Origin of the sequence: Propioniciclava soli (assembly GCF_014858005.1) — a bacterium.
Lineage (GTDB): Bacteria > Actinomycetota > Actinomycetes > Propionibacteriales > Propionibacteriaceae > Propioniciclava > Propioniciclava soli.
The window spans coordinates 1-113,877 of record NZ_JACYOT010000004.1 but is presented as its reverse complement, the minus strand read 5'-3'; the positions used below and the strand labels follow the sequence as shown (position 1 = coordinate 113,877).

106 protein-coding genes, 4 tRNA genes and 1 pseudogene (1 of these 111 only partly in view) are annotated in these 113,877 nt (G+C 70.1%); 36 read left to right on the top strand and 75 right to left on the bottom strand.

The features are described from left to right. From IFY26_RS03340 to IFY26_RS03330, 3 genes are all read right to left on the bottom strand, one after another. Positions 1-1,124, bottom strand: the 5' portion of a protein-coding gene (locus tag IFY26_RS03340) for a sugar porter family MFS transporter (protein WP_232547579.1). 286 nt of this gene lie to the left of the window's left edge; only the first 1,124 of its 1,410 coding nucleotides appear in the window; the start codon lies at positions 1,122-1,124; its stop codon lies beyond the left edge, outside the window. A 207-nt stretch (positions 1,125-1,331) separates the two neighbouring features. After that, on the bottom strand, positions 1,332-2,552 hold the full coding sequence (locus IFY26_RS03335; RefSeq protein ID WP_232547578.1) for a multidrug effflux MFS transporter: 1,221 nt from the start codon (positions 2,550-2,552) through the stop codon (positions 1,332-1,334). A 74-nt stretch (positions 2,553-2,626) separates the two neighbouring features. After that, positions 2,627-4,588 carry a TIGR03960 family B12-binding radical SAM protein gene (locus IFY26_RS03330; protein WP_232547577.1) on the bottom strand — a complete coding sequence of 654 codons (1,962 nt, stop codon included), beginning with the start codon at positions 4,586-4,588 and terminating at the stop codon, positions 2,627-2,629. 52 nt (positions 4,589-4,640) lie between these two features. Between IFY26_RS03330 and IFY26_RS03325 the strand changes: the two genes are divergently transcribed. Next, a complete protein-coding gene (locus IFY26_RS03325; protein WP_232547576.1) occupies positions 4,641-5,297 on the top strand; it encodes an HAD family hydrolase in 657 nt (218 codons plus the stop codon). A gap of 63 nt (positions 5,298-5,360) precedes the next feature. On the opposite strand, the gene mnhG is transcribed toward IFY26_RS03325, so the two are convergent. From mnhG to IFY26_RS03275, 10 genes are read right to left on the bottom strand one after another with little or no spacing between them, the layout of a single operon-like run. Beyond that, positions 5,361-5,747: a monovalent cation/H(+) antiporter subunit G gene (gene mnhG, locus IFY26_RS03320; RefSeq protein ID WP_232547575.1), complete on the bottom strand. Its 387-nt coding sequence runs from the start codon at positions 5,745-5,747 to the stop codon at positions 5,361-5,363. Beyond that, complete coding sequence (locus IFY26_RS03315; protein ID WP_232547574.1) at positions 5,744-6,106, bottom strand: MrpF/PhaF family protein; 363 nt, start codon at positions 6,104-6,106, stop codon at positions 5,744-5,746. The genes mnhG and IFY26_RS03315 overlap by 4 nt, the downstream gene beginning before the upstream one ends. Beyond that, positions 6,103-6,735, bottom strand: a complete 633-nt coding sequence (locus IFY26_RS03310; protein ID WP_232547573.1) for a Na+/H+ antiporter subunit E — start codon at positions 6,733-6,735, stop codon at positions 6,103-6,105. Before IFY26_RS03310 ends, IFY26_RS03315 begins: the two co-directional genes overlap by 4 nt. Further along, entirely contained in the window at positions 6,732-8,258 is a 1,527-nt protein-coding gene (locus IFY26_RS03305; RefSeq protein ID WP_232547572.1) for a Na+/H+ antiporter subunit D, read from the bottom strand. Before IFY26_RS03305 ends, IFY26_RS03310 begins: the two co-directional genes overlap by 4 nt. Positions 8,259-8,272: 14 nt before the next feature. Next, the gene (locus IFY26_RS03300; protein ID WP_232547571.1) at positions 8,273-8,701 is read right to left on the bottom strand and encodes a Na(+)/H(+) antiporter subunit C; all 429 of its coding nucleotides are present in this window, start codon (positions 8,699-8,701) and stop codon (positions 8,273-8,275) included. After that, positions 8,698-11,619 carry a Na+/H+ antiporter subunit A gene (locus IFY26_RS03295; RefSeq protein ID WP_232547570.1) on the bottom strand — a complete coding sequence of 974 codons (2,922 nt, stop codon included), beginning with the start codon at positions 11,617-11,619 and terminating at the stop codon, positions 8,698-8,700. The genes IFY26_RS03300 and IFY26_RS03295 overlap by 4 nt, the downstream gene beginning before the upstream one ends. Positions 11,620-11,664: 45 nt before the next feature. After that, positions 11,665-12,723: a CPBP family intramembrane glutamic endopeptidase gene (locus tag IFY26_RS03290; RefSeq protein ID WP_232547569.1), complete on the bottom strand. Its 1,059-nt coding sequence runs from the start codon at positions 12,721-12,723 to the stop codon at positions 11,665-11,667. Next, the gene (gene ndk, locus IFY26_RS03285; RefSeq protein ID WP_232547568.1) at positions 12,723-13,139 is read right to left on the bottom strand and encodes a nucleoside-diphosphate kinase; all 417 of its coding nucleotides are present in this window, start codon (positions 13,137-13,139) and stop codon (positions 12,723-12,725) included. The genes IFY26_RS03290 and ndk overlap by 1 nt, the downstream gene beginning before the upstream one ends. A 9-nt stretch (positions 13,140-13,148) precedes the next feature. Next, positions 13,149-13,490, bottom strand: a complete 342-nt coding sequence (locus IFY26_RS03280; RefSeq protein WP_232547567.1) for a DUF4233 domain-containing protein — start codon at positions 13,488-13,490, stop codon at positions 13,149-13,151. After that, positions 13,478-14,896, bottom strand: a complete 1,419-nt coding sequence (locus IFY26_RS03275; protein ID WP_232547566.1) for a bifunctional folylpolyglutamate synthase/dihydrofolate synthase — start codon at positions 14,894-14,896, stop codon at positions 13,478-13,480. Before IFY26_RS03275 ends, IFY26_RS03280 begins: the two co-directional genes overlap by 13 nt. Before the next feature lie 82 nt (positions 14,897-14,978). Here IFY26_RS03275 and IFY26_RS03270 point away from each other — a divergent pair, with 82 nt between their 5' ends. From IFY26_RS03270 to IFY26_RS03255, 4 genes are all read left to right on the top strand, one after another. Further along, positions 14,979-15,539: a MauE/DoxX family redox-associated membrane protein gene (locus tag IFY26_RS03270; protein ID WP_232547565.1), complete on the top strand. Its 561-nt coding sequence runs from the start codon at positions 14,979-14,981 to the stop codon at positions 15,537-15,539. A 30-nt stretch (positions 15,540-15,569) separates the two neighbouring features. After that, positions 15,570-16,337 carry a DsbA family protein gene (locus IFY26_RS03265; protein WP_232547564.1) on the top strand — a complete coding sequence of 256 codons (768 nt, stop codon included), beginning with the start codon at positions 15,570-15,572 and terminating at the stop codon, positions 16,335-16,337. Positions 16,338-16,499: 162 nt separating this feature from the next. Further along, the gene (valS, locus tag IFY26_RS03260) at positions 16,500-19,103 is read left to right on the top strand and encodes a valine--tRNA ligase (protein ID WP_232547563.1); all 2,604 of its coding nucleotides are present in this window, start codon (positions 16,500-16,502) and stop codon (positions 19,101-19,103) included. A 63-nt stretch (positions 19,104-19,166) separates the two neighbouring features. Continuing rightward, positions 19,167-19,622 (top strand): septum formation family protein, encoded by a 456-nt coding sequence (locus IFY26_RS03255; RefSeq protein ID WP_232547562.1) that lies wholly within the window; start codon positions 19,167-19,169, stop codon positions 19,620-19,622. A gap of 19 nt (positions 19,623-19,641) precedes the next feature. On the opposite strand, the gene clpX is transcribed toward IFY26_RS03255, so the two are convergent. The 10 genes from clpX to IFY26_RS03205 form a co-directional block, all read right to left on the bottom strand. Continuing rightward, positions 19,642-20,925, bottom strand: coding sequence for an ATP-dependent Clp protease ATP-binding subunit ClpX (clpX, locus tag IFY26_RS03250; RefSeq protein ID WP_232547561.1), 1,284 nt, complete (start codon positions 20,923-20,925; stop codon positions 19,642-19,644). Positions 20,926-20,958: 33 nt separating this feature from the next. Next, on the bottom strand, positions 20,959-21,603 hold the full coding sequence (locus IFY26_RS03245; RefSeq protein WP_269779060.1) for an ATP-dependent Clp protease proteolytic subunit: 645 nt from the start codon (positions 21,601-21,603) through the stop codon (positions 20,959-20,961). A gap of 11 nt (positions 21,604-21,614) precedes the next feature. Beyond that, on the bottom strand, positions 21,615-22,211 hold the full coding sequence (locus IFY26_RS03240) for an ATP-dependent Clp protease proteolytic subunit (RefSeq protein ID WP_232547906.1): 597 nt from the start codon (positions 22,209-22,211) through the stop codon (positions 21,615-21,617). 162 nt (positions 22,212-22,373) lie between these two features. Beyond that, positions 22,374-23,813, bottom strand: a complete 1,440-nt coding sequence (gene tig / locus IFY26_RS03235; RefSeq protein WP_232547560.1) for a trigger factor — start codon at positions 23,811-23,813, stop codon at positions 22,374-22,376. 42 nt (positions 23,814-23,855) lie between these two features. Next, positions 23,856-23,926 (bottom strand) — tRNA-Gly (locus tag IFY26_RS03230). A gap of 74 nt (positions 23,927-24,000) precedes the next feature. Then, positions 24,001-24,237: an acyl carrier protein gene (locus IFY26_RS03225; RefSeq protein WP_232547559.1), complete on the bottom strand. Its 237-nt coding sequence runs from the start codon at positions 24,235-24,237 to the stop codon at positions 24,001-24,003. Continuing rightward, the gene (locus IFY26_RS18080; RefSeq protein ID WP_232547558.1) at positions 24,234-26,210 is read right to left on the bottom strand and encodes an HAD-IIIC family phosphatase; all 1,977 of its coding nucleotides are present in this window, start codon (positions 26,208-26,210) and stop codon (positions 24,234-24,236) included. The genes IFY26_RS03225 and IFY26_RS18080 overlap by 4 nt, the downstream gene beginning before the upstream one ends. Further along, the gene (locus IFY26_RS03215) at positions 26,207-26,929 is read right to left on the bottom strand and encodes a serine O-acetyltransferase (RefSeq protein ID WP_232547557.1); all 723 of its coding nucleotides are present in this window, start codon (positions 26,927-26,929) and stop codon (positions 26,207-26,209) included. The genes IFY26_RS18080 and IFY26_RS03215 overlap by 4 nt, the downstream gene beginning before the upstream one ends. 523 nt (positions 26,930-27,452) lie before the next feature. Continuing rightward, entirely contained in the window at positions 27,453-27,998 is a 546-nt protein-coding gene (locus tag IFY26_RS03210) for a hypothetical protein (protein ID WP_232547556.1), read from the bottom strand. Between the two features lie 133 nt (positions 27,999-28,131). Continuing rightward, positions 28,132-30,123: a multicopper oxidase family protein gene (locus IFY26_RS03205; RefSeq protein WP_232547555.1), complete on the bottom strand. Its 1,992-nt coding sequence runs from the start codon at positions 30,121-30,123 to the stop codon at positions 28,132-28,134. A gap of 256 nt (positions 30,124-30,379) precedes the next feature. Between IFY26_RS03205 and IFY26_RS03200 the strand changes: the two genes are divergently transcribed. Beyond that, on the top strand, positions 30,380-31,144 hold the full coding sequence (locus IFY26_RS03200) for a 1-acyl-sn-glycerol-3-phosphate acyltransferase (protein WP_232547554.1): 765 nt from the start codon (positions 30,380-30,382) through the stop codon (positions 31,142-31,144). Positions 31,145-31,247: 103 nt separating this feature from the next. Here IFY26_RS03200 and IFY26_RS03195 read toward each other — a convergent pair whose 3' ends face one another. The 7 genes from IFY26_RS03195 to IFY26_RS03165 all read right to left on the bottom strand — a co-directional run bounded on the left by IFY26_RS03195 (position 31,248) and on the right by IFY26_RS03165 (position 37,184). Continuing rightward, positions 31,248-32,087 (bottom strand): nucleotidyltransferase domain-containing protein, encoded by an 840-nt coding sequence (locus tag IFY26_RS03195; RefSeq protein ID WP_232547553.1) that lies wholly within the window; start codon positions 32,085-32,087, stop codon positions 31,248-31,250. Positions 32,088-32,182: 95 nt separating this feature from the next. After that, complete coding sequence (locus IFY26_RS03190) at positions 32,183-33,436, bottom strand: MFS transporter (RefSeq protein ID WP_232547552.1); 1,254 nt, start codon at positions 33,434-33,436, stop codon at positions 32,183-32,185. Between the two features lie 118 nt (positions 33,437-33,554). After that, positions 33,555-33,630 (bottom strand) — tRNA-Pro (locus IFY26_RS03185). Positions 33,631-33,655: 25 nt separating this feature from the next. Next, positions 33,656-34,972 carry a hypothetical protein gene (locus tag IFY26_RS03180; RefSeq protein WP_232547551.1) on the bottom strand — a complete coding sequence of 439 codons (1,317 nt, stop codon included), beginning with the start codon at positions 34,970-34,972 and terminating at the stop codon, positions 33,656-33,658. A gap of 164 nt (positions 34,973-35,136) precedes the next feature. Continuing rightward, complete coding sequence (locus tag IFY26_RS03175; RefSeq protein WP_232547550.1) at positions 35,137-35,982, bottom strand: Fpg/Nei family DNA glycosylase; 846 nt, start codon at positions 35,980-35,982, stop codon at positions 35,137-35,139. Positions 35,983-36,053: 71 nt separating this feature from the next. Beyond that, positions 36,054-36,509: a ribose-5-phosphate isomerase gene (locus IFY26_RS03170; protein WP_232547549.1), complete on the bottom strand. Its 456-nt coding sequence runs from the start codon at positions 36,507-36,509 to the stop codon at positions 36,054-36,056. A 72-nt stretch (positions 36,510-36,581) separates the two neighbouring features. Continuing rightward, the gene (locus tag IFY26_RS03165) at positions 36,582-37,184 is read right to left on the bottom strand and encodes a mycothiol-dependent nitroreductase Rv2466c family protein (RefSeq protein ID WP_232547548.1); all 603 of its coding nucleotides are present in this window, start codon (positions 37,182-37,184) and stop codon (positions 36,582-36,584) included. A gap of 108 nt (positions 37,185-37,292) precedes the next feature. On the opposite strand from IFY26_RS03165, the gene pepN reads away from it, so the two are divergent. The 3 genes from pepN (at position 37,293) to IFY26_RS03150 (ending at position 41,674) form a co-directional block, all read left to right on the top strand. Then, on the top strand, positions 37,293-39,920 hold the full coding sequence (gene pepN / locus IFY26_RS03160) for an aminopeptidase N (RefSeq protein ID WP_232547547.1): 2,628 nt from the start codon (positions 37,293-37,295) through the stop codon (positions 39,918-39,920). 7 nt (positions 39,921-39,927) lie between these two features. After that, positions 39,928-40,743, top strand: coding sequence for a Nif3-like dinuclear metal center hexameric protein (locus IFY26_RS03155; RefSeq protein ID WP_232547546.1), 816 nt, complete (start codon positions 39,928-39,930; stop codon positions 40,741-40,743). Positions 40,744-40,810: 67 nt separating this feature from the next. Continuing rightward, the gene (locus IFY26_RS03150; RefSeq protein WP_232547545.1) at positions 40,811-41,674 is read left to right on the top strand and encodes an alpha/beta fold hydrolase; all 864 of its coding nucleotides are present in this window, start codon (positions 40,811-40,813) and stop codon (positions 41,672-41,674) included. Positions 41,675-41,678: 4 nt separating this feature from the next. On the opposite strand, the gene IFY26_RS03145 is transcribed toward IFY26_RS03150, so the two are convergent. Beyond that, positions 41,679-41,873 (bottom strand): LapA family protein, encoded by a 195-nt coding sequence (locus IFY26_RS03145; protein WP_232547544.1) that lies wholly within the window; start codon positions 41,871-41,873, stop codon positions 41,679-41,681. 56 nt (positions 41,874-41,929) lie between these two features. On the opposite strand from IFY26_RS03145, the gene pyrR reads away from it, so the two are divergent. From pyrR to IFY26_RS03125, 4 genes are all read left to right on the top strand, one after another. Then, positions 41,930-42,502 carry a bifunctional pyr operon transcriptional regulator/uracil phosphoribosyltransferase PyrR gene (gene pyrR / locus IFY26_RS03140; RefSeq protein WP_269779058.1) on the top strand — a complete coding sequence of 191 codons (573 nt, stop codon included), beginning with the start codon at positions 41,930-41,932 and terminating at the stop codon, positions 42,500-42,502. Next, on the top strand, positions 42,502-43,437 hold the full coding sequence (locus IFY26_RS03135) for an aspartate carbamoyltransferase catalytic subunit (protein ID WP_232547543.1): 936 nt from the start codon (positions 42,502-42,504) through the stop codon (positions 43,435-43,437). The genes pyrR and IFY26_RS03135 overlap by 1 nt, the downstream gene beginning before the upstream one ends. Next, positions 43,434-44,699, top strand: a complete 1,266-nt coding sequence (locus IFY26_RS03130; RefSeq protein WP_232547542.1) for a dihydroorotase — start codon at positions 43,434-43,436, stop codon at positions 44,697-44,699. Before IFY26_RS03135 ends, IFY26_RS03130 begins: the two co-directional genes overlap by 4 nt. Before the next feature lie 285 nt (positions 44,700-44,984). Further along, positions 44,985-45,998, top strand: coding sequence for an aldo/keto reductase (locus IFY26_RS03125; protein ID WP_232547541.1), 1,014 nt, complete (start codon positions 44,985-44,987; stop codon positions 45,996-45,998). A gap of 130 nt (positions 45,999-46,128) precedes the next feature. Here IFY26_RS03125 and IFY26_RS03120 read toward each other — a convergent pair whose 3' ends face one another. Next, positions 46,129-47,499, bottom strand: a complete 1,371-nt coding sequence (locus IFY26_RS03120) for a mannitol dehydrogenase family protein (protein ID WP_232547540.1) — start codon at positions 47,497-47,499, stop codon at positions 46,129-46,131. A gap of 146 nt (positions 47,500-47,645) precedes the next feature. On the opposite strand from IFY26_RS03120, the gene IFY26_RS03115 reads away from it, so the two are divergent. After that, on the top strand, positions 47,646-48,941 hold the full coding sequence (locus IFY26_RS03115) for a lactate racemase domain-containing protein (RefSeq protein WP_232547539.1): 1,296 nt from the start codon (positions 47,646-47,648) through the stop codon (positions 48,939-48,941). A 37-nt stretch (positions 48,942-48,978) separates the two neighbouring features. Here IFY26_RS03115 and IFY26_RS03110 read toward each other — a convergent pair whose 3' ends face one another. Both IFY26_RS03110 and uxaC read right to left on the bottom strand, forming a co-directional pair. After that, positions 48,979-49,983 carry a LacI family DNA-binding transcriptional regulator gene (locus tag IFY26_RS03110; protein ID WP_232547538.1) on the bottom strand — a complete coding sequence of 335 codons (1,005 nt, stop codon included), beginning with the start codon at positions 49,981-49,983 and terminating at the stop codon, positions 48,979-48,981. A gap of 49 nt (positions 49,984-50,032) precedes the next feature. Beyond that, on the bottom strand, positions 50,033-51,451 hold the full coding sequence (uxaC, locus tag IFY26_RS03105) for a glucuronate isomerase (RefSeq protein ID WP_232547537.1): 1,419 nt from the start codon (positions 51,449-51,451) through the stop codon (positions 50,033-50,035). Positions 51,452-51,629: 178 nt separating this feature from the next. Between uxaC and gndA the strand changes: the two genes are divergently transcribed. Both gndA and IFY26_RS03095 read left to right on the top strand, forming a co-directional pair. Further along, entirely contained in the window at positions 51,630-53,090 is a 1,461-nt protein-coding gene (gene gndA / locus IFY26_RS03100; RefSeq protein WP_232547536.1) for an NADP-dependent phosphogluconate dehydrogenase, read from the top strand. Positions 53,091-53,184: 94 nt separating this feature from the next. Continuing rightward, positions 53,185-53,334, top strand: a complete 150-nt coding sequence (locus tag IFY26_RS03095; protein WP_232547535.1) for a hypothetical protein — start codon at positions 53,185-53,187, stop codon at positions 53,332-53,334. A 103-nt stretch (positions 53,335-53,437) separates the two neighbouring features. Here the strand turns inward: IFY26_RS03095 and IFY26_RS03090 are convergent, their stop codons facing one another. The 4 genes from IFY26_RS03090 to IFY26_RS03075 are packed head-to-tail and all read right to left on the bottom strand — an operon-like array spanning position 53,438 to position 58,185. Beyond that, complete coding sequence (locus IFY26_RS03090) at positions 53,438-54,592, bottom strand: baeRF10 domain-containing protein (RefSeq protein ID WP_232547534.1); 1,155 nt, start codon at positions 54,590-54,592, stop codon at positions 53,438-53,440. Between the two features lie 52 nt (positions 54,593-54,644). Then, positions 54,645-55,442, bottom strand: a complete 798-nt coding sequence (locus tag IFY26_RS03085) for a shikimate dehydrogenase family protein (protein ID WP_232547533.1) — start codon at positions 55,440-55,442, stop codon at positions 54,645-54,647. Between the two features lie 44 nt (positions 55,443-55,486). Then, positions 55,487-56,350 carry an acyl-CoA thioesterase gene (locus tag IFY26_RS03080; RefSeq protein ID WP_232547532.1) on the bottom strand — a complete coding sequence of 288 codons (864 nt, stop codon included), beginning with the start codon at positions 56,348-56,350 and terminating at the stop codon, positions 55,487-55,489. Positions 56,351-56,367: 17 nt separating this feature from the next. Further along, on the bottom strand, positions 56,368-58,185 hold the full coding sequence (locus IFY26_RS03075; protein ID WP_232547531.1) for an AMP-dependent synthetase/ligase: 1,818 nt from the start codon (positions 58,183-58,185) through the stop codon (positions 56,368-56,370). Between the two features lie 98 nt (positions 58,186-58,283). Here IFY26_RS03075 and IFY26_RS03070 point away from each other — a divergent pair, with 98 nt between their 5' ends. The 3 genes from IFY26_RS03070 (at position 58,284) to ettA (ending at position 63,410) form a co-directional block, all read left to right on the top strand. Beyond that, a complete protein-coding gene (locus tag IFY26_RS03070; RefSeq protein WP_232547530.1) occupies positions 58,284-58,757 on the top strand; it encodes a MarR family winged helix-turn-helix transcriptional regulator in 474 nt (157 codons plus the stop codon). Positions 58,758-58,801: 44 nt separating this feature from the next. Next, positions 58,802-61,639 (top strand): FAD-binding and (Fe-S)-binding domain-containing protein, encoded by a 2,838-nt coding sequence (locus IFY26_RS03065; protein WP_416046546.1) that lies wholly within the window; start codon positions 58,802-58,804, stop codon positions 61,637-61,639. A gap of 88 nt (positions 61,640-61,727) precedes the next feature. Then, on the top strand, positions 61,728-63,410 hold the full coding sequence (gene ettA / locus IFY26_RS03060; protein ID WP_232547529.1) for an energy-dependent translational throttle protein EttA: 1,683 nt from the start codon (positions 61,728-61,730) through the stop codon (positions 63,408-63,410). A gap of 86 nt (positions 63,411-63,496) precedes the next feature. Here the strand turns inward: ettA and IFY26_RS03055 are convergent, their stop codons facing one another. Continuing rightward, the gene (locus IFY26_RS03055; protein ID WP_232547528.1) at positions 63,497-64,066 is read right to left on the bottom strand and encodes a single-stranded DNA-binding protein; all 570 of its coding nucleotides are present in this window, start codon (positions 64,064-64,066) and stop codon (positions 63,497-63,499) included. Between the two features lie 173 nt (positions 64,067-64,239). Between IFY26_RS03055 and IFY26_RS03050 the strand changes: the two genes are divergently transcribed. Beyond that, entirely contained in the window at positions 64,240-65,826 is a 1,587-nt protein-coding gene (locus IFY26_RS03050; RefSeq protein WP_232547527.1) for an SLC13 family permease, read from the top strand. Here the strand turns inward: IFY26_RS03050 and IFY26_RS03045 are convergent. The 4 genes from IFY26_RS03045 to IFY26_RS03030 form a co-directional block, all read right to left on the bottom strand. Beyond that, positions 65,820-67,421: a GTPase gene (locus IFY26_RS03045; RefSeq protein ID WP_232547526.1), complete on the bottom strand. Its 1,602-nt coding sequence runs from the start codon at positions 67,419-67,421 to the stop codon at positions 65,820-65,822. The genes IFY26_RS03050 and IFY26_RS03045 overlap by 7 nt on opposite strands. Beyond that, positions 67,414-69,255, bottom strand: coding sequence for a GTPase domain-containing protein (locus IFY26_RS03040; protein WP_332836140.1), 1,842 nt, complete (start codon positions 69,253-69,255; stop codon positions 67,414-67,416). Before IFY26_RS03040 ends, IFY26_RS03045 begins: the two co-directional genes overlap by 8 nt. A 6-nt stretch (positions 69,256-69,261) precedes the next feature. Further along, on the bottom strand, positions 69,262-70,662 hold the full coding sequence (locus IFY26_RS03035; RefSeq protein ID WP_232547525.1) for a PrsW family intramembrane metalloprotease: 1,401 nt from the start codon (positions 70,660-70,662) through the stop codon (positions 69,262-69,264). Positions 70,663-70,698: 36 nt separating this feature from the next. Beyond that, a tRNA-Arg gene (locus IFY26_RS03030) sits at positions 70,699-70,774 on the bottom strand. 67 nt (positions 70,775-70,841) lie between these two features. Here IFY26_RS03030 and IFY26_RS03025 point away from each other — a divergent pair. Beyond that, entirely contained in the window at positions 70,842-72,056 is a 1,215-nt protein-coding gene (locus IFY26_RS03025) for an MFS transporter (RefSeq protein ID WP_232547524.1), read from the top strand. Here IFY26_RS03025 and ppk2 read toward each other — a convergent pair. Next, a complete protein-coding gene (gene ppk2 / locus IFY26_RS03020) occupies positions 72,027-72,962 on the bottom strand; it encodes a polyphosphate kinase 2 (protein ID WP_232547523.1) in 936 nt (311 codons plus the stop codon). The two genes, IFY26_RS03025 and ppk2, sit on opposite strands and share 30 nt — an antisense overlap. 73 nt (positions 72,963-73,035) lie before the next feature. On the opposite strand from ppk2, the gene orn reads away from it, so the two are divergent. Both orn and IFY26_RS03010 read left to right on the top strand, forming a co-directional pair. Further along, positions 73,036-73,686, top strand: coding sequence for an oligoribonuclease (gene orn / locus IFY26_RS03015; RefSeq protein WP_332836139.1), 651 nt, complete (start codon positions 73,036-73,038; stop codon positions 73,684-73,686). Positions 73,687-73,806: 120 nt separating this feature from the next. Then, a tRNA-His gene (locus IFY26_RS03010) sits at positions 73,807-73,879 on the top strand. Here the strand turns inward: IFY26_RS03010 and IFY26_RS03005 are convergent. The 5 genes from IFY26_RS03005 to IFY26_RS02985 form a co-directional block, all read right to left on the bottom strand. Beyond that, positions 73,875-75,557, bottom strand: coding sequence for a recombinase family protein (locus tag IFY26_RS03005; RefSeq protein WP_232547522.1), 1,683 nt, complete (start codon positions 75,555-75,557; stop codon positions 73,875-73,877). The two genes, IFY26_RS03010 and IFY26_RS03005, sit on opposite strands and share 5 nt — an antisense overlap. A gap of 381 nt (positions 75,558-75,938) precedes the next feature. Beyond that, a complete protein-coding gene (locus IFY26_RS03000) occupies positions 75,939-76,520 on the bottom strand; it encodes a DUF4913 domain-containing protein (protein WP_232547521.1) in 582 nt (193 codons plus the stop codon). Positions 76,521-76,528: 8 nt separating this feature from the next. Next, the gene (locus IFY26_RS02995) at positions 76,529-76,990 is read right to left on the bottom strand and encodes a single-stranded DNA-binding protein (RefSeq protein WP_232547520.1); all 462 of its coding nucleotides are present in this window, start codon (positions 76,988-76,990) and stop codon (positions 76,529-76,531) included. 76 nt (positions 76,991-77,066) lie between these two features. After that, positions 77,067-78,842, bottom strand: a complete 1,776-nt coding sequence (locus IFY26_RS02990; protein WP_232547519.1) for a TraM recognition domain-containing protein — start codon at positions 78,840-78,842, stop codon at positions 77,067-77,069. Then, positions 78,839-79,360 (bottom strand): hypothetical protein, encoded by a 522-nt coding sequence (locus IFY26_RS02985; RefSeq protein ID WP_232547518.1) that lies wholly within the window; start codon positions 79,358-79,360, stop codon positions 78,839-78,841. The genes IFY26_RS02990 and IFY26_RS02985 overlap by 4 nt, the downstream gene beginning before the upstream one ends. Before the next feature lie 194 nt (positions 79,361-79,554). Between IFY26_RS02985 and IFY26_RS02980 the strand changes: the two genes are divergently transcribed. The 8 genes from IFY26_RS02980 to IFY26_RS02940 all read left to right on the top strand — a co-directional run bounded on the left by IFY26_RS02980 (position 79,555) and on the right by IFY26_RS02940 (position 86,603). Further along, positions 79,555-80,634, top strand: coding sequence for a tyrosine-type recombinase/integrase (locus tag IFY26_RS02980; RefSeq protein ID WP_232547517.1), 1,080 nt, complete (start codon positions 79,555-79,557; stop codon positions 80,632-80,634). Positions 80,635-80,638: 4 nt separating this feature from the next. Next, positions 80,639-80,965 carry a helix-turn-helix domain-containing protein gene (locus IFY26_RS02975; RefSeq protein WP_232547516.1) on the top strand — a complete coding sequence of 109 codons (327 nt, stop codon included), beginning with the start codon at positions 80,639-80,641 and terminating at the stop codon, positions 80,963-80,965. A gap of 464 nt (positions 80,966-81,429) precedes the next feature. Beyond that, positions 81,430-82,710: a hypothetical protein gene (locus IFY26_RS02970; RefSeq protein ID WP_232547515.1), complete on the top strand. Its 1,281-nt coding sequence runs from the start codon at positions 81,430-81,432 to the stop codon at positions 82,708-82,710. An 89-nt stretch (positions 82,711-82,799) separates the two neighbouring features. Then, on the top strand, positions 82,800-83,774 hold the full coding sequence (gene trxB / locus IFY26_RS02965; protein WP_232547514.1) for a thioredoxin-disulfide reductase: 975 nt from the start codon (positions 82,800-82,802) through the stop codon (positions 83,772-83,774). Continuing rightward, positions 83,771-84,097 carry a thioredoxin gene (trxA, locus tag IFY26_RS02960; RefSeq protein WP_232547513.1) on the top strand — a complete coding sequence of 109 codons (327 nt, stop codon included), beginning with the start codon at positions 83,771-83,773 and terminating at the stop codon, positions 84,095-84,097. The genes trxB and trxA overlap by 4 nt, the downstream gene beginning before the upstream one ends. After that, positions 84,094-85,182, top strand: coding sequence for an ACR3 family arsenite efflux transporter (arsB, locus tag IFY26_RS02955; RefSeq protein ID WP_232547512.1), 1,089 nt, complete (start codon positions 84,094-84,096; stop codon positions 85,180-85,182). The genes trxA and arsB overlap by 4 nt, the downstream gene beginning before the upstream one ends. After that, entirely contained in the window at positions 85,179-86,183 is a 1,005-nt protein-coding gene (locus tag IFY26_RS17690) for a metalloregulator ArsR/SmtB family transcription factor (RefSeq protein WP_269779056.1), read from the top strand. Before arsB ends, IFY26_RS17690 begins: the two co-directional genes overlap by 4 nt. A gap of 15 nt (positions 86,184-86,198) precedes the next feature. Next, positions 86,199-86,603, top strand: coding sequence for an arsenate reductase ArsC (locus IFY26_RS02940; protein ID WP_098408599.1), 405 nt, complete (start codon positions 86,199-86,201; stop codon positions 86,601-86,603). A 135-nt stretch (positions 86,604-86,738) separates the two neighbouring features. On the opposite strand, the gene IFY26_RS02935 is transcribed toward IFY26_RS02940, so the two are convergent. From IFY26_RS02935 to IFY26_RS02920, 4 genes are read right to left on the bottom strand one after another with little or no spacing between them, the layout of a single operon-like run. After that, positions 86,739-87,047: a hypothetical protein gene (locus tag IFY26_RS02935; protein ID WP_098408598.1), complete on the bottom strand. Its 309-nt coding sequence runs from the start codon at positions 87,045-87,047 to the stop codon at positions 86,739-86,741. Continuing rightward, positions 87,044-88,960: a heavy metal translocating P-type ATPase gene (locus IFY26_RS02930; protein ID WP_232547511.1), complete on the bottom strand. Its 1,917-nt coding sequence runs from the start codon at positions 88,958-88,960 to the stop codon at positions 87,044-87,046. Before IFY26_RS02930 ends, IFY26_RS02935 begins: the two co-directional genes overlap by 4 nt. Further along, complete coding sequence (gene cmtR / locus IFY26_RS02925) at positions 88,957-89,316, bottom strand: Cd(II)/Pb(II)-sensing metalloregulatory transcriptional regulator CmtR (protein ID WP_232547510.1); 360 nt, start codon at positions 89,314-89,316, stop codon at positions 88,957-88,959. The genes IFY26_RS02930 and cmtR overlap by 4 nt, the downstream gene beginning before the upstream one ends. A 49-nt stretch (positions 89,317-89,365) precedes the next feature. Continuing rightward, on the bottom strand, positions 89,366-90,805 hold the full coding sequence (locus IFY26_RS02920) for an NAD(P)-binding domain-containing protein (RefSeq protein ID WP_232547509.1): 1,440 nt from the start codon (positions 90,803-90,805) through the stop codon (positions 89,366-89,368). On the opposite strand from IFY26_RS02920, the gene IFY26_RS02915 reads away from it, so the two are divergent. Beyond that, positions 90,787-91,125 carry an ArsR/SmtB family transcription factor gene (locus tag IFY26_RS02915; protein WP_463366317.1) on the top strand — a complete coding sequence of 113 codons (339 nt, stop codon included), beginning with the start codon at positions 90,787-90,789 and terminating at the stop codon, positions 91,123-91,125. The genes IFY26_RS02920 and IFY26_RS02915 overlap by 19 nt on opposite strands. Then, the gene (locus IFY26_RS02910; protein ID WP_332836138.1) at positions 91,125-91,733 is read left to right on the top strand and encodes a GNAT family N-acetyltransferase; all 609 of its coding nucleotides are present in this window, start codon (positions 91,125-91,127) and stop codon (positions 91,731-91,733) included. Before IFY26_RS02915 ends, IFY26_RS02910 begins: the two co-directional genes overlap by 1 nt. Positions 91,734-91,746: 13 nt before the next feature. On the opposite strand, the gene IFY26_RS02905 is transcribed toward IFY26_RS02910, so the two are convergent. The 3 genes from IFY26_RS02905 to IFY26_RS02895 are packed head-to-tail and all read right to left on the bottom strand — an operon-like array spanning position 91,747 to position 94,491. Then, positions 91,747-93,216: a VirB4 family type IV secretion system protein gene (locus IFY26_RS02905; RefSeq protein WP_232547506.1), complete on the bottom strand. Its 1,470-nt coding sequence runs from the start codon at positions 93,214-93,216 to the stop codon at positions 91,747-91,749. Then, positions 93,213-93,647: a hypothetical protein gene (locus IFY26_RS02900; protein ID WP_232547505.1), complete on the bottom strand. Its 435-nt coding sequence runs from the start codon at positions 93,645-93,647 to the stop codon at positions 93,213-93,215. Before IFY26_RS02900 ends, IFY26_RS02905 begins: the two co-directional genes overlap by 4 nt. 34 nt (positions 93,648-93,681) lie before the next feature. Beyond that, positions 93,682-94,491: a hypothetical protein gene (locus IFY26_RS02895; RefSeq protein WP_232547504.1), complete on the bottom strand. Its 810-nt coding sequence runs from the start codon at positions 94,489-94,491 to the stop codon at positions 93,682-93,684. A gap of 67 nt (positions 94,492-94,558) precedes the next feature. Between IFY26_RS02895 and IFY26_RS02890 the strand changes: the two genes are divergently transcribed. Then, a complete protein-coding gene (locus IFY26_RS02890) occupies positions 94,559-95,083 on the top strand; it encodes a hypothetical protein (protein ID WP_232547503.1) in 525 nt (174 codons plus the stop codon). A gap of 54 nt (positions 95,084-95,137) precedes the next feature. Here IFY26_RS02890 and IFY26_RS02885 read toward each other — a convergent pair whose 3' ends face one another. The 15 genes and pseudogenes from IFY26_RS02885 to IFY26_RS02815 all read right to left on the bottom strand — a co-directional run bounded on the left by IFY26_RS02885 (position 95,138) and on the right by IFY26_RS02815 (position 108,582). Continuing rightward, positions 95,138-96,607: a PrgI family protein gene (locus IFY26_RS02885; RefSeq protein ID WP_232547502.1), complete on the bottom strand. Its 1,470-nt coding sequence runs from the start codon at positions 96,605-96,607 to the stop codon at positions 95,138-95,140. Between the two features lie 3 nt (positions 96,608-96,610). Continuing rightward, a complete protein-coding gene (locus IFY26_RS02880) occupies positions 96,611-97,963 on the bottom strand; it encodes a conjugal transfer protein TrbL (RefSeq protein WP_232547501.1) in 1,353 nt (450 codons plus the stop codon). A gap of 51 nt (positions 97,964-98,014) precedes the next feature. Next, a complete protein-coding gene (locus tag IFY26_RS02875; RefSeq protein ID WP_232547500.1) occupies positions 98,015-98,284 on the bottom strand; it encodes a DUF6112 family protein in 270 nt (89 codons plus the stop codon). Positions 98,285-98,396: 112 nt separating this feature from the next. Beyond that, positions 98,397-98,663 carry a DUF6112 family protein gene (locus tag IFY26_RS02870; RefSeq protein WP_232547499.1) on the bottom strand — a complete coding sequence of 89 codons (267 nt, stop codon included), beginning with the start codon at positions 98,661-98,663 and terminating at the stop codon, positions 98,397-98,399. Then, the gene (locus IFY26_RS02865; protein ID WP_232547498.1) at positions 98,663-100,273 is read right to left on the bottom strand and encodes a M23 family metallopeptidase; all 1,611 of its coding nucleotides are present in this window, start codon (positions 100,271-100,273) and stop codon (positions 98,663-98,665) included. Before IFY26_RS02865 ends, IFY26_RS02870 begins: the two co-directional genes overlap by 1 nt. A gap of 13 nt (positions 100,274-100,286) precedes the next feature. Next, on the bottom strand, positions 100,287-100,967 hold the full coding sequence (locus IFY26_RS02860; RefSeq protein WP_232547497.1) for a hypothetical protein: 681 nt from the start codon (positions 100,965-100,967) through the stop codon (positions 100,287-100,289). Positions 100,968-101,005: 38 nt separating this feature from the next. Further along, the gene (locus IFY26_RS02855; protein ID WP_232547496.1) at positions 101,006-101,998 is read right to left on the bottom strand and encodes a ParB N-terminal domain-containing protein; all 993 of its coding nucleotides are present in this window, start codon (positions 101,996-101,998) and stop codon (positions 101,006-101,008) included. After that, entirely contained in the window at positions 101,998-102,858 is an 861-nt protein-coding gene (locus IFY26_RS02850; RefSeq protein WP_232547495.1) for a hypothetical protein, read from the bottom strand. Before IFY26_RS02850 ends, IFY26_RS02855 begins: the two co-directional genes overlap by 1 nt. Before the next feature lie 92 nt (positions 102,859-102,950). Next, positions 102,951-103,358 carry a hypothetical protein gene (locus IFY26_RS02845; protein ID WP_232547494.1) on the bottom strand — a complete coding sequence of 136 codons (408 nt, stop codon included), beginning with the start codon at positions 103,356-103,358 and terminating at the stop codon, positions 102,951-102,953. Continuing rightward, on the bottom strand, positions 103,355-104,050 hold the full coding sequence (locus IFY26_RS18075; RefSeq protein ID WP_332836146.1) for a DUF2637 domain-containing protein: 696 nt from the start codon (positions 104,048-104,050) through the stop codon (positions 103,355-103,357). The genes IFY26_RS02845 and IFY26_RS18075 overlap by 4 nt, the downstream gene beginning before the upstream one ends. Before the next feature lie 2 nt (positions 104,051-104,052). Beyond that, positions 104,053-104,988: a bifunctional DNA primase/polymerase gene (locus IFY26_RS02835; protein ID WP_232547492.1), complete on the bottom strand. Its 936-nt coding sequence runs from the start codon at positions 104,986-104,988 to the stop codon at positions 104,053-104,055. Beyond that, on the bottom strand, positions 104,988-106,061 hold the full coding sequence (locus IFY26_RS02830; RefSeq protein WP_232547491.1) for an ArdC-like ssDNA-binding domain-containing protein: 1,074 nt from the start codon (positions 106,059-106,061) through the stop codon (positions 104,988-104,990). The genes IFY26_RS02835 and IFY26_RS02830 overlap by 1 nt, the downstream gene beginning before the upstream one ends. A 214-nt stretch (positions 106,062-106,275) precedes the next feature. Next, positions 106,276-106,500, bottom strand: a complete 225-nt coding sequence (locus IFY26_RS02825) for a helix-turn-helix domain-containing protein (protein WP_269779067.1) — start codon at positions 106,498-106,500, stop codon at positions 106,276-106,278. Between the two features lie 33 nt (positions 106,501-106,533). Next, positions 106,534-107,880, bottom strand: a pseudogene (locus IFY26_RS02820) (IS256 family transposase). 36 nt (positions 107,881-107,916) lie between these two features. Then, on the bottom strand, positions 107,917-108,582 hold the full coding sequence (locus tag IFY26_RS02815) for an AraC family transcriptional regulator (RefSeq protein WP_232547490.1): 666 nt from the start codon (positions 108,580-108,582) through the stop codon (positions 107,917-107,919). Between the two features lie 449 nt (positions 108,583-109,031). Here IFY26_RS02815 and IFY26_RS02810 point away from each other — a divergent pair, with 449 nt between their 5' ends. After that, the gene (locus tag IFY26_RS02810; protein ID WP_232547489.1) at positions 109,032-109,295 is read left to right on the top strand and encodes a hypothetical protein; all 264 of its coding nucleotides are present in this window, start codon (positions 109,032-109,034) and stop codon (positions 109,293-109,295) included. 92 nt (positions 109,296-109,387) lie between these two features. On the opposite strand, the gene IFY26_RS02805 is transcribed toward IFY26_RS02810, so the two are convergent. From IFY26_RS02805 to IFY26_RS02790, 4 genes are read right to left on the bottom strand one after another with little or no spacing between them, the layout of a single operon-like run. Continuing rightward, the gene (locus tag IFY26_RS02805; protein ID WP_232547488.1) at positions 109,388-110,011 is read right to left on the bottom strand and encodes a response regulator transcription factor; all 624 of its coding nucleotides are present in this window, start codon (positions 110,009-110,011) and stop codon (positions 109,388-109,390) included. Next, positions 110,008-111,201 (bottom strand): sensor histidine kinase, encoded by a 1,194-nt coding sequence (locus IFY26_RS02800; protein WP_232547487.1) that lies wholly within the window; start codon positions 111,199-111,201, stop codon positions 110,008-110,010. The genes IFY26_RS02805 and IFY26_RS02800 overlap by 4 nt, the downstream gene beginning before the upstream one ends. Positions 111,202-111,232: 31 nt before the next feature. Continuing rightward, positions 111,233-111,997 carry an ABC transporter permease gene (locus IFY26_RS02795; RefSeq protein WP_232547486.1) on the bottom strand — a complete coding sequence of 255 codons (765 nt, stop codon included), beginning with the start codon at positions 111,995-111,997 and terminating at the stop codon, positions 111,233-111,235. A gap of 2 nt (positions 111,998-111,999) precedes the next feature. Then, positions 112,000-112,992: an ABC transporter ATP-binding protein gene (locus IFY26_RS02790; protein ID WP_232547485.1), complete on the bottom strand. Its 993-nt coding sequence runs from the start codon at positions 112,990-112,992 to the stop codon at positions 112,000-112,002. A 134-nt stretch (positions 112,993-113,126) separates the two neighbouring features. Between IFY26_RS02790 and IFY26_RS02785 the strand changes: the two genes are divergently transcribed. Continuing rightward, a complete protein-coding gene (locus IFY26_RS02785; protein WP_232547484.1) occupies positions 113,127-113,864 on the top strand; it encodes a DUF1345 domain-containing protein in 738 nt (245 codons plus the stop codon). Positions 113,865-113,877 lie beyond the last annotated feature (13 nt).

The window sequence follows — 113,877 nt, the reverse complement described above, 5'->3', positions numbered from 1 at the left end:
GAGATGAACACCCAGATCACCGAGCCCTGGCCGAAGGCGTGGGCGGCGATGAACACCAGCAGGCCGACGAGCACCAGGATGCTGGAGGTCGAGTCGAACGCGCCGCCCAGCACCTGCTCGTAGTAGAACATCAGGCCGGAGAGGAAGCCCAGGCTGATCAGGTAGCCGATCGAGCCGATCAGCATGAGCTTGCGGCGTCCGATCTTGTCGATGACGGTGAGCGCCGTCATCGTGGCGATGAGGTTCATGAACCCGACCGCGACGCTCATCATGAACGCGGCGTCCGTGCTGGCCCCCGCGCGCTCCATGACGACCGGGGCGTAGTACAGGATCGCGTTGATGCCGGACATCTGGTTGAACATGGCGATCGTGAACGCGAGCAGGATCACCTTGGCGTGCTGGGGGGTGAAGAACGGCACCTTCGGGGCGTTGGTGGCAGCACTCAGGGACGTGTTGATCTCCTCGACCTGCAGACGGGCCTCGTCCTCGGAGGTCGTGAGCCGGCCGATCACCTCGCGGCCCTCGTCGGCCCGGCCGTTGGCCATGAGCCAGCGCGGGGTCTCGGGGACGGTGAAGAGCAGCAGCAGGAAGATGACCGACGGCACGGCCATGACGCCGAACATCCAGCGCCAGTCGCTCGTGTGGTCCGACACCACGGCGCGGACGATGGCGTTGGAGAGGTACGCGAGCAGGATGCCGAGCACAATGTTGAACTGCACCAGGCCCACGAGACGGCCGCGCACCCGGGCGGGCGCGATCTCGGCGGTGTAGATGGGCGCGCAGACGGACGCCGCACCCACGCCGATGCCGCCCAGGAACCGGAAGACCTCGAGCATGACGATGTTGGTGGCGAACGCCGAACCCAGCGCCCCGACGACGTACAGGATGCCGATGACGAAGAGCACCGGCTTGCGGCCGAAGCGGTCGGCCGGCTTGCCGGCGGTGAGGGCACCGAGGATCGTGCCGAGCAGGGCCATGCCCACAGCCCAGCCGAGGTAGGCGTCGGAGAGCTCGAAGTAGCTCTTGAGCTGCTCGGTGGTTCCCGAGATGACGGCGGTGTCGAATCCGAAGATCAGACCGCCCAACGAAGCGACCAGGGCGCTCCGGATGACGAGGGGTCTCATGCGCCGCACAGTACGCCTGCTCGGACAGGCGAACGACGTGATTCCACGAAGAAACGGACCGATTCCTACTTAAGTACGACTTTGGGTTCGTGGGAAGAACGAGTGAGCCGCCATCGCCCCCGCACCCGTCGCGTCGACAACCGCACAAGCACGCCTTCTCGACGCGCCGGTCGCAACCCGGGCGGGGGTACCTCAGGCGGGGGTACCTCAGGCAGGGGCGGCGTCGTGGGTGACGGCCAGGTGACGGCGCCACAGCACCCACCCGACACCGGTGAACGCGAGCGCCGTGGCGGCCAGGCTGGCCAGGCTGATGCCCACGAACGGGGCGAGGACGCCGGCGATGACGGCGTTGGACATCAGCTGCACGAACGACTGCACCGAGCTGGCGGCGCCTCGGCGGCTCGGGAACAGCGCGAGCATCTCCAGGGTGAGGATGGGGAAGGCCAGCGCGATGCCGAAGGAGTACACGGGCAGCACGAGCACCGCCCACGGCAACCCCTGCGTGGCGGGGATCAGCGTGAGCACGAGGTTCACCGACCCGGCGCCGAGCGACACGAGGTAGCCGATCGTGGCGATGCGCGTGCCGGGCAGGCGCCCGGCGAGGCGTCCGGCGACCCAGGAGCCGAACACCAGCCCGCCGATGAGCGGGAAGAACAGCCACCAGAAGTCCTGCTCGCCCCCGCCGAGGTGGGTGACGACGATGAGCGGCGCGGAGCTGATGTAGAGGAACATGCCGGCGAAGTTGGTCATGCCGGCGAACGCGAGCCGGCGCCCGGCCGGGTCGCGCCACACGGCCACCAGCCCGGAGAACAGCGGGCCGACGCGCAGGGGGGATCGGGCCTCGGCCGGGTGTGACTCGGGCAGCACGAGGACGGTGAGCCCGACGACCAGCAGTCCGAAGACCGCCAAGAACCAGAAGATGACCGTCCAGTCACCGGCCAGCAGCAGCCAGCCACCGACCACGGGGGCGAGCGCCGGTGCCAGGCCGAAGATCATGGCGATGTGGCTCATGACGCGCTGGGCCACGGGGCGCGGGAACAGGTCGCTCACCATGGCGCGGCTGATGATCTGGCCCGCGCCGGCGCTGGCGCCCTGCAGGGCCCGGAACACCAGCAGCAGGCCCAGGTTGGGCGAGAGCGCACAGCCCACGGACGCCGCCGTGTACAGCAACCCGCCCACGATGATGACCGGCTTGCGGCCCACGGCGTCCGAGATGGGGCCGTGGAACAGGCTCATCGTGCCGAACGCGAGCATGTAGACGCTGATGAGTTGTTGCAGCGCCACCGAGCCGACACCCAGGGACTCCCCCATCTGGGTGAAGGCGGGGAACATGGTGTCGATCGAGAACGGCCCCACCATTCCCAACGCGGCCAGGGTGACGAGCAGCATGCCGTGCGACGGCTGGCGGGTGGACGTGGTGGTGGGCACCCGGGCATCCTAGGGCCCCGCGCGGGGGCCGGGGCCGACGGGTCGCCCCGGCGGACGGCGAGGCGGGGGTCGGTTCAGCGCGGGGTGATCGGCAGCAGGTGCTTGCCCGTCGGGCCGATCTGGATGGCCGTGTCGAGCTGGGGGCACACGCCGCAGTCGTAGCACGGCGTCCACCGACAGTCCTCGACGGGCTGGGAGTCCAGGGCGTCCTGCCAGTCCTCCCACAGCCAGTCGCGGTCGAGGCCGGAATCGATGTGGTCCCACGGCAGCACCTCGGCGTACTCGCGTTCGCGCGTGGTGTACCAGTCCAGGTCGACGCCGGTGGTGGCAAGCCCGGTCGCGCAGGCGTCCACCCACCGGTCGTAGTCGAAGTGCTCACTCCACCCGTCGAAGCGGCCGCCCGCCCGCCAGCACGCCTCGATCACGGCGCCGACGCGGCGATCGCCACGGCTGAGCAGACCCTCGATGACGCCGGGGCGGCCGTCGTGGTAGCGCATGCCGATGGCGCGGCCGTACCGCTTGTCGGCGCGGATCTTGTCGCGCAGCGCCAGGAGGCGGTGGTCGATCGTCTCGGCGGACGCCTGCGCCGCCCACTGGAACGGCGTGTGGGGCTTCGGCACGAAGCCGCCGATGCTCACCGTGCACCGGATGTCGCGCGAGCCGGCCGCCCGGCGTCCGGTCTCGATGACGCGGGCCGCCATGTCGGCGATCACCAGCACGTCCTCGTCGGTCTCGGTGGGCAAGCCGCACATGAAGTACAGCTTCACCTGACGCCAGCCGTTGCCGAACGCGGCGGCCACGGTGTCGATCAGGTCGTCCTCGGTGACCATCTTGTTGATGACCTTCCGCATGCGCTCCGACCCGCCCTCGGGGGCGAACGTGAGACCGGAGCGGCGTCCGTTGCGGGAGAGTTCGTTCGCGAGGTCGATGTTGAAGGCGTCCACGCGTGTCGAGGGCAAGGAGAGCGAGACGTTGGTGCCCTCGTAGCGGTCGGCCAGCTCCTTGGTGACGTCGCCGATCTCGGAGTGGTCGGCGGAGCTGAGCGACAGCAGCCCCACCTCCTCCAGCCCCGTGGCGTCCAGGCCACCGGCGACCATCTGGCCGATGGTCTCGATGGTCCGCTCCCGCACCGGGCGCGTGATCATGCCCGCCTGGCAGAACCGGCAACCGCGCGTGCAGCCGCGGAAGATCTCCACGGAGTAGCGCTCGTGGACGGTTTCGGCGATCGGCACGACCGGCGCCTTGGGGTAGGGCCACGCGTCGAGGTCCATGAGCGTGTGCTTGGCGATGCTGAAGGGCACCCCCGCCCGGTTCGGCACCACGCGCTGGATGCGACCATCGGGCAGGTAGGTCACGTCGTAGAAGCGGGGCACGTACGCCACGCCGTCGGACGCCAGCCGCTCGAGCAGCCCGTCACGCCCGCCCGGCCGACCCTCGTCCTTCCAGGCCCGGATGAGCTCCGACACCCGCAGGGACGCCTGCTCGCCGTCCCCGATCACCGCGGCGTCGATGAAATCGGCGATGGGCTCGGGGTTGAAGGCGGCGTGACCGCCGGCGATGACGAGCGGCTCGTCGTCGCCCCGGTCGGCCGCGTGCAGGGCGATGCCCGCCAGGTCGATCGCCTCGAGCAGGTTGGTGTACCCCAGCTCGGTGGCGAAACTCACCCCGAGCACGTCGAACGCCCGCACGGGGCGGTGGGAGTCCAGGGTGAACTGCGGCACCCCGTGCTCGCGCATCAGCGCGGCCAGGTCCGGCCACACGGCGTAGCTGCGCTCGGCGAGCACCCCGTCCTGCTCGTTCAGCACCTCGTAGAGGATCGCCACGCCCTGGTTGGGCTGACCCACCTCATAGGCGTCGGGGTACATGAGGCACCAGCGGACGGCGCAGGCGTCCCACTCCTTCGTGACGGAGTTGACCTCCCCGCCGACGTACTGGATGGGCTTGCTGACGCGCGCGAGCAGGGGTTCGAGCGCACCGAAGAGCGAGGGGACCGAGGTCGCCGCCGGGTGCGGGGTGGGTGGCTTCGTGGCAGTCATAGGACCTCCCATGGTAGGGGTCGCCGACACGCGCGCTCGCTAGGGTGGGGGCATGAGTTCCACGCCCCGTTGGCCCCACGTCATCTTCGACCTCGACGGCACCCTCGTCGACACCATCGCCCTCATCGTCGCCTCCTACCAGCATGCCTTCACCACCGTGCTGGGCCATGAGTGGGACGAGGCGGAGATCCGGTCGTGGATCGGGCAGTCGCTGATCGGGGCCATGCGCCAGGCCAGCCCCGAGAAGGCTGACGAGATCTTCGCGGCCTACACGTCCTGGAACGAGGCCAACACCGAGCGGCTCGTCGCCCAGTACCCCGGCGTCAACCAGCTGGTGCGCGACCTGGTGGCCGCCGGCGTCCGCATCGGCGTGGCCACGTCCAAGCGGGCGGAGCCGGCCCAGCGCGCGCTGCAGCTGGTGGGGCTGGACGACATCGTGCCCGTGCTGGTGCACCACGACAGCGTCGACGAGCACAAGCCCAGCCCCAAGCCGCTGTTGGCCGCACTGGACGCCCTGGGCGCGCGGCCCGAGGACTCCGTCTACGTCGGGGATGCCGCCGTCGACATGCTGGCCGCGCGCAATGCGGGCATGGCCGGGGTGGCCGTCACCTGGGGCGCCGGTACCCCGGACGCCATCGCCGACGCCAAGCCGCTGATCACCTGCACCACGGCCGACGAGCTGCGCTCCGCCCTGCTCGGTCCGTCCTGAGCTGGGCCGACCTGAGCTGGGCCCCGCCGGCACCGCGCCCCGGGGGCGGCCTCCGTGCCGGGGTCAGCCGGGTTGCCGCGGGTCCGGGTCATCGGGCCGGTGGGTGAAGCCGGCCTGTTCGAGGTCGATGGCGAGCTCATCGATCTCGGCGTGCTCGTCGTCCCACTGCCCCGTGCGGTAGGCCGTGCGGCCGACCATGTGGCCGGCCGTGGGCGCGGTGGACACCTGGAGGGCGATGACCAGCAGGCACAACGCGAAGCTGTGCCACGTCCGCAACGAGATCGCGACGCCGATGAGCGCCACCATCAGGCCGAACACCTGCGGCTTGGTCGCGGCGTGCATGCGGGTCAGGACGTCGGGGAAGCGGACGATGCCGACGGCCGCAGCGAGGCAGAAGAACGCCCCGATCACCAGCAGCAGGGCCCCAATGATGTCGAGCACCTCGGTCATCGTTCCTCCTCCGGCTGCTCGCGCTGCTCCCGACCCTCGCGCTGCGCCCGGGCCGCATACGCGCGCGCCTCGGCCTCGCGGAAGCGGCGCTCCTGCGCCGTGGTGGCGGTGATGAGGCGAGCCAGGCCCACGGCACTGGTGAACCCGAGCAGCGACAGGGCCAGACTCACCACGAGCGCCATGGGCGTGTCGGCCCACAGGGCGTAGCCCGCCGCGGCGACGGCGAGGATGACCAGCAGCACGTCCGACGCGACGCCCCGGTCGAGCGAGGTCGGCCCTTTGGCCAGCCGGACGAGCGCGAACACGGCCGCGACGGCCAGCATGAGACCGGCCACGCCGATCAAAATCTGGTCGATCACCACTCCTCCCCCTCCGTCGACAGCGCCGAGGTGGATGCACCGTCGTGGGCCCGTTGTTCGGTGTCGCTGAGGGCTGCGACCTGCGCGCGCTCGGCCTCGTTGCCCAGGGCCATCACCACGCGACGCTCGATGCCCAGGGTGTCCGGCACGGCGTGGGCCAGGTGGTCGCCGTCCGGGGTGTCGAACACGTGCAGGTAGAGCGTGCGCGTCCGTTGCCGGGCATCCAACACCACCGTGCCGGGCACGATCGACACCAGGACGGCCGTGATCACCTGGTAGAAGTCGGAGTCCGAGCGCAGCTGGACGCGGACGATGCCGGTCCGCGGCTTGCGGCGCCCGAAGGCGAACCGGGCGAGGGCGAACGACGCGACGGCGAGGTCGGTGAGGGTCGCGACGGCGAGCTTGAGGGCGTCCCAGGGGTGGAGCCGCCCGCCGTAGTTGACCGGCGGCAGCGGGAAGGTGATGGTGACGAGCCAGGCGAGCAACGCCCCTCCGACGACGGAGACAAGGTTGACGTCGCCGACGAGGATCATCCAGAAGACGGTCAGCACCGAGATCTGGCGCCACTGGATCCGGAACCGTGAGACCGGGCGGGTGCCCGCTGCCCGGGGGGCGCGTCGAGCGCTCATCGGTCGACCTCCTGCAGAACGACCGCGGCGTAGTTGCCGTCGCGCAGCGACGTGGCGGCCTGGGACGTGTACTCGTACAGCGGACCCGCGCCGACGGTCAGCACGAGGCTCAGGCCGATCAGCAGGCAGGTGGCGCCCACCTGGGCGGGCGGCAGCGCGCGATCCGTGGCCGGGTCCTCGTCATCGTCGTCGTCGTCGGCCCCGGGGGTGCGGCCCGAGGGCAGGATGGGGGTGCCCCAGAAGGCGCGGTTCCAGACCTTGGCGACGGCGTACAGCGTGAGCAGGCTCGTGACCACCGACGCCACGACCAGCGCCCACGCCAGCGGCGTCCCGACCCCCACGCCGGCGTTCAGCAACCCGAGCTTGCCGATGAACCCGGAGAACGGCGGGATGCCGGCCAGGTTCATCGCGGGCACGATGAACAGCACGGCCAGCAGCGGTGACATCTGCGCCAGGCCGCTGAGCTTGTCGAGGGAGTTGCTGCCCCCCACGCGCTGCACCAGGCCGGCCACCAGGAAGAGCGTGGCCTGGATGGTGATGTGGTGCGCGGTGTAGAAGATGGCCCCGGCGAGGCCGGTCTGGGTGGCCAGCGCGATGCCCATCACCATGTAGCCGATGTGGCTCACGAGGGTGAACGACAGCAACCGTTTGAGTTCGGACTGGGCGATCGCGCCCAGGATGCCGACGAGCATGGTGAACAGCGCGACCCACAGCAACAACTCGGTGAGGGGGCGGTGCGGGAACAGCAGGGTCTGCGTGCGGAGCATCGCGTAGACGCCGACCTTCGTCAGCAGGCCGGCGAACACGGCCGTGACGGGCGCCGGAGCCGTGGGGTAGGAGTCGGGCAGCCACGCCGACATGGGGAACACGGCGGCCTTCAGCCCGAACACCACCAGCAGCATCACCTGGATGATCGCCTGGGTGTGGGTGTCGAGCTCGGGCAGGCGCACCGCCAGCTCGGCGAGGTTGACGGTGCCGGTCGCGGCATAGACCGTGGCGATCGCGGTGAGGAACAGGCTGGCGCTGAGCAGGTTGACCACCACATAGGTCGCCCCCGCGCGCATGCGCGGCCCGGTGCCGCCCATCGTCAGCAACACGTAGGACGCGAACAGCAGCACCTCGAAGCCGACGAACAGGTTGAACAGGTCGCCGGCGAGGAAGGCGGCCGAGACCCCGGCGCACATCACCAGGAACGTCGGGTGGAAGATCGAGATGGGGGTCTCGTGCTTCAGTTCCTGCTCGTCCTGCCCGGTGGAATAGACCAGGACGGCCAGCGTGATCACCGACGCCACGGTCAGCATGATCGCCGCCAGGCGGTCGCCCACCAGGGCGATGCCGTACCCCGTCGGCCAGGCGCCCACCCACAGGTGCTGGACGCCGTCGGTGTGGGCCTGCACGGCGAGCACCGCCGCGACGACCACGACGAGGAACAGGACGAACACCGACACGAAACGCTGCGCTCGCGGCCGACGCCCGAGCAGCAGGGTCAGTCCCGCCCCCAGGATCGGGAGGAGGACCGGCATGGTGAGCAGGTTGTTCATTCGCTGACCACGTCCTCGCCGGTGTCGGAGAACGTGGCGTCCTCGTAGGAGTCCGACACGTCGTCACGTTCGGCGAGGGCCCGAATGCGCGCGTCCTCGATGTCGTCGGACACCTCGTCGTTGCCGTTGAGCTGGAAGCTGCGGTACGCCATGGTGATGACGAACGCGGAGACGGCCATCGTGATGACGATCGCGGTGAGCACCATCGCCTGCGGCAGGGGGTCGGACATGGTCGCGCCGTCGAAGGCACCGATGATGGCCGGGTTGCCGGCCGGCCCCATGGCCACGAGGAACAGCAGGTTCACGCCGTTGCTCATGACCAGCACGCCCATCAGAATCCGGGTGAGCGATCGCTCCGTGAGCAGGTAGACACCGGCGGCGACGAGCACACCGGCGGTGACGGCGAGGGTGAGGCTGGGCGTCATCGGACGGGCCTCCTCGCCGAGGCGGGGACGGCGGTGGTCGAATCGGGACGCGGCAGCGGCGAGCGTTCCTCGGCGCGCTGCTGGTCGATGCCCGCCCCGAGGCTGCGGACGACGTCCAGCACCATGCCGACGACGATGAGGTAGACGCCGATGTCGAAGGCCGTCGACGTCACCAGGTGGAGGTCACCGAACAGGTTGACCGGCCCCCACGGCGTCGGCACGGCCTCCAGGGCGCCGATGGTCAGGTGCACGTCGTAGCTCTGGAAGATGCGGCCGCCGAACGCCGCCGGCGCCAGGGCCGTCGCGATCGAGACCACCAGGCCGACGCCCATCAGCCGGCCGGCGTCGACGGGCGCGGCCTCCTCGAGCTCGGCCGCCCCGGCGGCGAGGTAGCGGACGATCAGCGCCAGGCCCGCGACCAGGCCCCCCGCGAAACCACCCCCGGGCAGGTTGTGGCCGGCGATGAGAAGATAGAGGGAGAAGAGCATCATCGCGCCGAACAGCAGGCGCGTCGTCACCTCGAAGATCAGCGAGCGCGAGGCCGGGTTGAGGTCGTTGCTCCCGCGCAGCCACGCACCCTCGTTCTGCTCCACACGGCGGCGGACGGCGTGACGCCGCCCGGTCACGCGCGAGCGGAGGAAGATGAGCGACGCGACGCCCGTGGCCGCGACGACCAGGACGGTCAGTTCGCCCATCGTGTCCCACACCCGGGTGTCGACGAGGATCACGTTGACGACGTTGCGGCCGTAGCCGAACTCGTAGGCCAGCGTCTCCAGCCCCGCGGAGGCCGGCTCGTGGGTGCGCGACGACGCCGCGACGAGGATCGACGCCGTCACCGACCCACCGACGCTCGCGGCCAGGAGGAGACGCCACCAGCGCGAGGACTGCAGGGGGCGGTCGGTGAAGAACTTCGGCAGGCTGCGCAGCACCAACAGGAAGATCAGCACGCTCGCGGTCTCGACCAGCACCTGGGTGAGCGCCAGGTCGGGCGCGCCGTGGAACAGGAACAACAGCGACGTGCCCAGGCCGGTGGCGCCGGCGGTGAGGATGGCGCGGATGCGGCCGCGCACCCACATCAGGTTGATGGCGGCGATGCTGGTGACCACGCCGACGGCGAGCTGGGCCAGGGAGTCCCAGGCGCGCACCTGCGGCCAGGCCGGCAGGAACAGCAGCGAGCCGGCCACACCGATCACGAAGACTGTGAGGATCATGGAGAGCGTGGAGGCCAGCGAACCACGCTGGACGCGGGCGGTCGTCTCGACCGCCAGCGAGTCCACCATCCGCATCAGGCGGCGGTACATCTCATCGGCGGCCGTCAGCCGGGGGAAGGTGGCCTGGACCCGCGCCACGCTGGCACGGAAGTGGAACAGGACGTAGCCGCCGAGCAGCGCGGTGGCCGACAGCCCCAGCGGCACGGTGAAGCCGTGCCAGAGCCCGAGCTCGTGCGGCTCGCCGCCGGTCGGCACCGAGTCGACATACCCCCACAGCACCGAGGTCAGCGTCGGCCCGAGGAATCCGAAGGCGAGGCTCGCCACGCCAAGCAGCACCGGCGACGCGAGGAACCCGATCTCCGGAGCGTGACCGATGGCGGTGGGCTCCTTGCGGGGCTTGTCGGCGAACGCGCCCCACCAGAACCGCAGCGAGTACGCCATGGTGAGCGCGGAACCCGCGACGATGGCCGCAATGAGCAGCACCGCCACCGCGGGCGGGATGCCAATGCCGTCACCCCCGACGAGGCGGGTCAGCGCATACAGCGCGCTCTCCTTGGCCACGAAGCCGAACAGGGGCGGCAAACCCGCCATGGACGCCGCCGCGAGACCGGCGACCACGGCGAGGACAGGCAGCTGGCGTCCGAGCCCCGAGAGCTTGGTGAGGTCGCGCGTACCGGTGGCGTGATCGATCACGCCCACCGTGAGGAACAAGGTGGCCTTGAACAGCGCGTGGGCCACCAGCATGGCCACGCCCGCGAGCGCCGCGGCCTTCGTGCCCAGCCCGGCCAGCAGCGTGATGAAGCCGAGCTGGCTCACGGTGCCGTAGGCGAGCAGCAGCTTGAGGTCGTTCTGCCGCAGGGCCCGCCAGCCACCGAGGATCATCGTGATCGCGCCGAGCACCGTCACGGCCTCGCGCCACCCGACGACGCCGGCAAACGCCGGAGCGAGCACGGCGACCAGGTAGACGCCGGCCTTGACCATCGTGGCCGCGTGGAGGTAGGCCGAGACCGGCGTCGGGGCGGCCATCGCCCCCGGGAGCCAGAAGTGGAAGGGCGCCATCGCCGACTTGCTCAGCGCGCCCACGAGCATCAGCAGGGCGCCCGCGGTGACGGCCGCTCCGGACGGGACGGCGGCGATGATCGCCTGCAGCCGGAAGGTGCCCGTCGCCAGGCCCAGGGTCACGATGCCGATGAGCATGGCCAGGCCACCCGCCGTCGTGACGATGAGCGCCGTCATCGCCGCGGCGCGGTTGGCGCGGCGGGAGGAGTCGTGCCCGATCAGCAGGTAGGAGAAGACGGTGGTCAGCTCCCAGAACACGTACAGCACGACGAGGTCGTCCGCCGTCACCAGTCCGAGCATCGCGCCTGCGAACGCCACGAGGAGGCCCAGCGTCCGCGCCGGCACGGAGGAGAAGTACCAGCGGCAGTAGAGCAGGATCAGGGTGCCGATGCCGCTCACCACCAGGGTCATGAGCCACTGGACGATGCCGATGTGGAAGGCCAGGGCCACCTTGAGCGTCGGGATCCAGGGAAGCACCTCGACGTACGTGCCGCCGGCCAGCAGCGACGGGCCCAGCGTCAAGGCCCACACGAAGGTGGCGGCGGGCACGAGCGCCGCTATGGCGAAGGCGTTCCGCCCGGCGACGCGGCTGCCGAGCGTGGCCAGCGACGCGACCACGAAGTGGGCGGCGACGAGGCACAGCAGCACAGGCGGACCCTTCCTGCGGTCATCAGCGGGGGAAGCGGCCCCAGCCTACCAAGCGGCGGGCGGCTGGTGCGGGCCGGGCGGCTGGGCTGGCCGGGGAAGCTGCTGACCGGGCGGGGGCGGCCCTGGTGCCCAGCCGCGGCCCGCCAGGGCGGCCCGGACCGCCGCCAGCTGCTCGCGGCCGGGCGCCGAGGCGCGCACCACACCGCGTCGCCGCGCCCACCAGTCGATCACGGCGGCGGCCACCACCAGGACGCCCATGTTGATCAGCAGGCTCGCGTCCCCGGTGCCGACACCGCGGTCGAACATTTCGGAGAAGTCGCTGAACGGCAGCGTCACCATGCCCGTCATGTTGTTGACGATGTGGATGGCGACGGACGCCTCGAGCCCACCCGTGCGCAGCACCAGCCAGGACGCCACGACGGCGAAGACGACGTAGTAGGCGTTCAGCCACGGATCGGCTGCGGCATGGAGGGCGGTGAAGACCGACGCGGTCACGACGGTCGACACCCCGAAGGCCACCCAGGGGTGCGCGAACCACGAGCCGACGGCGCGGCCGAGGAAGCCGCGCACGAGGTACTCCTCCCCCGCCGACTGCAACGGCGTGGTGAGCAGTACGACCAGGATCATGAAGACCGTGGTGTCGCGCCACGTGAGTTCCACCGGGTCACCCAGCACGAACCCGACCGCGGTCAGCACCGCCCACAGCGGCAGCGCGACCAGGGCGCACCGCGCAAACCAGCTCCACCGGAAGCCGCCGGCCACGGAGGACAACCAGCCGGGCCGCTGCCCGACGATCGCCCACGTCAGCAGCATCACGATGGGGATGCTCGCCGCCAGGCCCAGATTGTTGGCGAGGAAGATGCCGGGGCCGACGCGCACCGCGCCGGTGTCGGCGTTAACCGAGTCGAATCCATCGGAGGCGATGCCGACGAAGCTCACGACTGCGCTCACGAAGAACCACACGAGGGCGACCGCCACGATGGCCAGCGCCGACTTCCACCAGCGGAACCGTGGCGCGCGGAAGAAGCGAAGGTAGTCGGTCGGCTCCACCGGGAGTGTCGGCCGCGCCGCCGGGGGCAGCTGCGCCGGGTCGAGCGCCGTCATCACACCTGCCCGAGCTCGGGGAACCAGAGGTCGATCTCACGGTTCGCCGACTCGGCCGAGTCCGAGGCATGCACGAGGTTGAGCCGGTTCGAGGCGGAGAAGTCGCCGCGGATGGTGCCGGGGGCGGCGGCAATGCCATCGGTGGCCCCGTTGAGCGATCGGACGGCCTCGATGGCCCGCTCCCCCTCCAGCACGAGCGCGACGAGCGGGCCCGAGGTGATGAACTCCCGCAGGGCCGGATAGAACGGCCGGTCGACGTGTTCGGCGTAGTGACGGTCGGAGAAGGCCTCGTCCACCGTGCGCAGCTCGAGCGCGGCGAGCGCGAGCCCCTTCGCCTCGTAGCGGGCGAGGATCGTGCCGGCGAGGCCGCGGGACACAGCGTCGGGCTTGAGCAGGACGAGCGTGCGTTCGGTCATGGCGCCAATCTAGCGGCGCGCGGCGTCGATGCGCCTGCCGAGCACCGCCATCAGCACGTGCAGCCCGGCGAACAGCGCGCCGACGGCGTACATCCAGGGGGTCAGCAGGCCGAGCGCGATGCCGAGGGCCTGCACGAACCAGCCCAGCCACCAGCCCCACGGCCGTCGCAGGGTTCCGGCCGCGACGAGCGCCAACGCGGCGGCGACGCCTCCCAGGGAGAGCGCGAGGCCCACCGGGACGGCGTCCACCTGGATCATCCCGGCGATCGCCAGCGCGTACACGACCGCCTCGAACACGAGGTTGGCGGCCAGGGCACGCCGCATGGGGTTCTGTTCGCTCAGCGGCCCCACGCGACATCCTCCCCATCGCGCTCGTCGTCCTCGTCGTCATCGGCTGGGTCACCGTCGTCACCGTCGTCGCCGGCGTCGACGGACGGGCGCTCGGTGACGAGCATCGCCCGGGCCTCCCCGGCCACGATCACCGACCCGAGGATGAGGACGCCGGCCCCCGCCCCGGCCTCGTCGGCCAGCGAGACCGCGAGCTCCAGGGCGTCCGGCAGCGCGGCGCGGGTGTGGACGCGATCGGCGCCGAACCGCTCTGCCGCCAGCTCCGCGAGGTCGTCGGCGGAGAGCCCGCGGCTCGTCGAGGACGCCTGGGTGCAGACGATCGTCTGGGCGTGCTCCTCGAGCAGGGCCAGCATGCCCTCGGCGTCCTTGTCGGCCATCACCCCCATGACGGCGACCAGCGGCGCGAAGCCGAAGGCCTCCTGCACGGCGTCCAGCGTCGCCGCGACACCGTGGGGGTTGTGCGCCGTGTCGAGCACCACGGTGGGGCTGCGCCGCACGACCTCCAGCCGGGCCGGGGCGCTGACGGACGCCAGCCCCTCCGCCAACACGTCGGGCGCAAGGGCGCGGCCACCGAGGAACGCCTCGACGGCCGCCACCGCCAGCGCCGCGTTGGCGGCCATGTGCGCGCCGAACAGCGGCAGGAAGAGATCGCCCACCGGGCCGTCCGCGGCATCGATGCGGAGCACCTGACCACCGACGGCGGCGGTGCGCTCGAGCAGGGCGAAGTCGCGTCCCTCGGCCAGCAGCCGGACGCCGACCTCCGCGGCCCGGGCGGTGAGCACGGCGGCCACGTCAGGGCGCTGGTCGGCGGAGACCGCGATGCCGCCGGGCTTGATGATGCCGGCCTTCTCCTGCGCAATCTCGGCCGGGGTGTCACCGAGGAGGTGGCTGTGGTCGACGTCGACGGGGCAGATCACGGCCACCTGGGCGTCCGCGACCGAGGTGGCGTCCCACGAGCCGCCGAGGCCCACCTCGACGACGGCGACGTCCACCGGCGCCTGGGCGAACGCCTCGTAGGCGAGCCCGGTCATCACCTCGAAGAAGGTCATGGCAATGCCGTCGATCTCCCGGGCGTCGACCATCTCGACCAGCGGCAGCACGTCGGCGACGAGCGCATCGAACGCGTCGGCGTCGATGGGCTGGCCGTCGATGGCGATGCGCTCGGTGACGTCGACGAGGTGGGGCGAGCTGAGGCGTCCGACCCGCAGGCCGAGCGCGCGCAGCAAGCCCTCGACCATGAGCGCGGTGGAGCCCTTGCCGTTGGTGCCGGTGATCTGGATGACCGGGAAGCTGCGCTGGGGCTCCCCCAACAGCTCGGTCAGGGCCCTGATGCGCTCCAGGCTGCGGCCGATCCGGTGCTCGGGCCAGCGCGCCTGCAGGGCGGCGACGATGTCGGTGTGGGTGCTCATGGTGCGCCCCAGCGTAGTGCCCGCGCGACGGCCGGCCCGGAGCGGGCGGTGGGGCGTCCGGGCGGCGCTGTATCGTGGTGGGGTGACCACGCCGACGACCCTCGCCCCGCGATCCTGGCAGGGGTGGGTGGGCCTGGCGGCCCGCCTGCTGCTGGGCGGCGTCCTGCTCGTGGCCGGCGCGTTGAAGCTGCCCGCGCTGGGCGAGTCCGTCAATGCCGTCATGGCGTATCGCCTGCTCCCCTACGACCTCGTGCCCGTCGTGGGCACGGCACTGCCGTTCGTCGAGGTGGCCCTCGGGCTGCTCCTGCTCACCGGCACCTACACGCGCGTCGCCGGCATCCTTGGCGGGCTCGTGATGGTGGCGTTCATCATCGCCATCGCGAGCGCGTGGGCCCGCGGGCTGTCGCTCGACTGCGGCTGTTTCGGCGGCGGCGGCGAGATCTCCCCCGAGGCGGCGCGGGCCGCCTACCCCTGGGAGATCGCCCGCGACGTCGGGCTGCTGGCCTGCGGCGTCTGGCTCGCACTGTTTCCCCGCACCCGGTTCGCCGTCGACAACCTGCGGCTCCCCCCGGCCGGGAGCGACGCCGCGCTCGACCCCGACACGGCGGACGCCCGCCCCACCGATCCCCTGACCACCGCCTGACCGGCCCCCGACCCACCAGGAGAACCACCGATGGCCACGTCCACGTCCAACCGTCGCGAGCAGCTGCGCCGCCAGCAGGAGGCCGCCGAGCGCCAGAAGAAGACCAACCGCATCATCGGCCTCTCCGCCGCCGCGGTGGCGCTCGTGCTGGTCGGAGTGCTGATCTTCGTCCTCGTGCAGAACATGAGCGGCAACCGGGTGGGGCAGATGGCTCCGGAGGGTTCGGCCGACTCCATCGTGTTGAACAGCACGCCGGCGCCCGCCGACGCCCCTACCGTGACCGTCTACCTCGACTACCAGTGCCCCAACTGCCGGGTGTTCGAGGAGACCTACGGTGACACGCTGCTCACCGAGGCCAACGCCGGCACCTGGACGCTGGAGAACAAGACCATGACGTTCATGGACAACAACCTCCAGAACACGGCGTCCACCCGCGCCGCAGTGGGTGCCGCCTGCTCGGCGGTGGTGGCGCCGGAAACCTACCCGCAGTACAGCATGACGGTGTACGGCAACCAGGAGGCGCAGGAGGTCCGGGGGTCGGAGGGGTACTCCGACACCCTGCTGCGCGACACCATTCCCGCCCAGGTGGGCATCACCGGCGACGCGCTCACGCAGTTCCAGGCCTGTTACGACAACGACGCCACCAGCGAGTTCGTCACCAACGTCGAGCGGTCCGCGTACAGCGACAACGTGACCGGCACGCCGACCATCGCCGTCAACGGCACGATCGTCGACCTCCGCCAGCTCAGCGATCCCTCGCCCGAGGGCCTGCGCGCGTTCCTGCTCGCCAACGCCTGAGCCCCGGCTGCCCGGCTGATTGCCTGCCCGGCTGAATGTGCATTTGGACCCGAGAAAATGGCGCCATGGCGCCATTTCCTCGGGTCCAAATGCCATCCCGGCGGCCGCCCCAGCACGGGAGCGATGTGACGGTGGGGGCGGCGCCCCCGTAAAATCGGACGCATGACTGCACAGCCCACCACGCCCGTGTCCGCGCCGAGCCCGACCGGCCAGCGCGTACCCGAGCGCCCCGCCCTGGAGGGGCTGGAGCAGACGTGGGCGCAGCGGTGGCGCGACCAGGGCACGTACGCCTTCGTGCGCCCCGAGCGCCGCGACCAGGTGTTCAGCATCGACACCCCGCCGCCGACCGTGTCGGGATCGCTGCACGTGGGCCACGTGTTCAGCTACACCCACACCGACCTGGTGGCGCGCTACCAGCGCATGCAGGGCAAGCACGTGTTCTACCCGATGGGGTGGGACGACAACGGGCTGCCCACGGAGCGCCGGGTGCAGAACTTCTACGGCGTCCGGTGTGACCCGTCGGTGCCGTACGACCCCGACTTCACGCCGCCGGCCAAGCCCGACCCCAAGCGTCAGGTGCCGGTGAGCCGCCGCAACTTCATCGAGCTCTGCCACGAGCTGACGGCCGTCGACGAACAGGTCTTCGAGGACCTGTGGCGCCACCTCGGCCTCTCGGTGGATTGGGACACGCTGTACGCGACGATCTCCGAGGAGAGCCAGCGCGTGGCGCAGCGCGCGTTCCTGCGCAACCACGCCCGCGGTGAGGCGTACCTCTCCGAGGCGCCGACGATGTGGGACGTGACGTTCCAGACCGCGGTGGCCCAGGCCGAGCTCGAGGCCCGCGAGTACCCGGGCCACTACCACCGGGTCGCGTTCCACACCGCGGACGGGGCTCCCGTCCACATCGAGACGACCCGGCCCGAGCTCATCGCGTCCGTGTGCGCCCTCATCGCGCACCCCGACGACGAGCGCTACGCCCCCCTGTTCGGCACCACCGTCACCTCCCCGGTGTTCGGCGTCGAGATCCCGGTGCTGCCGCACGCCCTTGCCGAGAAGGAGAAGGGCTCGGGCATCGTCATGTGCTGCACCTTCGGCGACCTCACCGACGTGCAGTGGTGGCGCGAGCTGAACCTGCCCACCCGCGTGGTGCTGCAGCGCGACGGACGCCTCCAGCGCGAGACCCCGGAGTGGCTGGTGAACGCCGAGCCGTACGCACAGCTCGCCGGCAAGACGACGTTCAGCGCCCGCGAGACGATGGTGGAGCTGCTGCGCGAATCGGGCGACCTCGACGGTGAGCCCAAGCCCACCACCCGCATGACGAACTACTACGAGAAGGGCGACAAGCCCCTCGAGATCGTGTCGACCCGCCAGTGGTACCTCACCAATGGCGGCCGGGACGCCGACCTGCGCGCCGCGCTGCTGCGCCGCGGCGAGGAGCTGGCCTGGGTGCCGGAGCACATGCGGCACCGCTACAGCAACTGGGTCAACGGCCTCAACGGCGACTGGCTGATCAGCCGCCAGCGATTCTTCGGCGTGCCGTTCCCGGTCTGGTACCCCCTGGACGCCGACGGTGAGCCGGACACGACGCGTCCGATCGTGGCCGACGAGGCGAGCCTGCCGGTGGATCCGGCGTCCGAGCCCGCGCCCGGTTACGACGAGCGCCAGCGTGGGGTGCCCGGCGGCTTCATCGGCGACCCGGACGTGATGGACACGTGGGCCACCAGCTCGCTCACGCCGCAGATCGCCTGCGGGTGGGAGCGCGACGAGGAGCTGTGGAACCTGACGTTCCCCATGGACGTGGCCCCCCAGGCGCACGACATCATCCGCACCTGGCTGTTCAGCCGGGTCGTGCGCGCGCACCTGGAGAGCGACACGCTGCCGTGGGCCCGGGCGACGATCTCGGGGTTCGTGGTCGACCCGGACCGCAAGAAGATGAGCAAGTCCAAGGGCAACGTGGTGGTGCCCACGGAGATCCTCGAGAAGTTCGGGGCGGACGCCGTCCGCTGGCGTGCGGCGATGGCGCGGCCCGGCATGGACTCGCCGTTCGACGAGACCCAGATGAAGGTCGGGCGTCGCCTGGCCATGAAGATCCTGAACGCCAGCAAGTTCGTCCTCGGCATGGCGGACGCCCCGGAGGGGGCGGACGCCGCCGCCGAGGGGGCGGCGGCCATCACGGCACCGGTCGATCGCGCGATGCTGGCGTCCCTGCGCCGCGTCGTGGCCGAGGCGACCCGCGCGTTCGAGGCGTACGACTACACGAGTGCCCTCGAAGTGGCGGAGAAGTTCTTCTGGACCTTCTGCGACGACTACCTCGAGCTGGTCAAGGAGCGTGCCTACGGTGCGCAGGGGGCGGACGCCGGCGCCTCCGCCCGGGCGGCGCTGGCCCTCGCGCTGAGCGTGCAGTTGCGCCTGTTCGCCCCGTTCATGCCGTTCGTGACCGAGGAGGTGTGGTCGTGGTGGCAGGAGGGCTCGGTGCACCACGCATCGTGGCCGACCACGGGCGAGCTGCCCGAGGGTGGCGACCCCGCCCTGCTGGACGCCGTCTCGGCGACGCTGATCGGCATTCGGGGGGCGAAGTCGAACGCCAAGGTCTCCATGAAGACCCCACTGAAGGCAGTCACGATCAGCGGCCCCGAGGCCGCCGTGGCGCAGCTGCGCACCGCGGAGGGAGACCTGCGGGCGGTGGGACGCATCGAGAGCGGCATCGTGTGGAATTCCGACGGCGATGCGGTGTCGGTGGCTGCGGAGGTGGCGACGCAGGGCTAGGCTCCCTGCGTCGAGACACGGCGGTCGCGCGTGTCGAGCCTGACCGGGAAAGGACCCTTGCCGATGCGTGCGCTCTCCACGGTGGCCTGCGCCACCCTCGTTGCTGCCCTCGCAAGCGGCTGCTCGCTGCTGCAGCAAGCGCAGCAGGCCATGACTCCCAGCATCGCCGTCGGTGAGTGCACCGACCTGCCCGACGTGAGCACCGCGGAGACCGAGGTCTCCGACATTCCCACGGTTGACTGCGCGGGCCCGCATGCCTGGGAGGCCTACGCCGAAAAGGTGTTCGGGGTGGACGAGGAGTTCCCCGGCGCCGCCGAGGTGGACGAGGCCGCCACCACGTTCTGCATGGGCGAGTTCGAGGGCTTCATCGGCCTGCCCTACGAGGCGTCGCGTTATGAGGCCTTCTACCTCTACCCCACGGAGGAGACCTGGACGCTCCTCAACGACCGCACGATCACGTGCCTGGTGGGGCTCTCCGACGGCGGCGTCACGGGCTCGCTCGCCGACGCCGCCGAGTAGGCGGCACCCGGCGCTCGGGTCAGGCGCTCTTGGAGCGCCGGCTCGAGCGGGCTGCACGCGTGACCAGCTCGGGTTCGGCCCCGTTGGTGACCACGTCGGCGTCGATGCGCACTTGGACGACGTCCTCGGCGCTCGGCACGTGGAACATGACGTTGAGCAGGATCTCCTCCAGGATCGATCGCAGCCCGCGCGCGCCGATGCCCCGGGCCAAAGCCAGTTCGGCAATGGCCTCGACGGCATCATCGGTGAATTCAAGATCGACGCCGTCCAGCTCGAAGAGCTTGCGGAACTGCTTGGTGAGCGCGTTCTTGGGCTCGACGAGGATGCGCACCATCGCCGCCAGGTCCAGCGGGTTGACGGTCGCGATCATCGGGAGGCGCCCGATGAACTCGGGGATGAGCCCGAAGTGGTGGAGATCCTCCGGGCGGACCTGCTCGAAGGGGTTGGGTTGCTCCTTGGCGCGCAGCGTGATGTCGTTGTTGAAGCCCAAGGACCTCTTGCCGACGCGCGCGTTGATGATCTCCTCAAGGCCCGCGAAGGCGCCACCCACGATGAACAGCACGTTCGTGGTGTCGATCTGGATGAACTCCTGGTGGGGGTGCTTGCGCCCGCCCTGCGGCGGCACGGACGCCGTGGTGCCCTCGAGGATCTTCAGCAGTGCCTGCTGGACGCCCTCCCCCGACACGTCGCGCGTGATCGACGGGTTCTCGCTCTTGCGGGCCACCTTGTCGATCTCGTCGATGTAGATGATGCCCGTCTCGGCCTTCTTCACGTCGAAGTCTGCGGCCTGGATCAGCTTGAGCAGGATGTTCTCGACGTCCTCACCGACGTAGCCCGCCTCGGTGAGCGCGGTGGCGTCCGCCATGGCGAACGGCACGTTCAGCATGCGCGCGAGCGTCTGGGCCAGGTAGGTCTTGCCGCAGCCGGTCGGGCCGATGAGCAAAATGTTGCTCTTGCCCAGCTCGACCAACTCGTTGTCGGCGGCCCGCCCGGGGGTGGCAGCCTGGGCCTGGACGCGCTTGTAGTGGTTGTACACCGCCACGGCCAGCGCCTTCTTGGCGACCTCCTGACCGATGACGTAGCTGTCGAGGAACGCGACGATGTCCTTCGGCTTGGGCAGTTCCTCCAGCAGGCCCACGTCGGCGGCCTCGGAGAACTCCTCCTCGATGATCTCGTTGCACAGTTCGATGCACTCGTCGCACACGTACACGCCGGGGCCGGCGATCAGCTTGCGCACCTGCTTTTGGCTCTTGCCGCAGAACGAACACTTCAACAGGTCCGAGGTCTCACCAATCCGTGGCATCGTCGCGCCCCCCTCCCAGCCGACGCGCGGGCGTCAGCTGATGTCCTTCAACGACGTGAAGATCTCGTCGATGATGCCGTACTCGAGCGCCTCGTCCGCCGTGAGGTACTTGTCGCGCTCGATGTCCTTGGTGATGCGCTCCAGCGGCTGCCCGGTGTCGGTGGCCAGCATGCCCTCCATCAGCGAACGGATCCGCAGGATCTCCCGAGCCTGGATCTCCAGGTCCGAGCTCTGGCCGTAGCCACCCTCGGTGGCGGGCTGGTGGATCAGGATGCGGCTGTTCGGCAACGCGAACCGCTTGCCCTTCGTGCCCGCGGCCAGCAGCACGGCCGCGGCGGACGCCGCCTGGCCGAGGCAGACGGTCGAGACGTCCGGCTTGATGTAGCGCATGGTGTCGTAGATCGCCGTCAGCGCGGTGAACGAGCCGCCGGGCGAGTTGATGTACATGCTGATCGGCCGGTCGGGATCCATCGACTGGAGGCACAGCAGCTGCGCCATCACCGCGTTGGCGATGTCGTCGCTGATCGGCGTGCCGAGGAAGATGATGCGATCCTCGAACAGCTTCGTGTACGGGTCGACCCGGCGGACGCCGTAGCTGGTCCGCTCCTCCCACTGGGGGATGTAGTAGTCCATCGACGGCCCCTGCGGAGCCGTGCCGCCCGGAAGCGTGTTGGTCATCGGTGCGTTCCTCACTGGTTCGGTGCGTCGTCGCCGTTGATCTGGGCGGCGCGCTCGTAGACGTGGTCGATGAAGCCGTACTCGAGGGCCTCCGCGGCGGTGAACCACCGGTCCCGGTCGGAGTCCGCCTCGATCTGGTCGATCGGCTTGCCCGTGTGCTGGGAGATGAGCTCGGCCATTTCGCGCTTGGTCTGGATGATCTGCTCGGCGAGGATCTTGATGTCCGACGCCGTGCCACCGATGCCGCCGGAGGGCTGGTGCATCATGATCTTCGCGTGCGGCAGGGCGTACCGCTTGCCGGGCGTGCCCGCGCTCAGCAGGAACTGCCCCATGGACGCGGCCAGCCCCATCGCGACGGTCGCGACGTCATTGCTGATCCACTGCATGGTGTCGAAGATCGCCATGCCGGCGCTCACCGACCCACCCGGGGAGTTGATGTAGAGGTAGATGTCCTTGTCGGGATCCTCCGCGTTCAGCAGCAACAGCTGTGCGCAGATCGCGTTTGCGTTGTCGTCACGCACCTCGGACCCGAGGAAGATGATGCGATTGGCGAGCAGCGCCTGGTACACCGAGTCGTTCATGCCGATGCCGGACGGCGCGCCTGCCATGGCGATGCCGGGGAGTTGTTCAGTCACGAGTGTGAAACTACAGGCCGCCTCCGACAAAACCGAGAGACGCGGCCCGGTGTTCGCTGACGGCAGACGGGTACGACGAAGGCCCCGTCTCCCACGACGGGAGACGGGGCCTTCGGTCAGGCGTGGTCCACAGCCTCACTCGGAGGCGGTGTCGTCCCCGTCCGTGGTCGGTGCCTCGACGGCCTGATCGTCAGCCGCCTGCGCGTCAGCAGTCGGCTCGGCGGGTGCGGCGTCGGCCAGCGTCCCGTCGGTGCGGATGGCGGCGACGTCAACGACCTCACCGTTGGTGTCGGTGACGTGGGCGCCCTTGACGATCTCGGTCAGCACCTTGTTCCGGCGCACCTCACCCATCCATTCGGCGGTGTGGTTGTGCTCCATCATGTGCTGCATCTCCTGCTCCGGGGAGGTGCCGCTGGCCTGCGCCCGGCGGAACAGCATCTCGGTGAGATCGCTCTGCTCGATCGGCACCTCGGAGGTCTCGGCGAGCTTGTCGAGGATGATCTGCGCCTTCAACGAGGTGCGGGCGTTCTCCTCCACCTGGGCCCAGAACTCCTCCTGGTTCTCGGCCGTCTCGTCCTCGGACTCCTCCAGGTAGCGCTCCACCGTGTACCCGGCACGCGCCAGCTGGTCGCTGATCTGCTGCTTGCGGTTCTCGATCTCGGAGGCGACGAGGCCCTCGGGCAGCTCGAAGTCGGTCTTCGCGGCGAGGTCGGCCACGACGGCGTCCCGGGCGGCGTTGAGCTGCTCCAGGCGGGCGATCCGCACGGCCGCGTCGGCCAGGTCGGCGCGCATCTCCTCGACGGTGTCGAACTCGCTGACGAGCTGCGCGAACTCGTCGTCCACCTCGGGCAGCTCCTCGGTCTGCACCTTGGTGACGGTGACGTGCACGTCCGCGGTCTGGCCCTGCGCGGGGCCACCGACCAACTCGCTGCTGAAGTCGGCGCTCTCCCCGGCGGACAGGCCGGTGACGGCCTCGTCGAGGCCGTCGAGCATGCCGCCGGTGCCGATCGTGTAGGTGACGCCCTCGGCGGCGCCGCCCTCGACGAGCTCGCCGTCGACGCGGGCCTCGAGGTCGATGGTGACGACGTCACCCTCGGACGCCGCACGCTCCACGTCGCTGCGCGTGGCGAAGCGCTGGCGCATGACCTCGATGCGCTCGTCCACGTCGGCGTCCGACGTCGTGAGCGGCGGGACCTCGGCGGTCAGGTCCGCGGCGGCCGGCACCTCGAAGTCGGGGCGCACGTCCACCTCGGCGGTGAACTCGACCAGGTCGTTGTCCTCGAGCTTGGTCATCTCGATCTCGGGCTGGTCGAGCGGGGTCAGATCGTTGTCGCTGACGGCCTGGCCGTAGGCGTCCGGCAGGGCGTCGTTGATCGCGTCCTGCAGCACGGCGCCGCGGCCGAAGCGGCGGTCGATCACCGCGGGCGGCACCTTGCCCTTGCGGAAGCCCGGAATGGTCACCTGGGACGAAATCTCGCGATAGGCCTTGTCCAGGTGGGGCTTGAGGTCGGCGAAGGGGATCTCGATGGTGAGCTTGACCCGCGACGGGCTGAGCTTCTCGACGGTGCTGGGCACTGGTGTGGACTCCTGATGTCGGTTACAAGCGGGCGAACCCGGAGCGGATGACGGGAATCGAACCCGCGTCACCAGTTTGGAAGACTGGTGCTCTACCATTGAGCTACATCCGCGATGCGCCGATCCAGCCTAGCGGATCCACCCCCTCCACCGCGCATCGGACGCCCCCAGCGGGCGCGGAGCGCGGTCAGCCGAGCTTGGCCTCCACGGCGCGGACGAGTTCGCCGAAATTGACCATCGAACCCATCTCGCGGTCGCTGAACGTGATGCCGAACTCCTGCTCGACGCTGAACATCAGGTTGATGTGGGCCAGCGAGTCCCACCCCTCCACATCGCGGGCGACGGAGCCGTCGCCCAGCTCGAGATCGGGGTTGTCGAGGACCTCGCGGAAGATCTCGACGACCTGGTCGCGGACGGTGCTCACGATGCCTCCTGCAGGGTGGTGACAGAAACGAAACCCGGGTCGACGGGCCGGGCGGACGCCAGGTCCAGCGCCCACCATGTGGTGGTGGCTGCCGCCCCCTCCTCCGGTGCGGGGCTCTCCGCTGCGGCGCTCTGGGCTGCGGCGTCCCGGGGCAGAGCCTGGTCGCCCAGCGGGGAGAATCCGGCCTCGGCGAACACGTGGCGCGCGGGGACGTTGCGCCCCGACGGCACCCAGCTGCCCACCAGCCGCGTGAACCCGCGGTCGCGCGCGGCGCGGGCCAGCTCGGCGAGCAGCGCGAACTCGGCGGTGCGCTGCAGCACCCGGCACGACATGACCCAGGTGTCGATGACGAGGTCCCCCTCCCGGGCACCGCCCGGGACGCCGCCGGCCGTCACGGCCGTCGCCGCCGGGTTGGCGACGATGACGCCAACCAGGCCGTGGTCGTCGAACCGATCGGCCACCCGCAACCCCCACACCAGCCCGGCTGCGGCGACGAAGGCGTCCAGCTCGGCAGCCCCGGGCCGCTGCCCGGTCAGGTTGAACTGGTTGGTCTTGCCGATCAGCTGGACGATCCGGGTGCGGTTCGCCTCCCCGAGCGGCTCGACGCGGGCGGTCATGGCCAGCTGCGCGAGGAAGTCCTCGCGGCTGCCGGCGGCGCCGGCCAGCTCGGCGGCGCGGCCGCGAGAGCGGTACTGGTCGGTGCGCCGTGCGTCCTCCGCGGTCAGACCCACCGTGGCCAGCCCCGGGAAGGTCGCCAGCGCGGAGACGTAACCCGTCGCCTCGGAGGGCAGGTCGACCACACCCACCTGGGGCAGTTGGTGGCGGACGCCGTCGCGCTCGACGGGGTTGTCGTCGACGAACACGAACGCGTCGAGCCCGAGGCCGAGCCGGTCCGCCAGGCGCCGCAGCACCGCGGACTTGTCGTCCCACGTCGCCTCGAACGCCACGAAGTCGTCGAGGGTGAGCACCATGTCGGGGTGCTCGGCGAAGGGCAACCTGGCGTCGGCGTCGTTGTTCTTGGACACGACGGCCAACAGCAGGCCACGGTCCTTCAGAGCGCGCAGGAACCGCTGGATGTCCACGAACGCCTCCCCCGCCGGCCCGTCGCCCAACGCGAGACCACCCACGCCATCCTCGCCAACGACGCCACCCCACAGCGTGTTGTCGAGGTCGACGGCGATGACCTTGCGGGCGAGGCCGACGGCGGCCCCCAAGACGTCCGCGACCGCCTCCGCCAGCAGCGGCACGGCGGCCAGCCCGACGGCGTTCTTGCTGAGGTACCAGTAGCGCGCATCGAACCAGGCGCCCGCCCCCGCGCGCAGCGCGACCTGCTCGGCATCCACCAGGTGGACGCCGTCGCCGACCGCCTCGGCGAGGGCGAGGTTGAGGCGTCGCACCTGCCGCCGACGTGCGCCGGGCAGGCCCAGCCCGAGGTGGCCCAGCGGGTCGTCGACGGGGGGCACGAACGTCGCCTGCACGACGGTGGCCCCGGTGCGCTCCCGCAGCAGGGACCACAGGTGCTGCCAGCGGTCGATCTCCCGGGCCAGGTCGTCCTCGGGGGCGGTCGACAACTCAGGGAAGTGCAGCTCGCGCTGGTCGGCGAGGATGACGACAACCTCGGGCGCGAAGGCGTGGAGCTCGCTGCCCGGGTCGAGGATCTCCTGTTCGAACAACCGGTACCCGCTCGTCCACGTCGTCAGGTGCAGGCCGTGCACCGCCGCCGCGACGCGGAGGGCGGCCGTCAGCTGCTCCCCCGTGTGGCTGGACAGGACGGCCACCCGCAGCGACCGGCGCGCCCAGCCTGCGTCCGCCACCTGGGCCAGGGCCTTGTCGGCCGACAGCCAGGCGGCGAGTTCGTGGGTGCCCCGGGCCACCGCGGTCACCGCCCGGACCGTGGCCGTCACATCACCGGAGCGCCGCGCGTCCCGGAGCGCGGCCACCAGGGCCGCATGGGGTGGCACCGGCACGCTCACGATTGGCCTCCGGAGGACGCCGACGTGCCGGTGGGATCGGCCGCCTCGGACGCCCGGGGTGCCGCGCGACGGATCACCCGCGGGGGTTGTGCCAGCACGGTCGCCCCGGCCGGCACGTTGGTCATCACGACGGCACCCGGCCCGATGACTGCATCGTCACCGATCGTGATCGGGCCCACCAAGGTCGCACCCGCTCCGATCGACACCCGGTTGCCCACGATCGGGGCCTCGCGGCGTCCGGTGAACACTCCGCTGCCGGCGCCGATGGTGACGTTCTGCCGGATCACGACGTCGTCGCCGATCACGGCCTGGGGGTGGATCACGATGCCGCTCTGGTGCGCGATGCGGACGCGGCGGCCTAGCTTGGCAGTGTGCGGAAGCTCGATGCCGTAGACGTTGCGGACGACGGTGCTGGCCACCCGCTGCAGCGGCCGGAGCGCCGCTGCGGCCGGCTTTGGGAACCGGCCCTCGTCCAGCCACTGACCCAGTCGCGCGGTGGCCACGGCCTGGAAGCCCGGCACGAACGGCGACTCGTGCTGGCGCACGTCGTCGCGGAGTTGCTCGACGAAGGGGACCCTGGCGACCGCCGCCACCCACCGCGTGCGCGGCGGCGGCAGGGGCGATGCCGCGCGCTCGGCCCCCGAGTTGCCGACGCCGGTGCTGTGGGCCCGCGTGTCGTCGGCCCCGGTGCCGGCGTCGTCGAAATGCGTGTCGTGCATGGTTCTTCCCCCAAGGTGGTCAGGCGGAACGCCCGTCGGACGGGGGAAGGGCACACAGGTGACCGGCGATCCTCTCCGCCCAGTGTTTCACCGGGTTCCCGGTTGGACAAATGCCCACGCTCTCCGGTTGCCGTGCCACGGAGTGCAGTTCCCGGGTCGCTGCGTACCGGGTGTTGGCCCACACCAGCAGCAACAGGGGCGCCAGTGCCACCCCGAGCCCGAGTGCCGGTGCCGCACCCGCGACACCAACGAATAGGGCAGCCACAAGGACATTCACCGCGCTGAAGTACCAGCCACCTCGCGACGACTAACACGCCGACATGCAGGGCATCCCGCCGACGGAGTTGCCTCCGCTCCTCCCCCACCACGAGGGCCGCCATCGCGACGAGGCAACTCATCACGATGCCCATGGCCAAGACCGGAATCGGCGCTGCACTACGGCCTGCGACGAGCAAGAGAGCGCACGCAGCCAGCCGCCGACGGTCACCGTCGCGCGCCGGCGTCCTGCCTCGGAATGCGAGCCTCAGAAGGGCGAACCGTGTCGCAGAACGAACACGACGGCGGAGGCCAGCGCGAACAGGAGCAACGAGGCGCCCATGAGCGGGCAGGCGACGCGGCTGGTCGTCCGCGTGGAGCGACGCAGCAGCGGCACGAGCGCGACCAGGCCGGCCAACTGCAGGACGGCCAACAGGGCCAAGGAGACGTCGTTGAGGAGCCAGACCATCGGGAGGAAGTGGGCCGCCACGACCACCGCGATCCACCAGGCGACCCACCGCGCCTGCCCCCGCCGCCAGAGCACCAGGGCCCCGGCGCCCGCGAGCACCACTTCCACGGCGACGAGCACGCCGAACCACGGGTAGCGCCCCTCGAGCGCCGTGGGCTGCTGCCACCCCTGGATCACCGCCCAGACGAACGGAACCGCCAGGAGCATGCCGACGGCCGAGCCGACGCCGAGCTTCCACCGCCACGAAGGCTCCGGGTCCTCCTGCGCCCATCCGAACCACGCGAACGCCATGACCCCGAACCACGCGATCGTGAAGGCCTGGTCGCGGACGAAGTCGGTCAGCATGGTGCTCCTGGGGTCGGGGGCCGGGATCCGCACATCGGCACGGTTCGGGTCACCGTAGCGGAAGACGTTTCGTCCTCCGGCGGCGTCCACGACAGCGCCGGACTCCTGCTGGGGTCGGCCCCGGGGTGGACGCTCAGTGGTGGCCGCCCCCGTGTCCGCGGTGCAGGGGGAGCACCCCGGGCGCCATGACGACGAAGGGCCGCATCATCGTGTGGTCCTCGTGGTCGAGGATGTGGCAGTGGTACATGAAGCTGCCAGTGGCCCCCGCGAAGCGGCCGAGCACCGAGACCCACTCACCCGGTTGCAGCACCCAGGTGTCCTTCATGCCCGCCGCAGCACCCACCAGGGGCCGCCCCGGCCCGGGCTGCGGCAGCGGGTCGGTGACCGTACCGGTGGCCGGGTCAAAACCCGGCACCGTTCCCCCCGGACCCAGCGGCCACTGCCGGCGGGCGATCATCTGGAACTCGGTCATGTGGATGTGCATGGGGTGCGGCGGCCCGCCGAGATGCAGCAGGTGCCACACCGCCCAGGCCCCGTGGGGGAAGAAGATCGTGGTCGGGTCGTCGAAGAGGCGCGCCACGGGGTGCAGGGCCATCACCGTCCCGTCAGTGCGCGTGATGCGGATGACGTCGTGGTCGGGGACGGGCGCGCCGTCGGTGAGTTCCTGCAGCTCCCACAGACCCGGATGCAGATTGCCGTGGGTGCCGGGCGGCACCACGCCGACCCACACGTGCTCGTGGGTGTGGACCACCTCGTCGCCGATGCCCAGCGTCCCGTCGTGGTGGTGCCGGTAGCGGTGGTACTCCTGGCTGAGCACCCGGGGCACCTCCCACTCGTCGCGCTCGCGTCCGGGCCGGACGGTGATCTGCAGGATGGTGGCGTCCGCTTCGCCCGGTTGGGCGTTGAGGACCGTCCCGTTCTCGTTGCGGAGCTCCAGGGTGCGTCCCCCGAGGCGGCGCAGGTCCACCACCACGTCGAGTCGCTCGCCCGGGCCGAACTCGATGAGCCCATCCTGGGGCGTCGAGGGGGTGGGCAGGAGACCGCCGTCGGTGCCGATGACGACCCACGCGGGGGCCAGACGGTGGGCGCCGAAGGCCGGTGACGTGGCGGGGACGGACACGTCAGGGGCGAAGACCTCGTCGGTGGTGTCGTGCAGCGCGAGGCGCAGGGTGCGTGTGCCGGACGCGTTGAGCAGCCGGAACCGGTACCAGCGCGGCCGGGCGCGCAGCACCGGCCAGATGGTTGCGTTGGCGGTGTGGAAGGGCCCGCTGAAGGGCACGTCCCCCACGGTGCCGCCCTCCGCGAACTGGAAGCCGGAGTGCTTGTAGAGCACCCGGCCGGTGAAGACGCCGTCGGTGTCGGTCTCGAGGTTGCGGTCGCCGAGGGTCAGCGGGATCTCGAACTCCCCGCGCGGCAACCCCAGCTCGTGCTCGCGCCAGTCGCGGATGAGATAGAAGCCGGCCAGGCCAGCGTGGACGTTGAAGCGCGTGACCGCCATCGCGTGGTCGTGGTACCACAGCGTGGTCGCCTCCTGCTCGTTCGGGTACGTGCAGCGGGTCACCCGCCCCGGCAGGGCGACGTTGTGTGCCCAGCCGTCGTTGTGGCCGTCGGTGAGGGCCCCGTGCAGGTGGACGACGGTGGACGCCCCCACGGTGGCGGTGCCGGGCAGGGGCTCGTAGGAGTCTGGGCCGGTGGCGACGGTGGTGGATCGTCCGCCGGGGCGCATGGCGGTCGCGAAGTCGGCGTTGAACGGCACCGACCCGAACGGCAGCGGCGGCACGCGCACCACGTCGAAGGGCAAGGTGGCGGGAGCACCGTCGTCGGCTGCGAGCGCGTTCTCCCAGTCGATGCGCGCCTCCTGGCCACGCAGCACCTCGATGGTCGGGCCGGGCACCGAGCCCTCGTACCCCCAGGCCTCCACCTCGGGCAGGTCGGCGTGCCAGCGCACGCGCGTCCGCTCGGCGGCGATGCGGATCGGCTGGTTCGCCGGCCGGTGCCAGGCCCGGATGACGGGCGGGATGCGCAGCCGGTCGCGGAACTTCGCGAGCCCCAACCCGGACGCCACGCCCGGCAGGGGTGCCTGCTCACCGGCAGCTGCGCTCGGCGGCCAGGCCGGTTCAGCCACCGGCACCGTCTCGGGGGCGCGAGGCGTCGGGCGGGCGTCCGCATGCCCCGGGGCGGGAGGCGGAGGCGGGGCGTCGCCGGTGGCGACCCGAAACGCGTGGGCGAGGGAACCGGGAGCGAGAGCATTCGTCATACCGATCAGGTGTGTGGCCCCGGGCCTTCTGATACCCCGCAGCATGCCTGGTGCGCGGCCGGTCGGGAGCGCACGCCGGCGTTGTGCCTTTCCCTGCCCGGACGGGGTGGCCCAAGATGGGCGGATGCCCGACCGATTCGGACGCCTCGTCGCCCTCGCCACGGACGACGCACTGCGCGCCTTCGCGCTGGCGCGCGCTCCCCGTCCGGTCCGCGCGCTGGCGGGGGCGCTGATCGCGCCGCCCACCCGCCGGCTGGCCCGCGATCTGGTGACCTTCGACGACGCCATCGACCGCTGTGGGCTGCGCGCCGCCGCGTCCGACCTGCTGGCCCGGCTGGTGCCGGAGCTCGAGGCGTCCGGCATGGAGCGGGTGCCGGCCGAAGGGCCGGTCCTCATCCTGGCCAACCATCCCGGCCTGTTCGACGCGATCGCGCTGCTGGCGGCGCTCCCCCGCGAGGACCTGCGCATCGTGGCGCGCGAGCACGCGTTCACCGCGGCGCTGCCGCACCTGCGCGAACGGCTGATCGTGGTGCCTGCAGCGGGCTCCCGCGGGGAGGTGGTGCGGGCGATGGCGAACCATCTGCTCGCGGGCGGGGCGGTGCTGACGTTCCCGGCGGGCCGCATCGAGGCCGACCCGGCCGTGCGCCCGGTTCCGGCCGGCGCCCCTGCAACCGCGCGCAGCACGGACGCCCTCGCCCGGCTCGTCCCGAACCTCGCCACCGTCCGCGTCGTCGTGAGCGGCGTGCACACCCGCCGCGGCCTGGAGCACCCGCTGACCCGACTCCGGCGTGACCCGGACGACCGGGACTGGCTCGGCGCCGTCCTCCAACTACTCGTGCCCTGGCTGCGCACGCGGCGCGTCCGGGTGGACGCCCACGGCGCGGGGTGATCAGCGCAACGGTGGCCGAGGGCAAGGCCCCGACGGAAAGCCGTTGACAACGTGCGCCGCCCGTGCAAATGTGCGCGCTCCCCCGTGGAAGCGAGCGGCGGTCCTAGGTTTCGCGGCAGGTGCCGAGAGCGGAGCGGGTGTCGTCAACGATCTGTGCCACACGGTCGATGACCATGCCGAGCGCCCCATCGTCACTCCCAACCCAGCGCATGGCGTGGTCTGCCCTGACGGAGAAGTCATGGGTGTCAAGGGCCAGCCGCGCCACATCGACGACCAGACCCTTCTCGTTGGTCGGCCACGAACCGGCCGCGGCGTGCCATCCGTGCGCACAGAACATCAGGGCCGTCGAGCAACAGAGCACCACGTAGGCGCTGTCCTGCTTCGCGAGCCCCTTGCGAGCCGCGTCCATCAGGAAACCTGCCTGCCACAGGTTGTCGATGAAGGAGGTCCGCAAAGCACGCGGGTAAGGTTCCAGACCCTCCCGGAGCGTGGCGACCACTCCTGACGGGTCCGCGAGTGGAACGCACGTCGCGATCTCACCGGCATAGCTGACGTCAAGGAAGCCCAGCGGATGCCCTGGTTGGTGGTGGAACGCGAACTCGCCCTGGACCGCACGTTCACACTGCGTGCGGACGCGGTCCGTGTTCCGCAGAATCCAATCAACAGGGGTGGCATCCACGCTCAGCCATGCCCCACCATCCACCCACGGACCCCAGGAACCAGGACCGGCGACACGGACACGGCCCACGTCGCTGAAGGCCTCGGTCTGTTCGCACAGAGCGTCCAGGTCGAGGTCGGCGCGCTGATAGTAGAGGCCGAGATCGACGTCCGAACCTTCATGATGGGTTCCCCGCGCTCGGCTGCCGCCCAGGACGACCGCCTCGACACCGGGCACACCCACCAGCGCATCCGCCATGTCCTGGAGCCGCTGGTGCGTGATCACCCAGACAGTCTGAGCCAACCACCGTCAGTCGACAACTGCACTGGAAACTGACCGACGACACGCTCATCGCATCGGCGGCGGATCCCGCCGGACGGTCAGCCGGCGTCCTCGTCCGGCATCTCCGCGCGGCGGTAGGGCGAGAGCGTCAGCAGGAGGGCGGATAGGCCGAGGCCGGCGATGCCGACCCAGAACGCGGACCGGTTGCTATAGGTGGCTGCGAACCACCCGGCCAGCGGGGCCGAGACCACGATCGTGCCCCAGTTGAGCGAGCGGATCGTGGCGTTCATCCGTGCGCGCAGCCGGTCCGGGGTCACTGCGCTGCGGTGGCTCATCGTCAGCGGGTCGGTGAGGCCGTTGGCTGTGCCGTAAACGAGCTGGCCGAGGACCAGGAGCAGGAAGCCGGCCAGACCTGGCGGTGCCAGCACCATCAAGATGAGGGCGAGAGGGGTGAGCCAGGCCGCGACGCAGACGACCGGGCCCAGGCCGAGGCGCTCGGCCAGCGCCGGGGCGAACCCGGCGGCGGCGACTCCGGCCAGACCGGCGCAGGCGAGCGCCACACCGATCTGGAGCGCGCTCAGCCCCAGCTCCTGGCTGGCGTAGAAGACGAGGATCGTCATGACACCGGAGTTGAAGAAGAACCACAGGTGCAACGTGATCGCGTAGGGGCCAAGGGTCCGGTGGCCGTAGACCCAGCGGGCACCCTCCGCGAGGTCCCGCCCGATGCCGCCGCGCAGCGGCCGGGTGGGAGCCGGCTCAGGCGCGCGGACCGTCCACACGAGGACCGCGGACACCGCATACGTGAAGGCATTGACGAGGACCGCGACCGGTGCGCCGACGCCGCGGATCAGGGCCCCGGCGAGGATCGGGCCCACCGACTCGGCCGCGGTCATCGACTGATCCAACCTGGCGTTGGCGCGGGGCAGAAGTCTGGTCGGGACCAGACCGGGCAGGAACGATTGGTGCGCCGTGGTGGCGCACATGGAGGCCCCGCCCACGACGAACATCAGCACCGCCGTGAGCGGGATGGTCAGCACCCCCGCCAGCGCCAGCGTCCCCACCGCGGCGAGGGCGACTGCGCACACCGCGTCGCCGGCGACCAGGACGGGGCGTCGAGGCACCCGGTCGATCAGCACCCCGACGACGAGCCCGAAGAGGAGCATTGGAAGCCACTGCGCCGCCTTGACCCAGCCGAGGTCCGCCTGGTCGGCACCCAGCGACTCGATCAAAAGCAGCTGGAGGGCCAGTCCCGAGGTGAACAGGCCCAGCCACTTGACGGTGTCGGAGAGCCACAGCCGGACAAAGGCGGGGTAGCCGAAGAGGGGCGCCCCGGCAGGGTCAGGAGGCGTCATCCTCAGCCTCCCGGTCCTCACTGGCCCAGACTAGGGCGGGCTGCGACACGTTGGGGTGCGCGGAGGGTGCGCAACCACGCCGTCCTGGTCACAAATCTCGGCTGACTGAAGCAACAAGTGGTCGGGGCGACAGGACTCGAACCTGCGGTCTCCTGCTCCCAAAGCAGGCGCGCTAGCCACTACGCTACGCCCCGGTCAACAGGGGTCGAGCCTACCGCGTCACGAGCCGATCTCCCCCATCAGCAACCAGGCGAGGCCGTCCAGGGCCGGGTGCAGCCGGTCGGCGTGGTCACACAGCAGCAGTGCCTCAGCCTTCTCGGACGCCTGCGTCGCGGCCCGGCTTACGGCCCAGTGTTCGGGCACCATGCGCAGCAGCGCGATGGCCAGGCCGGCGTCCGCCTCGGACAAACCGACCGGCTGGCCAGGCAACCCACCGCCGAGCCGGTTCACGAAGCCGGACGCCACCGCGCCCCACCGTTCCTCGGGCAGATTCCGCAGCACGGCGTTCTCGAGCTGGGCCAGGGGGTCGTCCGTGGCGCGGTCGAAGACGTCGGTCAGCGCGAACGGCGGCAGACCGGCGCGCAGCGTGCCCCACCACAGGCGGGTCCCGATCACAGCCAGGCCCGGTACATAGTCGGCCGCAGCCACGGCGTCGCACGCCGCCCGCAGGAGGTCGGGGTCCCGGGTCTCCTGGGCGATCACGCCGCTGATGGCAGGGCCCCACACGTCGCCGCGCCCCAACCAGTCCTCACGTTCGAGCCAGTCCAGAGCCCGCTCCGGCTCCGGGGTCAGGCCGTGCGCCAGGGCCCCGGCCACCACGGCCGCAGCCGACGACGCCGACCCGCCCGGTCGCGTCTCCAGGCGCTCGGCCGCCAGATCCATCACCAGCGACCCCGCTTCCGGCGTGAACGACAACCGCAGCCGCTGCACCCCGCGGACGCCGTGCACGGCGAGTTCCCGGTGCCCGGGTTCGCCCGTCACCAGGGCGTCCGTCCCCACGGTCGTCAGGTCCACACCCGCCCCCGGGGTGACGCCGAGGTCGGGCGTCCGCAGCACCATCTCGTCGCGGGGTGCAACGAGCAGGTCGGGCAGCCAGGCCGGCAGCTGGGACGCCGCCGCGTCCACCGTGGCGATCGAGGAGAACTCCAGCGTCGTGACGTGCCGCCCCAACGGACGCAACGACCCGGTGGGGTGCGCCAGGTGGAACGCGGCCACGCCTGCGCCCAACCCCTCACCGCGCCGGTCGGCGGCCAGGAACACCGGTGCCGACTGGGCGGCCCGAAAGAAGCCGCGCCGCACGCCCACCAACAGGCACGGCCCGGTGCCGGCCGCCGGGGCGCAGACGATGAAACCCTCGGTGTCCGAGCTCCACGACCACCCAACCCAGGCGGGGGCGAGCGTCACCGCGACACCGAGCGGCGGCAGCGCCCGCTCGGCGTCGGTGTGGTTGTCGAGCGAAACGGTGCTGACCCACCCGGTCGCATCGGGCGTGTGGCGCAGCCGGGCGGTGAACGCCTCGGCGCGAGTGAGGCGCACCTCATCCTCGTCGGGCGTGAAGCCGGGGACGGGCTCCCCCGGCAGCCCGAAGGCCAGTTCCGCGACCCGTTGGCGACCGTGTCGGACGGCGAGCCCGCGCCCGCCGCCAGTCACCTGACAGGAGAAGGGCCAGGTGTCCGGAGAGCTCGGCGGGACCGGCCGGCTCACGCCCACGCCCCACCGGGGAGCGGACGCCCCACCGACCCGGCCGGCTGGCAGACGGGGCACCAGTACAGGTTGCGCCCGGCCAGGTCGCTGGTGGCGACGGGCGTGCCGCACACGTGACAGGGCAGGTTGGCGCGGCGGTAGACATAGACCTCGCCGCCGTGCCGGTCGACGCGGGGGTCGCGACCCATGGCGTCCGGGGTGTGCTGGTCGAACACCGTGTCGATGCGCCCCACGTCCACGGCGGCGCGCATGAGCGTGACCAGATCGCCCCAGACGGAGTCGAACACGGGCCGGGGCAGTTGCGCCGCCGGCAGCATCGGGTCGATGCCGTGGCGGTACAGCACCTCGGCGCGGAAGATGTTGCCCACCCCGGCGAAGGCCTTCTGGTCCATGAGCACCGCGGCGAACGGCTTGCGCGAGCGGTGGACCACCGTCCACGCCCGCTCGGGGTCGGCGTCCTCGCGGATCGGGTCCGGACCCGAGGAGAGCACCACCCCGGCGCGCTCGTCCGGGGTGATGAGCCGGCACCACTGCGGGCCGCGGAGATCGGCGGCGGTGACGCCGTCGGTGATCCGCAGCCGCAGCGTCGCCGGGTTGGGGGCGGGAAATGCGTCGGTGAACAACAGCTTGCCGATCAGCCCGAGGTGGATCCAGACGGTGCCCGGTTCGAAGTCGACCAGCAGGTGCTTGCCCACGCTGTCGGCACCCGTCAGCACCGTGCCGTCCAGCAGCGCGGCCGCGTCCTCGAACCGGCCCTGGGGGCTGCTGACGCTGACCGGACGGCCGGCGAAGGCGTCCGCGAGAGCCCGGGCGAGCCGGTGGGTGACGTGCCCCTCGGGCATCGGGACTCCTTTGCGGCCGGACGGTGCCGGCGGTCGGCGGGCGCGTCGCCGCGCTGATCAGACGGGACGGCTCAGCGGGCCTGGCGCTCCTCGTAGGCGTCGAGCATGTCGATGCGCCGCTGGTGGCGCGGATCCCCGGAGAACGGCGTCTCGAGGAACACCTTGGCCATGTCGAGCGCATCCTCAAGGCTCTGCATGCGCCCACCCAGGCTGAGCACGTTGGCGTTGTTGTGCTCGCGCGTCAGGCGCGCCATGACGGTGTTGTAGGCCAGCCCGGCGCGGATGCCCTTCACCTTGTTCGCGGCGATCTGCTCGCCGTTGCCCGAGCCCCCGAGCACGATGCCGAGCGAGCCGGGGTCGGCGGCCACGGCCTCGGCGCAGGGAATGATGAGTTCGGGATAGTCGTCGGCGGCGTCGTAGGTGTCGGCCCCGTGGTCGACGACCTCGTAGCCGAGCGCGGTCAGTTCCTTGACCAGGTACTGCTTGAGATCGAACGCGGCATGGTCGGTGGCGATGTGAACCCGCATGTCAGTCATCCCTTTCGTGGTCGAGGGGTACGCACAGGACGCGCGACCCAGTGGTCGGTCAGTCAAACAGGGTCAGTCGAAGATCGGCCCGACGTCGCGGGTGCGCTTGAGCTCGAAGAAGCCGGGGTAGGCGGTCACCTTGACGAAGCCGTCGAACAGCTGGCCGGCCTCCTCGCCCTTCGGCGCCGGCGAGATCACCGGGCCGAACAGCGCCATCCCGTTCACGTGGATCACCGGGGTGCCCACCTCGTCGCCCACCGGATCCATGCCCGCGTGGTGGCTGGCGCGCAGGGCGTCGTCGTGGGCGTCGGTCTCACCGAGGTCGGCCAGCTCAGTCGGCAGCCCGGCGTCGGCCAGCGCGGCCTCCAGCGTGGCGCGCGAGCGGTCCTCCTCGCCCGGGTGGAGCCGGGTGCCGAGGGCGGTGTAGAACTCCCGGAGCTTCTCGGGGCCGTGCTCGCGCTCGACGCCGAGGGCGACGCGCACGGGCGCCCAGGCGGCGTCCATGGAGCGGCGGTAGTTCTCGGGCAGGTCGCGCCCCTCGTTGAGCACCGCGAGGCTCATCACGTGGAAGGTGGTGTGCACGTCGCGCACCTTCTCCACCTCGAGCATCCACCGGGAGGTCATCCAGGCCCACGGGCACACGGGATCGAACCAGAAGTCCACCTGCTGCGTCATGGGCACCACCCTACCCACGCGGGGGCCCGGTTCGGGGGTGCGGGAAACGTCGGAGCCGGGCGCTAGGGTGGCCGGTGCACCTGTCGATCGACCCTGGGACGGAGCCCCATGTTCGGAGCCAACATCACCCGCGACGAAGCCGCTGTCCGGAGCCGCCAGCTGGAGGTGACGTCCTACGAGGTGTTGGTCGACCTCACCGGACGCCGCCCGGGCGGCGAGCCGCTGGCATCCCCCGACACCACGTTCGTCTCGACGACGACGGTGCACTTCCGCTCCATCGGCTGCGTCGCCAACGCCAACCTCATCGCCGAGGAGGTCATCGACGCCGACCTCGACGGCGCGCCGCTGCGCCCCGAGGCGTTCGACGGGGAGCACCTCACGCTCGAACTCGCCGAGGGCGACCACACGCTCACCGTGACGGCCGTGATGCGCTTCTCCCGCACCGGCGAGGGCCTCCACCGGTTCATCGACCCGGCCGACGACCGCACGTACCTCTACAGCCAGTTCGAGGTGGCGGACGCCCGCCGCATGTACGCGACCTTCGAGCAGCCCGACCTCAAGGCCCCGTTCCGGCTCACGGTCGTGGCCCCGGCGTCCTGGACCGTTCTGTCGAACGCCCCCGCCGTGGCGCCGACCCCGGCCGACGAGGGCTTCGCCGTGTGGGACTTCGCGCCGACCCAGCCGATCTCGACCTACATCACCGCGCTGTGCGCCGGTGAGTTCCACACCGTCACCGACACCCACACCCGCAACGACGGCTCCACCATCCCGCTGTCGATCCACGTGCGCGCGTCCCTCGCCGAGCACCTCGATGCCGAGCGCATCTTCGAGACCACCCAGCGCGGCTTCGCCGTGTTCGAGGACCACTTCGGGCTCAACTACCCGTTCGACGACTACGCCCAGATCTTCGTGCCGGAGTTCAACTTCGGGGCCATGGAGAACGCGGGCTGTGTGACGTTCCGCGACGAGTACATCTTCCGCAGCCGGCAGACGCGGGCGTCCTACGAGAGCCGCGACAACACGATCCTCCACGAGATGGCGCACATGTGGTTCGGCGACCTCGTGACGATGAAGTGGTGGGACGACCTGTGGCTCAACGAGAGCTTCGCGGAGTGGGCGTCCCACTTCGCCCAGGCCGAGATCCGCGCCCAGTTCGACGACCGCGCCGACCCGTGGGCGACGTTCAGCAACAGCCGCAAGACGTGGGCCTACCGGCAGGACCAGCTGCCCTCCACCCACCCGATCGCCGCGGACATGTACGACCTCGAGGCCGTCGAGCTGAACTTCGACGGCATCACCTACGCCAAGGGCGCCTCGGCGCTGCGCCAGCTGGTGGCGTTCGTCGGCGTCGAGGACTTCCTCGCCGGCGTCCGCGCCTACTTCGCCGAGCACGCCTACGGCAACACCGAGCTGCCCGATCTGCTGGCCCACCTGGAGGCGGCCTCCGGGCGCGATCTGTCGTTCTTCACCAGCCAGTGGCTGCAGACCGCCGGGGTGAACACGCTGGCGGCGGAGTGGGAGCTCGGCGACGACGGGGCCTTCACGCGCTTCGGCATCCGGCAGACCGCGTCGGAGCAGTGGCCCACGCTGCGCCAGCACCGCGTGGCGGTCGGCTGCTACGACCTGGTGGACGGGGCGCTGGTGCGCACCGACCGCGTCGAGTGCGACATCGACGGCCCCTTCACCGAGGTGCCCGAGCTCGTCGGACGCCCGCGCCCGGCCCTGCTGCTGCTCAACGACGACGACCTCACCTACGCCAAGATCCGACTGGACGCGACCTCGCTGGCCACGCTCGTGGAGCACGTCCACGCCCTCGACGACGAGCTCGCCCGAGCCCTGTGCTGGGGCGCGACGTGGGACCTCACGCGCGACGGCGAGATGGCGGTGGCCGACTACGTGGACCTTGTGCTGCGCGGCGTCGGCGTGGAGTCCGACCTCACCGCCGTGAGCGCGCTGCTGGGGCAGGCCCGCCTCGCGATCGACTACTACGCGCCGCGCGACCAGCGCCGCGCCCTCGCCGACCGGTTCCAGGTGGGCGTGGCCCAGCTCATGCTGGCGGCCGAGCCGGGTTCGGACCACCAGCTCGCCCTCGTCCGCGCCCTCGCGCTGGCGATCAACGACGCCGTGGGCGCCGAGGTGCTGCAGGCGTGGCTGAACGGCGAGGAGGTGCCCGAGGGGCTGGCCGTCGACACCGACCTGCGGTGGCGGCTGCTCACCGAGCTGGCCCGCGTCGGTGCGATCGGCGAGGCAGAGATCGCGGCCGAGGCCCAGCGCGACCGGACGGCCACCGGGGCCGAGAAGGCGGCGGGGGCCCGCTCGGCCCTGGCCGACGCCGACGCCAAGGCGGAGGCCTGGGCCGCGGCCACGCAGCGCGACACCCCGAACGAGACGCACTTCCAGATCTGCTCGCAGTTCTGGCAGCTCGACCAGGACGAGCTGCTCGCCCCCTACGCCGAGCGCTACCTCGACGTGGTCGCGGCCATCGCCGAGCAGCGCGACGGCTGGGACAAGCGCTCCACCACCATCCGGCAGCACGTGCTGGGCCTGCTGTTCCCCCGCCCGCTCGCCGACCGGGCGTTCCTCGACCGGCTGGACGCCTTCCTCGCCGAGCGCGAGCTGCCGGACGCCGTCCGCCGCCTCGTGCTCGAGCGCCGCGACGACGCCGAGCGCGCGCTCCGGAACCAGGAGGGGGCGCCGACGCCGCAGGGGGCCCAGAGCGAGCAGCCGGCGGAGTGAGGCACCCGTGAGCGCGACGGTCGCCGAGATTGCCGGGTGGCTCGACGGACGGTACCCGCCCGGCCTGGCGGAGGACTGGGACCAGGTCGGGCTCAGCGTCGGCGAGCCGGACGCCGCGGTGTCGACCGTGCTCCTGAGCGTGGACGTGACCGACGCCGTGGTCGCCGAGGCGATGACCCTGGGGGCCGAGCTGATCGTCTCCCACCACCCGCTGTTGCTGCGCGGCGTGCACGGCGTCCGCGGCGATGACCCCAAGGGCCGGGTGGTGACCGCGCTGATCCGGGCCGGGATCGCGGTGTACACCGCGCACACCAACGCCGATGCGGCCCCCGGCGGGGTGGCGGACTGCCTGGCCGACGTGCTGGGCCTGGTGGAGCGGCGTCCGCTGGTGGCCGCCCCGGCCGGAGGCGGCCTGGGCCGCATTGGGCGCCTGCCCGAGCCGCGCCCCGCCCGCGCGGTGGCGCGTGCGCTGGCCGCCGGCGTCCCCGCCACCGCCGGCGGGGTCAAGCTGGGCGGTGACCCCGAGCGGCTGGTCAGCAGCGTGGCCGTGCTGGGTGGTGCCGGTGACTCGATGCTGGACGACGCGCGCGCCGCAGGCGTCGACTGCTACGTGACCGGTGACCTGCGCCACCACCCGGCGCAGGATTTCCTCGCCCACGCCGACGCCCCCGTGCTCATCGACGTGCCCCACTGGGCCGCGGAGTGGACGTGGCTGCCCGCCGCCGAAGCGTTCCTGCAGGCGGCGGCGTCCGAACGTGGCGTGCCGCTGACCACCCACGTCTCCACCCTCAACACCGACCCGTGGGCGCTGCGCCTGCCCTGAACCGCCGAGCCGGGGGGCGGGATCGCCGCGACGAAAATTGTCGGAGGCGCCTGCGATGATGGGCACCATGCAGCGCACCGATGCCTTCGTCTCCCCGTCCGACCAGATCGCCCTGGCCCGCTACGCGTGGCCGGTGGACGCCCCGCGCGGCGTCGTCCAGATCGCCCACGGCTTGGCCGAGCACTCGGCGCGGTACGACCGCCTCGCCCGGGCGCTCAACGCCGCCGGCTATGCGGTGGCCGCGATCGACCACCGCGGCCACGGTGCGTCCATCACCGACGTGCCGGGGGACTTCGGTGCGGGAGGCTGGGACGGGCTCGTGGCGGACCTGGTGGGCTTCGGCCGACGGCTCCGCGACGAGAACCCCGACGTGCCGCTGTTTCTCGTGGCGCACTCGATGGGCTCGTTCGCGACGCAGTCGGCACTGTTGGACGCCTCCGACGTGTGGGATGGCGTCGTGCTCTCCGGAACGACGGCGGTCGACGTGACCGTGGCCGCCCTGGCCGAGGGCGGCGGTGGCGGCGGGCTCGAGGCGTTCAACGCGGGCTTCGAGCACCGCACGGGGTACGAGTGGCTCTCGCGGGACGAGGCGGAGGTGGACGCCTATGTCGCCGACCCGCTGTGCGGCTTCGCCACCCCGGAGGCGACGATGCCGGCGATCTTCTCCCACGCCGAGCGGTTGGCGGACGCGGCGGCGCGCGGCGGCGTCCGGCCCGACCTGCCCCTGCTGCTCGTCTCGGGCAGCGACGACCCACTCGCCCGCGGCGGTGACCTCATCGAGCAGCTGGGTCAGCGCTACCGGGACGCGGGGCTCGCGGACGTGACCGTGACCGTGTACCCCCAGGGCCGCCACGAGGTGTTCAACGAGACCAACCGTGACGAGGTGACCGCGGACGTCCTGGCCTGGATCGAGGCGCACACGCCGCGGTGAGCGTTCAGCTGCGCTCGAGCTCGGTCGAGGGATGCGAACGACGGAACCACGTGGGCCCCAGGATGAACAGGGTGAACACGGCACCGATGCCGAACGGGATGATGAGGACCAGCCACAGCATGTCCATGAGCGTCGGCGTGTACGCCTCGGGCCAGCCCGGCAGCGTCTGGAGGATCGGAAGTCCGAGCAGGTGGGTCATGGCCGGAATCGTAGCGGACATCTCCGCCCGGGTGGGTGCGCTAGATTGGGGCTTCGATGAGCGCCACGCATGAGCCCCGACCTGCCCCGGACGACGCCCGCGTGATCTGGGACGCCGACGACATCGCCCGCGCGATGCGTCGCATCGCCCACCAGATCCTCGAGACCAACCGTGGCACCCACCATCTCGTGCTGCTCGGCATCCCCTCGCGCGGAGCGCCCTTGGCGCACCGGCTGGCAGCCCTGATCGCGGACGCCGAGGGGGTGGAGGTGCCCGTCGGTGAGCTCGACATCACGATGTACCGCGACGACCTGCGCCGCCATCCGACCCGGCCCGTGGGGCGCACCCGCGTGCCGGTGTCGTTGGACGGCGCGACCGTCGTCCTGGTGGACGACGTGCTGTACTCGGGCCGGACGATCGCCGCCGCGATGGACGCGCTGAAGGACCTGGGGCGCCCCCGCGCCGTCCGCCTCGCCGTGCTGATCGACCGCGGCCACCACGAGCTCCCCATCCAGGCCGACCATGTCGGCAAGGACCTGCCGACGGCGTCCGACGAGCACGTCCGCGTCCGAATCGCCGAGATCGACGGCAGCGACGCCGTCACGCTGAGCTCCGCGAAGGGGGCCTGATGCGTCACCTGCTGAGCGCCGGCGACCTCTCCCGTGCCGAGGCCCTCTCGCTGCTGGACCTGGCCGAGGAAATGCACGAGGTGCAGCGGCGTCCGATCAAGAAGCTGCCTGCGCTGCGGGGCCGCACCATCATCAACATGTTCTTCGAGGACTCCACGCGGACGCGCACGAGCTTCGAGATCGCGGGCAAGTGGATGAGCGCGGACACGATCAACGTCTCCGCCAAGGGGTCGTCGGTGTCGAAGGGCGAGTCGCTGCGCGACACGATGCTGACGCTGGACGCGATGGGCGTCGACTGCTTTGTCATCCGGCACGCCAGCTCCGGCGCCGTGGCGCAGGCCGCCACGTGGGTGAGGGCCCACGTCGTGAACGCCGGCGACGGCCAGCATGAGCACCCCACCCAGGCCCTGCTCGACGCCTACACGATGCGGCAGCACTTCCGCGCGAAGGGGCTCGGCGACGGGTTCGCGGGCAAGCGGATCGCGATCGTAGGCGACCTGCTGCACAGCCGCGTCGTCCGCTCCAACGTCTTGTTGCAGACGGTGCTGGGCGGCAACGTGACCCTGGTGGCGCCCCCCACCCTGCTGCCGACCGGCGTCGAGAACTGGGACGCCGCCGTCACCTCCGACTTCGACCAGGCCCTGGAGCAGGCCGATGTGGTGATGATGCTGCGCGTGCAGCGCGAGCGGATGGCGTCCGGCTTCTTCCCGAGCGAGCGGGAATACACGGCCGGTTACGGGCTGACCAGCGAGCGGCTGGCCCGGCTGAAGCCGACCGCGGCGATCATGCACCCCGGGCCCATGAACCGCGGCGTGGAGATCAGCTCGCAGGCGGCGGACGCCGCGGCCTCGCGGGTGCTGGACCAGGTGTCGGCCGGTGTCGCCGTCCGGATGAGCGTGTTGTACCACCTGCTGGGTGGGGAGGGAGACCAGTGAGCGCCCACGTCATCAGCGGAGCCCGGCTCGCCGACGGCTCGACGACCGATCTCGCGATCGTCGACGGCCGGTTCGTCGAGGTGGCGGACGCCCCTGCGGACGCCGAGCGCATCGACGCCGACGGGCTGTTGGCCCTGCCCGGCCTGGTCGACCTGCACACCCACCTGCGCGAGCCAGGCCGCGAGGACGCTGAGACGGTCGCCTCCGGCACGCGGGCGGCCGCGCGGGGCGGCTACACCGCGGTGTTCGCGATGCCGAACCTCACCCCTGACACGGACACGGCCGAGGCCGCCCAGTATGTCGCCGAGCTCGGACGCCGCGACGGCACGTGCGAGGTGGTGCCGATCGGCGCCGTCACCAAGGGACGCGCCGGGACGGAGCTGGCCGAGCTGGGGCTCATGGCGCGCCAGGGCGTCCGGGTGTTCTCCGACGACGGCGCCTGCGTGCACGACAGCCTCCTGATGCGCCGCGCCCTCACCTACCTCAAGCCGTTCGACGGGGTCGTGGCCCAACATGCGCAGGACCCGCGGTTGGCGGGGCCGGGCGCGTGCTGCCATGAGTCGGAGATCTCGGGACGCCTCGGTCTGCCGGGCTGGCCGAGCGTCGCCGAGTCGACGGTGATCGCGCGCGACGTGCAGCTCGCCGAGTTCACCGGTGGGCGCTACCACGCCTGCCACATCTCGACCGCGGAGAGCGTCGAGGTGATCCGGTGGGCCAAGGCGCGCGGCATCCACGTCACCGCCGAGGTGACGCCGCACCACCTGCTGCTCGACACGCCGCACGTGGAGACCTACGACACCACGTTCAAGGTCAATCCCCCGCTGCGGACCTCCGAGCACATCGAGGCGCTGCGCGAGGCGCTCGCCGACGGCACGATCGACGTGGTGGGCACCGACCACGCCCCCCACGCGGTGCAGGACAAGGACCACCCCTTCGACGTCGCGCTGCCGGGCATGCTCGGGCTGGAGCAGGCGCTCGCGGTGGTCATGGAGGTCATGGTCGGCTCCGGGCGCATGGACTGGCCGACCCTGGTGGAGCGCATGGCCGTGGCGCCGGCGCGCATCGGACGCCTCGCGCACCAGGGGCGTCCGCTCGCGGTGGGCGAGCCGGCCAACCTGGTGCTGGTGGATCCCGAGCGCCGGGCCATGGTCGACCGGGAGCAGACGGCGTCGCTCTCGCGGAACAACCCCTACCACGGACGCGAGCTGCCCGACCCCGTGGAGCTCACCGTCTGGGCCGGCCGGGTGACATACCGCCGCTGACCCACCGGGTCGCCCCGATCCCCGCTCCCCCCGACCGGCGCGCCCCGCCACGCCGCAACACCGCTGTGCCGCATCTCGCTGCTGAGTCGCGCCTCGCCGCTGTGCCGCGCCTCGCCGCTGTGCCGCGCCACGCTGCTGAGTCGCGCCGCGGCATTTGGACCCGAGGAAATGGCGCCATGGCGCCATTTCCTCGGGTCCAAATGCCCCGGCCCCCCTGTGGCTGCTGGCCAGAGGGGGTCTGCCAGGGTCTGGTTCACCCGAGGGCGCCGTGATGGGGTGGATCCCATGAAGCAACGCACCCTGGGTCAGAACCTCACCGTCTCCGAGATCGGCTACGGCTGCATGAGCCTCACCGGCGCGTACGGCCAGAAGGGCGGGCCGGAGCGGTCGGAATCCATCGCGATGATCCGCCGGGCCGTCGAGCTGGGCGTCACGTTCTTCGACACCGCCGAGGTCTACGGCCCGTTCGCCAACGAGGACATCGTCGGCGAGGCGCTCGAACCCGTCCGCGACAACGTCGTCATCGCCACGAAGTTCGGCTTCGGGTTCGCCGAGAACGGCGTCGAAGCCGGCGGCGTCAACAGCACCCCCGCCAGCATCCGCGCCGCCGTCGACCACTCGCTGCAGCGCCTCCGGACCGACCGCATCGACCTCTACTACCAGCACCGCGTGGACACGACCGTCCCCATCGAGGACGTCGCCGGCACGGTCGCCGAGCTCGTCGAGGCCGGCAAGGTGCTGCACTTCGGCCTGTCCGAGGCCGGCCCGGGCACGATCCGGCGCGCGCATGCCGTGCTCCCGGTGGCCGCCGTGCAGAGCGAGTACTCCATGTGGATGCGTGACCGGGAAGCCGACACGCTGCCCGTCCTCGACGAGCTCGGCATCGGCCTGTTGCCGTTCAGCCCGCTCGGCAAGGGATTCCTCACCGGCACGATCGACGCCACCACGACCTTCGCCGCCGACGACTTCCGCGGCCAGACCCCACGCTTCCAGGGCGAGGCGTTGCAGGCCAACCTCCAACTCGTCGAGGTGCTGAACCGCATCGCGTCCGAAACCGGAGCCACCCCGGCGCAGCTGGCCCTCACGAGGCTGCTCCACCAGCGCCCCGGGATCGTCCCGATCCCCGGCACGAAGACCCGCAGCCGGATGGAGGAGAACATCGGCGCAGCCGACGTCGAACTCACCCCCGAGCAGGTGGACGCCCTCCGCACAGCCGCCGACGCGGTGACGATCGTCGGCGAACGCTACCCCGAGGCGCAGAACAAGATGGTCCAGCTGGAGGCCCCGCTGCCCCGGTGACCCGAGCGGGACGCCGCGGCCTCCGCACACCGCATTTGGACCCGAGGAAATGGCGCCATGGCGCCATTTCCTCGGGTCCAAATGCCATTCCAGGTGGGCGGCCAACCCAGGTGGGCTCACACACCGGGGGTCAGGCCGCGGCGGCCTCCAGCTCCTGGGCCAGGGTCAGGATGGACGAGCGGGCCCCTGCGTCCGCGATGGACAGGTAGTCGCACACCCGGACGACGGCCTCCTCCAGGGTGCCCTCGGCGAGCGACGTCACCTCGTCGCCGCGCGCGTCGTTGACCGGTGCGCCCAGGCCGCGCAGGTGCAGCACCCAGGCGGCGACGGCGCGCTCGGCGCCGATGGGCTCTCCCCCGTCGGCGCGCTCGGCGTTCAGCGCCGGCACGATGCGGATCGGGATCTTCTGCGAGCCGTCGGCCGCGATGCGGGCGAGCGCGTCCTTCATGCGGGGGTTGCCGAAGCGTTCGAGCAGCGCCTCGCGGTAGGCGGCGATCTCCTCGGCGGGCAGGGGCAGGTGCTTGGCGGCGACGTCCCACCAGTCGTTGACCCAGCCGGCAACGGTCGGGTCGCTGATGGCCTCGTACACCGTGGGGCGTCCGACGATCGTCGCGGCGTAGGCCATAAGCGAGTGGGAGCCGTTGAGCAGCCACAGCTTGCGCAGCTCGTGGGGCACGATGTCGTCCACGAACGTGGCGCCGGCCTCGTCCCAGGCCGGGCGGCCGTTCTTGAACTCCCCGGCCAGCACCCATTCGGTGAAGGGCTCGGTGGCCACGGCGGCCGGATCCTCCACCTCGGTGTCGGCCTCGACGGCCTCGCGCACCTCGTCGGTGACACCCGGAGTGATGCGGTCGACCATCGTCGTCACGAACGAGACGTTGGCGTCGACCCACTCCAGCAGCGAGTCGTCCACGAGCCCGGCCAGGTCCCGGACGACCGTCTCGACCATGTGCCCGGAGTCGGGCACGTTGTCGCACGGCACGAAGGTGATGCCGCCGGCGTCCGCCTCGCGGCGTGCCACCAGGCCGGCCACGAACTTGCCGGGCACGGTCGTCACGGACGCCAGGTCCCCACCCTTGAGCGCCTCGACGTCGGCCTTCACGCCGTCGTGGTCGACGTCGAGCCCGCCGCCGCTGGTGCGGACGTAGCCGGCCTCGGTGACCGTGGACGTGATGATCGCGACCTGCGGGTCGCGGAAGTAGGTCAGCAGCTGCTCGACGTCCGGGCCGGGGTGGGTGGCCACGACGGAGCTGATCACCTGGTAGTCGTTGCCCTCGGGGTTCTGCACGACGAGGGTGTAGAGGCCGTCCTGGGCCTCCATGGTCTCGGCCATGGCGTAGCTGCGGCCGGTGAACGCAGCGATGCCCCACGCGTCGGCGTCGGGCGCGTGCTCGGTGTACATGGCGGTGTGGGCGCGGAAGAAGTTGCCCAGGCCGAGGTGGACGATGCGCACGGGTGCAGCGGGGCGGCCATCCTGGCTGCGGGAGAGTCGACGGGACACGACAACGGGCCTTTCTCTCGGGTTCCCTCCCGACTCTAGGGCGTTGGCTTGCCGCGCACCCGCGGGTGCACGCGGTTGCCCTGCACCGGCACCCACAGGCTCGTATGCTGTCACCACCATCCGCGGTGCCGACCCAAGGAGCCCCCGTGTCCCCATCCATCGGGCATCAGCCCACCGACATCGCCGTCGAGACGATCGGCGGCCCGCACCAGCACGTGTCGGACGCCGAGCTGGACGCGTTCGTCGCCCGCCGGTTCGCCGACGTCGACTTCGACGGCAAGAACGTGGTGCTCGTGGTGCCGGACGGGACGCGGAGCTGCCCGCTCCCCCTCGTGGTCGCCAGCGTGCACCGCCATCTGGCTGATCGGGTGGCGTCCCTCACCGCCGTCATCGCGCTCGGCACGCACTCCTACATGTCCCCGGCCGCCATCGACCGGTGGTTCGGCGTGCCGGCCGGGCAGACGATCGACGACGTCTACCCGGGCCTGACGGTGGTGAACCACGAGTTCCACGACCCGAGCCAGATCGTCGAGATCGGCACGCTGAGCGCCGACGAGGTGGCCGAGCTGTCGCAGGGCGCGATGCGTGAGGAGGTCGTCGTCGAGATGAACCGCCGTGTCGTCGAGGCCGACATCAACCTGGTCATCGGCCCGGTGTTCCCGCACGAGGTGGTCGGCATCTCGGGGGGCAACAAGTACTTCATCCCCGGCTGCTCCACCCACGACGCCATCGACCTCTCGCACTGGGTCGGCGCGCTCATCGGCGTCGAGGAGATGATCGGCAAGGCCGGCATCACGCCCGTGCGCGCCATCATCAACGCCGGCTCGGCGATGATCCCCGGCTGGCGCCTGGCGCTGTGCCTGGTGGTGGAGTCCGGGTCGGGTGACCTGGAGTCGGTCAGCTTCGGCACCGCCGAGGACGCCTGGGCCGACGCCGCCGAGATCGCCTCGGAGAGCCACGTCGTCCACGTCGACAAGCCGTTCACCCGCGTGCTGGCCATGATGCCGACGCGCTACGACGACATCTGGACCGCCGCGAAGGGCTGCTACAAGATGCAGCCCGCCATGGCCGACGGCGGCGAGGTCATCATCTACGCCCCCCACGTCACCCAGGTCGCCGAGCAGCACCCCGAGATCCTCGAGGTCGGGTACCACTCCATTGAGTACTTCACCAAGCAGTGGGACAGGTTCTCCCACGTGCCCAAGGGCGTCCTGGCCCACTCCACGCACGTCCGCGGGGCAGGCACCTACGACCCGGAGACGGGTGTCGAGACCAACCGGATCAAGGTGACGCTGTGCACCCAGATCCCCGAAGAGGTGTGCCGCCAGGTCAACCTCGGCCACCTGCCGCTGTCGGCGGTGGACATCGAGGCGTGGAAGGCCGACCCGGACGTCTTCGTCCAGGAGAACGCAGGCGAGGTGCTGTACCGCCTGCGCGGCTGACGCCGCGGGACCGCCTGCGCGGCTGGCGCGGGCCGGCTCAGGCCGGGCCGGTGGACTGGCGCACCATGAGGCGCACCGGCACGGTCACCGGCAGGTTCTCCGGCGGCTTGGTGCCGTTCAACGTTGCCACGATCGTGCGCACGGCGGAGTCGCCGAGCATCGTCAGCGGCGCGGCCACGGTGGTGAGGCCGGGCGTGATGATCGCGGAGGCGAAGATGTTGTCGAAACCGATCACGCTGACCTGCTCGGGCACCCGGATGCCACGCTCCCCCAGGCCGCGGATGAGCCCGATGGCCATGAGGTCGTTGAAGCACACCACGGCCTTGAACCGGCGGGCGGCGACGACCTCGGCGGCGCCGCGTCCGCCCTGCAGCGTGGGCGCGAACGGCCCGATGCGGTGCTCGGTGAACCCCATCTCGGTCGCCGAGTCGCGCACCGCCCGCCACCGGATGCCGTCCGCCCACGACGCCTCGGGCCCGGCGAGGTAGGTGATGGAGCGGTGCCCCAGGCCGATGAGGTGCTCGGCGGCGCGGCGGACGCCGTGGCCCATGTCGGGCACGATGCAGTGCAACCCGGCGACGCGCCGGTTCAGCACCACGACGGGCAGCGTCTTGGCGACCGTGCGCAGTTCGGTGTCCGACAACCGCGACGAGGCGATCACGAGGCCGTCCAGCAGCGGCAGTGAGCGGCGCAGCAGCTCCCGCTCCAGCGACTCCGACTCCTGGGCGTCGTTGAGGGTGACGACGAACCCGGCCTCTGCGGCCGCCGCCTGGCAACCGCGGATGACGCGGAAGTTGAACGGGTTGGTGATGTCGGCCACGGCCACGCCGATCACCTTCGTGGTGCTCTTCGCGCTCGTCCGGCTCACCTCGCGGGAGCGGTAACCGAGATCGTCGGCCACCTTGCGGATCCGTTCGGCAGTCTGCGCGCTGACGCGTCCCGGGCGCGAGAACGCCCGGGACACGGTCGACGGACTGACCCCGGCGACCCGGGCCACGTCGTAGATCGTGGCGTCCGAACCCCCCGCTGCGTCGCTGGCCATGGGGCCGAGCCTATAACAAAGGCCTCCCCACGCTCGGGCGAACGGCGGTTCAGCCGTCGATCTTGAAGACTTCCCGCGCCTGGTCGGCGACCAGGGTGTGGACGACCTCCTCGGCCTCGTCGATCTCCAGCCGGTGCTCGACCACCAGCTCCGCGAGGTGGACTGCGTCCAGGCGCCGCGACATGTCGTGGCGCGCCGGAATGGACAGGAACGCACGCGTGTCGTCGATGAACCCGGAGCTCTTGTAGAACGTGCCGTACTCGGTGACCGCCTTGCGCCAGCGGCGGATCGCGTCGGGGGCGTCGATGAACCACCACGGCACGCCCACGTACACGGAGGGGTAGAACCCGGCCAGCGGGCCGATCTCGCGGCTGTAGACCGTCTCGTCCATGCCGAACAGCACGATTCGGAAGTTCGGGTGGGTGCCGAAGGCGTTGAGCACCGGCTCCAGCGGCTCCACCACGTTGTACGCCATCGGGATGTCGCCACCCACGTCGGCGCCGAACCGCTCGAACGTCGGCTGGTGGTGGTTGCGGTGCACGGCGGCGTGGTAGGTCAGCACCAGGCCGTCCTCGGACGCCATGCGGCACTGCTCGAACATGAAGGCCCGACGCAGCGCCAGGTTCTCCTCGGGAGACGCCTCACCGCGGCGCGCCCGGGCATAGACCGCCTCGGCATCGTCGAGCGGGGCCATGTACATGTCGGTGTGGGCGTGATCGGTCGAGACCGCCCCGTTCTCCTTGAAGAAGGCGCGCCGGTTCTCCATCGCGGCGACCCAGCCGGCGAACGTGCCCGTGTCCTCTCCCGTGGCGGCGGCGAGGGCGTCCATCAGGTCTCCCCAGCCCTCGCGGCCGGGCTCGAGGTACTTGTCCGGTCGGAAGGTGGGGCGGACCTCGCGCGTGAACGACGCGTCGTCGCGGATCTTCGCGTGGTGGGAGAGGTCGTCCAGCGGGTCGTCGGTGGTCGCGATAAACGTGATGTTGAAGGTGTCCATCAGCGCCCGGGGGCGGAACGCGTCCGTCGCGAGCTTGGCGGAGATGGCGTCGTAGATCTGGTCGGCCGTCTCGGCGGACGGCCGCACGTCGACGCCGAAGATGTCGACGAGCTCCGACTCCATCCAGAACTTCATCGGCGTGCCGCGGTACAGGTGCCAGTGCTCGCAGAAGATCCGCCACGCGTTGCGCGCCTGCTCGGCGGTGAAGCCGTCGCGGCCCGGCGGGACGCCGAGGTCGGCGAGGTCGACACCCTGGCCGTGCATGATCCGGTTGACGTAGTGGTCGGGGCTCAGCAGCAGGCTGGTCGGGTCCGAGAAGGGGACGTCGTCGGCGATCCACACGGGCGGGACGTGCCCGTGCGGGGAGACGATCGGGAGGTCCTTCACCTGGTCGTACAAGCGCCGGGCGACCGCGCGGGTCTGCGGCTCGGCGGGGAACAGGCGGTCCGGGTTCAGGGTCAACGGCGCTGTCATGGGCCCATTCTTACCCCGCCCCGGCGCGTTGCGCAGGGGTTGGCAGGGGTTGGCAGGGCTTGGCGCGCGTCGCCGTGGCAGGGAAGGAAGCCGTGCAAGGGAAGGAAATCGCGTGCCCGCGGGCCACACGGGTGCGGCAAGATGGGCGGGGTACACCAACGAAGGGATCACCACCACCATGAGCGAGAAGACCTCAAGCGCGCAGATCGGCGTGGTCGGCATGGCCGTCATGGGCTCCAACCTGGCCCGCAACTTCGCCAACCACGGGTATCGCACGGCCATCTTCAACCGCACCTGGGCCAAGACGGAGGCCGTGCTGACGGCCCACCCGGAGGGCCACTTCATCGCGTCGCAGACCGTCGAGGAGTTCGTGGACTCACTGGAGAAGCCGCGCCGCATCATCATCATGGTCAAGGCCGGCGCCGGCACCGACGCCACCATCGACACCCTCATCCCCCTGCTCGAGCCCGGCGACATCGTCGTCGACGGCGGCAACGCGTTCTTCCAGGACACCCGCCGGCGCGAGGAGAAGCTGCGCGCCCACGACCTGCACTTCGTCGGCGCGGGCATCTCCGGCGGCGAGACGGGCGCGCTCGAGGGTCCCTCGATCATGCCGGGCGGCTCGGAGCACAGCTACACCTACGTCGGGTCGATGCTCGAGGACATCTCGGCCAAGGTGCCCGGCCCGAACGGTGACGAGCCCTGCTGCACCTACATCGGCACCGACGGCGCGGGACACTTCGTGAAGATGGTCCACAACGGCATCGAGTACGCCGACATGCAGTTCATCGGTGAGGCCTACGACCTGCTCGCGGGCGCCGGCCTGTCGGCCGCCGAAGCCGCCGACGTCTTTGCCGAGTGGAACACCGGCGACCTCGACAGCTTCCTCATCGAGATCACCTCGGAGGTCCTCCGCCAGACCGACGCCCGCACCGGCAAGCCACTGGTCGACGTCATCGTCGACGCGGCCGGCATGAAGGGCACCGGCACGTGGACCGTCCAGGAGTCGCTGACCCTCGGCGTCCCGGCCGCCTCCATCGCCGAGGCCGTGTTCGCGCGGGCGGCGTCCAGCTCGCCCGAGCTGCGCAAGGCCGCCCGTGCCGCGTTGGAGGGCCCGGACGGCACCGTGACCGTCGAGGACCGGGCCGCGTTCGTCGAGGACGTCCGCCAGGCGCTGTGGTGCGCGAAGGTCATCGCCTACGCCCAGGGCCTGCACCTCATCAAGGTGGCCGCGGTGGAGTACGGCTGGGACATCGACGTGGCCGCGTGCGCCCGCATCTGGCGCGCCGGCTGCATCATCCGCGCCAAGCTGCTCGACCGCATCAGCAACGAGTACGCGGCCAACGACCTCGAGACGCTGCTGGAGGCCCCCTCCATCAAGGCCATGCTCGCCGAGGCCAACCCGTCCTGGCGGCGCGTGGTGGCGCGGGCCACCGAGGCCGGCGTGCCGATCCCGGGCTTCAGCTCGGCGTTGTCGTACTACGACCTCGTCCGGGCCGAGCGGACGAACGCCGCGCTCACCCAGGGGCTGCGCGACTTCTTCGGCTCCCACACCTACCGCCGCATCGACACCGAGGGCACGTTCCACACGGTGTGGAGCGGCGACCGCTCCGAGGTGGAGGCCGTCGACACACACTGAGCCGGGTGAAATGCGCCGAGCGGCGGCCACCGCCGCTCGGCGTCACTAGGATGACGGGGACAGCGGACGCCCGGTCCGCCCGTGAGGAGGACGCATGGACAGCAACCAGCCGACCGAATCGACCGAGCCGCAGGACCCGACCCCGGTCGAGGAGCTCAACGACGAAGGCGTCGGCGGCACCATGGGTGCCGACAACACCTTCGAGCCAGAAGAGGACGAGGACGCCCCCGTCGAGCCCAGCTGAGCGCGTCTCCAGCTGAGGACGGCGGGGACGCGACTCCCCCACCGACACGAGGGCGCCCCGGACCAGACGGTCCGGGGCGCCCTCGTTGCTGCGGGGACAGGCATCACCACCGGGTCAGCGCGGCGATCCCCCCGGCCCGGGCCAGCTCCTCGTCCTCGACCACGGTGACGGACGCCCCCGTCTCGGCCGCCTGCTCCAGCACGCGCTCGACGAGGAGGTCCTCATCAACGCCCTTCAGGAACGACGCGGCCTCGGCACCCACGTCGCCGGCGCCCAGCGTCAGGTCAGGCGTGATCGCGAGCCGGTCGACGCGGTGCTCAGCCAGAGCGCGGAGCACGGCGTCGGCACCGGACACGCCGTTGCCGTCGGTCATGGCGGCCGCGGCGAGGGCGTCGGCGGCGACCTTGGCGCCCCGAGTGCGGGCGACCTCGGCGAGGTCATCGGCGAGCCGCTCCCCCACGGACGCGGCGTCTTCGCCGGTGATCTGGGCCTCGATCGTCTTCACGACGCGGTCGGCGACATCGGCCGGCAGCGCCTCGACGAAGGGGGTGAGGCTCCCCGGCGCGTGCGCGATGACGATGGACTCGGCCTCCAGGTCGGGCAGCGCCTGCGCGAGCTGGGCGGCGGCGTCCGCCAGGAAACGGCGGGAGTGCTCGTCGGAGCGGGCCTCGACCTGCTGCTCGTGGGTGCGCAGCCGGGGCAGGTGGCCGCCCTCGCTGCCGCCGCGGGCAGAACGCCACGCGTCGAGGTCGGACTCCACGCCGGTCTCGGTGCCGTCGACGATGCGGCCGTCCCACCAGCGCAGCACGCTCATCTCGTCGTTGTCGATCAGCACGACGGCCACGGGGCGGCCGCGGTCGAGCAGTTCGACGAGCGGCGCGATGTAGGGGTGCGCGTCCCAGCGGGCCTGGGAGGCCTCGAGGGAGAGCTGCGAGGTGACGCGGTGGGAGTAGCTGCCATCGACGGTGCGGAACAGCGCCAGCGAGCGGCCGCGCTGCGCGGGCGTCAGCTCGCGGATCTCGGCCTCGATCTCGTCGGACACATCGCGCCAGGCGAGCACCGTGTCGCGGTCACCCTCGGCCTCGATGGCCTCGCCGACCTCGCGCAGACCGTTGCGCAGTTCGACGAGCCAGGCGGGAGTGTCGGAGTTGTTCTCCGGCTTGCGGGGGTCGGTGTCCAGGTAGAGCGACACCACGGGGCTGTCGGGGCGCGCCGTCGTCAGCTCGGTGAGCGTGTCCGGGTGCGGGTACGCGGGCATGGATCTCCTTGGTCGGCGTGAACAAAACGTTCAACCACCCTAGCCAACCGGATCAATGCCCGGGGTCGGCCAGCGCGGCGTACGCCACCTCCAGCAGCGGTTCGGGCGGGCACTCCCGGCCCGTCATGAGCCGGATCTGCTCCACCGCCTGCCCCACCAGCAGATCGATGCCCGAGAGCTGGATCACCCCGGCGGCCCGCGCGGCGCGGTCGAGCTCGGTCGGGTAGTGGTTGTACGTGGCGTCGAAACAGGCGGACGCCCCCGCCGCCAGCCCGGCGGCCACCTCGGGTGCCAGCGGTGCCGAGACGGTCGACACCACCAGGTCGGCCCGCCCGTCGGGCACGGTGCCCCACGTCCCGAGAAAGAGGCGGACGCCGAGGGCGTCTGCCAGCCCCCCGAGGCTCGCCGCGGCCCGCTCGGGCGACCGCACCAGGGCCACCACCTCGCGCACCCCCAGCTGCGCCAGGGCGAACAGTGCCGAGCGGGCGGTGGCACCGTTGCCGAGCAACCACGCCGTCCCCACCCGCGTCACCCCGGCGCGGGCGAGCGCGCCGATGAGCCCGGTGACATCGGTGTTCTCCACCCGGGCGTCGGCGAACAGGAACGTGTTGGCCGCCTCCAGCAACCGCGCGGTGGGCGACGGCGTCCCGAGGGTGAGCAGGACGCGCTTGAGCGGCATGGTGCACGACAGGCCGACCCACTCCGGGCCACAGCCCTCGATGAAGGTGCCCAGATCGGTCTCGCCGACCTCGTGGCGCCCGTAGTCCCACTCCCCCGCGATGCCCAGCACCTCGTAGGCGCGGCGGTGGATCAGCGGGCTGAGCGAGTGCGCGACCGGCTGGCCCAGCACGGCGCAACGGCGCACGCCAGCGGGTTGGGGCGAGACGCCGCCGCTCACGGCCTGCCCCCGGCCCGCGTGCTCGGCACCGCCGGCCACCGCGCGGCGGCGGCGTGCAGGGGCTCGGGCAGGGGGGTGGGCTGGCCGTGGGCGTCCCCGTGCACGACGACCGAGACGGCGCGGGCCGCCACGTCCCCGGTGACCGGGTCGACGATCTGGGCGGCGAGGGTGGACGACGTCCGCCCCAGCGCGCCGATCGCCGTCCGCACCACATACGGTTCGCGGCGGAAGACCATCTGGCGGGTGTGCGTCAGGTCTTGGCGCGCCACCAGCCAGGTGCGTTCGGGGGTCTCACCCGTGCCGGTGCGGATCGGGGCGTCCAGCAGTGCGCCGTACAGCGCGACGCGCGCCTCGGCGACGTAGTCGAAGTACAGGGTGTTGTTGACGTGGCCATACCGGTCGATGTCCGACCAGCGCACCGCCACCGGGTGCTCGTGGGCCGCGCCACCGACGTGCCAGCCGCCGACGTCACGCAGCGGCTCCAGCGGCACGGCCTGCTCGGCGAACCAGGCCCGCTCGGCGGGCGCCAGGCGCGTGGGGCGTCCGGACGCGAAGTCGAACAGGCACAGGGTGGTGCGGGCCCTGACGGCGAGCAACCCACCCTCGTGCAGCGTGTACGCGATCGTGAACCGGGACGCCCCCACCTCACCCACCGCCACCTCGGCCGTCAGCGGGCCGACGCCGAACCCCAGCGGGGCGAGGTACTCCACCTGCTGGCCGACCACCACGATGCCGTTGCCGAGCAGGTGCGCGTTCGGGCTGTCGCTCAGGTAGGCGACGCGCGCCTCCTGCAGGTAGTCGAGAACGGCCGCGTTGTTGACGTGACCCTGCGCATCCAGGTCGACCCACCGCTGCGCCACGGTGGTGCGGTACGCGTTCAGTCGTCGTCCTCGGCGTCGTAGAGCGAGTCGACCAGCCCGGCATAGGTGTCGGCGATGTTCTTGCGGCGCAGCTTCATGTTGGCGGTGAGCCCGCCCTCCTCCACGGTGATCTCGTGATCGAGCACCGCGAAGCGCTTGACGGTCTCCCAGCGCTCCAGCTTGGCGTTGGCCTTCTCGAGGTCCCGCTCGAGCGACGCACGCATCTCGGGGTGCTGCGTGATGGCCGCGTAGTCGAGGTCGGTGTGCCCATGGCGCGAGGCCCAGTTCTCGGCGGCCGCCGGGTCCAGCGCGATGAGCGCCGAGACGTATTTGCGGCCGTCCCCCACCGCCACCACCTGTGAGGCGTAGGGGATGTTGGCCAGCAGCGCCCCCTCCACCTTCTGCGGCGCCACGTACTTGCCGCCGGAGGTCTTCATCAACTCCTTCTTGCGGTCGGTGATCCGCAGCTGGCCGCCCTCGTCCAGCTCGCCGATGTCGCCGGTGTGGAACCACCCGTCCACCAGCACCTCGGCGGTCCGCTCCGGATCCTTGTGGTAGCCGCGCATCACGCCGGGGCCCCGGACGAGCACCTCGCCGTCGTCGGCGATGCGGAACTCGCTGCCGGGCAGCGCGCGTCCGACGGTGCCGAAGTGCGGGTCGGTGGGCAGATCGACCGACGCGACCGCCGACGTCTCGGTGGAGCCGTACCCCTCCGCGATCACGATGCCGGCGGCGTAGAACCACTGCTGCACCTGGGAGCTGAGCTTGGCCGAGCCGGAGATGAAGAAGTCGAGATTGCCGCCCATCCGGTCGTGCAGCTTGCTGAACACGAGGCGGTGCGCCACGGCCCGCTGCACCGCCAGCGCCTTCGGCAGCGGACGCCCCTGCAGCCGGTAGGGCACCGTCTTGTGCCCCACACCGAACGCCCAGGCGGCGATGCGCTTCTTGACGCCGTGGGCGGAGTTGGCCTTGACGGCGTTGCGGACCTTCTCGAAGATGCGCGGGGCGCCGCACATGATGTCGGGGTGGGTGGCGCCCAGCCCGGGCACGATCTGGTCGAGGCGTCCGTCGACGGCGGTCGCGAAGCCGATGCGGAGCTGGATCATGAGCACGGCCTTGCCGAACACGTGGGACAGCGGCAGCCAGAAGTACTGCACCATGTCGGCGCGGATGATGTCGAGGGCCTCGATGCCGACGCCCTCGTAGGTCCAGTTGCTGTGGGTCAGCTCGACGCCCTTCGGCAGGCCCGTCGTGCCCGAGGTGTAGATGAGGGTGGCGAGGCCGTCGGCGGAGGTGGCGGCGACGGCATCGTCCATCGCGGAGGGGTGCTCGGTGAGGTGCTCGCGGCCGCGGGCGCGCAGGTCGTCCAGCGACAGGGCGTCACCGTCCTCGGCGGCATCGAACAGCACGACCCCGGCGAACTGGTCGAGCCCGACGGCGGAGCGCAGCTTGGCCAGCTGGTCGGCGTTCTCGCCGACGAAGATCCGCGACTCCGAATGGGTGATGATGTGGGTGAAGTCCTCACCATGGATGTTCGGGTACACGGTGGTGGTCGCCCCGCCGGCGCAGTTGACCGCCAGATCCATCAGCACCCACTCGATGCGGGTGTTGGACGCGATGGCCACCCGGTCCTCCACCTGCAGGCCCAGGGCGAGGAGCCCCGCCCCGATCTCCCACACGGCGTCGCGGGTCTGCTCCCAGGTCAGCGAAACCCAGCCCCCGGCCCCGTCGGGGTGCCGGAACGCCTCGCTGCGGGGCGTGGCCGCCACCCGCTCGAGAAACATCGCGCCCACCGTCGGCGGACGCTCATCGAGCAGTTGCTGGATGTTCGTCATCGAATCCCTCTCCTCCATGCGCCCCCGGGCCACACTTTCGGGCCAGTGTAGGGGCAGACCGACGATTGAACGCTCAAAGGGTGGCTAGAATGCTGGGCATGTCGGCCGCCCCGCAACCCCGTTGGCTCAGCGCGGAACAGCAGGCCGTCTGGCGCGTCTACCTCGACGGCGTCGCCCGCATCCAGGACGCCCTCGACGCCGACCTGCGCTCCCACGGGCTCGACCTGGCGGAGTACGAGATCCTCGTGCGGTTGTCGGAGTCCGACGACCGCTCCATGCGGATGTCCGATCTCGCGGAGGCCACCCGCCAGTCCCGGTCGCGGCTCACCCACACGGTGACGCGGCTGGAACGCAACGGCCATGTCACGCGCGCCCCCGCCCCGGACGACCGCCGCGGCGTCATGGCCTCTCTCACCGACGCCGGCTACGCGCTGCTCGAACGGGCGGCGCCGCACCACGTGGCCGCGGTGCGCGCCGTGCTCGTCGATGTGGCGGACCCGGCCGACTTCGCCGCGCTGGGGCGCGTCATGGGGGCCGTGATGGCGACCCCTCCGGCGGGGGCCGGCTCCTGAGCAAGGCACCCACGAGCCGGGCCGACGTGACAGACTCACTGGGTGTGACGACCCCCGATGCGACCTGGGACGACTTCGCTGACCGCCTCGCGCGGCGCGGGGCGGCGCCGGCCGACGCGTCCACGCTCACCCGCGCCCTGTATTCCACCGACGCGTCGCTGTACCGCGTCGTGCCCCGCGGCGTGGCACGGCCTCGCGACCGCGTCGAGCTCGAGAACGTGGTGGACGCCGCGCGCGCGGCCCGGGTGCCGCTGACGACGCGCGGTGCGGGCACCTCGTGCGCCGGCAACGCCGTCGGCCCCGGCGTGGTGGTCGACGTGGCGCGTCATCTGCGCACCATCCACGCCATCGACCCGGTGGCCCGCACCGCCGTCGTCGACCCGGGCGTGGTGCAGGACGTGCTCTCGCGTGCCGCGCGGGTGCACGGCCTGCGGTTCGGCCCCGATCCGTCCACGTTCAGCCGTTGCACGATCGGCGGCATGATCGGCAACAACGCCTGCGGCCCTCGGGCGCTGGGGTACGGCCGGTCGAGCGACAACGTCGTGGCCCTCGACGTGGTGACCGGCACCGGGGAGCGGCTGACGCTGGACTCGCGGGCCGACCTGCGGGACTCCGACTCGCCGACGCTGCAGGCGCTGCATGCGCTGGTGATGGCCAACCTGGGCGTGATCCGGACGCAGTTCGGCACGTTCTACCGGCAGGTCTCGGGCTACGGGTTGGAGTGGCTGCTGCCGGAGAATGGTTTCGACGTCGCCAAGTTCCTGGCCGGCAGCGAGGGAACGCTGGCCGTCATCACGCGCGCCACCGTGCGGCTGGTGGCCGATGCTCCCTTCACCACGATGCTCGCGCTCGGCTACCCCACGATGCCGGACGCGGCCGACGCCATGCCGGCGATCCTGCCGTTCCGACCCACCGCGGTGGAGGGCATGGACCGCCGCATCGTCGACGTCGTCTCGCGAACTCTCGGCGTGGACGCCGTCCCCCGGCTGCCCGACGGGGACGGGTGGATCTTCGTGGAACTCGTGGGCGACGACCCGGCCGAGGTGGCCGAACGCGCCGCCGGGCTGCTCGCGGCGTCCGGTTGCCTCGACGGCGAGGTGGTGGACGACCTCGTGGTGGCGGCGGCGCTGTGGAAGATCCGCGCCGACGGTGCCGGACTCGCCGGGGTGTCCCTCGACCGCCCCGCACACGCCGGGTGGGAGGACGCGGCCGTGCCGCCGGCGCGGCTCGGGGCCTACCTGCGCGACTTCGACGCGTTGCTCGCGCGTCACGGGTTGCAGGGGCTCCCCTACGGCCATTTCGGGGACGGTTGCGTGCACTGCCGCATCGACTTCCCCCTGACCCAGACCGACGACGGCCCGGCCGCCTACCGGGCGTTCGTGGAGGAGGCCGCCGATCTCGCGGCCTCGTACGGCGGGTCGATGTCGGGCGAACACGGCGATGGCCGTGCCCGCTCGGAGCTGTTGCCGCGCATGTACTCCCCCGAGGCGCTGGCACTGTTCGCGGCCGTGAAACGGATCTTCGACCCCGACAACCTGCTCAACCCGGGCGTCCTCGTCGATCCGGCTCCGCTGGACGCCGACCTGCGGGCCCCCGCCGTGCGGCGCACGCCCCTGTTCACCACCCACCGGGGTTTCGTCGACGACGTGCACCGGTGCACCGGCGTCGGCAAGTGCGTCGCGAGCACGCCCACCGGCGTCATGTGCCCGAGCTGGCAGGCGACGCGGGACGAGAAGGACTCCACCCGCGGGCGCGCCCGCATCCTGCAGGAGATGGTGAACGGATCGCTCGTCACGGGCGGGTGGCGCGCCGCCGAGGTGCACGAGGCGCTCGACCTCTGTCTCTCCTGCAAGGGGTGCGCCCGCGACTGCCCGACGGGCACCGACATGGCGGCGTACAAGTCGACCGTGCTGCACGAGGCCTACCGCGGCCGACTGCGGCCCCGGGATCACTACTCCATGGGGTGGCTGCCGCTGTGGGGGCGGCTGGCCACGTCTGTTCCGCTGCTGCCGCGGCTGGCGAATCTGGCGATGCAGACGCCGGGGTTGGCGTCCGTGGTGAAGGCGGTGGCAGGGGTCGACCAGCGCCGGGGCATGCCGCGCTTCGCGGCGCACTCCAATCGCGAGACGGTGCGCCGAGCCGTCGGGGACGCACCGGTGGGGACGCGGGGCGAGGTCGTCTTGTGGGTCGACTCGTTCAACGATGCGTTTGCGAGCGACACCGTCGCCGCCACCGCCGCCGTGCTGGTCTCGGCCGGGTGGGCGCCGCGCCTGCTGGAGCGCACGGCGTGCTGTGGGCTGACCTGGATCACCACCGGACAGCTGGACGCCGCCGCCCGGGAGCTGCGCCGGGCGACCGACGTGCTCCACCCGTTCGTGGCCCGGGGCGTCCCGATCGTCGGAACCGAACCGAGCTGCCTGGCCGTGTGGCGCTCCGACGCCGTCGAGCTGGTGGACGACCCCCGGGTCGCCGAGGTGGCGGCCGCGACCCACACGCTCGCCGAGCTGTTGGCGAGCGTCGAGGACCACCCGCTGCCCGACCTGAGCGGCCACACGATCGTCGCTCAGCCGCACTGCCACGAGGCCTCGGTCATGGGCTGGGCGGCCGAGGCTGCCCTGCTGGAGCGGACCGGTGCGGAGATCGTCCGCGTCAAGGGCTGCTGCGGGCTGGCCGGCAACCACGGCATGGTGGCGGGCCACTATGACTTCAGCCGCGCGGTGTTCAACACCCAGCTCGGGCCGGCCCTCGCCGCGGCCGGGCCGGACGCCATCATCCTCGCCGACGGGTTCAGCTGCCGCACGCAGTTGGCGGATCTCGAGGGGCGCACCGCGCTCACCCTGGCCGAGCTGTTGGTGGCCCATCCGGCGGTGGAGCGCGTCTGAGCCCGCCCACGGTGACGACCCGGCCGGCGCCCGGCCGGTCACGCCGTATACTGGACGCCGATCCCGCCCGCACCCGACAGGATGGTCCATGCCCGAATTCGTGTTCACCATGCACAACGTCCGCAAGACGGCTGGTGAGAAGCTCATCCTCGACAACGTGACGCTGTCGTTCTACGAGGGCGCCAAGATCGGCGTCGTCGGCCCCAACGGCGCCGGCAAGTCGACCCTGCTCAAGGTCATGGCCGGCCTGGAGAAGGCCAACAACGGCGAGGCCAACCTGAAGAAGGGCGCCACCGTCGGCATGCTCCAGCAGGAGCCGCCGCTGACCGAGGACAAGACGGTGCTCGAGAACATCGAGGAGGCCGTCGCCGAGACGAAGGCCAAGCTCGACCGCTTCAACGCGATCGGCATGGAGATGGCCGAGCCGGATGCCGACTTCGACGCCCTCATGGCGGAGATGGGCGAGCTGCAGACCGAGCTCGACCACCGCAACGCGTGGGACCTCGACTCCCAGCTCTCCCAGGCGATGGACGCCCTCCAGTGCCCGCCCGGCGACTCCCCCGTCACGCATCTCTCGGGGGGTGAGCGCCGCCGCGTCGCGCTGGCGAAGCTCCTGCTCGAGCAGCCCGACCTGCTGCTGCTCGACGAGCCCACCAACCACCTGGACGCCGAGTCCGTCGCGTGGCTGGAGGGCCACCTCAAGTCCTACCCCGGCGCCGTGCTCGCCGTGACGCACGACCGCTACTTCCTCGACAACGTGGCCCAGTGGATCTGCGAGATCGACCGCGGCCGGCTGCACCCGTACGAGGGCAACTACTCCACCTACCTCGACACCAAGCGCCAGCGCCTGTCGATCGAGGGCAAGAAGGACGCCAAGCGCGCCAAGATCCTGGAGCGTGAGCTGGAGTGGGTGCGCGCCAACCCCAAGGCGCGCCAGGCCAAGAACCGGGCGCGTCTGGCCCGCTATGAGGAGTTGGCGGCCGAGGCCGAGCGCAACCGCAGCGTCGACCTCGCCGAGATCAACATCCCGCCCGGCCCCCGCCTGGGCGCGGACGTACTGCACGCCACCGATCTCACGAAGGGCTTCGGCGACCGGGTGTTGATCGACGACCTGAGCTTCACGCTGCCGCGCGCCGGCATCGTCGGAGTCATCGGCCCCAACGGCGTCGGCAAGACGACGCTGTTCAAGATGATCGTCGGCGAGGAGCAGCCGGACTCCGGCGAGCTGAAGGTCGGCCAGACGGTCAGCTTCAGCTACGTGGACCAGGGCCGTGGCGGCATCGACCCCAAGAAGAACGTCTGGGAGGTCGTCTCCGACGGGCTCGACCACATCAAGGTCGCCAACTTCGAGATGCCGTCGCGCGCCTACGTGGCCTCGTTCGGCTTCAAGGGCCCCGACCAGCAGAAGCTGGCCGGCGTGCTCTCCGGTGGTGAACGGAACCGCCTGAACCTCGCGCTCACCCTCAAGCAGGGCGGCAACGTATTGCTGCTCGACGAGCCGACCAACGACCTCGACGTCGAGACTCTCCAGAGCCTCGAGGATGCCCTCCTCGAGTTCCCGGGCTGCGCCGTGGTCATCTCCCACGACCGGTGGTTCCTCGACCGGGTGGCCACCCACATCCTCGCGTGGGAGGGTGCGGACGAGGACGAGGCGTCCTGGTTCTGGTTCGAGGGCAACTTCGCCGACTACGAGGCCAACAAGGTCGAGCGGCTCGGCGCCGAGGCGGCCCGTCCGCACGCCAGCAAGCACCGCCGGCTCACCCGCGGCTGAGCGGGCCGGACACCCCAACTCACCTGAGCCGTGAGGGCCACCTCCCACCCAGGAGGTGGCCCTCGCCACGTCCCCGGGACGCCCGCTCAGGCAGCCCGCGCCGCGCGGTCACCGGCGTCCGGAGCGTCGTCCGCGTCAAGGATGACCCCGTCGGCGTCCACGGCCTGGCCGCCGTCGGCGTCCCGCGCCGCGGGGGGCTCCCCGGGGGCGTCCAGAGCCGCCTGCCGGACGGCGGACTGCTCGTCGGCGCGCTGCTCGGCCTCATAGTCGCTCTCGAACTGCGGCTCGTCGGCCACCGGCCGCGGCTGCATCTTGGTGAACTGCGTGGTGCCGAGTCGCAGGTCGTGCGCCACCCACTGCGCCTCGATCTCGAAGTCCTGCCGCGGCGCCCCGTCGCGCGTCTGCCAGCGCTGCGTCGTCAGCCGGCCGCCCACGACGACGGGCTGGCCCGAGCGCACGCTCTCCCGGACGTGCTCGGCCAGGCGCCGCCAGCAGGTCACCCGGTACCAGGTGGTCTCCCCGTCGGACCACTCCCCGTCGCGCCGCACGCGCGGGGTGTGGGCCAGGCTGAACACGGCGCGTCCGCCGCTGGGGCCGACCTCCCGCCACTCGAGCGTGGTTCCGACGTTGCCGGCCACGGTGACCTGAGCCTCCATGATGTTCCTCCCCTTCTCCTGGGGCAGCCCCAACGGCGCCTCCACCCGTCACATTCGGCCGCACACCACCGAATCCGTCGTCCGACACGAAAACTGTGGACAACGTGACCCTGCGCACCGTCGTCATCCCCAGGCGCTACAGTCCCGACCACACGCGACGAAGGGTTTGACCGATGAGCACAGGACCCCTGCCCGGCGGCCACCTCAAGAGCCTCGACCCCCACCTGGGCGATGAGATCGACCAGCAGTCACCCGGCGAACGCCAGGAGGCGTTCAGCCCCCAGACCATCCGCATCCGGTGGCTCGGCTTCGCGGCAGGCCTGCTGGGTGCCCTCGCCGTCTATCTCGCGATGCCCGGCGACGTGCCCCACACCGCCCGGCTGACGGCGGCGACGGCCGTCCTCATGGGCGCGTGGTGGATGACCGAGGCCATCCCCATTCCGGCCACGGCGCTCGTGCCCCTCGTGGTCTTCCCGACCCTGGGCGAGACCGCCATCGACACCGTCGGCGCGAGCTACGGCAACAACATCATCTTCCTGTTCATGGGTGGCTTCCTGATCGCCCTGGCCATGCAGCGGTGGAACCTCCACCGCCGCATCGCCCTCGTCACCGTGCGCGCCATGGGCACCAACACCTCGATGGTGGTGCTGGGCTTCATGCTCGCCACCGGATTCCTGTCCATGTGGGTGTCCAACACGGCCACGGCGGTCATGATGATCCCGATCGGGGTGTCGGTGCTCATGCTGGTGGCCAACCTCGGCACCGGGGACGCCCACGCCGAGTCCGACGAGGTCAAGGCCGCCGTCATCGAATCCGACTTCGGCACCGCCCTGATGCTCGGCATCGCCTATGCGGCGTCCATCGGCTCGCTGGCGACGCTCATCGGCACGCCGCCCAACACCCTGCTGGCCGGCTACCTGCGCGCCAACCACGGCATCGACATCGGTTTCGGCCAATGGATGCTCGTCGGGACGCCGCTGGCGGTGATCTTCCTGCTCTTCTGTTGGTTCCTGCTCACCAAGGTGCTCTTCCGGCCGGAGATCGCGGAGATCCCGGGCGGCCGGGAGCTCATGGCCGCGGAGATCCGCAAGCTCGGCCCCATGTCGCAGGGCGAGCTGCGCGTCGGCGTCATCTTCGTGCTCGCGGCGGTCGCCTGGGTGGCGGTGCCGCTCATCTGGCCGACGGCGGCCGACCGTCCGATCGGGGACGCGGGCATCGCGATGCTCGCCGGCCTGCTGCTGTTCACCCTGCCGGCCGGGGCGCACCGCGGCGTCCGCCTGCTCAACTGGCGCACCGCGGAGAAGCTGCCCTGGGGCGTCCTGCTGCTGTTCGGCGGCGGGCTCGCGCTGTCGAGCGAGTTCGGCTCCTCGGGTCTCACCGACTGGATCGGCGAGGTCACCCGGGGTGTCGGCGGCCTGCCGGTGGTGCTGATCGTCGCGATCCTCACCGCGGGCATCCTGTTCCTGACCGAGCTGACGTCCAACACGGCCACGGCCGCCACGTTCCTGCCGGTGGCCGGCGGCGTGGCCCTTGGCATCAACGTGGACCCCATGCTGCTGTGCATCCCGGTCGCGCTCGCTGCCACCTGCGCGTTCATGCTGCCGGTCGCCACCCCGCCGAACGCCATCGCGTTCGGCTCGGGCTACGTGACCATCGGGCAGATGATCAAGGGCGGCCTGTGGCTCAACATCGCCGGCATCTTTCTCATCACCGCCACGGTGATGACGCTGGCGGTGTGGGTGTTCGGCATCGTCTACTGACGCGCGCGGCGCACCGCCGCGCGGGCGGACGCCAACCGCTCCAACTCGGCGCGGACGGGCGCCACCACCTCCGTCGCCGTCACCTCACCGATGGCGTCGGTGAGCAGGCGGCGGGCGGTCCGTGCCTTCACGCGGGCCCCCACCTCGACGAAGACGCGGCTCAACAGCGCCAGCACGATGCCGCCGACGATGCCGCCGCCGAACAACAGCGTTGGCACCGGCCAGCCCTGCCACGTCACCTCCGGCAGCACGAGCGGCACCTGGAACCACAGGAACAGCCAGGGCAGCAGCAACCACACCCCGCCCACGACGAGCGCCGCGAACAGCACCCACTGGAGGATGGTCACGAGCACCCACCAGCCGCGGCCGGAGTCCATGCGCAGGTCGGTGCGCGCCACGGCGGCGTCCAACCGGTCGGCCAGCACGCGCTCGTTGCCGCGCGCGGCCCCACGGATCCGATCGGCCCACCCGCGCGGCACGCCCTCGGTCGTCGTCTCGATCAGGCCGCGCAGCGAGGCGTCCAGCCGCGCCCGCTGCACGGCGTTCGCCTTCGGCAGCGAGGTGCGGCTCACATCGGTCGGGCTGAGTTCGCGGGGCCCCAGCCCCACGCGGAGACGCCGCAGCGGGTCCGGGCGGAAGCGCTGCAGCCAGGTCACCATGGGCCAGCCGGTTGCCATGGTGCCGCGGTGGCGCCACGCGCGGGCCACACCGTCGACCACCTGCGGCACCCCGGCCGCCTCGGCCATGGAGTCGTTGAGGCGGTCGACGTCACGGGTCTCGACGGTGGGCAGGCGGCCCGAGCCCAGCTCGGCCTCCAGCAGCCCGGCGTGCCTGCTGACGTCGGCGGCGAACCGCTTCGCGGTCATGGCCTTCGCGGCCGCCGTCTGCTCGAGCAGGGCGCGCAGATCGGCCATTCCCGCCCCCGTCAGCGCGGAGACGGCCAGCACCTGGGTGGCTTGCAACCCTTCCGAATCAAGAAGGCGCCGCAGGTCGGCCAGCGCGTGCCGCAACTGCTCCGGCGTCAGCCGGTCGGCCTGGTTGAGCACGACGACCATCACGTCGGCGTGGTCGGCCAGCGGCTTCAGATAGCCGTCGTGCAGGGCCCCGTCAGCGTACTTCTGTGGGTCGACGACCCACACGAGCATGTCGACCAGCTCGACGAGCCGGTCCACGGTGAGGCGGTGGGCCATCTCGGTGGAGTCGTGGTCGGGCAGGTCGAGCAACACGACGTTGCGCCAGGGCCCCTCCCCCGTGGCGACGAGGTGGCGCCGGGTGACGCCCAGCCAGTCCAACAGCTCGACCGGCTGCTCGGTGCCCCACGACACCGCCATCGCCTCCGACGTCGTCGGGCGGCGGACGCCGGTCATGGCGAGCTGGGTGCCCGAGAGGGCGTTGAACGTGCTGGACTTGCCCGAGCCGGTCGCTCCGGCCAGCGCCACCACGGTGTGGTCCCCCGCGATCGCGAGCCGCTCCCCGGCCCGCTGGGTCACGGCCAGGGCGGCGTCCACCACGTCGGCCGACGCCCGCCCGCGGCTCAGCTCGGCCGCCTCACCCAGCGCGGTCAGCCGACCGGCGAGCGTGGGGCGTTCAGCCACGGTCCACCTCCACGCGGTACCCCTCGGTGTTCTCGACCACGGGCGCCTCGATGACGGCCCCCTCGTAGGTCGGTGCCTCCAGCGCCGATGCCCCGGCGTGCTCGACCGAGCGACGGGGTGACGCCGTGATGGTCGTCCCCGCCGGCCCGCGGGTGGCGACCAGCCCGTCGACCGCCTCGCGGAGCGCGTCGCCCTGGGTGGCGTCCGCCCCGGTCTCGGCGAGGGCAGCGTGGTAGCGCAGCAACTCGGCCTTGAGGACACCGGCGATGCGGGCGTCCAGCTGCAACTTGGCCCGCTTGGTCAGCTGGCGGACGGCGTCCTCGCCGAACACCGCCTCCAGCAGGCGCTGGGCCAACAGAGCGGTGCCGCCGGCGATGCCCACCTCGGCCCCGGTGAGGCCCGCGGTCTGGCTGAACACCACCACCATCAGCGCGACGCCGATGCCGTTCACGCCCAGCGCGAGATAGCGGGCGGTGGACCGCTTGGACTGGCCCACGTCGGAGACGAGCTCGAGCACGTCGCCCTGCCAGTCACGGATGGCGCGCGACACCGCCCCGGGGAACTCCGCCGAGGGCCGCGCGAGGTCGTGCCGGGTCTGGGCGAGCACCTCGCGACCGGCCGGGTGGGCGTTCCAGGCCGCCTCGGCGCGTTCGGCGGCGGCGGCCCCCTCCTCGAGGACGAGCGCCTCCAACCCCGATTCGACCGCGAGCTTCACCTCGCCGGCCTGCTTCGGCTCCCCCTTGACGGCGGCCACCACCTTGTCGCGGAACCAGCCGATCTTCTGCTCGATGGCACGCATGAACTCGCCGGTGCCGATGAAGTCCTGCCAGCGCGCCAACACCTCGCCCCGGAGCAGGGTGCCGTCGGCGGTCTGGACGCCGATGGTGCGCTCGGCCTCGGTGAAGGACGTGTCGGCGTCGTTGCGCAGCTGCCGCAGTGCCACCATCTGGTCGTCCACGGCGTCGGCGATCTGCGGCGCGCGCACGGTGAGCGAACTGATCGCGCCGTCGAGCGTCTGGAGCACCACGGCCTGCCGCGACGCCTGGTCGGCCGCCAGCGCCGCCAGCCAGCCGCGGATCGGGGAGACGGCCGCGTCGGGCAACAGGCCGTTCTCGTCCACGGACGTCTCCGGCACCGCGAACAGCGGCGACGACGCCAGCCCTCGTTCGGTCATCAACCGCCCCAGGTGGGGCGGCACGTCGGACATCGCCGCGGGGGGAACCCGGTCGAGCACCACGGCGACGGCGGCGGCCCGATCGGCGGCCGAGCGCAGGTACTCCCACGGGACGGCGTCGGCGTAGCGCGCGGCCGAGGTGACGAACAACCACAGGTCCGCCGCGGACAGCAGCTGCGCGGCCAGCGCCCGGTTCTCGTGCACCACCGAATCGATGTCGGGCGCGTCCAGCAGGGCCAGGCCGCGCGGCAGGGTCGGCTCGGCGACGAGCTGCAGGGTCGAAGTGTCGTTGACCTGCTCGAAGGAGCGTCCCAGCCCGGGCAGGATGCGCTCGGAGCGGAAGGAGTCAAGATCGTCGGGGTGGTGCACCAGGACGGGTGAGCGGGTGGTGGGCCGGATGACGCCCGGGCGCGACACGACGCGGCCCACGAGCGAGTTCACCAGGGTCGACTTGCCCGCGCCGGTCGAGCCGCCGATCACGCACAGCAGCGGGGCGTCCAGGGTCGCGAGCCGGGGCAGGACGTAGTCGTCCAGCTGGGTGACCATCGAACGGGCCGAGCCGGCGGCGTCCGACGCGCCCGGCAGGCCCAGCGGAAGCCGAACGTCGGCCAGGGCTCCGCGCAGGTGGGTGAGCGCCTCGGTGAGGGCGGCGATGCTCATGCGCGGTCAGCCTTTCGGTGGCCCCCACCGCGGGTCGACGGGGGAATACTGCGGTGAGCCTACCGGGGCCAACCCGCTGGTCGCAGGCACCTCGTCGGGTGACGCGCCGCGCCAACGGCGGCCGAGCCGGCGCAGCGCCTCGGGGAGCTGGGGCAGCTGCACCTTCTGGACGCGCGGGTCGGTGATCGCAAGCGCCCGCAGCTCGTGGGCCCGGTCGATGAGCTCGCGCTCGCGGGGGCGTCCGCCCTCGTCGACGAGGCCGCGCACCTGGGCGTCGCGCAGGTAGGTCAGCTCGCTCAGCGTGCGCTGCAGCCGGACGGTGGCGAGGAAGACCCGCCAACCGTGGGTGAGCGCGATCAACACCGAGGCCCACCGCGTCCGCTGCCGGGAGAAGGCGCGGACGTCGGACGCGGGCAGCCACCCGAGCGCCACGTAGTCGCCCAACCGGTCGCGGTGGCGGCGCCCCTCGGCGAAGAGCCCACGGACGACGTGGACGACGATGCCGAGCGTCACGAGCCACCCGATGACGGCCATGTACGTGGGGTCCATGCCGGTGCTGGCGAGAAAGTTGAAGACCATGTGCCCGAACGCCGCGAGCAGGAAGCCGACCACCGGCGCGAGGATACGCACCACCTTGCTGCGCGCCCGGAGCCCGATCACGAGGCCGAGCGCGGTGAAGGAGGTGAACAGGGGGTGCCCGAACGCGGTCATGACGCCGCGCAGGAACACCATCTGGGAGAGGGCCTGCTCGGGGTCGCCGGCCTCGATGGTCTGCGAGGCGTACACGATGACGCGGCTGAAGTAGAGGATGTTCTCGGTGTAGGCGAAGCCGGCCGCCGACAGCCCGGCGAGCGCCACGGCCTGCAGCTTGCTCACCACGCGGTACCGCAGCAGGATCGCGATGCCGAACAGGACGGTCGCCTTCGTCGCCTCCTCGGCGAAGGGGGCGCTGAAGACCGCCGAGCGCGCCGCCGACGCCGGGTCGCCGTTGCCCTGCACCGCCATGTGCTCCGCGGCCCACGTGTTGATCACCATGGACGCCGCAGTGGACACGCAGGCACCCCAGCCCAGGGCCAGGTACCACAGTGCCCACCGGGCGGGCCGGAAGCGATCCAGCCACACGAAGAGGACGACCCACACCGCCAGCGTGGGCAGCGCCAGCCGGGCCGACCGCCGGATCGCGGAGAGGTTGATGCCCTGCATCGTGCCGCCCTCGACCTCGGTGGTCGCGGTCGCCGTGGCGTACATCCACCACAGGCACCCGGCAAACAGCAGGGTGGCTGCGAGCAGCACCCAGGTCCACGGTGAACGCAGCACGCGGGTCGGCCACGGGCGATCGACGCCGTCGGGCGCGGGCGGGAGGCCGTTGCGTCGTCGTCCGACCGCCTCGATCACCTCGCTCGCCATGTGCGCAAGGGTAGCCGCCCGCTCCGACAGTGTGCGTGGCGCCCCCGGGAGGATTCGAACCTCCGACCGTCGGATTAGAAGGCCGCTGCTCTGTCCCCTGAGCTACGGGGGCCCGCACGGCGATCCTACCGGGGCGCCTGGCCGGTCGGGCCCGCCGTCACCGGGGGCACAATGGCCCGGTGACCTCCCCCGATCGTCTCTCCACCCGGCAGTGGCGGACGCTGACCGTCTCGGTGTACCTGCCCATGGCGCTGTCGGGCATCGGGCTCGGGGCGGTCACTCCCCTGCTCTCGCTGCGGGCCCTCGAGCTCGGAGCGACGCCGGCCGAGGCGGCGTTCGTGGTGGCGCTGCTCGGCATCGGGGGTCTGCTCGGGGCCCTGCCCGCCGGGGTCGTCGCGGGACGTTTCGGGGAGAAGCGCGCGCTCGTGGGCGGGCTGGTGCTCGACGGCCTGCTCTTCGGCTCGGCGTACGCCGCCCCGGACGTGCGGATGCTGGGCGCGTTGACCCTTGGCGCCGGGCTGGTCTCAGCGCTACTCATCATCGCCCGCCAGGCCTACGTCACCGAGTACGTGCCCTTCGCGCTGCGGGCGCGGGCCCTCTCCACAGTGGGCGGGATGTTCCGGGTGGGTTCATTCGTCGGCCCGCTGGTCGGTGCCGGCATCGTCGCCGGCCTGGGGTTGGCGCCGGCGTTCCTGTTCGCCGGTGCCATGAGCCTGGTCGCGGCGGCCCTGACGGCGGTGGTGCCGGATCTGCACACCGACGGCGCCGCGACGCCCTCGCGCGGCGTGGCCCTCGCGCCGATCCTCCGCGACCACGCCCGCACCTTCGCCACGCTCGGGTTGGGCGCCGCTGCGCTCATGCTCGTCCGCTCGTCGCGCGACGTGCTCATCCCCCTGTGGTGCAACGCCCAGGGGTTGGACGCCGCCGCCACCAGCCTGATCTACGGGCTCGGCGCCGGCATCGACCTGCTGCTGTTCTACGTGGGCGGCTCGCTGATGGACCGGCTCGGACGCCGCGCCGTCGCCGTCCCCGCGATGCTCGTCATGGGCGCCTGCTTCGGCATGCTGCCGCTCACGGCGTCCGCCCTGGCCATCGGCGCCACCAGCGTCGCGCTCGGGCTGGGCAACGGCATCAGCGCGGGCGTCGTCATGACGCTGGGGTCGGACGCCTCACCCGCGCGCGGGCGTCCGCAGTTCCTCGCCGGCTGGCGCCTGACGACCGGCCTGGGCAGCGCGCTGGGGCCGGTGCTGATCTCGGCCATCACGGCCGCGGCCACCCTGGCATGGGCGTCCGTCGCGGTGGGTGCGGTCGGGCTGGTCGGTGCCGCCTGGCTGTGGCACTGGGCCAGCCCCGAGCGGCTTCGCTCAGTCGCCGACCGCGTCGCGCGCCCGTGACACGATGAGCGGGTCGGGGTCGTAGACCACCGAGTTGTCGCGCCCCTCGTAGTCGAACTGGTTGAGGAACGCCCGCATGGCGTTGAGCCGCGCCCGCTTCTTGTCGTTGGAGCGAATCGTGATCCAAGGCGCGTGGTCGGTGTCGGTGCGCTCGAACATCTCCTGCTTGGCGTTCGTGTAGTCCTCCCACTTGTCGAGGGACTCCAGATCCATCGGCGAGAGCTTCCAGCGGCGCACCGGGTCGATCTGGCGGATGGCGAAGCGCGTCCGCTGCTCACGCTGCGTGACGGAGAACCAGAACTTGGTGAGGTGGATGCCCGACTCGATGATCATGCGCTCGAACTCGGGCGCCTGCTTCATGAAGATCTCGTACTGCTCATCGGAGCAGAACCCCATGACGCGCTCCACGCCCGCTCGGTTGTACCAGGAGCGGTCGAACATCACGATCTCACCCGAGGTCGGAAAGTGGCCGATGTAGCGCTGGAAGTACCACTGCCCCAGCTCGGTGGTGGTCGGCTTGTTGAGCGCGACGACGCGCGCCGCGCGGGGGTTGAGGTGTTCGGTGAACCGCTTGATCGTGCCCCCCTTGCCGGCGGCGTCGCGGCCCTCGAACACGATGATGTGGCGATGCCCGTTGTCCTGGCACCAGTACTGCAGCTTCAACAGCTCCACCTGCAGGAGGTACTTCTCCGATTCGTACGCGTCGCGGCTCAAGAGCGTGTCGTACGGGTAGTCCTGCCGCCACGTCTCGACGGCTCGGCCGCCCGGGTCGATGAGCTCGGGGTCGGGCCCTTCGGGCTCGCCCACGGTGTACCCCTGGTTCACCAGCTTGTCGATGAACTGCCGCAGGTTTTCGCGCTGGGCGGGCGCGTCGTCGAGGAGACCTGACAACGACGTGGAATCCATGGCTGCTCCTACCGGCTGGTCGTGGGGCGTACGTCCTCCAGACTATCCGCCCCGCCCGCCTAGAGTGGGCGCCGTGACTGACGCCCTGGTGTGGATTGACTGCGAGATGACCGGCCTCGACCTGGAGGCCGACGCGCTGGTCGAGGTGGCCGCGCTCGTGACCGACGCGAACCTGAACGTGCTCGGCGACGGGGTCGACGTGATCATCCGCCCCCCGGACGCCGCGCTGGCCGCGATGGGCGACTACGTGCGCGACATGCACACCCGCTCCGGGTTGCTGGACGCCCTCGCCGGCGGCTCAACGCTGGCGGACGCCGAGGCGCAGGTGCTGGCCTACGTGCAGGAGTTCGTGCCGGTCGCCCGCAAGGCCCCGCTGGCGGGCAACACGATCGGTACCGACCGGATGTTCCTTGCCCGGGACATGCCCACCCTCGAGGGGCACGTCCACTACCGGAACGTGGACGTCAGCACGGTCAAGGAACTCTCCCGGCGCTGGTACCCGCGCGCCTTCTACAACTCCCCCGCCAAGTCGGGCAACCACCGGGCGCTCGCCGACATCATGGAGTCGATCGAGGAGCTCCGGTACTACCGCGAGGCGGTCTTCGTCGCCCCGCCGGGGCCGGCGGCGTCCGACCTCCGCGTCGTCGCGGCCAGGCACCAGGGCGCGCTCACCGGCGCCGGGCGTGAGGACGCCGCCCAGGATGGGCCGCACACCGGGGCCTGAGCGTCCGCCGGTCCTCGGCGTCCCCGGACTGATTCGCCCCGGGGCCCGCCGGGGCCACCCGTGATTTGGCGTCCCACCACGGCCTCGCGTTATGCTGTGCGTCGCTGCAGTGCAGCTCTGGTGGGTATAGCTCAGCTGGTAGAGCACCTGGTTGTGGTCCAGGGGGTCGCGGGTTCAAGTCCCGTTACTCACCCTGATGTGGCGAGGTTCAAACCCTCGACCGGAGGAACCGCTCCGGCTCGGGTCTGAACCTCGTCACTCTTCTGTGTCTCGGCAGCCCAGTTCAGGGCGTTCGCCTGAACCTCGGGATCGCACAGTGCGTCGTAGGGCTGCTGGTAGGTGACGCGCGGTTCGCCGTCGTCATCGAGGTAGATCGCGGTGAAGAACGCCTGGTTGCAGAGCCGGCGGTTCGCGTCGTCGCAGCGGCGATAGATGCCGGCGACATTCGCCAGCAGACCGATCGAATCTTCCAGGTTCGCCCGCGCGGCGGCGTACTCATCATGGTGGGCCGCGATCCGGTTGTTGATCGTGTCCAGCTCCGCGCCGATCCGAGCTTGCTCCTGCTTGAGCAGGTCCAGCGGCACCGCGTCGGCGTAGTGGGCTTGCAGCAGCTTGACCCGCTCGTTGTCGAGGCGGTCGCGGCCGGCGGCGAGCCCGGCCAACTCCTGGGTGTCGGCAGCCATGAGCTGGTCGAACTGAGCATGCATCATGCCCGCCACGTTCTGCCGGGTCTGGCCGCTGATCTGAATACGGTCGTAGTACGACTCGATCAGCCGCTCCACATCCTCGATGAGCACCGCCTGACGGGTGCAGTCGCCCGCGCCACCATGCCGGCCCGAGCACACGAAGTACGGGTAGACCTTGCCGTGACGGTTTCGGGAGTTGCAGATGATGAGCCGACTGCCGCACTGGCCGCAGTAGACCGTGCCCTTCAAGTAGTGGTCGTGAATCTGCGTTGCGTCCGCGGCGGACTTGTGGGAGTCGAGCACGGACTGCACCTGGTACCAGACCTCGCGCGGCACGATCGCTTCGTGCGTGCCCTTGTACGTCGCTCCCTTGTAGCGAATGTCGCCCTTGTAGTACGGGTTCGTCAGAATCCGATGCACGCTCGACAGTCCGATGGGCTTGGACGGCCGGTTGGGCGACGGCGGCGTGTTCAGGCCACGCCGCACGAGTTCGCGGTGAAGTTGCGTGGTCGTCCACTGGCCCGAAGCGAACACCTGGAACGCCCACGTCACCAGTTCCGCCCGCTCGGGATCGACCTGCACAGTGCGGACCTCACGGCCACGCTCATCACGGACTCCGACGTTGAGATAGCCCATCGGTGCCCGGTTGATCGTGCCGCCCTGCGCTGCCTTCTGCGACAGGCCCTTGATGGTCTCGGTGGCGAGGTTACGGGAGTAGAACTCGGCAATCGAGGACATGATGCCGTGCAACAGCATCCCCGAAGGAGTCTCGTCGATGTTCTCGCTCGCGGACACCAACATCACCCCGGCATCGCGTAGCGCAAGGTGGATCGTCACGTCGTCGGCGCGGTTACGCGCGAGCCGGTCAACCTTGTGGACGATGCAGTAGTTGACCTGGTGCTCGGTCACGTACTGGATCATCCGCATCAGCTCAGGCCGGTCAGCCTTGCGTGCCGACTCGCCCGCGTCCACGAACTCTTCGATCACGGTCGCGCCGAGCTGTTCGGCCTTCCGGCGGTTCGCTTCGCGCTGGGCAGGGATGGAGTATCCCTCGTCTGTGCCGCCCTTCTCTGCCTGCTCCTTGGTGGAGACGCGCAGGTAGGACACGGCCACGGCACCACCTGTGGGCACCGATGGGGTCAGGAGACTATCGACTGCGGCGCGGTCGAGGGTAAGGGTCGTCATGGCTCTTCTCCGCGAGTGGTGGTCCAGACGCCCACCGCAGAGTTGTCAACTGCGAATGTTGATTGTGAGAAGAGCCCGCAGGCTGTATGACGAGGCCCAGGTCGGCCAAGTTCGCGTGCCCGCCGAAGCAGCGGGGTTTAGGACCACAACATCCACCTCTACGGCGGACACCTTCATTCTACGACGGGTCGCTGACACGGGCCATAGCCCGGCGCTCCCGCGCTCGTGTGGCTCGCTGTTCACCGGCGTCTTGGAGCGCGAACCGGATCAGCAGCTCGGTCAGCTTATCGAGGTCGGGGGTGTCTCGGTGCACTGCGCGTACCGACAGGTTCCGTTCCTCTCTCGACCGTCGGTTGGTCTTCCTGACGTACTTGCGTGGCATCAGTCCTTCACCTCGCCAGTCACAGGATCGACGCCGGCGAAGAAGGCGTCTTCGGCGGCCTGCCGAGTGGCGACTTCATCAAGGACGTAGCGCACGAAGTCTTCGTCGCGGTCGGTGATCGGTACCTCTTCGACTGGCTCGGCCGGTGCTTCGCCGGGCCAGGTGGTCTGGCGGGTGGGGCGGTCGCGGTCCAGGCGGGTGCCGCTGGTGGCTACCCAGTCGCGGAGGCGCTGGCGGGCGTCGGCGAAGTCGCGGTGCCAGCCAAGCGGCGCGGAGCCGTTCTGCTCGGGGTCGTAGGCGCACAGCCAATGCAGGTGCAGCGCGGACAGTTCCCAGAGAAGTTCGGGGTGGCGGTGCCACATCGGCGGGATCACGCTGGCCGGAAGGCCGTAGGTGTGGCGCAACCAATCGACCCAGCGGTTCAGTTCCAGCAGCTCAGCTTCCAGATCGCCGGCCCACAGCAGGTTCCAGTTGATCGGCTTCGGCGGCCCCGGTGGGTCGTTGCTCGGTTCGGATGCCGGACGGTCATCGAAGTCGTCCGGCGCCTCCGGCCCCGGCGTGGGGGTGTCGATGGGACTCATCGCGACCCTCACATCCCCATTGCCGGCGCGGCGGTTGCCTGACGGCTCGGTTCGGGATTGGTGAACGCCGAGGCATCACGCGCCGGCGCCGCCTGATCGGCGCCGTTGCGACGGGGCGAGCGGTCGACCTCGTAGCGGGTGCGGGCTGTGTCGTGGCCGATCTTCCTGGCGGTGAACTCTTCGCTTTCGACGGCCTGGCCGTCGCGCTCGTAGTTGACCGAGCGGGTGTAGCCCTCGGCGATGAAGTTGTCTCCCTTGCGGAAGCGGTCGTGTGCGTGGTTGGCGGATCGCCCGAACAGCACGAGGTGGTGGAAGGTGGTCTCCAACTGGGTGAAGGAGCCGTCGTCCTCCTTGCGGAAGTGCTCTTGCCCGAAGCGGAAGTAGAGCCTGGCGTCGCCCTTCTCGGTCTGCGTCAGTTGCGGGCTTGAAGCGACGAACCCGGAAACGGATTCCTGCGTGTGAATAGTCATGATCGCGTCCTTGTCTGCTCACGCAGCCCGTCTTGCTGGGCCGCTGTGGCGGGAAGGTGCGCGACCGTCTCCGGGGTCAGTTCTCGGTGCGGCGCAGGAGTGCTTCGATCTCTTTGCGGTCGCTGGCGAGTTGTCCTGCGTCGGAGCGGCTGGGCCAGGGGTGCAGGTCGGTGACGATGGGTGGTGCGGAGCGCAGCAGCACGACGCCGGTGCCGAAGGGCAGGCGTCGGATGCGGTCGGGTGGGAAGATCGGGACGCGGCGCACGGACCTTTGGTTGGATCGGGTGCCGTGATCGCCCAACGTCACCGAGTCGGTGTATTCGTCGCGTTCCCCGACCAGCGCGGAGAGGTCTTGCAGGTCGCGGGAGTTGGACGCGCCGCCGAGGATGACTTTCACGATGCTGGCGTCCCAGATCGCGTTGGCCTGGTGCTCGTTCCACTTGTCCCGCGCCTGCGCAAGCGACTGCAACACGGGCATGGTCGTGATCCCCGACCCGCCGCCTTCGGCCATCAGCGTCGGCAGCGACGGGAGGGGTGAAAGGTTGGCTATCTCGTCCAGCGCCAGCAGCATCGGCGGATCGAGCCGCGCGCCCGGTGAGCGGGCGGCGAGACGGCGGGCAGTCTCGATCAGGTCTTCCACCAACGCCGCCACCAAAGCAGCGGATGCCCCGGCACCCGAGCCGGTCGCGAGCAAGAACAGGGTGCCGCGGTCGCGGATGAACGCCTCGGGGTCGAAGCCCTCTCCCTCTGCTGGTGATACGGCGTCGAGGACTCGCGGGTCGGCGAGTGAGCCGAGCGCGAGGGAGACGCCTTGCCAGATCGAGTCGCGGGTGCGGGGGTCGGAGTCGATCATCGCCTCCAACGATTCAGCCCACCCGGTCGCGGCGCGGGTGGAGCCGGTCAGGATCGCCACCGCATCCGCGGCGGCCGTGGGGTCGAGGGTCCATCTGAACAGTTCGGCGGGTGGCCGGTTGTCGATCGCCGCCGCGTGCAACAGCGCCTGCAATGCGGCGCGGGTCTTGCCTTCCCAGAACCCACCGGAATCGACCCCGCCTGCGGACAGGCCGGTGCCGGCGGCGAGGCCGGTAGCGCGGATCATCGCGGTCTGCGGCGACTCACACCCCCGGATGGGTGACCAGCGCAGCCCGGCGGGCAGGCCCTCGGCCAAGTGCTGGGGGTCGAAGATCGCCACTGGGCCGATCCGGCGGCGGGCGCGCATGGTCGCGGTCAGGTTGTCAGGCCGGGTGCTGGTAACGACGACGGCACCGGGAGCGTCGAGGATCGCCGGGATCACCAGGTGCAGGCCCTTGCCGGAGCGGGGCGGCCCGATGACCATGATCGAGTCCTCCACCGACGCCCACACACCCACCCCTTTCGAGGCACCGAGTCGGTAGCCAACATCGTGCGGCTTCGGATCGGTCAGGCCGGGGCGCAGGTTCCCGGCGCGGCGCAGCAGCGCCTTCTCCGACGCCGCGGCGGAGACTTCGTGGCGGGTCGCGATCCCGGCCATCCGCCGCGGGTCTTGCTCGGCCCGATGCGTGAAGCGGCGAACCCGCACCCACACGAACACCACGAGTGCGACGAGGAGCGCGAGCATGGCCCCGGTGACGACCCAGTAGACGACCGGGTTCAGGCCGTCCGCATCGAGCGCGGCGCCAGGGTCGCCGGGATGGAACAGCACCCCGACCCCGGCCGCGAGCCCGCCTTCGGGCTGAGGGGTGCCGGTGAGCCAGGCGGTGATGGTGCCGGCGGCGCGGAGGACGAGTGCGACCCCGAAGAGGGCGACCAGGCCGATCATGGCGGCGTTGGTCAGCTCGTCCCCGAACGATCCGGTCTGCCGCCCCTCGGTCATGGCAGCCGCCGAACCACCGTGGCACCGGAGATGCGCCCGAGCAGCAGCACCTCGATCTGCCCCGTCGCATGGTCTGGGATCGGGTTGGTGGGGTCGATGAGGGCTCGGGCGGTGCCGGTGTGCGCGGCGTCGGTGTGGCCGGTGATGATCGCAACCGCGACATCCTCACCGGGCACGAACCCGTCGCCCTCGATCTGATGGAACACCGGCAGGCCCGGCGTGGGCTTCGCCTCGGCGACGGGTTCCGGTTCGGGGAGGGCGCGGCGGGGTCGTGCGGTGATGAGGTCGGTGAACACCGAGCCGTCTGCTTCGCGGACCTCGACGCGGATGGGGCGGGTGCGGTCGTTGCTGGCCTGGTCGATGATCTGCGGGAACGACTCGCGCCGCCACGGCGGCGCCCACTGAGGCGGCGTCAAGGGTGCGCCGTCGAGGGTGGCAGTCAGAATGCCGTCCTCGTGCACTGTGAGAACGACGGTCGGAATGTTGACGGGCGGCTGGTCGGGTTCGCTTCGCTTCATGCCCGGCAGGTGCGCCCACCGAATCGTGTCTCTAGACCCGCATCTAGCTGAGCCGGTTCTCGGCCCTTCTGGCCCGCTGGGCCCGTGGAAGTCTCAACGACAACCCAGATCGAGATTCGTGACGAAAGTTCACGAATCCCGAAGGTTTCAGCGTATTCTCGAAGCATGATCGCGATTACTGAAGACGCGAGACGATGAAGCTCGCCGCGGTTCGGAGCATCGGGACTGCCCGCGGGTGGCAGACCGAGGCCGACGCCGCGGATTTCGAGCAAGAAATCATCGACCAGTTCGCGCTCGCGATGGCCGCTGCCGGGCTCAGCGATGGATACATCTCGCAGTGCCGTTCGGCGGTGTTCGAGTTCCGCCACCACTTCGGGTTACCGCTCTGGCAGGCGAAGCCAGCCGATGCGGATGCCTACCTCGCGGGTCTGCGCCGGGCGGGACTCGCCGCCTCGACGCGGGCGAATCGGGCTGGTGCAATCGCGCAGTTCTACGACTTCACGATCGCCCGCTTCCAGGCCGACATCAATGCGCTGACAGACTTCGTGATCGAACAGCCCGTCGACGAGTTCAACCGGCAGTCAGGGTCGTCGCTGGGTAAGATCCGGGTTCCGCCATCTGACGTAGAAGTCGAAAAGCTGTTCACCTCCTGGGGTGCCTCGTTGGAGAGCGAGCGTCGCTACTTGCCGGCGGCCCGGAACTACTTCGCCGCGTCACTGTGGCGCCGTGTCGGGATCCGCATCACCGAGAGCACGATGCTCGACTTGCGTGACTGGCGCCCGGACCTCGGTTCGCTGGGAAAGTTGCACGTCCGCTTCGGGAAAGGATCGCGGGGGCGCGGTTCCAAGCAGCGCCTCGTGCCAGCGATCAACGGGACTGATCGCCTGATCGATTGGTGGCTGGGTGACGTGCGGCATCGATTCGGCGATGACTGGGAGAACCCGGATGCCCCGATGATTCCGTCCGAGCGGTTCGATTCCGAACTCGCGCGGTGCTGCCGCGCGAGCGACGATGTCCTGCGCCGCGGCCTTCGGCAGGCAACAATCCGTTTCCTTCCAGCTTGGGACGGCCGGATGACCCCGCACGTGCTCCGTCACTACTGCGCGTCGTCGCTGTATCTCGCGGGCATGGATCTGAAGGCGTTGCAGGAACTTCTCGGGCACCAGTGGCTCTCGACCACAACGCAATATATCCACGTCTCGGATGGGCACGTCGAGGAGTCATGGATGAACGCGAACCGGAGACTTGAAGACCGATTTGAGGAGATGGGCTGACGCGATGAAATGGAACCTCCGAGTGCAGGCCGCTGAACGCGGGATCTGGAAGTCCGCCGAGCTGCGACGGATGCTCGCGGACGCGGGACTCGAGATCAGTCTGGGGAAGATGTCGGCCCTCTGGACCGGTACCCCGACCACGATCCGGTTGGACGATCTCGATGTCTTCTGCCACGTTCTCGGCTGCCAACCCACCGACCTCCTCGTGCCCGAACCTGACAAAGTCGCTGCGCGGAAACAGCAGCCCACCGATAAGGGCGCGGTGAACGACGCACCGGGCGTGGTGAAGCCTCGTTTCGGGCCGAACGACCGGCCAGCGCCACCGGTATGAGTCCCGCCCGCGGCCGGGGCGGGCCGCTCAGCCCGCCCTTGGCCTGCACCGCGTGCGGGGTCAATCCGGCCGCGTGGCTCACGCCCCGAGTCGACTACTGCTACGACTGCCTCCCTGGCGGCCCATTCACGCCACCGCCCTGCCGGAAGTGCGGGTCAGCGAGCTACTACAGCCAGGGGCTCTGCGCGCACTGCCATCCCGGCAGCCCGGGTTTCGTCGGCTCCTGCCGAGACTGCCTCGCCTACGGCGTCTATCGGCAGCACAACTGGCGTTGCTGGAAGTGCCGATGGTGGTTCCAGCACTACCCCCAAGGTGAATGCTCATCCTGTCACCGCACGGTCACGATCGGCGAGCAGGACTACTGCCGGCTCTGCCTGGAGACCGCCCGCTACCACCAACAGCCCGGCGAACCACTCGATCTCGGCGCTGCACAGAAGTGGGGACAGCAGTTGTTCTTCGCATCGATGAACGACCCTCGCCGGCCTGCCGCGCTCCGCACGCGGCCAGCGATGGGCGTGGCGGAGGCGCTACTCCTCATCAACGCGCCGCCACCGCCCGAGAGCACCCAGCAGGTCCTCTTCCACGTCGACCCTGACCCCGAGCTGCTGCGGCAGCGAGCGAACGAGCTTGCCCGCCGCGACATCACCTCCCGAACCGAGCACTTCCTCACCGCCCGCGCCAGCGAGTACGCCTGGAGCAAACGGCAAACGAATCAGGTTCGGCGCACCCTCAAGGTCCTGCAACTCGTGTTCCCCGAAGCCAACCTCCAGTTCCGAGCGTCCGACATCCTCGCGCTACGCAGCTACAACGACCACAACGTCCGCTCCACGATCGAAATCCTCGAAGACGCCGGCCTCCTCATCGATGACCGCGTACCCACCTTCGACCGGCTCTTCGCGCGCAAGACGGTGGATATCCCCGACCCGATGCGCACCCAACTCGAACTCTGGCGCACCACCATGGTGAACGGGTCACCGACGCCACCGCGCAGGCAACCCCGCGAAGCATCAACAGTCAAGGCCCAGATGTACGGCATCCTCCCGGCCGTGACGACTTGGGTCGAGAACGGGCACACGAGCTTCGCCGAGATCAGCACCGATGACATTCTCGCCGTGCTGCCCGACGAGCCATCGCCACGGCACCTCATGCTGCTCGGCCTACGCACCCTGTTCAGCATCCTGCACGGGCAGAAGCAGATCTTCCACGACCCCACGAAGCGAATCCCGCTGCGACCGGCGAAGCGCAACGCACCGCTCCCGATGCACCCGAACGCGATCCGCGACGCCCTCACGAGTCCCGACCCGGCAGTCGCGTTCGCCGTCTCCCTCGTCGCGTTCCATGCGCTCACGACCCGGCAAGTCCAGCATCTGCTCCTGACCGACGTCGCCGACGGGCGCCTCACCATGCCCGACGGCCGCATCATCCCGCTCGCGAAACCCGTGCTCGTGCGCCTGACGGCGTGGCTCGACCACCGCACCCGAAGATGGCCCGAGACGCAGAATCCGTATCTGCTGGTCACCCAGCAGACCGGACCCAGGCTCACCCCGCCCGGCCGCAACTTCCCCTGGAAGAAGGCCGGAATCTCCGCCCAGGCGCTCCGTACCGACCGCATCCTCTATGAGGTTGAGCAGACCGGCGGAGACGTCCGTCGGGTCTGCGACCTATTCGGCATCACCATCGACACCGCCCTCCACTACGCCCGCACCGTCACAGACCCGGCCAACACCAAGGTCGACAGCGTGTAGCCGCCGCTGAAGGTGAACCTTCGGCAAACACCGGCCCAGGTGCAGCCCATCGACTTGCCGACTGCTTTGATAGGCGTCAATATAGATGCATGTCTATTCAAGAGGTCGAGTTGGTCATCGTCGGGTCTGGTCCCGCGGGGTACACCGCGGCGGTCTATGCCGCCCGTGCGGGTCTCGCTCCGGTCGTGATCGCGGGCTCGGTGACCGCGGGCGGTGCGCTGATGACGACGACCGAGGTGGAGAACTTCCCGGGCTTCGTCGACGGCGTGCAGGGGCCAGAGCTGATGGAGTCGATGCGGGCACAGGCGGAGCGGTTCGGCGCCGAGATCGTCACCGACGACGCGACCCGACTTGATCTGGACGGCGACGTGAAGATCATCGAGACCGGCGCCGGGGTGACGTACCGGGCGCGGGCGGTGATCCTGACGATGGGTTCCGCGTACCGCAAGCTCGGCCTTCCCGAGGAGGAGCGTCTGTCCGGGCACGGAGTGTCCTGGTGCGCGACCTGCGACGGCTTCTTCTTCCGCGAGCAGGAGATCGTCGTGGTCGGCGGCGGGGACTCCGCGATGGAGGAGGCCCTGTTCCTCACCCGGTTCGCATCGAAAGTGACCGTGGTGCACCGCCGGGACGAGTTCCGGGCGTCGAGGATCATGGCACAGCGCGTGCTGGACGATCCGAAGATCGAGGTCGCCTGGAACAGCGAGGTCGCCGCGATCCTCGGCGACGAGCAGGTCACCGGGCTCACGTTGCGCGACACGATCACCGGGGCTGAGCGAACGCTCGACGCGACGGGGGTGTTCGTCGCGATCGGGCACGACCCGCGCTCCGAGCTCGTGACCGGGCAGGCCGACACCGATGCGGACGGGTACGTGCGGGTCGCGCACCCGTCGACGCGGACAAACCTGGCTGGGGTGTTCGCAGCCGGGGACCTCGTCGACCACACATACCGGCAGGCGATCACCGCCGCAGGCACCGGTTGCGCGGCCGCGCAGGACGCCCAGCACTACCTGTCGAACCTCGCACCCGCCGCCGTTTCCGCACTGGTTCTGGAGGTCTCCGCATGAGCACCGTCACCCCTGTCACCGATGCCACCTTCCAGGCGGAGGTGCTCGAGTCCGAGCTACCCGTCGTGGTCGACATCTGGGCGACCTGGTGCGGCCCGTGCAGGGCGATCGCCCCGATCCTGGACCAGCTCGCCAGCGAGTACGCGGGCCGGGTAAAGTTCGTGAAGGTCGACGCCGACCAGAACCCCGAGACTGTGACCGCGGCCGGCGTGACCTCGATCCCGACCCTCGGCTTCTACCGGAACGGGGAACGGGTAGACGTGCTGATCGGCGCGCACCCGAAACCCGTCTACACCGCGAAGATCGAGGAACTGCTCGCATGACCGACACCCTGACCCGCACCGCCCCGAAACGGCTCTCCACACTCGACAAGTGGCTGCCGCTCTGGATCGGCCTCGCCATGGTCGCAGGCCTCCTGCTCGGCCGTTTCGTGCCCGCACTCTCAGACGCGCTCTCTGCGATGGAGGTCGGCGGGATCTCGATCCCGATCGGCCTGGGCCTGCTGGTGATGATGTACCCGGTGCTCGCGAAGGTCCGCTACGACAAGGTCGCCGCCGTCACGGGTGACAAGAAGCTCCTCGTCTCCTCGCTCGTGCTGAACTGGCTGGTAGGACCTGCGGTGATGTTCGCGCTCGCGTGGATCTTCCTGCCGGATCTGCCCGAGTACCGGACCGGGCTGATCATCGTGGGGCTGGCCCGATGCATCGCGATGGTCGTGATCTGGAACGATCTCGCGTGCGGCGACCGGGAGGCGACCGCGGTGCTGGTCGCGATCAACTCCGTGTTCCAGGTTGTCATGTTCTCGGTGCTGGGCTGGTTCTACCTGACCGTACTGCCGGACTGGCTCGGCTTGGACGTGCAGGGGCTGGAGATCTCGGTCTGGCCGATTGCCTTGAACGTGCTCGTGTTCCTCGGGATCCCGCTCGTCGCGGGCTTCGCGTCCCGGTTCATCGGCGAGAAGCGCAAGGGGCGCGACTGGTACGAGGAGAAGTTCCTCCCGAAGATCGGACCGTGGGCGCTCTACGGGCTGCTGTTCACGATCGTGCTGCTGTTCGCCCTGCAGGGCAAGCAGGTCACCTCGCATCCGCTCGACGTCGCCAGGATCGCGCTGCCGCTGCTGGTCTACTTCGCGCTGATGTGGTTCGCCGGCATCCTACTCGGCAAGACCCTCAGCCTGGGCTACGCGCGGTCCACGACGCTCGCATTCACCGCAGCGGGCAACAACTTCGAGCTCGCCATCGCGGTCGCGATCGGCACCTTCGGCGCGGCATCCGGCCAGGCCTTGGCCGGGGTCGTCGGCCCGCTCATCGAGGTCCCCGTGCTCGTGGGCCTGGTCTACGTCTCGCTCTGGGCCGCGAAGGCCTGGTTCCACACCGACCCCTACACCACCGAATCGAGGACGTCATGACCGATACCGCCGTCATCGCCGACGCCGACGCGTGCGCGCCGTCCACGGGGCACGCTATCGGGACCGAGGCCGCGACGACCGTGGCCGGGGCGCTGAAGGCGCTCGCTGACCCGCTGCGGCTGCGGATGCTCTCGGCGATCGCGACCGACCCGCGCGGCGAGTCCTGCGTGTGCGATCTCGCGGACCTCGCCGAGGTGTCCCAGCCGACCGTTTCGCACCACCTGAAGGTGCTGAAGGAGACCGGGATGCTTCTGTCCGAGCGGCGCGGCACATGGGTGTATTACCGCGTCGCCCCGGGCAAGCAGCGCGCCGTCGCGGCCCTCCTCGACGCGTTCGCTCCGGCCGCGGCCGCAGCGGACGAGCCCGAAGACACCGCAGCCCGGGCCGAGGCCTTGCAGCAGATGGACGCACGGGTGACCCGTCTCGCGGAGGAGCTCGCGGACGAGCTGACCGGGCTGAATCGGGACCTCGTGATCGCGATCGTGCGCGAGTCCTACGCCGGGCTGGTGCGTTCGGCGAAGCTGACGGGGCACATGATCCCGCTGACCGAGCGGTTCGCCCGGCAGCGCCTGGCCGATCTGACCCGTGATCGGTCGTCCGGGGTGCCTCAGGTGCTGTTCGTCTGCGTGCAGAACGCGGGCCGCTCGCAGCTCGCAGCCGCGATCGTCAACCAGCTCGCCGATGGCCGGGTTATCGCCCGCTCTGCCGGCTCCACTCCTGCGTCGGACGTGCACCCGCACGTGCGCTCGCTGCTCACCGAGATCGAGGGCGAGCAGGAGGCCGAGACGGCGTTCCCGAAGCCCCTCACCGACGACGCCGTGCGCGCGGCCGACGTGGTGGTCACGATGGGCTGCGGCGACGTCTGCCCGATCATCCCCGGCGTCCGCTACGAAGACTGGGCCGTCGGAGACCCAGCGCTGGCATCGCCCGAGGGCGTCGCCGCGATCCGCGACGACATCGAGGGCCGCGTCCGCGGCCTCCTCGCCACCCTCACCGACTGAAAGAAGCGAACAACCATGACCGACCAGAAGCCTTCCGTCCTCTTCGTCTGCGTCCACAACGCCGGCCGTTCCCAGATGGCCGCCGGCTATCTCCGCGAGTTGGCGGGCGACCGCGTCGAGGTCCGCTCCGCCGGGTCCATGCCCGCCGACCAGATCAACCCGGTCGCCGTCGAGGCGATGCGCGAGGAGGGCATCGACATCACCGCCGAACAGCCCAAGGTGCTCACCACCGAGGCCGTGCAGGCCTCCGACGTGGTGATCACGATGGGTTGCGGCGACGCTTGCCCGTTCTTCCCGGGCAAGCGGTACGAGGACTGGAAGCTCGACGACCCGGCGGGGCAGGGCATCGATGCGGTGCGCCCGATTCGCGACGACATCAAGGCCCGCGTCGAGACCCTCCTCGCCGAACTGCTCGTCTGAGGAGCTGCGAGCAGCGGAGGGGCAGAGGCCAATGGCCCTACCCCTCCGGTGTGTTTCCGGGTCCGCGAACTTTACGGCGAACACCGTTGTGCCGTGAGGTGTGACCCAGTGATCGCGTCACCGGTCGTTCTCGCTCTACCGGGATGCGCCTCGCATCGCTGCTTCGATCTGCTCCTGCGTGGGCGCTCCGGCGTACCCGCTTTCCGTCGCGTAGACCCGGCACGCCAGCGAGCGAACCGGGGCCGTCGGGAACAGGTCGACGTCGTCGAGGAGGATCGTGGGCGAGCCTCCGAACTGGGTGCTCGCCGCCTCGGCCTCGGTTCGGATCGTCACCAGCTCGACAGGAACGGCCCCGAGCCCGAGAGCATCCAGCGCCGCGCGTGCGTTGGCTTCGGCGATTGCCGTGTTCGGGCAGTCGACGATGTGCAGCAGTTCGACCTTCATGCGGTCGGCTCCTTCCGAGTCCGGGCGGCGCGCAGTCCGTTGAGGATGACGACGACCTCGGCGATCTCGTGCACCAGGACCACGGCGGCGAGGCCCAGGACGCCGAACAGGGCCAGCGGGAGCAGCGCGGTGATGATCAGCAGCGACAGGATGATGTTCTGGTTGATGATGTGCCGCCCCCGACGGGCGTGGTCGAACGCGCGCGGGAGAAGCCGCAGGTCGTGACCGGTGAAGGCCACGTCGGCCGACTCGATCGCGGCGTCGGAGCCCGTCGCGCCCATCGCGATACCGATGTCCGCGGCGGCCAGCGCAGGGGCGTCGTTGATGCCGTCGCCGATCATCGCGACCGGCCCCTTCGCACCGAACTCTGCGATCGCGGCGGCCTTGTCTTCGGGGCGCAGCTCGGCGCGGACGTCATCGATCCCTGCTTGCGCAGCGAGGGCGCGGGCGGTGCGGGCGTTGTCGCCGGTGAGCATGGTCACCCCGATGCCCTGGGTCGCGAGGGTGCGCACGACCTCGGGGACCTCCGGTCGCAGCTCGTCGCGGACGCCGATCGCGGCGACCGGGACGCCGTCGCGGTGGACGATCACGACCGTCATGCCTTGCTCCTCCAGCCCCGCGACCCGGTCGCCGAGCGTCCCGGCGTGCAGCCAGCGGGGACTGCCGACCGTGATCCGCGCGCCGTCGAGCTCGCCATCGATGCCGTGACCGGCCTGCTCGGTCACGCCCTCCGCCGCAGGGGCATCCGGCACAGCGGCGGTGATCGCGGCCGCGAGCGGGTGGGTGCTGTGCTGCTCCAACGCGGCCGCCCACGCCAGCGCCTCCGCCTCGCTCACACCGTCTACGGTGAGGACGGCGGCGACGGCGGGCTCGTTGCGGGTGAGGGTGCCGGTCTTGTCGACGGCGACGTGACGGATCACGCCGAACCGCTCGAACGCGGCACCCGACTTGATGATCACGCCGAACTTGCTCGCCGAGCCGATCGCGGCCACCACAGTCAGCGGGACCGAGATCGCCAACGCGCACGGCGACGCCGCCACCAGCACCACGAGAGCGCGGGTGATCCACAGCTCCGGGTCGCCGAACAGCGACCCGATGATCGCGACCAGGGCGGCGAGGATCAGCACGCCCGGGACGAGGGGGCGGGCGATGCGGTCGGCGAGACGGGCGCGGTCGCCCTTCTCGGCCTGAGCCTTCTCCACCAGGTCGACGATCGTGGTCAGCGAGTTGTCGGTGCCGGCCGCGGTCGTCTCGACCTCCAGCGCCCCAGCGGTGTTGATCGCACCCGCAGACACCGCGTCGCCGGGTTCGACCTCGACCGGGATCGATTCCCCGGTGATCGCGGAGGTGTCCAGGCTGGAGCGCCCCGTGCGGACGATGCCGTCGGTCGCGATCCGCTCACCCGGCCGCACCAGCATCAGCTGGCCGACGGCGAGGTCCTTCGCGGCGACTTCGACCGATGCTCCGTCGCGGCGGATGGTCGCGGTCTCGGGGACGAGCTTGAGCAGTGCCCGGAGCCCGCCGCGGGCGCGGTCCATGGCTTTGTCTTCCAGTGCCTCGGCGATCGAGTACAGGAACGCCAGGGCGGCGGCCTCCTCGACGTACCCGAGGATCACTGCGCCGACGGCGCTGATCGTCATCAGCAGGCCGATGCCGAGCTTGCCCTTGAACAGCTTCCGGATCGCGCCGGGGGTGAACGTCGACGCACCCAGCAGCAGACCGATCCAGAACGCCACCAGTGCCGGGATCTCCATCCCGGACCACTCCAGGGCCAGGCCGGTGAGGAACGCGATGCCGGAGAAGACCGGGACCATGATCCCGCGGTCCCGCCACCAGGGGCGTTCCGCCGCCTCAGCCTCTTCGCTGATGGTGGTCTCGGGCTCGTCGTGCTCGCAGCCGCACGCCGCGCTCACTCACCCGCTCCCATCCCGCAGCAGCCCGGCACCGTGCACGAAGAGTCCACGCAGGGCGCGTGCTCGTCGACCGCGAGCGTTACGTCCACCAACGCGGTCAGTGCCGCCGCCAGGTGCGGGTCCGCGATCTCGTACCGCGTCTGCCGCCCTTCGGGCTCCGCGACCACGATCCCGCAGTCGCGCAAGCAGGTCAGGTGGTTCGACACGTTTGAACGCGTCAGCTCCAGCTCGCGCGAGAGCACGGCGGGGTAGCTCGGGCCGCCGAGCAGGGTCATCAGGATGCGGGAGCGCGTCGGGTCCGCCATCGCCCGGCCGAGCCGGTTCATGACGTCGAGGCGTGAAGCAATGGTCAGCATGCACTGATCATACAGCAACGACTGACGTAAAGTGTGTGGGCGGCGAGTCCTACGACACTGGTCCCACACCGAGCTGGATGAGCTGCGGGACAGGCGCGCAGCACGATCCCGCACTGGCGGACTCGTCCGGCGCGTCGAAGAGTCCCGAGCCGCCACACACGCCGGTATCGGGCAGCACGAGGTCCACCCGCTCCGCGGCCTCGCGGTCGCCGGCGATCGCGGCGACAACGCTGCGAACCTGCTCGAACCCGGTCAGAGCCAGGAACGTCGGTGCACGCCCGTACGACTTCGCGCCCACGATGTAGAACCCCGGCTCCGGGTGCTCCAGGTCGGCGGCCCCGGTCGCGCGGATCGAGCCGCAGGAGTGCAGGTTCGGGTCCACCTCGACCGCGATCTTCACCGGCGCCTGCAGCCGCACGTCGAGGTCGAGACGGATCTCGGACAGGAATGACAGGTCAGGGCGGAACCCGGTCGAAACGAACACCCGGGACGCCGGATCAAGCCGGCGTCCATCTTCCGCGACGAGAACCGCCTGCCCCTTCTCGAGAATGACCTGGTCGGTGCGGAACCCGGTGACGAGGTCCACGAGCCCGTCTTCGACTGCCTTCTTGGCTCGCTGGCCCAGCGCCCCACGCTCGGGGAGTTCGTCTGCGGTCCCGCCGCCGAAGGTGTTGCCGACCGTGCCGCGGCGTAGCACCCAGCTGATCCGCGTCCCGGGCTCTCGCTTCGCCACCCGTGACAGGATCCCGATCGTCGTCGCGGCGGAGTGCCCGTTGCCGACCACGACCACATGCTGTCCGGCGAGACCTGTGGCGTCCTCGATCGTGGGCATCCGGTGCTCGACGAGCCCCGCCTCGGCGGCGGCTCGTTCCCCGAGTGCGGGGAGACCGTCGGCACCGACCGGACTCGGGGTGCGCCAGGTGCCCGATGCGTCGATCACGGCGCGTGCTTCGATCCGCACCTCCGTGCCATCGGCGCGGCGGACGTGCACGACGAACGGCTGTCCGGCCCGCCCGGCATCGACCGAGAGATCCCGGCCCTTTCGCCCGACCCCGACGACCCGCGCCCCGTACTGGATGCGATCACCGAGCGTCTCCGCGAGCGGCGCGAGATACCCCTCGATCCACTGCGCCCCGGTCGGGTACCCCTGGGCCGGCGCCACCCATCCGGCGGGCTCCAGCAAACGACGCGACGCCGCATCGGTGAGCTCCGTCCACGGTGAGAACAGACGCACATGCCCCCACTCGGCCACCGCCGCAGCCGGCCCAGCACCGGCTTCCAGAACCAGCGGGTTCAGGCCGCGCTCGAGCAGGTGCGCGGCCGCCGCGAGTCCCTGCGGGCCCGCACCGATGACGACGACGGAATCCATACCAACCTCCACACATTGATGTTCTTCGATATGAAGAGCCTGCTCGATGCATCGACATCTGTCAATATGTTGGGCAGAATGGGGGCATGGCTGCTCTTCCCGTGACGATCGACGCGACACCTGCGGAGGCGGCGTGCTGCGCCCCTGCGGCCGACGCGGTGGTCGATGACGCGACCGCGCATCAGCTCGCGAAGGTGTTCAAGGCGCTCGGAGACCCGAACCGGGTCAAACTGTTCTCCTTGATCACCGCGAGCGCGAGCGGAGAGATGTGCGTGTGCGATCTCACCGACCCCGTCGGGTTGTCGCAGCCGACCGTGTCGCATCACATGAAGCTCCTTGTTGAGGCTGGGCTCGTCACCCGCGAGCAGCGCGGCAAGTGGGCGTACTACCAGCCCACGACCGGCACCCTCGCCGACGCAGCACGGGCGTTCACAGCCTGATGGAGCCGCTCCGGTTCCGGTCGATGAGAGAGTCCGACTGGGCCGAGGTCGAGAGCATCTACCGGGCCGGGATCGCCACCGGGCACGCCACCTTCGAAACCACCCCACCCGCGACCTGGGCCGCGTTCACTGCGGGCAAGCGCCCAGAGCTCAGCCTTGTCGCCGTCGACTCCACCGGCCGAGTCCTCGGATGGGCCGCCGCGTCTCCCGTGTCGATACGAGCCGTATACGCGGGCGTTGTCGAGCACTCGATCTACATCCACCCCGACGCGGCAGGTCACGGAGTCGGGCGTCGCCTTCTCGCAGCGTTCTTGGATCTCACCGACCAGCGCGGGATCTGGACTGTGCAGTCATCGATCTTCCCGGAGAACACCGCGAGCCTGCGCCTGCACGAGCGGGCAGGGTTCCGCGCTGTCGGACGACGAGAGCGCATCGCCCGCATGACCTACGGGCCGCACGCCGGCCAATGGCGCGACACGATCCTCGTCGAACGCCGCACCGCTGGAGAACGAAGTGAGGGTGCATCTTCCGCGAACATGCACCCTCACACCCAGTCCAGCGCCCCGTCGAACCGCATCTTCACGCCGAATCGTCTTCAGGAATCCTGAACCTGCGGGTTTCCTAGATCATGCGGGTGGTGGTGTCGAACAGGGCCAACTCGTCAGGGTGCATCTGATGCTGGACCACGAAGGAACGTTCTTTGATCCTCCACAAGCCTTGCCCGGTGCCCAGGCCGGGCAGGAGGTGCTGTTCGGTGCCGGTCAGGCCGAGGGTCTTGGCGGTGAGGGAGAGCTGGTCGGACTCTTGCCGGTAGATCACCCGCGTCTCGGCGTTGGCGAGCAAGCTGTTCGCCAGGGAGCGCATGGCCGAGCCCTGATCGCCCACGTTGTCGAGGTCGCTTAACTTGTGGAAGACGAGCATGTTCGCCAGTCCGTAGTGCCTGGCAAGCCGCCATTGCGCGTCCATGCGGCGCAGCAGGGCGGGGTGGGCCATGAGCCGCCAGGCTTCGTCGTAGATCATCCAGCGTTTCCCGCCATCGGGGTCCATCAGCGCGGCTTCCATCCACGCGCTTGCGCAGGTCATCAACACGCTCAGCAGGGCGGCGTTCTCCGCGACCCGGCTGAGGTCGAGACTCACCATCGGCAACGACGGATCGAATCGCACCGTGGAGGGTCCGTCGAACAGGCCGGCGAGGTCGCCGCCGACGAGCCGGCGCAGCGCGTGCGCGACGAGTCGGCCGTCTTCGGCCAGCCGCCCATCTTCTTCGGCGGATGGGGTGAGGAGGCGGTCCACGACCATCGGCAGGATCGGCACCTCCGCGTCCCGCACTGCCGCGGTCAGTGCGGTGTCGATGGCGGTGTGCTCCAACGGTGACAGGTCGCGGCCGAGCACGGTTTCCGCGAGAGCGCCCAGCAGCTCACGACGCCGCGACGCCAACGTGGACGCCCATTCCCGGTCCGACAGGCCCGAGGGGCGGTGGCCTTCATCGAGCGGGTTGAGCCGGGTGCGGAGTCCGTGGCCGAGGACGATGGCCTTCCCGCCGACTGCTTCGGCGACGGCGGTGTGCTCGCCCTTGGGGTCGCACGCGATGTAGACGCGGCGACCGAATGGCAACGATCGCGTGTAGAGCGACTTCGCCAGGCTCGACTTTCCCGAGCCCACGATGCCGGCGAGGATCATGTTCGGCGCGGTGATGATGCCGCGCCGGTACAACTCCCACGGGTCATACACGAAGCTCCCACCGGAGTACATGTCCTGCCCGACGAACACCCCTTGGCTGCCGAGGCCACCTTCGGCGAGGAACGGATACTGCGCCGACAGCACCGCGCTGGTGTCTTGATGGCGCGGGAGCCGGAACCGGCCCGGCGTCCGCAGCATCGCCGCTCCGGGTTCGCCGGCCTTCGGCAGATAGGTCGTTGCCCGCCGTTCCGCCCGCTCTGCCTCCGCTTTGGCTTTGGCGGCTTCGGTCTCGGCACGGCGTTGCTCGGCGACGAGCCGGGCGGCGGCCTGCCGGCGTTGCTTGCGGTACTTGCGCCGCTCCGACGCCGGGGCGACGAGCACCGAGGTGTGCAGCTTCTCCCGCTCGCTCACAGCGACCACCCCCGCGACCGAGCCGCCGCAGAGTCACCGGCGGGCCGGTCGAACCACGACGGCTCCGGTCGTGGCGGTGGCGTCTCGTCCAGGAGGGCGAGCGCGTCGGCGTTCTGCCGGGCGGCCTCGGCCACCCATGCGGGGAACATGCTCGCGTGTTCGGCGCTGTGGCCGGGGTTGTCGATGGCGTGCTGCCGGGACTCACCCGCGGCACTGAGGTATCCGGCGAGGTCGCGCAGCGCCCGCCCGGGCGCGACGGGGGCACCGGCTCCGGTGAACAGGTCGCGGCCTTCGAGGCTCCGCCCGGTCTCGGTGTCTTCGATGCGGTAGCCGGACCGCTGGTGCTCGCCGACCGGGGTAGCGGGCCAGACGGTCAGGGTGAGCGTGCCGGCCTGCCGGGAGGTGCGCGGCGTGGGGTCTGTGGTGTTCATGCCGGGCAGGTGCACCCCCGCCCCCGGCAGGGGTTCAGAGCGAGAGCCGGCCGCTCTGCTTGATCGTCGTGATCGAGGCCGGCTCGAACCACGACTCCTGCGCCTGCCGCGGCGCGACCGTCGGCTTCGGGGCGTTTGGGGACGAGTACGACACAAGCAGTTCCGGCTCGCCCTGCACCGTCGCGGATGCCTCGGCCTCCTCGGGTTCGGGGGTGGTGGTGTGGCGGCGGAGCAGGGAGACGTAGCCGAGCTGGGCGTTGACGACCAGGGCGTAGTCGCCTGAGCGCATCACTCGATCGTTGGTCCCTTCTCCGGGCTCGTCGTAGACGTGCCCGTTCTCCATCGCCGCGTCGGTGGTCTCGTCGCCGTAGTCCCACTGGGCGAGGTAGTCCACCGCGTCGACGTGCCCCAGCTCTCCGAGGATGCGCAGCGGCGGTTCGGCCTCATCGCCCTGCAAGAACACCACGCTGATCCACCGCTCGATCTCGGCGGCGGGTTGAGGGTGCCAGACGATCTTGCCGGACTGGACGAACGCGGCGCTGAGCTGGTCGTGCGCCTGATCCAGCAGCACCGCGGCCTGATGGAACCCATCGGCCGCACCGAGCGCCGCGACGGCCCCGGCCATCCGGTCGCCGTCATCGGTGCTCACGCCGTCTTGGTGGCGCAGGTGGACGCCGGCGAGCTGGTCGAGCACTTGCCCCAAGCACCGGATACCGGCAACGACCTCGCCGATGACACGATAAGTGTCGGCGGGCTCCTCCCAGCTCCTTGTCGCGTGGGCCAGACCGCGCAACGCTTCGTAGGCTTCGGCGGCGTCGGTGACGGGGTTCTCGTAGGTGGGCATGGCGGGCCTCCTTCAACAAGGGTTCAGACGCCCGATAGGTGCACGACCTGGCCGATAGCGTTGGAGCATGAACACCGAGGCAGTCGCACTTCTGATATCCGCTATCTCTCTTGCGCTTGCTGGTGTGTCACTCGGATGGCAGATCGCTCAGTGGCTTCTTTCTGCCGGTCGCCCAAAGGCCACGCTGATGCATGGCATGCTCCAAGGCGGCAATGCGCTGGTCGGTCCCGTCACGAAGACGGGCAAGCCGTTCGGTCTTGAAGGGCTCGTCAAGCAGGGCTTCGGAGGGCAAGAGGTCATCGGCGTTCAGGTCACGAACCACGGACGGGCAGCCGTGACCATCGAGAGCGTGTCACTTTGCCCCCGCGGAGGAACGATGAGGTTCGTGCCCGTGGACCAACGGATCGGTCCCGACCTTCCCTACTTGCTTGAGCCGGGAACGAACCAGGGCTGGTATGTACCCATTGACGTCGGGATACTTCTTGCTCAGACCTCACGCGAGGCGGCGCGGGAGAGTGTCACCGGCGTGTATATGGTTGCGAAGCTCGCAACGGGTCGGGAGGTCTCGACCCCGACGACTCTCCGTATGTGACGCGCATTTTCGAGATGCCCGTGTGGTCTCTGGCTTTGGGCCAATGGTTTCCAGCTACACGGTGCGGCACAGCGGTAGTGCCGCGGCGGTGAATGCGGCGGCTTGCTGGCCGACGAGGCGGCGGGTTTCGCAGGAGCTTTGGATGGCGGCTTGGGTGATCGCGGCGACGGCGGCTTCGAGGTCGTCGATGCTCGGTGCCGACACCGAGATGAGGCCGGTCACGCGCAAGACGCCGTGCCCGGCGGTGAGGTCGGCTTCCTGTTGCAGCACGTCTTGGAACTCCGCTGATTGGGAGGCGTCCTCGATCTGCCCGAGCCGGGCACGCTGGGCCGCGTCGCTGATGTATTCGACCTTCTTGCGGCGGATGTCACGGGCTGCCTGGTCCGAGCGCATCGGCGTGTAGATCAGCGACACGGACCGCTGGATGCCGGTGGAGAGCAGGATCGGCGCGGCGAAACCCGGATAGACCAGACTCCTCGGCCACTCGGACACCCAGAGCACGGCATGGTGGGCGGAGTCGGTGCGCAGGTTGCCCCAGGTCTCGGTGACCGCGACCGGGCCGGCGGTGGCGAGGTCGCGGCCGATCCGCCCGTGCCGCTCCAACGCAGACGCGACCGCCGGGTCGTAGGCGGAGCGGAGGATGACGGCGATCTGGCCGGCGTCGAGCCAGCCGGAGGGGGCGAGGTCGGCCGACCGCAACGCCGATGTGAGCGTGGACATCTCCTGCCGCAGCACTCCGGCGGCGCCCTTGATGCCGCCGCCGGCGGTCCTGATCTGCCGGGCCGCAGCCTTCATGTCCAGGGACAGGCTGATCGTGGTGGCGTGCCGTTCCCCGGCGGGGCCGGCGCGCTCGATCAGTTCGGCGTAGGTGTCGGCGGCCCAGGAACCGTCCGGGGTGCCGTGCGCGGTCCACCACTCCGCCAACCCCGTACCCGAGTCCGGCAGGGTGCGTTCGAGGACTTGCAGCGTCGCGATCCTCCCCGAGCGGCACACCGTCGCCAGCGCCCGACCCCAAGTGGTCACGCGGCGTTCCTGCTCGCCCGGGTCCAACAAGACGAACGCCGGATGGGCCACTTCGCACACGACTGTGAGGGTGGCGGCGTGGGGGTCGTGGATCATGCACGCCCCGGTCTCCGGGTCGATGAACTCGCGCAGCCTCGCCATGTCGCCGGGCAGGGCGAGGGTGCCGGCGGGGCGTGGCTTGACGATGCGGCGGCGGTAGAGCAGTTGCCCGCCTGTGACGCGCCACAGCCACCAGAAGGTGACCGGCAGCCCCTCCACGATTGGGCGCCCGCCGACAGGTATCCAGGTGAGTGCGGCGCAGAGCACCCAGACGGGGGCGGTGTAGGCGAGCAGCATCCCGCCGCCGGCGTAGAACGCGCCGATCAGGGTGAGGCCGCCGATGCCGAGGGTGACGAGCTGCGCGACCGACAACCCCAACAAGACGCCCCGGCGGGTGAGGCGGCTGAACTTCACCGGCACCAACTCGCCCGGCGCGGCGGTCTCTTTCGCATGACTGGCCATCGGTCACTCCTTCGTCGGCTTGGGCGCGGGCGGGGTCGGGGTGGCCGGGCGTGGGCTCGGTGGCGCGGTCGGCGCAGACGTCGAGTGCGGTGGCGGCGCGCTGGCCTGCCCGGCACCGGCAGCGGCCGTCTCGGCCTCACCCGCCAACGCCGTCCCGGCCTTCGGCCCCGCCGTCGCGGCACCCTTCACCACCTGCGCACCGACCACGACCGCAGCCGCCGGACCCGCAGCAGCAGCCCCCGCACCCGCTCCCGCCCCTGCTCCGGCACTGGCACCAGCACCGGCACTCCCGCTCGCACCAGCTCCCGCGCCGGCAGCACCTGCACCGCCGCTTCCAGCGGTCGAGGTGGGCTTCGGCGGCGCACCCGCACCGCCTCCCGAACCTCCGCCGCCGTCGCCGCTGGTCTGGCCGTCGAGTACCTTCTTCGGCCCGTCACCGGACGGCTTCGACGGCACCGGGATGGGACGGTTCAGTGCCCGCTTGGCGTCATCCTCCGCACCGGCCTGCCCGTAGTAGTCGGTGCCGACGAACGCGAGGAACCGATACGTCAGATACGGGGCGAACCCCGCCAACGCCATGAGCACGATCCCTGACAGCGGATCGGACACCGAGGCCAGGTCGACGTCGATCGGTGCGGCGACCTGCGTGATCGCGACGAGGAAGATCACGACCAGCACGAGCTTGGACAAGATCAGGGCGCTGACGAACATGGCCCACTTGCCGACCCAGCCGCGTGCCGCATCCCACGACGAGCCGGAGAACGCCAGCGGAGCCAGGGCGACCGCGACCAGCAGTAGCGACTTGCGGATCAGCAGCGACAGCCACACGATCGCCGCCGAGGCGATCGCCAGGCCGGCCAGGAAGATCATGATGATCGCCCCGACACCGGGCGCGGCGATGGACAGCCCGGACAGCGCCAGGACGAGGGCGGCGATCTTGTCGCCCATCGTCTCGGTGGTCTCGCCTGCGGCCTGGATAATGCCGACGCAGAGCTGGTCGGTGATTTCCAGCAGTAACGCGGTCAAGGTGATGACCACGAAGGAACCGAGCACGGATTTCCCCAACCCGAGCGCGGCCCGGGTGAGGGCGGTGGGGTCGCGGCGGATCATGCCGGTGATGAGCTGCAAGCAGAAGAACAGCAGCATCACGAACACGGCGATGCCGAACACGAGGTTGAACACCGACACGAATCCGGGCCGCTGCACGTCCACGAGCGTGGTGGTGTCGAAGACCGTCCAGACGGCCTCGAACAGCCACCCGGCCGCGCCGCCCATCGCGCTGGCCAACCAGTCGAACGGGGCCGACACCAGCGTGGCGGCGGCTTCGCCGGCCACGTCGCAGACGGTGGAAATCACCGGGACATCGCAAATGCCCATGACAAGACCTGCCTTCCTTGCGGACTGCGCTCAGACGGCTTGGCCGACGCCCCAGAAGAAGTTGATGAGCGCGACGCTCGCGCCGCAGATGATCGCCGCGCCGCAGGAGACGAGGACGCCGATCTTTCCCCTCCCCGCCAAGTGCGGGTTGGAGCTGTTCGCGCCGTAGGCCCACACGATCGCCGAGACGATCAGGGCGAGGACGGCCAGGATCAGGCCCACCGTCATCACGGCCCCGACGATGGTGCGGAGCTGTTCGATACCGGGAAGGCCGGTGCCATTGGGGTTGATGTCGATCACGACGGTTCTCCATTCACGCTGAGGGTTGCTTCTGTCCACAGGTGCACCCCGACCACCAACACCCAGGCATAGCGAAGGCCCGCCCCGAGAGGGGCGGGCCAGATGGGGAGGGTCAGAGTCGTTGGCCGAGTGCGATGAGCCAGTTCATCCACGCCACCCCGCCACCGGCGAGCACGGCGGCTCCGAGGGCGACGAGCACCCCGACTCTTCCCTTGGCGGCGGCGGAGTAGTTGCCGTGTGCGGCGGCGACGGCCCAGCAGATCGCGGAGACGATCAGCATGAGTACGGCGATGATGAGTACGAACATGAACAGCGCACCGACGACCTGTTTCAGATCACCGATCCCTGCCAGGCCGTCGAAGTCCGGGAACACGTCCATCACGCACCTGCTTTCACGGTGACGTGCAGGTGGTCGTAGTGGCCGCCGGTGACGTTGCCGGGGTCGTGCATCCCGCCGCCGTTGTAGGGCCGCCACCCTTGGTCGTCGCGGGCGAGGGACCAGATTTTGCCTTGCCAGATCAGGTACTCGACCCCGAGCACTTCGGCGTTGTCTTTCATCCAGTTGGTGACCTTCCAGCCGGCTTCCAACTGGCCCGGTGTCGGGTAGTGGCCGATGGCGTTGCCGAAGGTGATGTCGCACGCCCGCCCGAGCGGGTGCTCCGACTTGGTGCCGGGGCGCGGTGAGTAGCAGCCCCAGCCGGTGTCGGGGAACGCGGCTTTGGTCTGGGCGATGAGGTGCGCGAGCCGCGCGGTGATCTTCCCGTTGCTGGTGGGGTCGTCCACCATCTGATCCGGGTCACCCGTCAACGGTGTGGGCGCGCCAGCCGTACCGGACTGGCAACCCGCGGCCGGCCCGGAAGCGGCTTCAGGAAGGTTCGCCGCGCCGTGGTCGTTGAGCCACTTCGCCGGGTCGATCGCTTCGCCGTTGGTGCCGCCGGGGCGGACCTCGAAGTGCAAATGGTTGCCGGTGGACATGCCGGATGTCCCGACATCGCCGATGTGCTGTCCGGCGCTCACGTGGTCGCCGACATGGACGAGGATGCCGGCCTGCCACATGTGCGCGTAGGCGGTCGCGACGGTCTCGCCGTCGATGGTGTGCTCGATGACGATGAGCCCGCCGTAGCCACCGCTGAACTCGGCGACCGTCACGGTGCCGTCTGCGGCGGCGAGGATCGACGTGTCGGCCGGGGCGGCCAGGTCCAGGCCGGTGTGGAAGGAGTGCTCGCCGGTGATCGGATGGATACGCGGCCCGAACCCGTCGGTCTTGACCCACGTCCCCTCCGGCAGCGGGAACACCACGCGCGACGATTCGGCCACGCCGACGACGGGGCCGCCACGCCCGCCGGTACGAGTGAGGGTGTCGAGGATCGCATCAGCCACGGGCGCGTAGTTGCGATACCTGTCGGGAAACGCACTGACCTCGACCGACTGTGCAGCCTCGCCAGGGTCCATCCGTTCCCAGCCGGGAATGTCCAAGAGTCCGCGCGGGCTCGGGTAGTTCGGGCCGTCCGGGCCGCCGAAGAACGCGGCGGCTTGGTAGTTCGGGTCCATCAACTCTGCGACGGTGCCCCACCCTGATTGCGGGCGCATCTGGAACAACCCGAGGGAGTCGTGGTCGCCGCCGTTGCCGTCGTTGGGGTAGTTCGCGGACTCGGGGTAGGTGCCGGTGTTGCTGAGCATCCGCAGCGTGGACTCGGTGAGCGCCGCCATGAGCGCGACCTTCACCCCGGGCCGGCCCACGCCGTCGATCCGGCCGCCGACAGTGATGATCGTCGCGGCGTGGGTGAGCTGTCGCTTGTTCAGGGTGAAGGTGTAGCCGTCCGCGGTGGTGACTTGGAGGCTGTCGGGGACGTTGCCGACCGAGAGGGTGCCGGTGGTGGTGCAGGCGGCGATGGCGGCGGGGTTCATCAGCACCCCGATCGCCAGCAGAAGCATGGCCGGGCCGAAGAACAGCGCGGCGAGCGCGAGGACAGCGAACTTCTTGAACACGAGACGCCCGCCCTCATCGCAGTGGGTTGTCGATCTGGGACAGCCGCAACAGGTGACAGGTCGGATAGGCCGGGGCGCAGACGATGAACACGGTGAACGACACCGCGTGCTCGCTCGTGACGGGCTCGCCGTTCCAGAGGCCGTTGCGGTGCCGGGTGCCCTCGATCGTGAACGCGGTCGTGCCCGGCGCGATCTGCCCCGGTTGTGCCTGCGCCACGGCGTCACCCCACGCCTCGGGCACGACCGCGCGGTCGATGGTGAGGTGTTGGCGGGTCTCGTGCTTGCGCAGCTCGATCCACGCCTCCCGCGTCGGCAGATAGGTCGCGAGGTCGGAGGCGAGGCCGGTTTGTTCGATGCCGGACGGGTCACCGACACTGAGGATCGCCGCGGTGTAGTCCAGGGGCATGAGGCCGCTGATGGTGTCCCACGCGAAGATCGCCTCCGCGACGTTGCGGGCGAACGTCTCCGGGTCCGCCGACCGGGGAACGACCGGCAGCCGAGGCAACGACGGCCCGGGCGCCGTCAGCGTGTGAGACGGCGACGGCGCGGGTTCGGGTGCCGGGGTGTTGGTGGTGCGGGGGCCGAGGATGAGGCCGTAGATGCCGACCCCGGCGAGGATCAGCAGCGCCAGGCCGGCGGCGATGAGCGCGATCAGGCGGCCACGCGGAAACGACGGAGAGGGAGAAGTCTTCATGCCCGTCAGGTGCACCCCGACCGCCTCGGGCTTCGGCCTCAGAGCGCGCGCAGCCGTGGGGTCGCGGGTTCTTGTTGCCGCGCGGCGTGGAGGTCGGTGGCGAACCGGCGGGTGCCTTCGGCAGTCGCGTAGAACGCTTCGGCCTGCTCGTCGGTGAGCTGGGCCGCGAGCTCGTCCAGGTCGTAGTGCAGCCACCACGAGTCAAGTTCCGTCCAGGTCAGCACGAACGCCCGCACCGCATACCGGGCATCCGGCACCGGCGCAGCCGGGGTCGGCTTCTTCGCCCTCTTCTTCTTGCCCTTCTGCTCCTTCGTCTGGGCGTCCACGCGAGCCAATGCCTGTTCGGCCAGGTCGTGCAGATGCGCGTCGGCGGCGGCTTGGTGGATGTCGCGGATGCGCTGGTACACCGGATCGACCGGCCCGCCGGCCTCGATCTGCACCAACCCCGCCTGCGCCTCAGCCCGCAGCGGCTCAGGGGTGTCGGGGTCGGTGGCGAGGTGTTGCAGGTAGCCGATCTTGTCCATCGTCTTGTAGGAGGGGGCACCGGGGATCATCGCGGCGGCCTGCTCGCGGACCTTGCCGGGCGGGGTCAACGGGGGTGGACAGTTTCCACCCCCGTTCCACCGGGGCTGATTCTCCGTCGAGAACTGCGTCGCCTGGTCGCGGTGGGCGGCGTCCTCGGCCATGAGTTCCTTGATTTCGCGGTACAGGCCAGCCGCTTCCAGCGGGGAGAGGATCTTGTGGAGCTGGTTGTCGTCCTGCTCGGCCAGCAGGTGCCCCAACCTGTCCGAGATGGACGAGCGCACCCAGACGTTGACGGTGCGCCAGCCGAGTTGCCGGATCGCCGCAAGCCGCCGCACCCCGCACACCAGCAACCCGTCTGGGGTGATGGTGATGGGTTGCAGCAGCCCGTCCCGCTCGATCGACGCCGCGAGCGCATCGAGGTCACCGAGGTCTCGGCGGTGGCGGCGGCCGACCTGGATCGACTCGACGGTCCGGTCGAGTTCGATGTGCCCCGTCGCCGCGGTCATCACGCACCCCTACGTCGGGTGTGGGGTGCGGCGTGGCTGATGGTCGCCACAAGCCCGTCATCGCCCAGCAGCACGGGCAGGCCCTCACCGATCAGCAGCCGCAGCAGGATGCCGCGGCCTTCGCCGGTCGCCCCATATCCGGGAGTCGTCCGGCCCAGCAGCACCCGCAACAGCACCGTCCACGAGGCGGCGGGGACATCGAGCAGGGCGCGGGCGTGCCGGTCACGGCGCAAGGCTTCATAGGTGCCGGTGCGTGACCCGATCCGGGCGAGGGCTTCGCAGACGTGCTCGATCGCCGGCCGGGCGGTGCCCTCGGGCCAGCCCAACAGCATGAACAACAAGATCGCGTCCTCCACCGCGCTAGTCACCGACGCCGGCTCACCCACATCCGCATCCACCTCGTCGTCGTGGTGGTGGGGGTCGGCGACGTGAAACGCCGGGTGGTAATCCGACAGCGCGTTCTCGCGCTCGGAGAGCCGTTCGGGGTCGTGGAAGCAAGAGACATGCGGACGCCGCGCCTGATGCACCGAGCACAGCAGCCCTTGGCCGCGCTCTTCAGCGATGCAGGTGATCCGCACCGCATGAGTGACCACGGCCCAGGGGTCGTCGGCCTCGCGGGCCGCGCGGGTGCGCATCACGTCGAACGCCGCCGATGCGGCCTCCCACGGGTCCAGGCCGTGCTTGCGCGCCAGCGGCGTGTACTTCTCCGCCGAATAGGCCATCAGCTCGGCGGCTACCGGGTCGTGCTCCCACGCTCCGGGGCCGGCGTCGTGGAGCCGGTTCAGCAGAGCACGCAGGCCCTCACCGCTGGTGTAGTCCTCACCCGCAGGATCGGTCGCCGTGGTCGTGGTTGAAGTCATGGTTGGGGCACCTCCTGGCAGGCAGGTGCGCCGGTCGCTCCTGGCGACCGTCACCCCGCCGTGCTGGGTGTCCATGACTCATCACCACCCCGTTACCTCATCCCGACCCCGGACCGCGCCGGACCCTCGACGTGCTGGCCGCGACGACCGAACGCCGACAACGGAGGCAACCGCCTCGCCCGCTCCGACACCGACCGCGTCCCCGTCGCCAGCGTCGAGCGGAACCGGCGGCCCTGCTCGCTGTTGAACTCGATCCCACGCCCCGCCAGCGTTCCGCTGGAACGCACGATCAGATCGGTCGGGCGTACCCACTCCACGCCCCGGCCGCGGACCTGATCCATGCGCTCTCGCACCGCGTCGCGGCGGGCCGCGTGCTGCTTGACCGCGTCCGGCGTCCCCGCCACCTTCGCCGCCTCGGCTGCTTCGGTGTCGGGCTGCTTTGTCTGTTCGGGGTCGATGCGGCGGGGTGGTTGCTCGCGCATCAGGTCGTCGGTGCTCATGGTCTCGCTCCCTCGAAGATCGCCTCAGAGCGTGGTTGCTCGGGCTCATCGGGGTGGTGCGCGCCGGCGAACCAGCGGCCCACCGTCGAGGGATGCACATCGAGCGACCGGGCGATCTTCTTGTTCGACCACCCCGACTCCCGCAGCTCGACCGCCCGCACCCGACGATCCGGCACCTCGACAGGGACGAGCCGCGCCAGCTCCGGCGTCGGTGAAGCCACGACAGGCGGTTCGGTCGGCGCGACTTCGAGCGCGACCGGCTCACGAACCGTGGCGGCTTCGGCGGCGGGTTGGGTGGTGGTGCGGATGAGGACGACGGTCAGATGGGTCGAGGCCAGCAGCACCACGGGCGGGACGGCCGCGACCGCCGCCGCGAGTCCGGCGGGTACGTCGGCGTCGGCGGCGACGATCGCGTGCAGCGCGTTCGCGGTCACCGACACTGCGGCACCGCCGATCAGCAGCGTCCACGGATACCAAGCCGCCCGTTCACCCGCGAGCGCGACCACCGCGACGGTCGAGACGACGATCACGCCATCGACGATCAACGGCCAAGCCCAGGCCTGCCCTTCCCCGATACCGGCGCGGCGGGCGAGGTCAGCCAGTGCGGTGAAGGACAGCCAGAACGCGCCGGCCGCGATGAACACGGTCCCGACGACCGAGGTGATGACCGCCCACCTGCGGCCCCGCCACACGATCACGACAACCCCCGCGATGCGGATGGTGGCGCGGCTCGATCACAGCGAGCGAACCCATCGCCAGATGAGCCAGGAGCGTCGGCGGGTTCGCGCTGGCGGGCTCCCGCGCCGACGCTTCGGTAGGCGCTGTAGACGGTGCGGGTGATTTCCCGCTCGCCGAAGTCCGACTGCGCCGCGGTGACAATCGCATCCACCGCGTCGGCGACGGGCACGCCGCCTTCGGCGAGACGGCACGAGGCCCAGAACAGTTTCAGGTTCCGGTCGGTCGCTTGCCGGCCCAGCCACGCCGCCAACCGATCAGCATCCGCCCCATCACGATCCCGAGCAGGTACGACGGGATGGGTCGGGATGGGGCGCGGGTCCAGGAAGTCCCGCAACCGGTCCGAGTCCACAGGCAACGGCTGGCCGAGGTATTTGCCGCCCCCGACCTTGTACCGGCCGGCGATGCCGTCGATGATGCGGATCGAAGGCGGGGCGATGATGTAGCCGCCGTCGCCACGGAAGTCGATACCCGCGCTGCCGGCCTGCCAGGACCGCTGTTCCACCCGCGGGATTGCCGGGAAGTAGGCGTGCTGCCCGCCGGTCGGAGTGCTCACCAGCAGACCCCACCCCTTGAGCAGACCCGCGTCGCAGGCACGGACGAACGCCCGCAGGCCATCGACCGGGCCATGCACATCGACATCGACCACGACCAGGCCCGACGCGGCGCCGGTCGGGATGCCGATGTTCGCCCACGGATGCAGGCGCCACCACGCACGCACCTGCCGCCGATCCGTCGTGGCATCCAAGTGGCCGTGGCGAGTGATCGGGGTCTTGCCGCCCGGCGCGCAGGGAAACACGGGCACGCCGCCCTCAGCGAGCAGCATCGCGGCGTGATTCAGCCGCCAGCCGCGGCCCGCCTTCGCGAGCACGTCCAGCGCCTCCGGGCCGACCATCACAGCCCCCGTCCGGCCAGGGCCGGTGCGCCCGCTGGCTGGCGCTCGGGCAACGGTACCGCCGACCGAGACGACGCCTCCGAAGCGGGGGCGTCGCGGGTGAGACCAGGCGGGGTGCCGTTGGAGACCTGGAAGGTGTCGAGCTGGTCGAGGATGCTCAGCGCCGTCTTGCGCACTCGCTCGCCGGTGGCCTTGATGACCTCGGCCGGTTCGGTGTCCTTGACCGACGACGCCCACCCCGCGACATACGGGATCGTGTAGCGGCTCGTGTCCAGTCCGTGCGCGGCACCGATCATCAACGCCACGGATTCGGCTTCCACCTCGGAGATGCCGCGATGCTGGCGGGCGTCCTCGTCCTTGGGGTCGTGCATCAGCGCATGGGCCAGCTCGTGTACCAACGTGGACACCTGGTTCACCTCGGTCACGTCAGTTCGCACCGACACCTGCCGCGTCCTGAAATCCGTCAGCCCGTCCGCGCCGCCGATCTGCCCGGCATCCGACACTCGTACGATCTCGAACCCCAGCGCCTCGACCTGAGCCGCCAGGCCATCCCACAGCCCAGCCGGGGCTTCGCCGTCCAGCAGCTTCGGCGCGGGAGTCTCCGGGATCGGATCGCCCTCGGTCTGCGTCACATCCCACACATAGGCGGGCCGGGCACCCACCATCCGGGTGCGCACGACCTCGTTGACCTTGTGCTTCTCCCGCGGCCCCAACCGGCGCCACGACGACGGATCAGCAGGGTTCGATGAGGCAAAGCGGCCCGTGACCGGGGCGAAGATCATGTAGCCCTGCTGGCCCTTCTGCACCTGCCGGCCGAGCTGCTGCCACTGCCGATACCCGGCCACATGCGACGGCACTGGGTTCGGCACCTTGCCGGCCTCGAACGCTGCCTCGTGCTGAACCCAGATAAGCAGCGTGTTGTTGAACGAGCGCGACCGGAACCGCGAGGCGAACTCCAACGCCCGCGCCCAGTCCTCACCGGACACCAGCGTCTCAACAGCGCCAGTCAGCCGCTCATGCAGATCATCGAGCTTCGCATCCCGCGCAGCCCGCGCTTCCTCCGTCACAGCCATCGTCTGACCTCCCTTCGCCAAGACCGCCGAAGAGGCGGTCGTGCGACTGTGAGGTACGCCGAGAGGATCAAGAGACGGCACGGATCAGAACCGAGACGGTGACCGGCAGGCTCCGTGATGAACCCGACGAGTCCCTACCGGATTACACGACCGAGCGGGGCGACATCGCCCCACAGGGCCGAGCCTGCGGATAACGCCGGGAAATCTGCGTGCATCACCCGGAACTTTGCGAGAGCCGCGAGCGGATCATCGCCCGGTACTCGCGCGGCGTGACGCCGACGCTGCGGCGGAACTGACGGGCCGCAAAATCAGGATCGCCCCATCCCACCTCGCGCGCAATCACCGCGATCGGCGTGTCCGTCGCGCGCAGAAGACCCGCCATCCGCTCCGTCCGCAACATCGTCAAGTAGGCGATGGGAGACTTGCCGAACGCTTCCAGGGACTATCCGATTAACGGTGTAAGTGGCGGGTTCTACTGGGTGGTGCTGGCCGCGGGCATGCGGTCAGCGAAGGTGGTGGCGAACGCGTTCAACGCTGGCTTCCAGCGCATGCCCCATCTGGTCTGACCGGTGCCCTTGGGGTCCAACGATCTCACGGTCAAGTATAAGTTCTTAAGCGCGGCCTGCTCGTTCGGGAAGTGCCCACGAGCCCTCACCGCCCTGCGGAACCTGGCATTGAGACTCTCGATCGCGTTCGTGGAGCACAGGACCTTGCGGATCTCGACGTCGTAGTCCAGGAAGGGCACGAACTCGGTCCAGGCATTGCGCCAGAGCCGGATCATCGCCGGGTTGGCCTTGCCCCACTTCTCCGCGAACTCCTCGAACGCCCGCTCAGCGGCCTCCGGCGTGGGGGCCTCGTAAACGGGCCTGAGGTTCACCGCGATCTCAGGCCAATGCCGCTTCGACGCGTAACCGAAACTGTTGCGCAGCAAATGGATCAAACACGTCTGCACCTTCGCGGCGGGGAAGACCTGCCCGATCGAGTCGGGCAGGCCCTTCAACCCGTCACAGACGACGAAGAACACGTCCTTGACACCGCGGTTCTTCAACTCGGTCAGGCAGGCGAACTAGAACTTCGCCGACTCCCCATCCCCGTTGCCGGGCCAGATCCCCAGAATGTCCTTGTGACCCTCCAGATCGACACCGATCGCGGCATAGTAGGGCTGATTGCGCACCTGCCCATCCCGCACTTTGATCACGATCGCGTCGATGAAGATCGCGGCGTAGATCGGCTCCAACGGACGACTCATCCACCCGTTCATCTCGTCGACGACGCGGTCGGTGATCCGGCTGATCGTGTCCTTGCTCACGCTCGTGCCGTACACCTCGGCGAAGTGAGCGGCGATCTCACCGGTCGTCAGCCCCTTCGCGAACAACGACAGCACCATCTGGTCCATGTCCGACAAGCGACGTTGGCGCTTCTTCACCAACTGCGGCTCAAACGTCCCGTTACGATCCCGCGGCACGTCGATCTGGATGGCGCCGACGTTGTCGGTGATCACTGTCTTCGAGCGGGTGCCGTTGCGGGAATTGCCTGAGCCGCGCCCGACGGGGTCATGCTTGTCATAGCCCAGGTGCTCATTCAACTCTTCGTCGAGGGCTGCTTCGACGACTTGGGCGGTCAACGCCTTCAGCAGGCCGTCGGGGCCGGTCAGGGCGATGCCGGCGTCCTTGGCCTGACGCACCATCTGCGCGATCGCCTCACGCTGGGCCTTGTCCAACTCAGCCGGCTCATCCGGCGGGGACGGTGGTGTTGGGGTCACAGCCTCCAGTCTGGCCGACTCCACGGCCGACGAGCTGTTGCTGGTTGTCTCGGTCATCATGACTCCTCCTGCCCCGCAGGGCGATGGAGCCACTTACACCGTTTCTAGGACAGACCCCGCTTCCACGAAGAGCCGCCCGACTTGGGACTTCGACAAGTTCACCTGACTAGCAAGTTCTGTGACTGACCAGCCATGTACCGGATCGTCATGCAGGAGTTCGGCCGCTCTGCGGGCTTCGGTCCGCAGAGGTGCGAACCTGCGGTGGCGGGGCACGGCGGGGCATGTCGTTGGGCGCTGAGTTGGTGATGTGCGAGTCATCGAAGTCTTGATGAACGGGGCGATGACGTGCGCGACGGAGAACCAGAGCGCCTGCATCCGATAGAAATTCGATACAGGGCGATCCTCAATACTCAACGCCACCAGCTCATCCAGCCAGGGCATCAGCAGTCCAGCACGATCCTCGCCGAGACGGAGTATCTGAGCAGGCTCGGTGTAGATGGTCGCCGCGAAGTCCTGTGCCTCAAGACGGTCATGCAGGAGTCCGAAATGTTGCCAGAACACCTGATCGACCACGTAGTCGGTGTCCGCATAGATCGTGGTCACGGTGACGTGGCTCTCGGGTTCGGTGCCGCACAGGGTGTTTGCGCCGAGGAGCATTACATCACCGGCCTTGACGTGTTGCTGTCCGAACTCGCTGAGCAAGATCGCGCTGCCGTCTCGTATCACCGTGATCGTGACGCAGTCATAGGCGATAGGCACGGTTGACCGATGCTGCGTCCGCGTCCGCGTCACGATCGGAGCGAGTGCAGCACCAAGCCGCTCCGTTCGCGCGGGACCCACCTTCTCGTTCCCGCTGGTCCCTGCCGCTTCTCCCGGCCGTATTGGTCTTGTTGGCATCGGCTTAGGTGGCATGTTGCGGGCTGGCGTCCGCCAGCACGGGGATCTATCGGCCTGGTTCCCAGGTGAACACTCGTGTCGACACCGATGGTCTCTGCGGCGGCGAGATCGCCTGCAAAGCCTGAACAGAAGGCGGGATGGACACGACGACTACTTCCTCACGCGTGGAGACGAAAGTTCGAACACTACGAGCCTGCGACGGATCGATAGTGGGCGGCAGTCATGCGCGTCATCAGAGCTGATGACGTTTGTCATTCAGCCGATGACGGTTGTGCCTAACGGGTTCGCTGCTGCTGCGCGACCGTAGAGGTATGAGCGCATGGAACGACGAGCCGCGGCAAACACCGGCCCCGAAGCGGAGTCTCGGAATGGACTTGATGAGCCTGGGGCCGGCTTCCACGCCCGGCCGCGAGTTTTTGGCGGCGATCGTGCAAATCGGGGCCGTTGCCCTGCTCTTGTTCGTAATCTTCCCCGATCGCCTGCCTGAACTGTGGCGTTGGGTGCTGCTGGGGGCAACCGTGGTGTACTTCGTGCTCCGCGCCGCAGTCGGCATCCCGAAGTGGCGTCGCCGGTAGAGGCGCGCTCGCGGCGAAGACCAGACCGCAGTCAATAGAGGGATGGCGCCCGCCGATAAATGTGCGCCATCCCTCGTACTGCTGTTGTCTGGCTAGATCCAGCCGTCGCTCCAGGCGATGCGGGCAGCCTGGACACGGTTCGGGGCGCCGAGTTTTGTCATCGCCGTCGAGATGTAATTGCGCACCGTGCCGGGCGCCAGATGGGTGCGTTCGGCGATGACGCGGATCGTGGCTCCATCGATGGACTCGCGCAGCACGTCGATCTCTCGGTCTGTGAGTGGGCAGTTGCTTTCTGAGAGCGCGGCAGTGGCGACCGCGCCGTCGACGTACCTACCTCCGGACGCGACAGAGCGGAGGATGCTCGGTAGCTCCTTCACGGAGGTCGCTTTCGTGACGAACGCAGATACTCCCGCGTCGAGAGCTCGGCGAAGCACGGCGGGGCGAGCATGGCGGGTCAGGAGCACTACGCGGGTGTCGGGTGCCAGCAGGTGGATTTCGGCAGCCGCCTCGATGCCGTCTTGGGTGGGCATTTCCAGGTCGAGCACCGCGACATCAGGACGCGTCTTTCGTACCAACTCAACAGCTTCGGCGCCCGTCGATGCGGTGCCGAGCACACTGATCCCGTCTTCCAGGGTGAGTAGCGTCATCACGGCCTCGCGCAGCAACAGTTCGTCGTCGGCGAGGATCACTCGGATCGGGGCACTGGGTTCGCTCATCGGGAGCCTCCTTCGGAAATCGGCAGCCAGGCCGTGAGTTTCGCCCCTGAACCGGCGACGAATGCGAAGTCGCCACCTGCTTCTCGGCATCGTTCGCGCAGCATCGTGAGTCCGGTGCCGCTCGCGCGTACTGTGTGTAGCGCGGAGGGGCCGGAGTCGGTGACCGAGAGGGCAACACCTTCTATGCCTGTGCGGGTGTCGAAGGCGACGCGGATCGTGCAGTCTCTCGTGCGCGAATGTTTGAGGATGTTCGTGATCGCTTCGCGCACGGTCAGCCCGAGCAGTCGATCCGCGGCCTCTGGTAGCGGGCCGATGTCCACCATGTCGAGGGTGACCGTGATGCCGGCCGCTTGGAGCACCCGAGCCGCATTCGTGACCTCTTGTTCGAGGCTGACGGCACGGGTGTCCTGGACGACCCGATGCAGCTCGTCCAGGGCCTCCGCAGCGATGCCCTGTAGTCGCCTGGCGTGCGTGGTGGCGCCGGATGTGTCACCAGCCGCGATGAGTCGAGTCACGAGTTCGGCTTCGACGGTGATGAGACTGAGGTGCTGGCCCTGGATGTCGTGCAGATCACCGGCGAGACGCTTGCGTTCGGTCGCGACAGCTCGGTCGGCTTCGAGGGCGCGCAGGTCGTCCAGCTCGATAGCGAGACTGTAGATCGAGTCCTGCCCGAGCACTCCGAACGCGAACAGGAGCGCCACCACCAGACTGAGCGGTTCCCAGACCAGTCCGGTTGCGAGTGCTGTGATCCCGGCGACGAGTCCGCAGGCGACGGCAACTACGAACATACGGGCGATGCCGGACCAGAAGGACCCGCCGGCGATGGCACGCAGCGCCCAGGCCATCGGGATCGCGGCGATGCTCACGCCGCCGTTCACGGCGGGTAGCAGCAGTAAGATCGCCAGCGCGGCAAGCGTGACGACGACATCCAAGAGCATCCTGCGGCGCGGGGCCGCAAAGGGTCGAGTGAGCCGGTGCCACGGAGCGAAATCGATCGCTACCGCAATCGCACCGCCAAGCGCGACCACGCAGGCCAGCGCGCCGACGCCGATCGCGGGGCCGATATGGGCGGAGGGCTGGAGCGACATCGCAGCGATGGGGCCAAGGAGGGCTGCCAGGGCGAGGATCGCGTGGGAGGCGTGAACGTAGCTGGCGATCCCGCGGAAGCGATCCCGCTTTACTCTGTTCATACGCCCCTCTCTTCGCTCGCGGCTCGTGTTCTCAGTGTCTGCGTTCCCAGCGGAAGGTACGCCAGGCCAGCACCCCGAGCACCAGAATCCAGGAGGCCATGATGCCGAGGTCAGTGGCGACGGTCGCGCCGCTGACATCTCCTGGTATCCATCCTGCCGTCACAAGATGCGCGTTGGCCACGAGCGGCACGAGGCGCAACCCGACGCCGAGCATTCCTTCCCCGATGGTGGGCAGGATCGAGACGGCGCCCATTGCTGCGACGAACAGGGGAAGCATGGTCCACTGCGCCTTCTCCGGGTTTGCAGTGAATGCGCTGGTGACCACGCCAGCAAGGGCAGCGATCACCATGCCTGCAAGGGCTGAGACAGTGACGAGCAGCGGTGAGTCTGGCATCGGGGCGCCGAGGAACCCGAGGCCGACCAGTACGACCGTGACTTGGAAAAGTCCAACGAGTAGTGGTGGGGTGAGGAGCCCGGCGACGATCCCGAAGCTCGGCAACGCGGTCGTGCGCAACCTCTTCAGCGCGAGTGTGTGCCGACGTGCGGTGATCGTGTTCAGCGCAACGAAGTAGACCGTGATGCACTGGGTGGCCACAACGTTGCGTCCGGCGATCTGTGCCCACACGTCGGGCTGATCGGAGACCTCGGCGACCGCTGTGATCCCGAGAAGGCCGGCCGGCAACAGTAGCGTCAGCGCGATCATCACCGGCTGACGCATGAAGACCCGCAGCTCGGCGAACATCAAAGACGAGATGAGCCTGCTGGGGCTCTTGGAGTTCGCGGTTGCGGTCGTCATGATCAGGCCTTTCCTGTGGTGAGGGCGGAACCCATTTCGAAGAACACTTCCTCTAGCGACGCAGGCGCGCAGCGCAGCCGGTCCAGTCGCAGACCTCGGGCACGCGCCCAGTCCATGACCGCTGCCACATCATCTTGAAGCTCAGGTGTCTGTACGGTGATCGACCAGACCGTCGCCCGCGCGGAGGGGTCATTGTTCGTACCGCCAGCGGGGGTCTGCGCGACATCACCAGCTACGAGCGACCACAGCTCGGCGAGAGCTGGCGCGTCTGCGTCGGTGTCGAAGGTAATGCGGGCCGGGATCGCGGCGAGGACATCAGACATGGTGCCTTCGATCGCGATTCGCCCCTGATCGAGCATCGTCACCGAGTCAGCAAGTTGCTGCGCTTCGTCCAAGTAGTGCGTGGTGAGAAGCACCGTAGTACCGGCGGCGTTGAGGTCGCGGATGATCGACCACATAGTGCGCCGCGACTGCGGGTCGAGGCCCGTCGTCGGCTCGTCCAGCACAACCAGCTCGGGGTCGCCCCAGAGCGCCATCGCGAAGTCCAGGCGCCGTCGCTCGCCACCGGAAAGCACCGATACCGGAACCCGGCGGCGATGGTCGAGGCCCACCAGCTTCAACACCCGATCTACGGAGTCCTCGCGCACGCTCACACCTCGCCAGAGGGAGAGCTGATCGGCGACCGTCATCTCGTCCACCAGACCGGACTCCTGCAGCATCGTCCCGGTGCGCCCGGCAACCTCTGTGCGATGACGCCACGGATCGCGACCGAACACCTCGATGCCGCCGGACAGTGGACGCCGGAACCCCTGGATGGTCTCAAGCAGAGTCGTCTTACCGGCACCGTTCGTGCCGAGCAACGCATGGATGCGTCCCGCTTCCACAGACAAGCTGACGGCATCGACAGCAAGGAAGTCGCCGTAGGAACACGACACGTTTTCGACGGCGACGATCGACGTGCGACTCGGAGAACGAAGGTGTGGAGAAGAAGGCATGCTCCAAGGCTCCCGCGACCGGGAGCTGCCGCGTAGTCACGACCGTCACCGTCGGAATGACATTTGTCAGCAATCGCCCGGCACTTCGCGTGAGGTGCTGGATACGCGGTGGCAGTCACCTAGCCTCGTAGAGGATGAGACCACGAACCAGGCCCGCAAGGATCGTTCCCTTCTGTTACGACGACGGGGTACGCGGCGGCATTCCCCTCGGAGTCGGCGTCGCCGGGTTCGTCGCGATCGTGTTTCCCCAAGCCGGCTCCGGCATGTCGAGCCGCGTGCTCATCGCCGGCATGGGATGCGCTGTCTTGATCGCGGCACTGGGGGCGTACCTCATCTGGACGCACCATGTCTTCACCCGCACCGACCCCGCGGAGCTGTCACGCATTGGAAAGGTTCAGTACCAGCGTGGGCCGAGCCCGATCGCACGGCTTCTCGGTCTGGGAAGTACCGAGAACTGGGCAATCTCGGTCGCGGTTGCGGCAGTCGCCGGCGCAATCGCCGCAGCGGTGCTCGGTACACAGGAGGGTGGAACGCTCCTGACGCTTCTCGCGCTCTTCACTGCCGCCATCGCGTGGACTACCGTCGTCTACGCGTTCGCACTCCGCTACTTCCGTCTCCACTCCGCAGGCGAACTCTTCGCCTTTGACACCGAAGACCAGCCGCGATTCGTGGACTTCCTCACGGTAGCTCTCATGATCTCGTCGGCTGGCGCGCTGTCGGCCGCAACCCCTACAACCAGAGCATCGCTTGGAGCTGTTCGCACGCATACCGTGATCGCGTTCGCCTTCAACGCCCTGGTGATCGCCATGACCGTCTCCCTCATCAGCGGTCTCATCGCCACGTTTGGGGGCTCATCACAATCCACGGTGTAGCTGGGGTCTGAAT

Bases quoted from the DNA above. Each gene is read 5' to 3' on its own strand.
- IFY26_RS03055 (WP_232547528.1), bottom strand. From the start codon at position 64,066: ATGGAGGCTCAGGTCACCGTGGCCGGCAACGTCGGAACCACGCTCGAG.
- valS (WP_232547563.1), top strand. From the start codon at position 16,500: ATGACTGCACAGCCCACCACGCCCGTGTCCGCGCCGAGCCCGACCGGC.
- IFY26_RS03075 (WP_232547531.1), bottom strand. From the start codon at position 58,185: ATGACGAACATCCAGCAACTGCTCGATGAGCGTCCGCCGACGGTGGGC.
- IFY26_RS02980 (WP_232547517.1), top strand. From the start codon at position 79,555: ATGAAGCTCGCCGCGGTTCGGAGCATCGGGACTGCCCGCGGGTGGCAG.
- IFY26_RS02935 (WP_098408598.1), bottom strand. From the start codon at position 87,047: ATGAAGGTCGAACTGCTGCACATCGTCGACTGCCCGAACACGGCAATC.
- cmtR (WP_232547510.1), bottom strand. From the start codon at position 89,316: ATGCTGACCATTGCTTCACGCCTCGACGTCATGAACCGGCTCGGCCGG.
- trxA (WP_232547513.1), top strand. From the start codon at position 83,771: ATGAGCACCGTCACCCCTGTCACCGATGCCACCTTCCAGGCGGAGGTG.
- IFY26_RS02785 (WP_232547484.1), top strand. From the start codon at position 113,127: ATGAGACCACGAACCAGGCCCGCAAGGATCGTTCCCTTCTGTTACGAC.
- IFY26_RS02975 (WP_232547516.1), top strand. From the start codon at position 80,639: ATGAAATGGAACCTCCGAGTGCAGGCCGCTGAACGCGGGATCTGGAAG.
- IFY26_RS03000 (WP_232547521.1), bottom strand. From the start codon at position 76,520: ATGAGTCCCATCGACACCCCCACGCCGGGGCCGGAGGCGCCGGACGAC.
- IFY26_RS03035 (WP_232547525.1), bottom strand. From the start codon at position 70,662: ATGGCGAGCGAGGTGATCGAGGCGGTCGGACGACGACGCAACGGCCTC.
- IFY26_RS03190 (WP_232547552.1), bottom strand. From the start codon at position 33,436: ATGACGCCTCCTGACCCTGCCGGGGCGCCCCTCTTCGGCTACCCCGCC.
- IFY26_RS02835 (WP_232547492.1), bottom strand. From the start codon at position 104,988: ATGGTCGGCCCGGAGGCGCTGGACGTGCTCGCGAAGGCGGGCCGCGGC.
- IFY26_RS02995 (WP_232547520.1), bottom strand. From the start codon at position 76,990: ATGACTATTCACACGCAGGAATCCGTTTCCGGGTTCGTCGCTTCAAGC.
- IFY26_RS02790 (WP_232547485.1), bottom strand. From the start codon at position 112,992: ATGCCTTCTTCTCCACACCTTCGTTCTCCGAGTCGCACGTCGATCGTC.
- IFY26_RS02990 (WP_232547519.1), bottom strand. From the start codon at position 78,842: ATGACCGAGGGGCGGCAGACCGGATCGTTCGGGGACGAGCTGACCAAC.
- IFY26_RS02895 (WP_232547504.1), bottom strand. From the start codon at position 94,491: ATGCCCACCTACGAGAACCCCGTCACCGACGCCGCCGAAGCCTACGAA.
- IFY26_RS03300 (WP_232547571.1), bottom strand. From the start codon at position 8,701: ATGACGCCCAGCCTCACCCTCGCCGTCACCGCCGGTGTGCTCGTCGCC.
- IFY26_RS02940 (WP_098408599.1), top strand. From the start codon at position 86,199: ATGACCGACCAGAAGCCTTCCGTCCTCTTCGTCTGCGTCCACAACGCC.
- pepN (WP_232547547.1), top strand. From the start codon at position 37,293: ATGTTCGGAGCCAACATCACCCGCGACGAAGCCGCTGTCCGGAGCCGC.
- IFY26_RS03240 (WP_232547906.1), bottom strand. From the start codon at position 22,211: ATGGCAGGCGCGCCGTCCGGCATCGGCATGAACGACTCGGTGTACCAG.
- IFY26_RS03325 (WP_232547576.1), top strand. From the start codon at position 4,641: ATGAGTTCCACGCCCCGTTGGCCCCACGTCATCTTCGACCTCGACGGC.
- IFY26_RS03200 (WP_232547554.1), top strand. From the start codon at position 30,380: ATGCCCGACCGATTCGGACGCCTCGTCGCCCTCGCCACGGACGACGCA.
- ndk (WP_232547568.1), bottom strand. From the start codon at position 13,139: ATGACCGAACGCACGCTCGTCCTGCTCAAGCCCGACGCTGTGTCCCGC.
- IFY26_RS02970 (WP_232547515.1), top strand. From the start codon at position 81,430: ATGAACGACCCTCGCCGGCCTGCCGCGCTCCGCACGCGGCCAGCGATG.
- IFY26_RS03125 (WP_232547541.1), top strand. From the start codon at position 44,985: ATGAAGCAACGCACCCTGGGTCAGAACCTCACCGTCTCCGAGATCGGC.
- IFY26_RS17690 (WP_269779056.1), top strand. From the start codon at position 85,179: ATGACCGATACCGCCGTCATCGCCGACGCCGACGCGTGCGCGCCGTCC.
- pyrR (WP_269779058.1), top strand. From the start codon at position 41,930: ATGAGCGCCACGCATGAGCCCCGACCTGCCCCGGACGACGCCCGCGTG.
- trxB (WP_232547514.1), top strand. From the start codon at position 82,800: ATGTCTATTCAAGAGGTCGAGTTGGTCATCGTCGGGTCTGGTCCCGCG.
- IFY26_RS02910 (WP_332836138.1), top strand. From the start codon at position 91,125: ATGGAGCCGCTCCGGTTCCGGTCGATGAGAGAGTCCGACTGGGCCGAG.
- mnhG (WP_232547575.1), bottom strand. From the start codon at position 5,747: ATGACCGAGGTGCTCGACATCATTGGGGCCCTGCTGCTGGTGATCGGG.
- IFY26_RS03310 (WP_232547573.1), bottom strand. From the start codon at position 6,735: ATGAGCGCTCGACGCGCCCCCCGGGCAGCGGGCACCCGCCCGGTCTCA.
- IFY26_RS03305 (WP_232547572.1), bottom strand. From the start codon at position 8,258: ATGCCGGTCCTCCTCCCGATCCTGGGGGCGGGACTGACCCTGCTGCTC.
- IFY26_RS02870 (WP_232547499.1), bottom strand. From the start codon at position 98,663: ATGGACGTGTTCCCGGACTTCGACGGCCTGGCAGGGATCGGTGATCTG.
- IFY26_RS03165 (WP_232547548.1), bottom strand. From the start codon at position 37,184: ATGACGCAGCAGGTGGACTTCTGGTTCGATCCCGTGTGCCCGTGGGCC.
- IFY26_RS03265 (WP_232547564.1), top strand. From the start codon at position 15,570: ATGGCCACGTCCACGTCCAACCGTCGCGAGCAGCTGCGCCGCCAGCAG.
- IFY26_RS03175 (WP_232547550.1), bottom strand. From the start codon at position 35,982: ATGCCCGAGGGGCACGTCACCCACCGGCTCGCCCGGGCTCTCGCGGAC.
- IFY26_RS03070 (WP_232547530.1), top strand. From the start codon at position 58,284: ATGTCGGCCGCCCCGCAACCCCGTTGGCTCAGCGCGGAACAGCAGGCC.
- IFY26_RS03330 (WP_232547577.1), bottom strand. From the start codon at position 4,588: ATGACTGCCACGAAGCCACCCACCCCGCACCCGGCGGCGACCTCGGTC.
- IFY26_RS02860 (WP_232547497.1), bottom strand. From the start codon at position 100,967: ATGAAGACTTCTCCCTCTCCGTCGTTTCCGCGTGGCCGCCTGATCGCG.
- IFY26_RS03245 (WP_269779060.1), bottom strand. From the start codon at position 21,603: ATGACCAACACGCTTCCGGGCGGCACGGCTCCGCAGGGGCCGTCGATG.
- IFY26_RS02795 (WP_232547486.1), bottom strand. From the start codon at position 111,997: ATGACGACCGCAACCGCGAACTCCAAGAGCCCCAGCAGGCTCATCTCG.
- IFY26_RS02830 (WP_232547491.1), bottom strand. From the start codon at position 106,061: ATGGCTGTGACGGAGGAAGCGCGGGCTGCGCGGGATGCGAAGCTCGAT.
- IFY26_RS03145 (WP_232547544.1), bottom strand. From the start codon at position 41,873: ATGACCCACCTGCTCGGACTTCCGATCCTCCAGACGCTGCCGGGCTGG.
- IFY26_RS02985 (WP_232547518.1), bottom strand. From the start codon at position 79,360: ATGAAGCGAAGCGAACCCGACCAGCCGCCCGTCAACATTCCGACCGTC.
- IFY26_RS02890 (WP_232547503.1), top strand. From the start codon at position 94,559: ATGAACACCGAGGCAGTCGCACTTCTGATATCCGCTATCTCTCTTGCG.
- IFY26_RS02855 (WP_232547496.1), bottom strand. From the start codon at position 101,998: ATGACCGCGGCGACGGGGCACATCGAACTCGACCGGACCGTCGAGTCG.
- IFY26_RS02800 (WP_232547487.1), bottom strand. From the start codon at position 111,201: ATGAACAGAGTAAAGCGGGATCGCTTCCGCGGGATCGCCAGCTACGTT.
- IFY26_RS02810 (WP_232547489.1), top strand. From the start codon at position 109,032: ATGAGCGCATGGAACGACGAGCCGCGGCAAACACCGGCCCCGAAGCGG.
- ppk2 (WP_232547523.1), bottom strand. From the start codon at position 72,962: ATGGATTCCACGTCGTTGTCAGGTCTCCTCGACGACGCGCCCGCCCAG.
- clpX (WP_232547561.1), bottom strand. From the start codon at position 20,925: ATGCCACGGATTGGTGAGACCTCGGACCTGTTGAAGTGTTCGTTCTGC.
- IFY26_RS03215 (WP_232547557.1), bottom strand. From the start codon at position 26,929: ATGCACGACACGCATTTCGACGACGCCGGCACCGGGGCCGACGACACG.
- IFY26_RS03170 (WP_232547549.1), bottom strand. From the start codon at position 36,509: ATGCGGGTTCACATCGCCACCGACCATGCCGCGTTCGATCTCAAGCAG.
- IFY26_RS02850 (WP_232547495.1), bottom strand. From the start codon at position 102,858: ATGACTTCAACCACGACCACGGCGACCGATCCTGCGGGTGAGGACTAC.
- ettA (WP_232547529.1), top strand. From the start codon at position 61,728: ATGCCCGAATTCGTGTTCACCATGCACAACGTCCGCAAGACGGCTGGT.
- gndA (WP_232547536.1), top strand. From the start codon at position 51,630: ATGAGCGAGAAGACCTCAAGCGCGCAGATCGGCGTGGTCGGCATGGCC.
- IFY26_RS03255 (WP_232547562.1), top strand. From the start codon at position 19,167: ATGCGTGCGCTCTCCACGGTGGCCTGCGCCACCCTCGTTGCTGCCCTC.
- IFY26_RS03210 (WP_232547556.1), bottom strand. From the start codon at position 27,998: ATGCTGACCGACTTCGTCCGCGACCAGGCCTTCACGATCGCGTGGTTC.
- IFY26_RS03290 (WP_232547569.1), bottom strand. From the start codon at position 12,723: ATGACGGCGCTCGACCCGGCGCAGCTGCCCCCGGCGGCGCGGCCGACA.
- IFY26_RS03005 (WP_232547522.1), bottom strand. From the start codon at position 75,557: ATGACGACCCTTACCCTCGACCGCGCCGCAGTCGATAGTCTCCTGACC.
- IFY26_RS03135 (WP_232547543.1), top strand. From the start codon at position 42,502: ATGCGTCACCTGCTGAGCGCCGGCGACCTCTCCCGTGCCGAGGCCCTC.
- arsB (WP_232547512.1), top strand. From the start codon at position 84,094: ATGACCGACACCCTGACCCGCACCGCCCCGAAACGGCTCTCCACACTC.
- uxaC (WP_232547537.1), bottom strand. From the start codon at position 51,451: ATGACAGCGCCGTTGACCCTGAACCCGGACCGCCTGTTCCCCGCCGAG.
- IFY26_RS03095 (WP_232547535.1), top strand. From the start codon at position 53,185: ATGGACAGCAACCAGCCGACCGAATCGACCGAGCCGCAGGACCCGACC.
- IFY26_RS02845 (WP_232547494.1), bottom strand. From the start codon at position 103,358: ATGAGCACCGACGACCTGATGCGCGAGCAACCACCCCGCCGCATCGAC.
- IFY26_RS02805 (WP_232547488.1), bottom strand. From the start codon at position 110,011: ATGAGCGAACCCAGTGCCCCGATCCGAGTGATCCTCGCCGACGACGAA.
- IFY26_RS03040 (WP_332836140.1), bottom strand. From the start codon at position 69,255: ATGAGCATCGCCGCCCTCACCGAGGCGCTCACCCACCTGCGCGGAGCC.
- IFY26_RS02900 (WP_232547505.1), bottom strand. From the start codon at position 93,647: ATGAACACCACAGACCCCACGCCGCGCACCTCCCGGCAGGCCGGCACG.
- IFY26_RS03090 (WP_232547534.1), bottom strand. From the start codon at position 54,592: ATGCCCGCGTACCCGCACCCGGACACGCTCACCGAGCTGACGACGGCG.
- IFY26_RS03275 (WP_232547566.1), bottom strand. From the start codon at position 14,896: ATGAGCACCCACACCGACATCGTCGCCGCCCTGCAGGCGCGCTGGCCC.
- IFY26_RS03050 (WP_232547527.1), top strand. From the start codon at position 64,240: ATGAGCACAGGACCCCTGCCCGGCGGCCACCTCAAGAGCCTCGACCCC.
- IFY26_RS03150 (WP_232547545.1), top strand. From the start codon at position 40,811: ATGCAGCGCACCGATGCCTTCGTCTCCCCGTCCGACCAGATCGCCCTG.
- IFY26_RS02885 (WP_232547502.1), bottom strand. From the start codon at position 96,607: ATGGCCAGTCATGCGAAAGAGACCGCCGCGCCGGGCGAGTTGGTGCCG.
- IFY26_RS03110 (WP_232547538.1), bottom strand. From the start codon at position 49,983: ATGGCCAGCGACGCAGCGGGGGGTTCGGACGCCACGATCTACGACGTG.